Origin of the sequence: Pseudorhodoferax sp. Leaf267, from assembly GCF_001422405.1 — a bacterium.
Taxonomy (GTDB): domain Bacteria; phylum Pseudomonadota; class Gammaproteobacteria; order Burkholderiales; family Burkholderiaceae_C; genus Pseudorhodoferax.
Window position 1 is genome coordinate 790,482 of record NZ_LMMV01000012.1, and the last position, 111,939, is coordinate 902,420.

100 protein-coding genes, 3 tRNA genes, 3 pseudogenes and 1 riboswitch (2 of these 107 running past the window's edge) are annotated in these 111,939 nt (G+C 70.2%); of the genes and pseudogenes, 65 read left to right on the top strand and 41 right to left on the bottom strand.

The window, feature by feature from the left end:
• The 8 genes from ASF43_RS15540 to nudB all read right to left on the bottom strand — a co-directional run.
• Positions 1-870 carry the 5' portion of a CHASE3 domain-containing protein gene (locus tag ASF43_RS15540; protein WP_056182746.1) on the bottom strand. It extends 468 nt beyond the left edge of the window, so the window shows 870 of its 1,338 coding nt (coding positions 1-870); its start codon is at positions 868-870; the stop codon falls past the left edge of the window.
• Between the two features lie 56 nt (positions 871-926).
• On the bottom strand, positions 927-1,304 hold the full coding sequence (locus ASF43_RS15545) for a response regulator (protein ID WP_056182750.1): 378 nt from the start codon (positions 1,302-1,304) through the stop codon (positions 927-929).
• Between the two features lie 227 nt (positions 1,305-1,531).
• Positions 1,532-1,954 (bottom strand): BLUF domain-containing protein, encoded by a 423-nt coding sequence (locus ASF43_RS15550; protein ID WP_056182758.1) that lies wholly within the window; start codon positions 1,952-1,954, stop codon positions 1,532-1,534.
• Between the two features lies 1 nt (position 1,955).
• Positions 1,956-2,684, bottom strand: a complete 729-nt coding sequence (gene folE, locus ASF43_RS15555; RefSeq protein ID WP_056183465.1) for a GTP cyclohydrolase I — start codon at positions 2,682-2,684, stop codon at positions 1,956-1,958.
• A 15-nt stretch (positions 2,685-2,699) separates the two neighbouring features.
• Positions 2,700-4,439, bottom strand: a complete 1,740-nt coding sequence (locus ASF43_RS15560) for an ATP-dependent DNA ligase (protein ID WP_056182760.1) — start codon at positions 4,437-4,439, stop codon at positions 2,700-2,702.
• Complete coding sequence (locus tag ASF43_RS15565; RefSeq protein WP_056182763.1) at positions 4,436-5,470, bottom strand: ligase-associated DNA damage response exonuclease; 1,035 nt, start codon at positions 5,468-5,470, stop codon at positions 4,436-4,438. Before ASF43_RS15565 ends, ASF43_RS15560 begins: the two co-directional genes overlap by 4 nt.
• A gap of 2 nt (positions 5,471-5,472) precedes the next feature.
• The gene (gene clsB, locus ASF43_RS15570) at positions 5,473-6,687 is read right to left on the bottom strand and encodes a cardiolipin synthase ClsB (RefSeq protein ID WP_056182766.1); all 1,215 of its coding nucleotides are present in this window, start codon (positions 6,685-6,687) and stop codon (positions 5,473-5,475) included.
• A complete protein-coding gene (nudB, locus tag ASF43_RS15575) occupies positions 6,687-7,154 on the bottom strand; it encodes a dihydroneopterin triphosphate diphosphatase (protein WP_056182769.1) in 468 nt (155 codons plus the stop codon). The genes clsB and nudB overlap by 1 nt, the downstream gene beginning before the upstream one ends.
• A gap of 165 nt (positions 7,155-7,319) precedes the next feature.
• On the opposite strand from nudB, the gene ASF43_RS15580 reads away from it, so the two are divergent.
• Positions 7,320-8,297, top strand: a complete 978-nt coding sequence (locus ASF43_RS15580) for a GMP reductase (RefSeq protein WP_056182772.1) — start codon at positions 7,320-7,322, stop codon at positions 8,295-8,297.
• A 3-nt stretch (positions 8,298-8,300) separates the two neighbouring features.
• Here ASF43_RS15580 and ASF43_RS15585 read toward each other — a convergent pair whose 3' ends face one another.
• The gene (locus ASF43_RS15585) at positions 8,301-9,218 is read right to left on the bottom strand and encodes a PfkB family carbohydrate kinase (RefSeq protein WP_056182773.1); all 918 of its coding nucleotides are present in this window, start codon (positions 9,216-9,218) and stop codon (positions 8,301-8,303) included.
• Between the two features lie 199 nt (positions 9,219-9,417).
• Here ASF43_RS15585 and ASF43_RS15590 point away from each other — a divergent pair.
• Positions 9,418-9,493 (top strand) — tRNA-Lys (locus ASF43_RS15590).
• Positions 9,494-9,848: 355 nt separating this feature from the next.
• On the opposite strand, the gene ASF43_RS15595 is transcribed toward ASF43_RS15590, so the two are convergent.
• A complete protein-coding gene (locus tag ASF43_RS15595; RefSeq protein WP_162241813.1) occupies positions 9,849-10,787 on the bottom strand; it encodes a LysR family transcriptional regulator in 939 nt (312 codons plus the stop codon).
• A 165-nt stretch (positions 10,788-10,952) separates the two neighbouring features.
• On the opposite strand from ASF43_RS15595, the gene ASF43_RS15600 reads away from it, so the two are divergent.
• The 8 genes and pseudogenes from ASF43_RS15600 to ASF43_RS32295 all read left to right on the top strand — a co-directional run.
• Positions 10,953-12,152, top strand: coding sequence for an alpha/beta hydrolase (locus ASF43_RS15600; protein WP_156373329.1), 1,200 nt, complete (start codon positions 10,953-10,955; stop codon positions 12,150-12,152).
• A 94-nt stretch (positions 12,153-12,246) separates the two neighbouring features.
• A complete protein-coding gene (locus ASF43_RS15605; RefSeq protein WP_056182782.1) occupies positions 12,247-12,831 on the top strand; it encodes an O-methyltransferase in 585 nt (194 codons plus the stop codon).
• Positions 12,832-12,878: 47 nt separating this feature from the next.
• Positions 12,879-13,745: an NmrA family NAD(P)-binding protein gene (locus ASF43_RS15610; RefSeq protein ID WP_056182785.1), complete on the top strand. Its 867-nt coding sequence runs from the start codon at positions 12,879-12,881 to the stop codon at positions 13,743-13,745.
• A gap of 82 nt (positions 13,746-13,827) precedes the next feature.
• A complete protein-coding gene (locus tag ASF43_RS15615) occupies positions 13,828-14,139 on the top strand; it encodes a hypothetical protein (protein ID WP_056182788.1) in 312 nt (103 codons plus the stop codon).
• Between the two features lie 116 nt (positions 14,140-14,255).
• Positions 14,256-14,540 (top strand): type II toxin-antitoxin system HigB family toxin, encoded by a 285-nt coding sequence (locus ASF43_RS15620; protein WP_056182791.1) that lies wholly within the window; start codon positions 14,256-14,258, stop codon positions 14,538-14,540.
• Positions 14,541-14,569: 29 nt separating this feature from the next.
• Positions 14,570-15,811 carry a transcriptional regulator gene (locus ASF43_RS15625; protein ID WP_056183468.1) on the top strand — a complete coding sequence of 414 codons (1,242 nt, stop codon included), beginning with the start codon at positions 14,570-14,572 and terminating at the stop codon, positions 15,809-15,811.
• Between the two features lie 172 nt (positions 15,812-15,983).
• Positions 15,984-16,106, top strand: a complete 123-nt coding sequence (locus ASF43_RS32045; RefSeq protein ID WP_255358119.1) for a hypothetical protein — start codon at positions 15,984-15,986, stop codon at positions 16,104-16,106.
• Positions 16,107-16,459: 353 nt separating this feature from the next.
• Positions 16,460-17,044: pseudogene (locus tag ASF43_RS32295) on the top strand (type I restriction-modification system subunit M N-terminal domain-containing protein); the annotation flags it as partial.
• 51 nt (positions 17,045-17,095) lie between these two features.
• Here ASF43_RS32295 and puhE read toward each other — a convergent pair.
• The 12 genes from puhE to bchF form a co-directional block, all read right to left on the bottom strand.
• Positions 17,096-17,866 (bottom strand): putative photosynthetic complex assembly protein PuhE, encoded by a 771-nt coding sequence (gene puhE / locus ASF43_RS15635; protein WP_056182797.1) that lies wholly within the window; start codon positions 17,864-17,866, stop codon positions 17,096-17,098.
• A gap of 7 nt (positions 17,867-17,873) precedes the next feature.
• Positions 17,874-18,944, bottom strand: coding sequence for a magnesium-protoporphyrin IX monomethyl ester (oxidative) cyclase (acsF, locus tag ASF43_RS15640; RefSeq protein WP_056182800.1), 1,071 nt, complete (start codon positions 18,942-18,944; stop codon positions 17,874-17,876).
• Positions 18,945-18,960: 16 nt separating this feature from the next.
• Entirely contained in the window at positions 18,961-19,386 is a 426-nt protein-coding gene (puhC, locus tag ASF43_RS15645; RefSeq protein ID WP_056182803.1) for a photosynthetic complex assembly protein PuhC, read from the bottom strand.
• A gap of 24 nt (positions 19,387-19,410) precedes the next feature.
• Positions 19,411-20,136 (bottom strand): photosynthetic complex putative assembly protein PuhB, encoded by a 726-nt coding sequence (gene puhB / locus ASF43_RS15650; protein ID WP_082497879.1) that lies wholly within the window; start codon positions 20,134-20,136, stop codon positions 19,411-19,413.
• On the bottom strand, positions 20,133-20,906 hold the full coding sequence (puhA, locus tag ASF43_RS15655) for a photosynthetic reaction center subunit H (protein WP_056182805.1): 774 nt from the start codon (positions 20,904-20,906) through the stop codon (positions 20,133-20,135). The genes puhB and puhA overlap by 4 nt, the downstream gene beginning before the upstream one ends.
• Positions 20,907-20,917: 11 nt before the next feature.
• Entirely contained in the window at positions 20,918-22,375 is a 1,458-nt protein-coding gene (locus ASF43_RS15660; RefSeq protein ID WP_056182808.1) for a BCD family MFS transporter, read from the bottom strand.
• A 408-nt stretch (positions 22,376-22,783) separates the two neighbouring features.
• Positions 22,784-23,497: a magnesium protoporphyrin IX methyltransferase gene (gene bchM, locus ASF43_RS15665; RefSeq protein WP_056183469.1), complete on the bottom strand. Its 714-nt coding sequence runs from the start codon at positions 23,495-23,497 to the stop codon at positions 22,784-22,786.
• Positions 23,498-23,499: 2 nt separating this feature from the next.
• On the bottom strand, positions 23,500-24,408 hold the full coding sequence (bchL, locus tag ASF43_RS15670) for a ferredoxin:protochlorophyllide reductase (ATP-dependent) iron-sulfur ATP-binding protein (protein ID WP_056182812.1): 909 nt from the start codon (positions 24,406-24,408) through the stop codon (positions 23,500-23,502).
• A complete protein-coding gene (locus ASF43_RS15675) occupies positions 24,405-28,190 on the bottom strand; it encodes a magnesium chelatase subunit H (protein ID WP_200932541.1) in 3,786 nt (1,261 codons plus the stop codon). Before ASF43_RS15675 ends, bchL begins: the two co-directional genes overlap by 4 nt.
• 37 nt (positions 28,191-28,227) lie before the next feature.
• On the bottom strand, positions 28,228-29,868 hold the full coding sequence (gene bchB / locus ASF43_RS15680; protein ID WP_056182820.1) for a ferredoxin:protochlorophyllide reductase (ATP-dependent) subunit B: 1,641 nt from the start codon (positions 29,866-29,868) through the stop codon (positions 28,228-28,230).
• A 9-nt stretch (positions 29,869-29,877) separates the two neighbouring features.
• Entirely contained in the window at positions 29,878-31,158 is a 1,281-nt protein-coding gene (locus ASF43_RS15685) for a ferredoxin:protochlorophyllide reductase (ATP-dependent) subunit N (RefSeq protein ID WP_056182823.1), read from the bottom strand.
• Positions 31,155-31,670, bottom strand: a complete 516-nt coding sequence (gene bchF / locus ASF43_RS15690; RefSeq protein WP_056182825.1) for a 2-vinyl bacteriochlorophyllide hydratase — start codon at positions 31,668-31,670, stop codon at positions 31,155-31,157. Before bchF ends, ASF43_RS15685 begins: the two co-directional genes overlap by 4 nt.
• A gap of 326 nt (positions 31,671-31,996) precedes the next feature.
• On the opposite strand from bchF, the gene ASF43_RS15695 reads away from it, so the two are divergent.
• From ASF43_RS15695 to ASF43_RS31250, 13 genes are all read left to right on the top strand, one after another.
• Complete coding sequence (locus ASF43_RS15695; RefSeq protein WP_156373330.1) at positions 31,997-32,923, top strand: B12-binding domain-containing protein; 927 nt, start codon at positions 31,997-31,999, stop codon at positions 32,921-32,923.
• Between the two features lie 87 nt (positions 32,924-33,010).
• Positions 33,011-34,438 (top strand): transcriptional regulator PpsR, encoded by a 1,428-nt coding sequence (ppsR, locus tag ASF43_RS15700; protein WP_082497880.1) that lies wholly within the window; start codon positions 33,011-33,013, stop codon positions 34,436-34,438.
• A 72-nt stretch (positions 34,439-34,510) separates the two neighbouring features.
• Positions 34,511-35,386, top strand: coding sequence for a chlorophyll synthase ChlG (chlG, locus tag ASF43_RS15705; protein ID WP_056182833.1), 876 nt, complete (start codon positions 34,511-34,513; stop codon positions 35,384-35,386).
• Positions 35,387-36,730 (top strand): BCD family MFS transporter, encoded by a 1,344-nt coding sequence (locus ASF43_RS15710; protein WP_082497881.1) that lies wholly within the window; start codon positions 35,387-35,389, stop codon positions 36,728-36,730. It abuts the gene before it with no gap.
• Positions 36,727-37,914 (top strand): geranylgeranyl diphosphate reductase, encoded by a 1,188-nt coding sequence (locus tag ASF43_RS15715; protein WP_056182836.1) that lies wholly within the window; start codon positions 36,727-36,729, stop codon positions 37,912-37,914. Before ASF43_RS15710 ends, ASF43_RS15715 begins: the two co-directional genes overlap by 4 nt.
• Positions 37,911-38,390 (top strand): TspO/MBR family protein, encoded by a 480-nt coding sequence (locus ASF43_RS15720; protein WP_056182838.1) that lies wholly within the window; start codon positions 37,911-37,913, stop codon positions 38,388-38,390. Before ASF43_RS15715 ends, ASF43_RS15720 begins: the two co-directional genes overlap by 4 nt.
• A 1-nt stretch (position 38,391) precedes the next feature.
• Positions 38,392-38,676, top strand: a complete 285-nt coding sequence (locus tag ASF43_RS15725) for a hypothetical protein (RefSeq protein WP_056182843.1) — start codon at positions 38,392-38,394, stop codon at positions 38,674-38,676.
• A complete protein-coding gene (locus ASF43_RS15730; RefSeq protein WP_056182846.1) occupies positions 38,673-38,978 on the top strand; it encodes a high-potential iron-sulfur protein in 306 nt (101 codons plus the stop codon). The genes ASF43_RS15725 and ASF43_RS15730 overlap by 4 nt, the downstream gene beginning before the upstream one ends.
• 71 nt (positions 38,979-39,049) lie before the next feature.
• Positions 39,050-40,354, top strand: a complete 1,305-nt coding sequence (locus tag ASF43_RS15735) for a DUF3422 family protein (protein ID WP_056182849.1) — start codon at positions 39,050-39,052, stop codon at positions 40,352-40,354.
• The gene (gene bchI, locus ASF43_RS15740; protein ID WP_056182854.1) at positions 40,354-41,352 is read left to right on the top strand and encodes a magnesium chelatase ATPase subunit I; all 999 of its coding nucleotides are present in this window, start codon (positions 40,354-40,356) and stop codon (positions 41,350-41,352) included. The genes ASF43_RS15735 and bchI overlap by 1 nt, the downstream gene beginning before the upstream one ends.
• A gap of 2 nt (positions 41,353-41,354) precedes the next feature.
• A complete protein-coding gene (locus ASF43_RS15745) occupies positions 41,355-43,112 on the top strand; it encodes a magnesium chelatase subunit D (protein ID WP_056182855.1) in 1,758 nt (585 codons plus the stop codon).
• A 192-nt stretch (positions 43,113-43,304) separates the two neighbouring features.
• Entirely contained in the window at positions 43,305-45,449 is a 2,145-nt protein-coding gene (locus tag ASF43_RS31245) for a hypothetical protein (protein ID WP_162241814.1), read from the top strand.
• Positions 45,446-48,760 carry a CHAT domain-containing protein gene (locus ASF43_RS31250; RefSeq protein ID WP_056182861.1) on the top strand — a complete coding sequence of 1,105 codons (3,315 nt, stop codon included), beginning with the start codon at positions 45,446-45,448 and terminating at the stop codon, positions 48,758-48,760. The genes ASF43_RS31245 and ASF43_RS31250 overlap by 4 nt, the downstream gene beginning before the upstream one ends.
• 174 nt (positions 48,761-48,934) lie before the next feature.
• On the opposite strand, the gene ASF43_RS15760 is transcribed toward ASF43_RS31250, so the two are convergent.
• Positions 48,935-49,135, bottom strand: coding sequence for a hypothetical protein (locus tag ASF43_RS15760; protein ID WP_056182863.1), 201 nt, complete (start codon positions 49,133-49,135; stop codon positions 48,935-48,937).
• The gene (locus ASF43_RS15765) at positions 49,132-50,292 is read right to left on the bottom strand and encodes a pyridoxal phosphate-dependent aminotransferase (RefSeq protein ID WP_056182867.1); all 1,161 of its coding nucleotides are present in this window, start codon (positions 50,290-50,292) and stop codon (positions 49,132-49,134) included. The genes ASF43_RS15760 and ASF43_RS15765 overlap by 4 nt, the downstream gene beginning before the upstream one ends.
• A 459-nt stretch (positions 50,293-50,751) precedes the next feature.
• Here ASF43_RS15765 and ASF43_RS15770 point away from each other — a divergent pair, with 459 nt between their 5' ends.
• The 7 genes from ASF43_RS15770 (at position 50,752) to ASF43_RS15800 (ending at position 61,779) form a co-directional block, all read left to right on the top strand.
• Positions 50,752-51,564: an alpha/beta fold hydrolase gene (locus ASF43_RS15770; protein ID WP_156373331.1), complete on the top strand. Its 813-nt coding sequence runs from the start codon at positions 50,752-50,754 to the stop codon at positions 51,562-51,564.
• Positions 51,545-53,440: a PAS domain-containing hybrid sensor histidine kinase/response regulator gene (locus tag ASF43_RS15775; RefSeq protein WP_056182872.1), complete on the top strand. Its 1,896-nt coding sequence runs from the start codon at positions 51,545-51,547 to the stop codon at positions 53,438-53,440. Before ASF43_RS15770 ends, ASF43_RS15775 begins: the two co-directional genes overlap by 20 nt.
• A 650-nt stretch (positions 53,441-54,090) precedes the next feature.
• On the top strand, positions 54,091-55,560 hold the full coding sequence (locus tag ASF43_RS15780) for a PLP-dependent aminotransferase family protein (RefSeq protein ID WP_056182875.1): 1,470 nt from the start codon (positions 54,091-54,093) through the stop codon (positions 55,558-55,560).
• Between the two features lie 63 nt (positions 55,561-55,623).
• Entirely contained in the window at positions 55,624-58,524 is a 2,901-nt protein-coding gene (locus ASF43_RS15785; RefSeq protein ID WP_082497883.1) for an EAL domain-containing protein, read from the top strand.
• Positions 58,521-59,585, top strand: a complete 1,065-nt coding sequence (locus tag ASF43_RS15790) for an HDOD domain-containing protein (RefSeq protein WP_056182879.1) — start codon at positions 58,521-58,523, stop codon at positions 59,583-59,585. The genes ASF43_RS15785 and ASF43_RS15790 overlap by 4 nt, the downstream gene beginning before the upstream one ends.
• A 5-nt stretch (positions 59,586-59,590) precedes the next feature.
• Positions 59,591-60,487: an ATP-binding protein gene (locus ASF43_RS15795; protein WP_156373332.1), complete on the top strand. Its 897-nt coding sequence runs from the start codon at positions 59,591-59,593 to the stop codon at positions 60,485-60,487.
• Positions 60,484-61,779, top strand: a complete 1,296-nt coding sequence (locus tag ASF43_RS15800; RefSeq protein WP_056182882.1) for an HD domain-containing phosphohydrolase — start codon at positions 60,484-60,486, stop codon at positions 61,777-61,779. Before ASF43_RS15795 ends, ASF43_RS15800 begins: the two co-directional genes overlap by 4 nt.
• A 256-nt stretch (positions 61,780-62,035) precedes the next feature.
• Here the strand turns inward: ASF43_RS15800 and bchO are convergent, their stop codons facing one another.
• Positions 62,036-62,899, bottom strand: coding sequence for an alpha/beta fold hydrolase BchO (gene bchO / locus ASF43_RS15805; protein ID WP_056182885.1), 864 nt, complete (start codon positions 62,897-62,899; stop codon positions 62,036-62,038).
• Between the two features lie 45 nt (positions 62,900-62,944).
• On the opposite strand from bchO, the gene ASF43_RS15810 reads away from it, so the two are divergent.
• From ASF43_RS15810 to ASF43_RS15825, 5 genes are read left to right on the top strand one after another with little or no spacing between them, the layout of a single operon-like run.
• Positions 62,945-64,513, top strand: a complete 1,569-nt coding sequence (locus ASF43_RS15810; RefSeq protein ID WP_082497884.1) for a phytoene desaturase — start codon at positions 62,945-62,947, stop codon at positions 64,511-64,513.
• On the top strand, positions 64,485-65,561 hold the full coding sequence (locus ASF43_RS15815; protein ID WP_056182887.1) for a phytoene/squalene synthase family protein: 1,077 nt from the start codon (positions 64,485-64,487) through the stop codon (positions 65,559-65,561). The genes ASF43_RS15810 and ASF43_RS15815 overlap by 29 nt, the downstream gene beginning before the upstream one ends.
• Positions 65,558-66,859 carry a glutamyl-tRNA reductase gene (gene hemA / locus ASF43_RS15820; RefSeq protein WP_056182890.1) on the top strand — a complete coding sequence of 434 codons (1,302 nt, stop codon included), beginning with the start codon at positions 65,558-65,560 and terminating at the stop codon, positions 66,857-66,859. Before ASF43_RS15815 ends, hemA begins: the two co-directional genes overlap by 4 nt.
• Before the next feature lie 7 nt (positions 66,860-66,866).
• Entirely contained in the window at positions 66,867-66,995 is a 129-nt protein-coding gene (locus ASF43_RS32050) for a hypothetical protein (protein ID WP_255358120.1), read from the top strand.
• Complete coding sequence (locus tag ASF43_RS15825; RefSeq protein WP_200932532.1) at positions 66,992-67,978, top strand: NAD(P)H-binding protein; 987 nt, start codon at positions 66,992-66,994, stop codon at positions 67,976-67,978. Before ASF43_RS32050 ends, ASF43_RS15825 begins: the two co-directional genes overlap by 4 nt.
• Before the next feature lie 7 nt (positions 67,979-67,985).
• On the opposite strand, the gene ASF43_RS15830 is transcribed toward ASF43_RS15825, so the two are convergent.
• Positions 67,986-68,855 carry a carotenoid 1,2-hydratase gene (locus ASF43_RS15830; RefSeq protein ID WP_156373333.1) on the bottom strand — a complete coding sequence of 290 codons (870 nt, stop codon included), beginning with the start codon at positions 68,853-68,855 and terminating at the stop codon, positions 67,986-67,988.
• 32 nt (positions 68,856-68,887) lie between these two features.
• Positions 68,888-70,510, bottom strand: coding sequence for a 1-hydroxycarotenoid 3,4-desaturase CrtD (gene crtD / locus ASF43_RS15835; RefSeq protein ID WP_235578256.1), 1,623 nt, complete (start codon positions 70,508-70,510; stop codon positions 68,888-68,890).
• Positions 70,511-70,636: 126 nt separating this feature from the next.
• On the opposite strand from crtD, the gene ASF43_RS15840 reads away from it, so the two are divergent.
• The 13 genes from ASF43_RS15840 to ASF43_RS31755 all read left to right on the top strand — a co-directional run bounded on the left by ASF43_RS15840 (position 70,637) and on the right by ASF43_RS31755 (position 81,797).
• Entirely contained in the window at positions 70,637-71,527 is an 891-nt protein-coding gene (locus ASF43_RS15840; RefSeq protein ID WP_056182896.1) for a polyprenyl synthetase family protein, read from the top strand.
• The gene (locus ASF43_RS15845) at positions 71,524-72,711 is read left to right on the top strand and encodes a methyltransferase (protein WP_056182901.1); all 1,188 of its coding nucleotides are present in this window, start codon (positions 71,524-71,526) and stop codon (positions 72,709-72,711) included. Before ASF43_RS15840 ends, ASF43_RS15845 begins: the two co-directional genes overlap by 4 nt.
• A 74-nt stretch (positions 72,712-72,785) precedes the next feature.
• Positions 72,786-73,739 (top strand): chlorophyll synthesis pathway protein BchC, encoded by a 954-nt coding sequence (gene bchC, locus ASF43_RS15850; protein ID WP_056182904.1) that lies wholly within the window; start codon positions 72,786-72,788, stop codon positions 73,737-73,739.
• Positions 73,736-74,752, top strand: coding sequence for a chlorophyllide a reductase iron protein subunit X (locus ASF43_RS15855; RefSeq protein ID WP_056182907.1), 1,017 nt, complete (start codon positions 73,736-73,738; stop codon positions 74,750-74,752). Before bchC ends, ASF43_RS15855 begins: the two co-directional genes overlap by 4 nt.
• Positions 74,753-74,755: 3 nt before the next feature.
• The gene (bchY, locus tag ASF43_RS15860; RefSeq protein WP_056182908.1) at positions 74,756-76,246 is read left to right on the top strand and encodes a chlorophyllide a reductase subunit Y; all 1,491 of its coding nucleotides are present in this window, start codon (positions 74,756-74,758) and stop codon (positions 76,244-76,246) included.
• Positions 76,243-77,727, top strand: coding sequence for a chlorophyllide a reductase subunit Z (gene bchZ / locus ASF43_RS15865; protein WP_056182912.1), 1,485 nt, complete (start codon positions 76,243-76,245; stop codon positions 77,725-77,727). The genes bchY and bchZ overlap by 4 nt, the downstream gene beginning before the upstream one ends.
• 120 nt (positions 77,728-77,847) lie before the next feature.
• Positions 77,848-78,000: a light-harvesting antenna LH1, beta subunit gene (gene pufB, locus ASF43_RS15870; RefSeq protein ID WP_056182914.1), complete on the top strand. Its 153-nt coding sequence runs from the start codon at positions 77,848-77,850 to the stop codon at positions 77,998-78,000.
• Positions 78,001-78,032: 32 nt separating this feature from the next.
• The gene (locus ASF43_RS15875) at positions 78,033-78,254 is read left to right on the top strand and encodes a hypothetical protein (RefSeq protein WP_056182917.1); all 222 of its coding nucleotides are present in this window, start codon (positions 78,033-78,035) and stop codon (positions 78,252-78,254) included.
• Positions 78,255-78,265: 11 nt separating this feature from the next.
• Complete coding sequence (pufA, locus tag ASF43_RS15880) at positions 78,266-78,469, top strand: light-harvesting antenna LH1, alpha subunit (protein ID WP_056182920.1); 204 nt, start codon at positions 78,266-78,268, stop codon at positions 78,467-78,469.
• 108 nt (positions 78,470-78,577) lie between these two features.
• Complete coding sequence (pufL, locus tag ASF43_RS15885) at positions 78,578-79,402, top strand: photosynthetic reaction center subunit L (RefSeq protein WP_056182922.1); 825 nt, start codon at positions 78,578-78,580, stop codon at positions 79,400-79,402.
• Between the two features lie 18 nt (positions 79,403-79,420).
• Positions 79,421-80,392, top strand: coding sequence for a photosynthetic reaction center subunit M (gene pufM, locus ASF43_RS15890; RefSeq protein WP_056182925.1), 972 nt, complete (start codon positions 79,421-79,423; stop codon positions 80,390-80,392).
• A complete protein-coding gene (gene pufC / locus ASF43_RS15895) occupies positions 80,389-81,495 on the top strand; it encodes a photosynthetic reaction center cytochrome PufC (RefSeq protein ID WP_082497885.1) in 1,107 nt (368 codons plus the stop codon). The genes pufM and pufC overlap by 4 nt, the downstream gene beginning before the upstream one ends.
• An 83-nt stretch (positions 81,496-81,578) precedes the next feature.
• Positions 81,579-81,797, top strand: a complete 219-nt coding sequence (locus tag ASF43_RS31755; RefSeq protein WP_056182928.1) for a hypothetical protein — start codon at positions 81,579-81,581, stop codon at positions 81,795-81,797.
• Positions 81,798-81,877: 80 nt separating this feature from the next.
• On the opposite strand, the pseudogene ASF43_RS31760 reads toward ASF43_RS31755, so the two are convergent.
• Positions 81,878-82,279: pseudogene (locus ASF43_RS31760) on the bottom strand (LysR substrate-binding domain-containing protein); the annotation flags it as partial.
• Positions 82,225-83,178: a LysR substrate-binding domain-containing protein gene (locus ASF43_RS15905; protein WP_056182931.1), complete on the bottom strand. Its 954-nt coding sequence runs from the start codon at positions 83,176-83,178 to the stop codon at positions 82,225-82,227. The gene ASF43_RS15905 and the pseudogene ASF43_RS31760, both read right to left, overlap by 55 nt.
• 176 nt (positions 83,179-83,354) lie before the next feature.
• Here ASF43_RS15905 and ASF43_RS31765 point away from each other — a divergent pair.
• The 5 genes and pseudogenes from ASF43_RS31765 to ASF43_RS15930 all read left to right on the top strand — a co-directional run.
• Positions 83,355-83,741: pseudogene (locus tag ASF43_RS31765) on the top strand (acyl-CoA dehydrogenase); the annotation flags it as partial.
• A gap of 23 nt (positions 83,742-83,764) precedes the next feature.
• Positions 83,765-84,925, top strand: coding sequence for an acyl-CoA dehydrogenase family protein (locus ASF43_RS15915; RefSeq protein ID WP_056183475.1), 1,161 nt, complete (start codon positions 83,765-83,767; stop codon positions 84,923-84,925).
• Between the two features lie 10 nt (positions 84,926-84,935).
• Positions 84,936-86,129, top strand: coding sequence for a CaiB/BaiF CoA-transferase family protein (locus ASF43_RS15920; RefSeq protein WP_056182937.1), 1,194 nt, complete (start codon positions 84,936-84,938; stop codon positions 86,127-86,129).
• A 48-nt stretch (positions 86,130-86,177) separates the two neighbouring features.
• Complete coding sequence (locus tag ASF43_RS15925) at positions 86,178-86,831, top strand: alpha/beta hydrolase (RefSeq protein ID WP_056182941.1); 654 nt, start codon at positions 86,178-86,180, stop codon at positions 86,829-86,831.
• A gap of 2 nt (positions 86,832-86,833) precedes the next feature.
• Positions 86,834-87,682, top strand: a complete 849-nt coding sequence (locus ASF43_RS15930) for a CoA ester lyase (protein ID WP_235578257.1) — start codon at positions 86,834-86,836, stop codon at positions 87,680-87,682.
• 14 nt (positions 87,683-87,696) lie between these two features.
• Here ASF43_RS15930 and ASF43_RS15935 read toward each other — a convergent pair whose 3' ends face one another.
• Positions 87,697-88,629 (bottom strand): LysR family transcriptional regulator, encoded by a 933-nt coding sequence (locus tag ASF43_RS15935; protein ID WP_056182947.1) that lies wholly within the window; start codon positions 88,627-88,629, stop codon positions 87,697-87,699.
• A 123-nt stretch (positions 88,630-88,752) separates the two neighbouring features.
• Here ASF43_RS15935 and ASF43_RS15940 point away from each other — a divergent pair, with 123 nt between their 5' ends.
• The 3 genes from ASF43_RS15940 to ASF43_RS15950 are packed head-to-tail and all read left to right on the top strand — an operon-like array spanning position 88,753 to position 91,898.
• On the top strand, positions 88,753-89,691 hold the full coding sequence (locus ASF43_RS15940) for a hydroxymethylglutaryl-CoA lyase (RefSeq protein ID WP_056182950.1): 939 nt from the start codon (positions 88,753-88,755) through the stop codon (positions 89,689-89,691).
• 21 nt (positions 89,692-89,712) lie between these two features.
• Positions 89,713-90,870 (top strand): CaiB/BaiF CoA-transferase family protein, encoded by a 1,158-nt coding sequence (locus ASF43_RS15945; RefSeq protein ID WP_056182951.1) that lies wholly within the window; start codon positions 89,713-89,715, stop codon positions 90,868-90,870.
• A gap of 35 nt (positions 90,871-90,905) precedes the next feature.
• Positions 90,906-91,898, top strand: coding sequence for a tripartite tricarboxylate transporter substrate binding protein (locus tag ASF43_RS15950; RefSeq protein WP_056183477.1), 993 nt, complete (start codon positions 90,906-90,908; stop codon positions 91,896-91,898).
• Here ASF43_RS15950 and ASF43_RS15955 read toward each other — a convergent pair.
• From ASF43_RS15955 to ASF43_RS15970, 4 genes are read right to left on the bottom strand one after another with little or no spacing between them, the layout of a single operon-like run.
• Positions 91,890-93,257 carry a class II 3-deoxy-7-phosphoheptulonate synthase gene (locus tag ASF43_RS15955; protein WP_056182954.1) on the bottom strand — a complete coding sequence of 456 codons (1,368 nt, stop codon included), beginning with the start codon at positions 93,255-93,257 and terminating at the stop codon, positions 91,890-91,892. The two genes, ASF43_RS15950 and ASF43_RS15955, sit on opposite strands and share 9 nt — an antisense overlap.
• A 36-nt stretch (positions 93,258-93,293) precedes the next feature.
• Positions 93,294-93,968 (bottom strand): PQQ-binding-like beta-propeller repeat protein, encoded by a 675-nt coding sequence (locus ASF43_RS15960; RefSeq protein ID WP_056182958.1) that lies wholly within the window; start codon positions 93,966-93,968, stop codon positions 93,294-93,296.
• Positions 93,969-94,014: 46 nt separating this feature from the next.
• Positions 94,015-95,235, bottom strand: a complete 1,221-nt coding sequence (locus tag ASF43_RS15965) for a hypothetical protein (protein ID WP_056182962.1) — start codon at positions 95,233-95,235, stop codon at positions 94,015-94,017.
• 28 nt (positions 95,236-95,263) lie between these two features.
• Positions 95,264-95,935 (bottom strand): glutathione S-transferase family protein, encoded by a 672-nt coding sequence (locus ASF43_RS15970; protein ID WP_056182965.1) that lies wholly within the window; start codon positions 95,933-95,935, stop codon positions 95,264-95,266.
• A 225-nt stretch (positions 95,936-96,160) separates the two neighbouring features.
• On the opposite strand from ASF43_RS15970, the gene phhA reads away from it, so the two are divergent.
• From phhA to ASF43_RS15990, 4 genes are all read left to right on the top strand, one after another.
• Positions 96,161-97,063, top strand: coding sequence for a phenylalanine 4-monooxygenase (phhA, locus tag ASF43_RS15975; RefSeq protein ID WP_056182968.1), 903 nt, complete (start codon positions 96,161-96,163; stop codon positions 97,061-97,063).
• 98 nt (positions 97,064-97,161) lie between these two features.
• Positions 97,162-97,235: transfer RNA gene (locus tag ASF43_RS15980), tRNA-Cys, on the top strand.
• Positions 97,236-97,305: 70 nt separating this feature from the next.
• Positions 97,306-97,398 (top strand) — tRNA-Leu (locus ASF43_RS15985).
• A gap of 94 nt (positions 97,399-97,492) precedes the next feature.
• Complete coding sequence (locus ASF43_RS15990; protein WP_056182970.1) at positions 97,493-98,122, top strand: DUF6806 family protein; 630 nt, start codon at positions 97,493-97,495, stop codon at positions 98,120-98,122.
• A 3-nt stretch (positions 98,123-98,125) separates the two neighbouring features.
• Here ASF43_RS15990 and ASF43_RS15995 read toward each other — a convergent pair whose 3' ends face one another.
• The 4 genes from ASF43_RS15995 to ASF43_RS16010 all read right to left on the bottom strand — a co-directional run bounded on the left by ASF43_RS15995 (position 98,126) and on the right by ASF43_RS16010 (position 102,412).
• The gene (locus tag ASF43_RS15995; RefSeq protein ID WP_235578258.1) at positions 98,126-99,022 is read right to left on the bottom strand and encodes a DMT family transporter; all 897 of its coding nucleotides are present in this window, start codon (positions 99,020-99,022) and stop codon (positions 98,126-98,128) included.
• Positions 99,019-99,942, bottom strand: a complete 924-nt coding sequence (locus ASF43_RS16000; RefSeq protein ID WP_056183480.1) for an SDR family NAD(P)-dependent oxidoreductase — start codon at positions 99,940-99,942, stop codon at positions 99,019-99,021. The genes ASF43_RS15995 and ASF43_RS16000 overlap by 4 nt, the downstream gene beginning before the upstream one ends.
• A gap of 16 nt (positions 99,943-99,958) precedes the next feature.
• Entirely contained in the window at positions 99,959-100,777 is an 819-nt protein-coding gene (gene murI / locus ASF43_RS16005) for a glutamate racemase (RefSeq protein ID WP_056182972.1), read from the bottom strand.
• Between the two features lie 81 nt (positions 100,778-100,858).
• Positions 100,859-102,412: a fumarate hydratase gene (locus ASF43_RS16010; protein ID WP_056182975.1), complete on the bottom strand. Its 1,554-nt coding sequence runs from the start codon at positions 102,410-102,412 to the stop codon at positions 100,859-100,861.
• Between the two features lie 120 nt (positions 102,413-102,532).
• Between ASF43_RS16010 and fumC the strand changes: the two genes are divergently transcribed.
• Positions 102,533-103,918: a class II fumarate hydratase gene (gene fumC / locus ASF43_RS16015; RefSeq protein WP_056182978.1), complete on the top strand. Its 1,386-nt coding sequence runs from the start codon at positions 102,533-102,535 to the stop codon at positions 103,916-103,918.
• Between the two features lie 120 nt (positions 103,919-104,038).
• On the opposite strand, the gene ASF43_RS16020 is transcribed toward fumC, so the two are convergent.
• The 3 genes from ASF43_RS16020 to ASF43_RS16030 all read right to left on the bottom strand — a co-directional run bounded on the left by ASF43_RS16020 (position 104,039) and on the right by ASF43_RS16030 (position 107,701).
• On the bottom strand, positions 104,039-104,500 hold the full coding sequence (locus ASF43_RS16020) for a MarR family winged helix-turn-helix transcriptional regulator (RefSeq protein ID WP_056182980.1): 462 nt from the start codon (positions 104,498-104,500) through the stop codon (positions 104,039-104,041).
• A 42-nt stretch (positions 104,501-104,542) separates the two neighbouring features.
• Entirely contained in the window at positions 104,543-106,204 is a 1,662-nt protein-coding gene (locus ASF43_RS16025) for a tannase/feruloyl esterase family alpha/beta hydrolase (RefSeq protein ID WP_056182985.1), read from the bottom strand.
• Between the two features lie 225 nt (positions 106,205-106,429).
• The gene (locus ASF43_RS16030; RefSeq protein WP_056182988.1) at positions 106,430-107,701 is read right to left on the bottom strand and encodes a D-amino acid dehydrogenase; all 1,272 of its coding nucleotides are present in this window, start codon (positions 107,699-107,701) and stop codon (positions 106,430-106,432) included.
• A gap of 162 nt (positions 107,702-107,863) precedes the next feature.
• A riboswitch (glycine riboswitch) is annotated at positions 107,864-107,964 on the bottom strand.
• A 179-nt stretch (positions 107,965-108,143) separates the two neighbouring features.
• On the opposite strand from ASF43_RS16030, the gene ASF43_RS16035 reads away from it, so the two are divergent.
• The 4 genes from ASF43_RS16035 to ASF43_RS31255 all read left to right on the top strand — a co-directional run.
• On the top strand, positions 108,144-108,806 hold the full coding sequence (locus ASF43_RS16035; protein WP_056182991.1) for a hypothetical protein: 663 nt from the start codon (positions 108,144-108,146) through the stop codon (positions 108,804-108,806).
• Positions 108,807-108,954: 148 nt separating this feature from the next.
• A complete protein-coding gene (locus tag ASF43_RS16040) occupies positions 108,955-110,616 on the top strand; it encodes a DUF4331 domain-containing protein (RefSeq protein WP_369803274.1) in 1,662 nt (553 codons plus the stop codon).
• A 19-nt stretch (positions 110,617-110,635) separates the two neighbouring features.
• Positions 110,636-110,908 carry a hypothetical protein gene (locus tag ASF43_RS16045; protein ID WP_056182996.1) on the top strand — a complete coding sequence of 91 codons (273 nt, stop codon included), beginning with the start codon at positions 110,636-110,638 and terminating at the stop codon, positions 110,906-110,908.
• A gap of 65 nt (positions 110,909-110,973) precedes the next feature.
• Positions 110,974-111,939, top strand: partial view of a hypothetical protein gene (locus ASF43_RS31255; protein WP_162241815.1) — the 5' portion only. 159 nt of this gene lie beyond the right edge of the window; the window shows 966 of its 1,125 coding nt (coding positions 1-966); it begins with the start codon at positions 110,974-110,976; the stop codon falls past the right edge of the window.

Here is a 111,939-nt window from a genome sequence, read left to right on the forward strand (position 1 = left end):
CAGTGTGTCGGTCAGGTGCTGGATGCGTTGCTGCGCATCGGGTGCGTCTGCGCCCAGGCGCGACTTCAGACGCGCTACGTCGAGTTTGGCGGCCGTCAGCAGCGCGCCCAGCTCGTCGTGCAGCTCGCGGGCCAGATGGCCGCGCTCCTGCTCGCGCACCTGTTGCAAGTGCGTGGCCAGTTCAGCCAGGCTCGCGGTGCGTTCCTTGACCTGGCGACCGAGCAGGTCGCGCTCACGTTGCAGGTCTTCCTGCACACGCTGGTCCACCACCTGCAGCGCGGTGGTCTGGCGCAAATACATATAGAAGGCCAGCAGGCCCACGAGCGCGACGATGGCGATGCCGATGCGCGAGAGCACCAATGCGCGCGTGATCTGCGCCTCACCCGCAGCCTGGCGCTGGACGGTGGTCTCCAACAGCAGTTGGGACTGCACGCGGATCGCCTCCATGTGCTCCTTACCGACGTCGGTGGTCAGCACGAATTTCCACGCGTCTTCGTTGCCCTGCTTGCGCAGGCGCACGCTCACGTCCATCTCGGCCAGCTTGCGCTGCACATTGCGCGACAGCTCGGCGAAGACCTTCAGTTCCTCGGGCTGCGTGAGGTAGAGCGTGCGCAGCAGGTCCAGGTTCTGATTGATGACGGCGGTGGCGTTCTGGTAGGGCTCCAGGTAGCTGACCTCGCCGGTCAGCAGGTAGCCACGCTGGCCGGTCTCCGCGTCGAGCATGTGCTGGAGCAGGCGGTTGACGGCGCCGCGGGTCTCCTGCACCTGGGCCATGCTGTTCAGCGCGGCGACCGAGCGGTTGTAGCCCGTCTCGTTGATCGCGATCAGGATGCTCGCTGCCAACAAGGCCAGCGGCAGGCTGATCGCCATCTTGGGGATCGACCACCAGCGGGGACGTGCGAGACGCGGCACGCGAAAAGCGGTGTTCAGCTGTTGGACGCGTGTTCGACGCAGAAGTCGATCAGGGCATCGATTTCATTGGACTTGTCGAATACCGCGTCTACGCCGAGTTGCGCGCAGCGTTTGCGAATGTCAGGCGTTGCGTAGTTGCTGAGGACAACGACCTTCTGGCGCGGTGCGCGGCTCTTGCAGGCATGCAGGATGCCCAGGCCACTGCCTTGCTTGAGGAACAGATCGATGATGGCCAGATCCCAGTGTTCGGCGTTTTCGGTCAACCACACCTTGCCCTCGTTCTCCGTCTCGGCACTGCCGACCGGGTCGATGCTTGCCAATTCCTCAAGCGTCGCAATGAGGTTCTCGCGAATGGTGGGGTTGTCTTCGACGATGTAGGTTCTCAGCGCCACAGCATTTCATTTTCTGGCATACGCCGCCGGGAGCTTGGCGCGGACTTGCGCCGGGCCGTTGACTCTCGGAAGACCGTCAAGAACTATAAGCATTTCCCTCGGGCGATTGTGCCAGCGGGGTAGGTTCGTCAACGTAGGAGTACGCCTACATCCATAGCTGGGTGTTGCATACAACGACCTTGCAGCGTGTGAAGTGCAAGCCTTGGCAACCACGCAGGCCTGCTGCCTCAGACCCGGCCGATGATCGATGCCGTGGCCATCAGTTCCTCCAGCAACGCCATCGATACCTGACCCGACACCGCATAGGGGTCGAGCTCGGCCTTCTCGGAGTACTTCAGCAAGATGGAGTGGTTGAGCTTGTTCAGGTTGACCTGCCCCATGGTCCAGCCGCCGAAGCGGCGCTCGCTGATCTCCTCGAAATGCAGCAAGGCGACGTCCTTGTGGCGCGGGTCCTTCTGGATGTGGCCGAACAGGTCGCTCACCGCCATGCGCCCTCCCTCGATGGCCTGCAGAAAGATGCCGCCGCCATAACAAAGAATGCCGGTGATGCCACAGCCCGGGTTGTGGCCGCGGGCCTGCGTGAGGATGTTCTCGATGGCGCCCGTGCCGGTGTCGACGGCACGGCTGGCGTAGAGCAGGCGAACGAGCATGTCAGTTCTTTCGAGGGATCAGGGACAGGAATTCGCGCCGCAGGTTCGGGTCCTTCAGGAACACGCCGCGCATGACCGAGTTGATCATCTTGCTGTCCATGTCCTTCACGCCGCGCCAGGCCATGCAGTAGTGGCTGGCCTCCATCACGATGGCCAAACCGTCGGGCTGGGTCTTGTCCATGATGAGGTCGGCCAGTTGCACCACGGCCTCCTCCTGGATCTGCGGGCGGCCCATGATCCACTCGGCCAGCCGCGCGTACTTGGACAGGCCGATCACGTTGGTGTGCTCGTTGGGCATCACGCCGATCCAGACCTTGCCGATCACCGGGCAGAAGTGGTGCGAGCAGGCGCTGCGCACCGTGATCGGCCCCACGATCATGAGCTCGTTCAGGTGCTCGGCGTTGGGAAACTCGGTGATGCTGGGCGGCTTCACATAGCGGCCGCGGAACACCTCGTTGACATACATCTTGGCCACGCGGCGCGCGGTGTTGTCGGTGTTGTGGTCGCGCTCGGTGTCAATGACCATGCTGGAGAGCACGCCCTCCATCTTCTGCGTGACCTCGTCCAGCAGCTTCTCGAGTTCGCCGGGTTCGATGAACTCGGCGATGTTGTCGTTGGCGTTGAAGCGCTTGCGGGCCGCGACCAGACGCTCGCGGATCTTCACGGAGACCGGCGTGCCTTCGTCATCGGCCTGAGTGGTGGACAGCGCTGCTGCGCCAGGGGGGTGCATGAGCATCGCGGCATATTAACCGAGGCCCTGCGGCGTGACGGCGGCCAAGGCCAGCAGGCCTTCGAGGTCCTGCATGGTGCCGGCCTCGTGCAGCGGCTTGTCGCCCCTGATGCGCAGCATGCGCGGGAAGCGCACGGCGATGCCGCTCTTGTGGCGCGGGCTTCGGTTGATGCCCTCGAAGCCCAGCTCGAACACCAGCGAGGGCTTGACGCTGCGCACCGGGCCGAATTTCTCCAGCGTGGTCCTGCGGATGATGGCGTCGACGCGGCGGAACTCCTCGTCCGTGAGGCCGGAGTAAGCCTTGGCGAAGGCCACCAGCTGCAGCGCGCCGGGCTGCGCTGGCTGCTTGCGTGCGATCGCGTCGAGCACCGCCTGGGCCTCGGCCGCATCGGCCGGCGTGCGGTTCCAGACGGCGAAGGTGTAGTCGGTGTAGACCGAGGCGCGGCGGCCATGGCCGGCCTGGGCGTAGATCAGCACGGCGTCCACCGTCATCGGGTCGATCTTCCACTTCCACCACAGGCCGTCCTGCTTGGTGCGGCCGGTGCCGTAGGCGGCGTCGCGGCGCTTGAGCATCAGGCCTTCGACACTGCGCACGCGCGACTCGGCACGCAGCGCGGCCAGGCCTTGCCAGTCGTCGGCCACGACAAGGGGCGACAGGCGCAGCGCGGCGTGCGCGGCGACCACGGGCTCCAGCCGCGCGCGGCGCTCGGCCTGCGGCAAGGCGCGCAGGTCCTGGCCCGCGAACTCCAGCAGGTCGTAGGCCGCGAATACCACCGGCGCATCGGCGAGCACCTTGCGCGTGATGTTCTTGCGGCCGATGCGCTGCTGCAGCAACGCGAAGGGCGCGGGCTGCGGAGCGCCCTCCAGCCAGACCAGGATCTCGCCGTCCAGCACCGTGCCGTCGGGCAGGGCGGCCGCGGCGGCCACGATCTCGGGAAAGCGGTCGGTGACCAGCTCCTCGCCACGCGACCACACCCAGACCTGGGCCGCGCGCTTGACGATCTGGCCGCGGATGCCGTCGTACTTCCATTCCACCTGCCAGCCGGTGGGCGGCCCCAGGCGCTCGTCGAACTGCGCGAGCGGCGCGTCGAGCTGATGCGCGAGGAAGAAGGGGTAGGGCTGGCCGGGGTCGGCCGCCGCGTCGGGCTGGCTGTCGTCCGTCTGCTGCGTCAAGGCCAGGTAGCGCGTGACGCTGGGCATGGTCTTCGCGTCGGTGTAGCCCATCATGCGCTGCGCCACGCGCTTGGCGTCCACGCCGGCATGGGCGGCCAGCGCACGCTGCACCAGCAGCTTGCTGACGCCCACGCGAAAGCCGCCACCCACCAGCTTGGTCAGCAGGAAGCGGCCCTGCGGGTCCAGCTCGTTCCAGTAGCCGCGCACGCGCTGGGCCACCTCGGGCTCGGGCAGGCCGCGCAGCGGCAGCAGGCGCTGCTCGATCCAGAAGGCCAGGCCCAGGTCGCTGGCGCTGCCGGGCTCGGGGAGCGGCAGCACGTAGGCAATGGTTTCGGCCAAGTCGCCAGCGGCGTGGTAGCACTCGTCGAACAGCCAGTCGGCGATGCCGGCCATCTCACAGGCCAGCGCGCGCAGCGTGGATGTGCGCACCACCTGGCGTGGCTTGCCGCCGGCCAGGAAGTACACCGCCCAGGCCGCGTCTTCAGCCGGCGCGCTGTCGAAGTAACGCTGCAGCGCCTGCACCTTGGCCGTGGTCGAGGTGGTGCTGTCCAGCTCGGTGAACAGCCGCGCGAACGGCTTCATGCGGGCGCGGCCTCGGCCGGGGTCTCGGCGTCCAGTGCGTCGTCGCCGTACTCGGTGTGGAAAGCCTCGGCGGCCAGCCCCTGCTCCGTGAGATGCCGCACCATGACCGGGATGCTGCCGTGCGTGACGATCACGCGCTGCGCGCCGGTGGCGCCAATGGCGCGCATCAGACCGGGCCAGTCCGCATGGTCGCTGAGCACGAAGCCGCGGTCGTAGCCGCCGCGCCGGCGCGTGCCGCGCAGCTGCATCCAGCCGCTGGCAAACGCCGTGCTGGTGTCGGCACCGAAACGCCGTGCCCAGATGCCGGCGGCAGCGGCAGGCGGGCACAGCACCAGTGCCCGCTTGAAAACGCTGCGGTCCGCCACGTCGGTGGCCAGCAGGGTGGGCGGCAGGTTGACGCCGGCCGCGCGGTAGGCCTCGTTCAAAGGCTGCACCGCGCCGTGCACGACGATGGGGCCGATGGCCGCGTCCACGCCCGACAGGATGCGCTGCGCCTTGCCAAAGCTGTAGCAGCACAGCAGGCTCGGCCGCCCGGCTTCGGCATTGGCCGACCACCAGGCGTCGATGCCGGCAAAGATTTCGGCATCCTCGCGCCAGCGGTACAGCGGCAGGCCGAAGGTCGACTCGGTGATGAACACGTCGCAGCGCTGCGGCTCGAAGGGCGCGCAGGTCGCATCCGGCGCTACCTTGTAGTCGCCGCTGGCCACCCAGACCTGGCCGCCATGCGACAGTCGCACCTGGGCCGAGCCCAGCACATGGCCGGCCGGGTGCAGCGAGATCTCCACGCCCTGGTGCGTGATGCGCTCCCCGTAAGCCAGGGTCTGCAATTCGATCTCGCCCAGGCGCTGGCGCAGCACGCCTTCACCGGGCGCGGCCGCCAGGTAGTGGCTGTGGCCCATGCGTGCGTGGTCGGCGTGCGCGTGCGTGATCACGGCACGCGCCACGGGGCGCCAGGGGTCGATGTAGAAGTCGCCGGGCGGGCAGTACAGGCCCTCGGCGCGCTGCACGATGAGGTCGTTGTCGCGGGCCATCGTCAGTAGCGGTTGCCCGTGACAAACAGGCCCAGGCGCATGACGGCCATGGCCAGCCGTTCCTTGCAGCGCTGCAGCAGCGGGCGCTCGTCGTAGCGGGCCATCTCCATGCGCTGGCCGCCGTCGCGCATCGCCAGGTCCAGGCGCTGCGCCAACTGCTGCGCGAAGGGGGCGTCTTCGATGACGACATTGGCCTCGCGTGCCAGCAGCAGGCTCAGAGGGTCGAGGTTGGAGGAGCCCACCGTGGCCCAGTGTCCGTCGACCACAGCCACCTTGGCGTGCAGGAAGCTGGGCGCGTATTCGTGGATCTCCACGCCCGCGTCCAGCAGCATGCCGTAGACCGGGCGCGAAGCGTGGTACTGCAAGAAGTACTCGTAGCGGCCCTGCAGCAGCAGCCGCACGCGCACGCCACGCCGGGCGGCTTGCACCAGGGCGTTGCGCAATTTGCGGCCGGGGATGAAGTAGGCGTTGGCGATCACGATTTCGTGCCGCGCCGCGCCGATGGCCTTGAGGTAGGCCTGCTCGATGCGCTTGCGGTGACGCAGGTTGTCGCGCAGCAGCAGTGTGGCGCGCGTCAGCGGCGGGCGCGAAGCGTTGTGGGTGCCGGTCGCAGCCTGTCCTTCGGCATCATCGATCAGGTCGCGCATGGCGCTCGGCAGGTCATGCCTGCGCAGGTCGTGCACGGCCTGCAGGCGGCGCCACAGCTGGCCCACGGTGCGGTGGGCGTCGGCCACGAGCGGGCCGGTCACGCGCACGGCGAAATCAAGCCGCGGGGCTTGCAGCGCGCCCCAGCTCGGGTCGTGGTAGTCGTCCAGCACGTTGATGCCACCGCAGAACGCCGTGTGCCCGTCGACCACACAGAGCTTGCGGTGCAAACGGCGCCAGCGCGTGGGCAGCAGCAGCACCAGCGCGTTGACGGGAGAGTAGATGCGCCACGTCACGCCAGCCTCGGCGAAGCGCTTCGCCCACGACGGCGGAGCGCGGCCGGTGCCCAGGCCGTCGACAGCCACGCAGGTGCGCACGCCGCGCTCGGCCGCACGGACCAGCGCCTCGGCCACCGCGGTGCTGCTGCCGGTGAAGTCGAAGATGTACGTCTCGAAGTGGATCTCGCGCCGCGCAGCGTCCATGGCCGCGATCAGCGCGGGGAAGAACGCGTGCGAGCCTTCCAGCAGTTCGATGCGGTGGCCGCCCTGCAGCCTCGCCGTGGCGTGCGCCATCAACGCTCCAGGAAGCGCGGCAGCATCAAGATGGCCTCGGCGTTCGAGGGCGAGAAGCAGGCATCTGCCGCCGCGCGCCAAGGCAGCCACTGAAAGGCCGTGTGCTCGCGGGGACTCAGCTGAACGGGAGTGCCGGCGGGCACCGTGAGGCCGAACACGTGCTCGGTGTTGTGCAGCACGCCGGGGCCGTAGCGGTGCTGCCACTGCGGGTAGATCTCGTAGACGTTCTGCAGCTGCCAGTCGACCAGCTGCGCGGCCAGCGGCGAGCCGGGGCCGCAGGCGATGCCGGTCTCTTCGAGCACCTCGCGCGCGGCCGTGGTGCGCAAGTCTTCTTCGAGCGTGTCTTTACTGCCGGTGACCGACTGCCAATGGGCATCGCCGTCCACGCGCCGGATCAACAGCACATCGCGTGCCGCCGTGTGGATCACCACCAGCACCGATTGCGGAATCTTGTAGGGCCTGGCCATTGCGGCGGGATTCTAGGGCGCGGGGTATGGGCTTCATCGGCTCGCTAGAATCAATCACCGGGCCCAAGCAATTGAAGCCCGGTTTTTTGTGGCCCGCACGGGGCCACGGCCGGGGTCATTCCAAGCGCTCAATCGTTGTTCAACCATTGATGAAAGCTGGATGCCATGGAAATCTTCGACTACGACAATGTCCTGCTGCTGCCGCGCAAGTGCCGCGTGGAAAGCCGCTCCGAATGCGACGCCAGCGTGACGCTGGGCGGCCGCAGCTTCCGCATCCCGGTGGTGCCCGCCAACATGAAGACCGTGGTCGACGAGGCCACCTGTTTGTGGATGGCGCAGCACGGCTACTTCTACGTGATGCACCGCTTCGACCTGGACAACGTGGCCTTCGTGCGCCGCATGCGCGAGCACAACGTCTTCGCCTCAATCTCGCTGGGCGTGAAGCAGCCGGACTACGACACCGTGGACCAGCTGGCCAAGCTGGGGCTCGTGCCCGAGTACATCACCATCGACATCGCCCATGGCCATGCCGACAGCGTGAAGAACATGATCGCCTACCTCAAGGACAAGCTGCCTGCGTCCTTCGTGATCGCGGGCAACGTGGGCACGCCCGAAGCCATCATCGACCTGGAGAACTGGGGCGCGGACGCGACCAAGGTCGGCATCGGGCCGGGCAAGGTCTGCATCACCAAGCTCAAGACCGGGTTCGGCACAGGCGGCTGGCAGCTGTCGGCGCTCAAGTGGTGTGCGCGTGTGGCCACCAAGCCCATCATTGCCGACGGCGGCATCCGCGACCATGGCGACATCGCCAAGAGCATCCGCTTCGGCGCGTCCATGGTCATGATCGGTTCGCTGTTCGCGGGCCATGAAGAGTCGCCCGGGCAGACTGTCGAGGTCGACGGCAAGCTGTTCAAGGAGTACTACGGTTCCGCCAGCGACTTCAACAAGGGCGAGTACCGCCACGTCGAGGGCAAGCGCATCCTGGAGCCGATCAAGGGCAAGCTGGCCGACACGCTCATCGAAATGGAGCAGGACGTGCAGAGCTCTATCAGCTACGCCGGTGGCAAGAAGCTGATGGACATCCGCAAGGTGAACTACGTGATCCTGGGCGGCGACAACGCAGGCGAACACCTGCTGATGTAGCCCTCAATGGGGCTGGGCTGCGAGGAAGCGTTCGACCTGCGCGCAGTCCGGGCCCTCGGCCACGCCGCCGGCACGCTGGCACTTGAGTGCCGCGGCGGCGCTGGCAAAACGCATGGCCTGCTCGTCGGGCATTGCGCGCACCAGCGCCATGGCCAGCGCGGCGTGGAACACGTCGCCGGCACCGTTGGTGTCCACGGCGCGTACGGCGAAAGCGGGCATGCTGCGCACGGGCCCGCCCGGGCGCTGCCAGCGTACGCCATGGGCGCCGAGCGTGACGGCGGCCAGATGGGCGCCGGCCTGCAGTGCCTCGCCCAGGCCATCGGCCACGGTGCCATGGCCGGCGAACGACGCCAGCCCCGATTCGGAGAACACCGCCCAGTCGGCCAGTGCGGCCAGCGCCCGCAGGTCCTGCTGCGGCGAGAGGTCGCCATCGAGCAGAGACGGCACGCCGGCCGCACGTGCCCAGCGCAAGGCCGCCTGCGCACCCGGCATCCAGCGCGGATCGGCCATCAGCACCTGGCAACCGTGCAGCACCGCGACGTCCAGCGCCGCAGCGCGTTGCAGCGCGTCGCCGCGGTGGTTGTAGATCTGGCGCTCGCCGTGCGCGTCGATGATGACGGCCGACACCGACGAAGCCGCGCCCACCACGCGTTGCAGCTGCTCGCAGTTCACGCCACCGGCTTGCAGCCGCTGCACCAGGAAATCGCCGGCATCGTCATCGCCCACGGCGCCATGCATGCGCACCGCCGCGCCCAGCCGGGCTGCCGCGATCGAGGCATTCGCGGCCATGCCGCCCGAGATGGCGCGGTAGGCGCGTGCCGGTGTCTTCGTGGGTAGGGCGGGGAATGCCTCGATCGAAAAGCAGTGATCCAGCGCGGCATGGCCGACCGTGCAGATGCGCCATTGGGTGGGCTCGCCCATGTGTTCTTTCCTCCCGGCCAGTTTCCTTTGTCGCTTGCTCGGCTGGCCGCGGCGCCATCTTAGGGGGCAATTTGTGCGCTGCATTTGCAGTAGCTGTAAAAAATGGGTTATAGTCGCGGGCTTCCGAGCACTGAACAGCGCCACAAGCGCTGTAGAAGCAAAGAATACAAACAAGAAGAACAACAGGCAAAGTGAATTGGGGCTCTTAGCTCAGTTGGTAGAGCAGCGGACTCTTAATCCGTAGGTCGAGTGTTCGAGTCACTCAGGGCCCACCAAAACAGAACGAAGCACCTGGCGAGAAGTCGCCAGGTGCTTTTTTCTTGTGGGCGCCCGTCCCGACTGCGATGCCACCAATGCGGTCCGCGAACGGTGACAACCGTCGCGCCAAGCATTGCGCGTTGCGGCCTCGCGCGCCACGCCGCGTCCGCGAGCGCAAGCCCCACCTTCAGCGTTTGCGCTTGGCAGCGGCAGCACCATGCTTGCTGCCATCGGCACGCCCTACCAGCACCTCGGCCGGCCTGGGCCGCGTGTGGTGGCTCATGACGTCATGGCGCACACGGCTAGCGGCAAGCAGGGCACGGCGTACGCGCCAGCCTGTCGCTGGGTTCCAGCGATGTCGTCGACACACTCTCACGCCAGGGCCTGCGCCAGCATCCCCCGCAGCCATCCACCGGCGGCGTCGCGGTGGCTGCGGTCGTGCCAGATGAGCCGGTAGTCGAAGGCCAACTCGGGCACGGCCACGGGCCGCACCACCAGGGCCGGATCCGCCGCCCAGCTGCGCACCATGCGCTGCGGCCACAGCGCCAGCAAGCCGGCCTGCGCGATGGCCTGCGCGCCAAAGCTGAAGTAGGGCAGTTCCAGCCGCATGCGGGGCCCCGGCAAGCCCACGCGCTGGTAGGGGTCGTCGGTGGCATGGCCGTTGCCTTGCGGGTGGCGCACCGCCACGTGGGCATGGGCGCGAGCCAGGCGCAGTCCGTCCAGGTCCACCGGCCCGGGCGGCAGCCGCGCCCAGACCGCATGCTGCGCCGGCCCCAGGAGCGCGTAGTGCTCGCGGAACAGGGTGCGGAAGTGGAAGGCGCCGGGCAGCGCATCGTCGGCAAAGAGGGCCACATCCAGCGCACCGTGCTCCAGCTGCCGCAAGGTGTTGGAGGACCAGGGGTCCACGCTCAGGCCGATGTGCGGCGCCTCGTGGGCCAGCAGCGACAGGCAGCGCTCGGCCAGGACCGACACGCCGTAGTCCGTGCTCGCTAGGCGGAACACGCGGGTGCTGTGCGCCGGCACGAAGGGGCTGGGCAGCAGGGCCTCGTGCAGGGCGGCCAGGGCGCGGTCCAGGGGGTCGTGCAGCGCCTGGGCGCGCGGCGTGAGCACGAAGCCGGCACGGGTGCGGACCAGCAGCGCGTCGCCCAGGATCTTGCGCAGCCGCGCCATCGTGCGCGAGGCCGCCGGCTGGCTCAACCCGGCCGCCGCACCGGCCTGCGTGATGCTGGCGGAGCGAAGCAGGGCCAGCAGGAAGCGCAGCTGGCGCAGGTCCAAGGCCGCCAGAACGGCGGCGGCATCTGTGGGTGTCATGGGGGCGTCGGGTGCCGGGGCGCGGATGTCGACCCGCGAGCATGCACCAAACCCGGCCGGTGCGGCAGCATCCACCTGGCGCATGTCCGGCATGACCGGCGCGGCCTTGTGCCGGGCGTGGCGCAGCGCAGAAGATCGCCGGCCTCACCCCATCGGACCCACCCCATGCCTCGACCCCCATCACCGACCACCCCGCGCCAGCGCCCGCCGCGCCGGCCTGCATTGCGCACGCTGAGGCCGCTCGCTGCCCTGTGCGCCGCCCTGCTGTGCAGCGGCGCCGGCACGGCCAGTGCCGCCACCCCCACCCCCACCGGCACCAGCACCGCACCCGCTGCGGCCACGGTGCCGGCCGTACCCGCCCACCTGGGCGCGGGCCCGTCCAGCGGCTTTCGCACCCAGGCCTGGGACGCCGCCCAGCGCATCGATGCCGGCGCCTACCTGGTCGAGCGCGTGCGCTTCGTGGTGCAGGGCAGCGAGGTCGTAGGCAACCTGTTCCTGCCCCGGCGGCCTGCGCAGCCGGCAGCGCGCGCGGCGGCCGTGGTCGTCATCGGGCCGGTGGCCTACGTGAAGGAGCAGGCCCCGATGCAGTACGCCAGCCGCCTGGCGCAGCAGGGCCTGGTGGCCCTGGTGTTCGACCCGCGCCACCACGGCGAGTCGCAGGGCGAGCCGCGGCGCCACGAAAGCGGCCCCGCCAAGGTGGCCGATCTGCGGGCGGCGGCAGCCTACCTCGCGCAGCGGCCCGAGGTGGATGCCGCGCGCATCCATGCGCTGGGCGTGTGCCAGGGCGTGAACTGGGCCGCCGACGCCACGCAGCAGGAGCCCTTGCTGCAATCGGTCGCGCTGGTGGCCGGTCACTACCTCACGCCGCAAACCGCTGCGCTGTACCTGGGCAGCCCCGAGGCGGTGCGCGCCCGCATCGCGCGCGCCCACGATGCGCGCCTGGCCTTCGAGCGCGAGGGGCGCACGGACTACATCCCCATCGTCAGCCTGAGCGACGCCAACGCGCTGCTGACGGCGCGGCCCATCCACGACTTCTACTACCGGTGGGCCGACCGGGGCCCCTTCGCCGGCCACACCGGCCTGTGGGAAAACCGCATCACGCAGATGAGCGAAGCGGGCATCTGGGGCCACGACATCGCACCCTCCTTGCGCGCCCTGCGCAAGCCGGTCCTGATGCTGCACAGCGACCGCGCCGCCAGCGGGCCCGAGATCCCGCGCCGGCTGTTCGAGCAGATCGGCAGCGAACGCAAGGCCCAGGTCTGGCTGCCCGAGCGCAACCAGATCCAGTTCTACCAGGACCCGACCACGCTGGACGCGGTGGTGGCGCACCTGGCACCGTTCTTCGCCGACGGCACGGCCCGGTGACGCCCGCGGAACACCGCCTGCCGATGCCCCGGGCGCCGGCCGCCGCATCCGCCCGCCCCCAGGCCTGGTGCGACGGCCGCCCCGTCGCTGCGCCATGACCCTGCCGTCGCACACCCGAGCGCCCCTGCCCCTGGACCCGGACCCCCATGCCGATCTGCGGGAGGCCACCCGCCGCCACCGACAAGCCCACGGCTGCGGTGCCTACACATTCGAAGACGGCGCGGGCCTGCTGCGCTGCGTGCAGGGCCTGCAGCCCCGGCGCATCCTGGAGCTGGGCTGCGCGCTGGGCTACACCGCCTGCACGCTGGCCACGGCGGCGCCCCAGGCGCAGGTGGTGACGGTCGATGGCGACGACGCGCATGTGCGCCTGGCGCGCGAGGCCATCGCCCGGCGTGGCCTGGATGCACGGGTGCAGGTGCGGCACGCGCGCTTCGACGCCGTGCTGCGCGAGCAGCCCCCCGCATCCTTCGATCTGGTGTTCTTCGACGGCTTTGCGCCCGACGCCGCCCTCCTGCAGGACATCGCGCGGGTGCTGGCGCCCCGGGGCCACCTGGTCTGTTCCAACACGCAGCTGGCGGACGATCCGCGGGCGCTGCGCGCGGCGCAGGCCCTGCACTTCGCGGAACTGCGCGACCTGGCCCTGGAAGGCGGACGCACCCGCGTGCTGCGGCTGCGCTGACCACTTTCCTTCTTCGACCTGCTTCGTCCATCACCCGGGAGTCATCCATGTACGCCATCACCGGCGCCTTCGGCCAGACCGGCCAAGCCCTGTGCCACACCCTGCTGGCCCAGGGCCACCCCGTGCGCATGCTCGTGCGCCGCGACGACGGTGAGGCCTCGGCCTGGCGGGCCCGCGGGGCCGAGGTCCGCGTGGCCGATCTGCTGGACACGTCCGCGCTGGCCCGCGCCTTCGAGGGCGCCCAGGCGGCCTACCTGATGAACCCGCCGGCCTACTTCGCGGACGACCTCTACGCCCAGGCCCGGGCCGTGCACACCAGCCTGGTCGCCGCCGCCGCCATGGCGCGCGTGCCGCATGTGGTGGGCCTGTCCTCCATCGGCGCCCAGCACGCGCGCGGGACGGGCAACATCCTCACCACCCACGACCTGGAACAACGGCTCGCGGCGTACCCCGGGCGCGTCACGCTGCTGCGTGCGGCCAACTTCATGGAGAACTGGGCCTGGTCCTTCGACAGCGTCCGGCAGCGCGGCGTGCTGCCCTCCATGTTCCGGCCATTGGAGCGGGCTGTGCCCATGGTCAGCGCCCAGGACGTCGGGGCCACCGCCGCCGCACTGCTGCAAGCGCCAGGCACGGTGCAGCGGCACATCGTCGAACTGTGGGGCGAAGACAGTTCGCCCCACGACGCCGCGCGCGTGCTGAGTGCCCTGCACGGCCGCCCGGTGCAGGCCGTGCAGGCCGACCCGGCCGAGTGGGCGGCGGCGATGCGCGGCCAGGGCTTTCCGGCCGCCACCGTCACCGCGTTCGTGAAACTGTTCGAAGGATTCAACACCGGGCACACGCGCTTCGAAGGGACGCACGAGACGCGCCGGGGGACCACGACGCTGCAGCAGGCCTTGGCCGCCGTCTGGGCCTGAGGTCCGCTGGCAGACCCGGCTCGGCGCGCGTCCCGCGCACCAGCACGCCGAACGGGCCGATGGAGACCGTGCCCTCGCCCCAATGCAGCGCATCGCTGTCCTGCAGGTCGCGGCGGAACTGGCCCACGTAGCGCGCGGACTGCGCGACGGCCTGCACGTCGGCGGTCAAGGGCGCAGCCGGCGCGGTGAGGATGGGCAGCAGTTGCACGCCGAGGCCGAAGCCGATGGCGCTGACGAGGGCGTGGGATGCGATGAGCAGCAACAGCTTTTCATGGAAGCGGTCTCCGGTGCGGCTGCAGCGTGCCCTGTGGGTGTGTGGCCGTGCGGGCGATTGCGCGGCGGCGGTGCGGGGTGCGGCCGCGGCGCGATCAGCAGTCAGCCCCTGTCGGCGTGAAGCAGCCTGGGGCAGCGGCAGCCCTGAAGCACTATTCCCGCGATTGATGGTCATTGACAGTATCTCGATTGGGAAAGTATCATCTTCCTCTACTGCAGGAAACAGTCGCTCCTCCCATGCAACTACTCGGCCTACTGAAGCTGGACGACTTCAAGCGCAGACATGCTGATGCACGGGGGCCGCTCGATGCTTGGCGTTCTGAGGCAGAGCGTGCGCGGTGGGCAGGCCCGCAAGACATCAAGCTCAGGTATCCCAGCGCCAGCTTTCTGGCAGACAACAAGGTCATCTTCAACATCAAGGGCAACAACTACCGGCTGGTCATCAAGGCCAAGTACCAAAACGGCTTGATCCTGATCGAGTGGGTTGGCACGCATGCCGAGTACGACAAACAAAAGTTCTAGATCAGGCGCGGAACATGAAAGGAATGGAGATGAAGCAACAGGTGAAAGTGATCAAGACGCAGCGTGACTACGATGCGGCGATCGTTCGTCTGTCGGCTTTGATGGACGATGACGTGGCGCCCGGCTCCGGCAAGGAAGCCGAACTGGAATTGCTGGCGCTGGTCATCGAGTCCTACGAGCGCAGCAAGGTCGAGCCCGTGGTGCTCGATCCGATCGAAGCCATCCTGTTTCGCATGGATCAGCTCGGGCTCAAGAAGGTCGACCTGGTGCCTTACATGGGCTCGTTGCCCAAGGTGTCCGAGGTGCTGGCGCGCAAACGCCCGCTCAACCTGGCAATGATCCGCAAACTGCACCAGGGCCTGGGCATCGCGGCTGACGTGCTGCTGGCGCAAACCGATGATGCGATCGATCTGGACGAAGCACTCCCCTACGACACGGCCAAGTTCCCGCTCAAGGAGATGTGCGCGCGCGGGTACTTCGAAGGCTTCCACGGCACCTTCCGTGAAGCCAAGGACAAGGCGGAAGAATTGATCCGCAGGTTCATGCGCGGCTTCGACCTGCAGCCGATCCACCAGGCGCGGCTGCGTGCCCCGATGCACCAGAGCGGCAGTCGCCTGATGGACGAGTACGCCTTGTTGACCTGGCATGTGGCGGTGCTGAAGAAGGCGCGTCAACGCAAACTCAAGTCCGCCTACGTGAAGGGCAGCCTGACCGAGGAACGCCTGCGCGAACTGGCTCGCCTGTCGCGTTTCGAGCAAGGGCCGCGGCTGGCGCAGGAGTTTCTGGCCGACATGGGCATTGCCCTCGTCTTCGAAGATCACTTCAGCAAAACCTACCTCGACGGTGCCGCCATGTTCGATGGCGATCTTCCCGTGGTGGCGCTGACCCTGCGGCACGACCGGCTCGACAACTTCTGGTTCGCATTGCTGCACGAACTGGTGCACGTCCAGAGACACCTGGGCCCGGATCGTTGGTTCATCGCCGACAACCTCGAAGACAAGGTCCATCAACAGAGCGCTGAGGAACGTGAAGCAGACGAAGGCGCGCGGGACATCTTGATCCCGCAGGCCGAATGGCTTGCCTCAGGGTTGACCGTAGAGCCGACGATGGAGACCGCGATGGCCTTGGCGGACAAGTTGCGCATTCACCCCACCATCGTGGCGGGGCGCGTTCGCTTTGAAGCAAGCAACTGGCGGCTGCTCAGCAGCATCAAGGCGGACGTGCGCCCACTGTTCGGCGATCAACTGCGGGAGCTTGCTCAACCAGCTTGATCAACAAAGAAAAAGCCCTTGAGTGTTAGCGCACTCAAGGGCCTTGGTGAGGTGAAAAGGGGTCTACCAAACCACCCAGGCAAATCACGTCTTAGCGAAGACGGCGGATCCTACCAGTTCGCAGTGCACGGGCCAGAGTGAAAACCCCTCAACGCTTCTACGAGGAGTTGGCATGGCCTACACCCGCTGGAAGAACGTTTTTGTGCGGGCTTACGTCCGCTTCCGGTACGGACGCCGGGAGCACGTTTGTCAGCACTGGCGTTCGCACCCCGGTCAGATGGAACTGTTCACCTGACCTGCCCCAAGCAGGCGCCCTGCGTCATGCAGGATGCCTGCTTCTCCGTCGCACTCGAAACTGAAAGGTATCCGTCATGGCAAGTAAGAAGCCCACCAACGAGCAGACCTCCGCTCGCGTTGCTTCAACGGCATCGAAGCTGTTGAGCAATCCCAAGACCCCGGCTGCGGTGAAATCTGTCGCGGCCTCGGCGCTGACTCAGCGGCCCAGCGCCAAGCCCAAGGGCCGTTGATTTCAACGCAACCCTGTTGATCCTGAGCCCGCGTGAAGCGGGCTCTCTGCATGTGCAAAGACCGCGCCTTCGCGCCAACGGCGCGGCCACCGGCGACACCAGAACACCGTAAAACAAGAAAATGGACCAATCGCAACTCAAGTGGATCGCCGACTTCATCTGGAACATCGCCGATGACCGGCTGCGCGACGTCTATGTGCGCGGCAAATACCGCGACGTGATCCTGCCCTTCATCGTGCTGCGGCGTCTGGATGCGTTGCTCGAGACGACCAAGCAGGCCGTGCTCGCAATGAAGAAGCAGCTGGATGCCGCTCAGGTCGCCAACCAGGATGGCGCGCTGCGCGGCGCCGCTGGGCAAGCGTTCTACAACACCGCCGCCAGCACGCTGACCGACCTGCAGTCCATCAGCAGTGGCCAGCGCCTGCGTGACAGCTTCATCGCCTTCCTGGATGGCTTCTCGCCGAACGTGCAGGAGATTCTGACCAAGTTCAAGTTCCGCGACCAGATCCAGACGCTGGTCGAGGCCGACATCCTGGGCCACCTGATCAGCGACTTCCTGAAGCCCGACGTCAACCTCTCACCCAAGCCTGTACTGGACGAGGACGGCCGCGTGCGTCTGCCCGCACTGGACAACCACGGCATGGGCACGGTGTTCGAGGAGCTGATCCGCCGCTTCAACGAAGAGAACAACGAAGAGGCCGGCGACACTCGTTGCCATGCCGTGATCGACCGCCACCAGTCTGGATCCGTCCCCACCTCACACTTCGCGCTGCACCCGCGACCGCATCCCCCACGCCCACAGCTTCTCGCTCGGCAGCGGCAGCACCATGAACCAGTGCTCCAGCACCGCCAGGCTCAGCAGCGTGGCGACCAGGCAGGCGCCCGTGGCCCCGAATGCCGTGGCGACGGGATGCACCGCCGCCTGCCACACCGCGCCTGCGGCCAGCGTGCCGGCGATCACCGAACTGGCGAACAGCGCGTTGCTGGGCCGCTGGCGGAAGTAGCTGTGCATGTAGCGCAGGTGCTCGGGCAGGAACTGCTCGTTGAGGTTGCGCACGCCCAAAAACACGTTGAGCTTGGCCGACAGGCGCATGACCCACAGCGCGAGGAAGGTCCACAGCGCGACCTGGTTGGGCTGGCCCCAGGTCAGCCACAGGATCGCCGCGCCGAGTGCCAGCAGCGCCAGTTCGTGCCACAAGATGGCCATGATGGCATGGCCCACGCGGCGCCAGCCGGCCGAGCCCGATGGGCAGGGGCTGCGGCGCGGGCCGGTCACGTAGCCGAGCAGGAAGCCCAGTTCCTGCCAGCCCCAGACGGCGATGGTGGCGGTGAAGGCCAGGTAGGCGCCGCTCACGCGCGTGTCGCCCGCCGTCACCGCCACGCCGCACAGGGCCACGCCCAGCAGCACGGTGGCTGCGCCCATCAGCGCACCGTGCCAGCGGCGCGGCAGGCCGTTCAGGTACAGGATCACGCCCGTGCTCGCCCACCAGACCACGAGGGTGTAGAGCAGCGGGGCGAGCAGCCGCACGGCGTGTCTACCAGCTCGGCGCCACGCGCATGTCGGCCGGCAGTGCGTGCTGCTTCACGGGGCGCAGGTACAGCCGCACGAAGCTGCTGGCCGCACCCAGCGCGGCCCAGCCCTGCTGCAGCTTGCCGACCACGCCGCCGCGCGCCTTGGCCGCGTCGATGCGGCGCGACCAGTGCAGCAGCCGCTCCAGCCCCGCGCGGAAGGCCGGGTGATCGGTGTCCAGGCTGATCGGGAACACTTGGCGGCTGATCTCGGTCGTGATGTCGAAGACCTTGTAGTCGTAGGTGGTCGGGTCCATGCCCAGCGCCTCGGCCAGCCAGGGGCGGGTGTGGTCGCGCACGTACATGGTGGCGTACACGGCCAGCAGGAAGAAGCGCACCCACAGCAGGTTGGCGCCCTGCAGCAGGTGGGGTTGCGCACGCATCAGCAGCGCGAAGGATTCGCCGTGGCGAAACTCGTCGTTGCACCAGCGTTCGAACCAGCGAAAGATCGGGTGGAAGCGGTGCTCGGGGTGCCGCTCCAGCTGGCGAAAGATGGTGATGTAGCGCGCGTAGCCGATCTTCTCGCTGAGGTAGGTGGCGTAGAAGATGTACTTCGGGCGGAAGAAGGTGTAGGCCTTGGTGCGCTTCAAGTTCACCAGGTCCACGCCCAGGCCGAAGTCCTTGAGCGACTGGTTCAGGAAGTTGGCATGCCGCGATTCGTCGCGCGTCATGTAGCGCATCAGCTGCTTGATGTCGGGGTTGTCGACATGCTTGGCGATCTCGGCGTACAGCACGCAGCCGCTGTACTCGCTGGTCAGCGAGCTGACCAGGAACTCCTGGAAGTCGCGGCGCAGTTGGGGCGACCACTTCGCCGACGCGGCCGTCACCTCGGCCGCGAATGCTGCGTCGCGCTGGAAGTGGTCGTGGTTGTTGTCGCCTTCGTACTCGGCCATCATGGTGTCCCATTCGGCGCGCACCGGCCCCACGTCCAGCCGGTTCATGGCGGCGTAGTCGGTGGTGTAGAAGCGCGGCGTGAGCACCGTCTCCTGCTTGGCCAGGCGGGCGGCGTCGTCGGGGGTGTGCAGTTCGGCTTGCATGGGGGCTCCCTGGGGTCTACAGCAGACGCGCGAACACGGCGGCGTTCACCGGTCCGAAGGATTCGAGGTCGATGCGGCGCTGGGTGGCCGGGTCGATCAGCGTGAGGCGGCCGTCGGCGCGCGCGATCAGTTCGAACGGCATCGCCGGGCCGATGCCCTGGCGCTTGCGCTCGCGCACCAGGCCGCGCATGGTGCTGCGGATGAAGCCGCCGGTGCCGGCCTCCACCGTGTCCAGCACCTGGCCGCTGCGGTCGTCGATGACGCGCAGGCTGCCGTCCTCGCCGTCGGCAAAGCGCAGCGCGCGTTGCGCGACCGGGGCGGCGTCGGCCTGCTGGCGGATGTCGAGGCCGGTCAGCCGCACGGCCGCCGTGGCGGCCAGCGCGCACAGCACCAGCACGACCATCGCGAGCAGCGGCAGGGGGGCCAGGCGTTGGGTGGTCATGGTGGTGGTCTTTCGGTTCAGGTGTCAGGCGTGCGCGTGCAGGCCGCGCGTGGGCTGGGGCGACACCGTGGGCGCGGCGGCGGGCAGCTCGCGCACCGGGCGCTGCGGCAAGGGCTGTGCGGCTTCTTCTGCGGGCAGTGCGGCCTGGGCGTGGGCCACGCGCAGGGCCTGGGCCAGTTGGGCCGCCACGGCGGCGGCCTGCGCGGCGGGCAGGGCGCGCAGCAGGGGCTGCGGCTGGCGCAGGTGCCAGGGGCGCGCATGCGGCCACAGGTGCGGGTAGGCGATGCGGTCGTCGCCGGCCAGGGCCAGCGCGATGTCTCCACTGCCCTTGCGCTGGCTGGCCGCGGCGATGCGCTTGAGCGGCAGGTTGAAGGTGATGGACAGCACCACGCCGATGCGCATGACCACGCGCTGACTGGTCAGCGTGTAGACGCTGGTGCGCGCGATCAGCCAGGCCATGCCGGCGATCAGGCCCAGGCCCAGCGTGATGGGCGCCAGCATGCCCAGGCAGCCCCACAGCGCCGCGCCCAGGCCCGCGCCGTCGTACAGGTCGCTGGCCAGCCGCCAGGCCAGCAGCAGCGCGAAGTACAGCGCCACCTTGCGGATGTGCAGGGCCTGCACCGCGATCAGCTTCGCATCGGGGCTGCCCTGCCACAGCAGCGTCTCGCCGGGCGGCAGCGCCTCGGGCAGGCCGTGCGTGGCCTCGAACTCGTGCTCGTGCGCGGGCTCGAGGATGTTGACGGCTTTCACAGCAGCGGCTCCTGCCGCGCGGCCGTGGCGTACAGCGTGCCGGCGCCGTAGTAGGCCATGATCTTTTCTTCCTCCAGCATGGTCACCTGCTCGGCCTGCTTGGTGCCCGGCACGTCGGCGAAGTGCTGGCCCAGGATGGAGCGCACCAGCACGCGGCGCGCCTGCACGCGCGCGAAGTTGATCGGCAGCAGCACGCGGCGGCCGCCCGCGGCCTGCACCTCGACATAGCGGAACAGCATCTCGGCACGGTCCACCCACAGGTCGACCACGGTGCCGCCCTCGACCATGTCGGCGCCGTAGACCGGCAGGCCGCGCGGGTCCACGTCTTCGCGCGCCACGCCGAAGCCGGCACCAGCCGCACGCAGCGGCACGATGCGGGCGTCGCCCTCGACCGTGCGGTCCGGCCGGTCGGCACGGTCGGCCCAGGCACCGGGGCCCACGCCGGCCAGCAGCGGGTTGCCTGAACCCAACGAGGAAGGCTCCAGCGGCAGGCCGCGGTACACGCCCTCGTGCAGCGGCGGCTGGTTGTCGCGCCGCGCATGGTTCGGCGCCTGCACCGTGCTGCCATCGGCCATGCGGTAGGTCTTGGGCTCGGGCACCGCGGGGAAGCCCTGGTGCGTGATGCGGCCCGAGCGGTCGGACTCCAGCGGGTAGCCCTCGCGCTTGTTCTCGCGGTGGAGGTAATAGATCAGGCCCGCGAAGAACACCCAGAAGGCGTAGAGCACGAGTTGGGCGACGTCGATGTAGCCCGTGATGGCACCGGTTTGCATGTGAAGCTCCTTCAGCCAGGGAATTCCGCCAGGCCGAAGCGCCGGGCAGGGGGGGAGGGGTCGGTGCGCGCCGCGCGGCGGCTGCGCACCAGGGGGCCGATGGCGACCAGCGCGGCGAACAGCAGCGCGATCTCCAGGTGGTAGACGGTGCTGTAGGGCACCGAGACATCCGTCATCGCCGGCCCCAGCAGCCCGTGGGCGCTGAGCCAGCCGAACAGGTCGCGCAGCAGGCCGCCGGCCGCCGTGGCCAGGCCCGCGCAACCGGCCTGCACAGACCCCCACGCGCCGAGCGCCAGCCCGGCATGGCCATCGACCTTCAGGCCCATGGCGACGATCAGCATGCACACGGCGAACAGCCCGCCGCCCAGGCCGATGCCGAACGATCCGATGCGAAACAGCAGGGCCGACTGCAGCGGCGCGGCGAACACCACGGCGGCAAAAGCGAAGATGCCGACCAGCGCGCCGAGCGCCGCCAGGCGGTACGGGTCGGCCCCGCGCTGCAGCTTGCGCGCCGCGAAGGCGAAGGCCAGCAACGAGCCCAGCGCCAGCCCGGCCGTCAGCAGGCTGGTGGCCGCCACCGACAGGCCCAGCACGGTGGCGCCGTAAGGCTCCAGCACCACGTCCTGCATCGCGAAGCCGGCCGTGCCCAGGCCCAGCGCCACCAGAAAGCGTTTGGCCTGCGGCTGCGCCACGAAGCGCCCCCAGGCGCTGCGGAACGGCGGCTCGGCCGGCTCGGCGCGGCGGTTGGGGCTGCGCGCCTCCTGCTTCCACAGCGCGATGCCGTTCAGCACCACGGTGAGGATGGCCGCGCCCTGCACCACGCCGACCAGCCGCGTGGGCGTGAACTCCATCAGCACCAGGCTGAAGAGCACGCTGCCCACCAGCATGCCGGCCAGCAGCATCACGTACATCAGCGCCACCACGCGCGGGCGCTTCTCGGGCGGAGACAAATCGGTGGCCAGCGCCAGCCCGGCCGTCTGCGTGGTCTGCATGCCCAGGCCGACCAGCAGGAAGCCGAAGGCCGCCGCCGCCTCAGGGATGGCTGGGATGACGATCGCCGCCTGGCCGACGACACCGCTGGGGGCCATCAGCAGCAGCGCGAACGGCAGGATGCACAGGCCGCCGAACTGCAGCAGCGTGCCGAACCACAGGTAGGGCACGCGCCGCCAGCCCAGGGCCGAGCGGTGCGTGTCGGAGCGGTACCCCACGAACGCGCGCAGCGGCGCCACCAGCATCGGCAGCGCCACCATCAGCGCCACCAGCCCGGCCGCCATGCCCATCTCCACGATCATCACGCGGTTCAGCGTGCCCACCAGCAAGGCCGCGGCCATGCCCACCGAGACCTGGAACAGCGCCAGGCGCAGCAGGCGGGCGAGCGGCAGGTCGGTGCTGGCCGCGTCGGCGAAGGGCAGCAGCTGCGGGGATATGCGGGTCCACAGCTTGAGGATGCGGGCGGGGGCGATGTTCATGGGCGTTGTCCCTCGTGGGAGAGAAGGCAGCGCACTGTGCGGGTGGGCGCGCGGGCCGAGGCCACCGGGTAGCCCCTTCCGCGAATGTCCCCCGCCAGGGCCGCAGGCGGCCCAGGCTCCTCCTTTATTTCGCTGCAGGGACCACCCGATGCCCTCGACCCTGGACACGTCGCGTTGTGCCAGCCGATCCAGCACGGCGCTGACAGACCACGACGATGGTGTGCTCCACGCAGCGAAATAAAGGAGGAGGCTTGGCCCGCCTTGACGGCCCCAGGCCGGCAAGGCGGGCCAAGCCGGGGGACATTCGCTTCGTTCCGGACACCGTCGGCGTGGTCCGCCCACCGCGCGTGAACAAGCCGCGATGAATCACCGCACATCGTTCCTTGGAAGCGACGGCGCAAAGACATCTCAACGTGCTCCGCGCACCATCTCGCAAGCCTGCGAGGTGTAGAAGCCACTGGCGATGCGCTCGGTGCGCGCCTGTTGCCAGCCAGGAACATTGCGCGACAGGCGCGTGCGCAACCCGTCGACCCCGACCGGCACGATGGCCGGCGCGCGGTCGCCACGCGGGAACAGCTTGCCCACGTTGTGCATGACCGTGAGCAGCGGCGTGCGCGGTGCCACGGTAAACACGATGCTGTTGCGCACACGACCCGACCAGCCTTGCAGCAGCGCAGCCGCGTCGTCGGGCTGGTAGTGGATCAGCGAGTCCATCGCCACCACGTGGTCGAAGTCGCCATCGTCCGGCGCGCGCATGTCGCCGCTGCGCCAGGTGATGTGCTCGCGCAGCAGCGCTGCATCGGCCTCGGCATCGCAGCGCTCGCGGCCCAGTTGCACCAGCGTGGCCGAGAGGTCGATGGCCAGCACCTGCGCGCCGCGCCGTGCGGCTTCGACAGCCAGCGCGCCCGTGCCGCAGCCGGCGTCGAGCAGGCGCAGGCCCGTCATGTCGGTGGGCAACCACGACAGCAAGGTCGAACGCATGCGATCCCGCCCTGCACGCACCGTGGCGCGGATGCCGCTGACCGGTGCGTTGGACGTGAGCCGCGCCCAGGTGGCGGCGGCCGTGCGGTCGAAGTAGGTTTCGATCTCGCCGCGGCGCTGGACGTATTGGTTGGTCGTCATGGTCAATCGAATCCGAGCAGGTCGAACAGGTCGCGGTCCTTGAGCGGAATGGCCTCCAGCGGCTCACCGCCCAGGTACAGCGCGGCGGCCAGGCGCATGTACTCGGCCTGCACCTTCTCCAGCTCGGGGCTGGCTTCCATCTCGAACAGCGTGCTCTTCTTCAGGCGGCTGCGGCGGATCACGTCCAGGTCGGGGAAGTGCGCGGCCAGCTTGAGGCCGGCGCGGGTGTTGTACTTGTCGATCTGGTCGGTGGCCGCGCTGCGGTTGGCGATCACGCCGCCCAGGCGCACCTTGTAGTTCTTGGCCTTGGCACCGATGGCCTGCACGATGCGGTTCATCGCGAAGATGGAATCGAAGTCGTTGGCCGTGACGATCAGCGCGCGGTCGGCGTGCTGCAGCGGCGCGGCGAAACCGCCGCACACCACATCGCCCAGCACGTCGAAGATCACCACGTCGGTGTCTTCCAGCAGGTGGTGTTCCTTGAGCAGCTTGACCGTCTGGCCGACCACGTAGCCGCCGCAGCCGGTGCCGGCCGGCGGGCCGCCGGCCTCCACGCACTGCACGCCGTTGTAGCCCTCGAACATGAAGTCCTCGGGCCGCAACTCTTCGGCGTGGAAGTCCACCGTCTCCAGCACGTCGATGACGGTCGGCAGCATCTTCTTGGTCAGCGTGAAGGTGCTGTCGTGCTTGGGGTCGCAGCCGATCTGCAGCACGCGCTTGCCCAGGCGCGAGAACGCGGCCGAGAGGTTGGACGAGGTGGTGCTCTTGCCGATGCCGCCCTTGCCGTAGATCGCGAACACCTTGGCGGTGCCGATGCTCACGTTCGGGTCCAGCTGCACCTGCAGGCTGCCCTCGCCATCGAGCCTTCGCTTGCTGATGGTGCGGATCGGAAATTCTTCGACTGCGTTCATGCCGCTGCCCTTTCGACGAAGACACCTTCGAGGCGGTCTTCGAGTTCATCGCCGGCCTGGCGCAGGGCTTCGAGCGTGTCGGCGTCCGGTTGCCAGTATTGCCTGTCGCAGGCCTCCAGCAAACGGTTCGCCAGCCGCGCCGAGGCGGTTGGATTGAGTCGGGCCAGGCGTTCGCGCATGGCCGCATCGAGCACAAAGGTTTCACTCAGGCGCTGGTAGACCCAGGGCTGCACCTGGCCCGTGGTGGCGGACCAGCCCAGCGTGTTGGTCAGGTGCACCTCGATCTGGCGCACGCCTTCGTAGCCGTGTTCCAGCATGCCTTCGTACCACTTGGGGTTGAGCATGCGGGTGTGCGTCTCCAGCGAGACCTGTTCGGACAGGGTGCGCACCACGCCGGCATCGCCCACCGTCTGGTCGCCGATGTAGACGGGCAGCAGCGGCGCGGCCTGGCCGTCGGGGGCGCGCTGCGCGCGCTGCACCGCGCGGCTGATGCCGCCCAGCGTGTCGAAGTAGGTGTCCACCGTGGTCACGCCCAGCTCCACCGAATCGAGGTTCTGGTAGGCCAGTTCCACGTTCTTCAGCACGCTGGCCAGCAGCGCGGCCTTCTGCACCGGGCGGCCGCTGCGGCCGTAGGCGAAGCCCTTGCGGCGGGTGTAGGTCTCGGCCAGTTCGTCTTCTTCCTGCCAGGCGCCGTTGTCGATCAGGCTGCCGACGTTGGCACCGTAGGCGCCCTCGGCGTTGCCGAACACGCGCAGGGCGGCTGTCTCCAGGTCGCAGCCCTGTTCGCGCTGGTAGGCCAGGGCGTGCTTGCGCACGAAGTTCAGGTGCTCGGGTTCGTCGGCCGACGCGGCGAGGAAGGCGGCCTCGGCCAGCAGCTTGATCTGCGCCGGCAGCAGGTCGCGGAAGATGCCCGAGAGCGTGACCATCACGTCGACGCGGGGGCGGCCGAGTTGGTCGAGTGGCACCAGCTCGGCGCCGGCCAGGCGGCCGTAGCTGTCGAAGCGTGGCGTGGCGCCGATCAGGGCCAGCGCCTGGCCGATGGGGGCGCCTTCGCTCTTCAGGTTGTCCGTGCCCCACAGCACCAGCGCGATGGATTCGGGGAAGCCGTGGCCGTCCTGCGCGTGCCGCTCCAGCAGGCGCGTGGCCTGGCGGGCGCCGTCCTGCACCGCGAAGCGGCTGGGGATGCGCGTGGGGTCGAAGCCGTGCAGGTTGCGGCCGGTGGGCAGGATGTCGGGGTTGCGCAGCAGGTCGCCGCCCGGGGCCGGGCGAAGGTAGCCGCCGTCGAGCGCGTGGACCACGGCAGCGAGCTCACTGTCGGTGGCCAGCAGGCGGGATGTGTTCGCCAGCGACTCCATGTGCAAGCGGCGTTCGGCGTCGGCGCTGCGGCCTTCTTCGAGCAGCAGCTCGGTGGCGCTGGCGCCGGCGACCAGGCGCTCGATCTGGGCCTGGCTGGGGGCCTGGCCGGTGGGGAAGCTCGCCTCCGCGCAGGCCAGCAGCATGCCCACGCGGTCGGCGGGCTTGGGCACCTCGCCCAGCACATGCAGGCCGTGCGGGATCAGCGTGTGCTCCAGCTCCTGCAGCGCGTCGGCCAGTTGCATCACGGCGGCGTCGGCCGATGCATCCCAGGCCGCACCGCCGGCCGGCAGCAGGTTCATGGCCTGGCCTTGCGACTGCAGCAGCGGCGCCAGCGCGGCGCGCTCGGCATCTGCCTGCGGTGCCAGCGTGCGCCAGTGCAGCAGGCTGGCCTTCAGGTCGACCAGGCCCTGGTACAGCCCGGCCTGCGCCACGGGGGGCGTGAGGTAGCTGATCAGCGTGGCGGCGCTGCGGCGCTTGGCCAGCATGCCTTCGGACGGGTTGTTGGCCGCGTAGATGTAGAGGTTGGGCAGGTCGCCGATCAGGCGGTCGGGCCAGCAGTCGCCCGACAGGCCGGCCTGCTTGCCGGGCATGAACTCCAGCGCGCCATGCGTGCCGAAATGCAGCACGGCGTGGGCGCCGAAGTCCTCGCGCATCCAGCGGTAGAAGGCCGAGAAGGCATGCGTAGGCGCAAAGCCGCGCTCGAACAGCAGCCGCATCGGGTCGCCCTCGTGGCCGAAGGCGGGCTGGATGCCGACGAAGACGTTGCCGAAGCGCTCGCCCAGCACCTGGATCTGCTGGCCATCGCTCTGCTGGCGGCCGGGCGCCGGGCCCCAGGTGCGCTCGATCTCGGCCAGCCAGCGCTCTCGGCGCACATGCTCGTTGGCCGGGATGCGCGCGTGCACATTGGCCAGCGCGCCGTGGCGTGCGGCGTTGCCGACCAGCAGGCGTTCGCGCAGCGCGTCCACGCTCGCCGGCAGTTCCACCGTGTAGCCGGCGCGCTGCAGTGCGGCCAGCGTGTTGTAGAGCGAGGCGAACACGGCCAGGTGGGCGGCCGTGCCGGTGTTGCCGGCGTTGGGCGGGAAGTTGAACAGCACGGCGGCGATGCGGCGGCCGGCGCGCTCGCTGCGCTTCAAGCCCACCAGCCGTGCCACGCGCGCGGCCAGCATCTCGGCACGGTCGGGGCAGGTGTGCATGTCGTTGTGGCCTTCGCTCTTGGCGAAGGTGCAGTGCCGGCTGCAGCCGGTGCAGGCGGTGCCGGCGGCGTCGCTGCGGCCGCCGTAGACCATGGGGCCGGTCGAGCCATCCAGCTCGGGGATGGCGACCATCATGGTGGACTCCAGCGGCAGCAGGCCGCGCTCGGAGCCGCCCCAGGCCTCCAGCGTCTGGAATTCCACCGGCATCACCGAGAGGTAGGGCACGTCGAGCTGGGCCAGCAGCGTCTCGGCGGCCTTGGCGTCGTTGTAGGCGGGGCCGCCGACGAGCGAGAAGCCGGTCAGCGAGACCAGCGCATCGATGGTGGGGCGGCCGTCCTGGATGAAGAACTTCTCCACCGCCGGCCGTGCGTCCAGCCCGGCGGCGAAGGCCGGCAGCACCTGCAGGCCCTTGGCCTCCAGCGCGGTGATCACGCCGTCGTAGTGGGCGGTGTTGCCCGCCAGCAGGTAGGAGCGCAGCATCAGCAGGCCCACCGTGCCGCCGGGCTTCGTGCCGGCCAGTGCGAGGGGGCGCGGCAGATCGCGTGCGTGTTCGCTGATGCGCTGGGCCATGCGCGGGTGGTAGACGCCCAGCTCCGGGTATTCGGTGGGCTCGGCGGGCTTGGTGTGGCCACGCAGCGTGGCGCGCGGGCCGCTCGCGTAGCGGTCCACGAGCATGTGGACCAGCGCGGCGATGTTCTCCTGCGAGCCGGCCAGCCAGTACTGCAGCACCAGGAAATAGATGCGCACGTCCTGCGCGGTGCCGGGGATGAAGCGCAGGATCTTGGGCAGGCGGCGCAGCATCTTCATCTGCTGCGCGCCGGCGCTGGCCTTGACCTTGTCGTCGCCGCTGGTAGCCGACTTGCCGCGCAGGCGCTTGAGCAGCGCCATGGGGCCGCTGACCTTGCCGTCCATGGCGAACTTGCCCATGCGCGTGAGCTTCATGACCTCGCCGGCCGACATGGCGCAGACCATCGCGTCGCAGGCATCGCGGCGCGCGCGCAGCGCCTCGATGACGGGCAGGAAGTGGTCTTCCATGAACAGCATGGTGACCAGGATGATGTCGCCGCGGCCGATGTCGGCGATGCAGTGGCGCAGGGCCTCTTCGTCGGTGGCCCAGTCGGCCGCCGCGTGGACCGAGAGACTGACGCCCGGCAGCGAGCGGGCCAGCACGCCGTGCGCGCGTTCGGCGGCGCTGCGCAGGTGGCTGTCCATGGTGATCAGCACGACGCGCATCGGCACGTCGGGCGGTGCGCGACCCGCAGCCCGTGTCTCAACGACTGAAATGGGCTTTGGCATCGTAGAGGGTCTCGATGGTGATGGTGGCGACGCCCTGGTCCAGGGCGAAGCGCTCGGTGTTGCGCCGGGCCTTGCCGCGCACGAAGAAGGGGATCTTGCCCAGCTCGCGCTCGGCATCGGGCGCCCAGCGGGCGACCACGATGGGGGCGACGCCGGGGGCGGGCATGGCGGGCGCGGCCGGTGCTTCGGCGGCGACGGCCGTTGCCGTGGCGGTGAGGGGCGCGGGTGCTTCGACGGGTGCCGGGGCCGGTTCCGGGATCACAGCGGCGGGCGTGGGGTTGTTGCGCGGCAGGTGCGAGGGGGCGGCGTCCTCGTGGAACTCGAAGTCGCCCTTGAACATGTGCAGCAGGTGCTCTTCCAGCCCCATCATCAGCGGCTGCACCCAGGTGTCGAACAGCACGTTGGCGCCTTCGAAGCCCATCTGCGGCGCGTAGCGGGCCGGGAAGTCCTGCACGTGCACGGGCGCGGAGATGACGGCGCAGGGCAGGCCCAGGCGCTTGGCGATGTGGCGCTCCATCTGCGTGCCCAGCACCAGCTCGGGCGCGGCGGCGGTGATGGCGGCCTCGACCTCCAGGTAGTCGTCGCAGATCAGCGGTTCCACGCCGTACCCGTTGGCGGCCTCGCGGATGTCGCGGGCGAACTCGCGGCCGTAGGTGCCCAGGCCCACGATCTGGAAGCCCAGCTCCTGGCTGGCGAAGCGCGCGGCGGCGATGGCGTGCGTGGCGTCGCCGAACACGAACACGCGCTTGCCGGTGAGGTAGTTGGCATCGACCGAGGCCGAGTACCAGGGGCTGTGCGAAGCGCTGGCGTCCACGCGGGCCAGCGCCTCTTGGGGGGCGATGCCGGCCAGGCCCGCGACTTCGGCGATGAAGGCGCGCGTGGCCTGCACGCCGATGGGCACGGTGCGCGTGTGCGGCTGGCCCAGCGTGCGCTGCAGCCACGCGCAGGCGCTGTGGCCGGTCTCGGGGTAGAGCAGCACGTTGAAGTCGGCCTGGCCCAGGCGGGTCAGGTCGTGGGGGCTCGCGCCCAGCGGGGCGACCACGTTGACCTCGACGCCGATCTGCGCCAGCAGGCCGCGGATTTCCTTCAGGTCGTCGCGGTGGCGAAAGCCCAGGGCCGTGGGGCCGAGGATGTTGCAGCTGGGGGCGGCGCCTTCGACGCGTTCCACACGCGTCGTGGGCACCAGGTTGCGCACGAGTTGGTAGAAGGTCTCGGCCGCGCCCCAGTTCTCCTTCTTCTGGTAGGAGGGCAGCTCCAGCGCCACCACGGGGATCGGCAGCGCCAGCGCGTGGGCCAGGCCACCGGGGTCGTCCTGGATCAGCTCGGCAGTGCAGGAGGCGCCCACCAGCATGGCCTGGGGCTGGAAGCGCTCGTAGGCGTTGCGCACGGCGTCCTTGAAGAGCTGCGCTGTGTCGCTGCCCAGGTCGCGCGCCTGGAAGCTGGTGTAGGTGACGGGCGGGCGCGTGTTCTTGCGCTCGATCATCGTGAACAGCAGGTCGGCGTAGGTGTCGCCCTGCGGCGAGTGCAGCACGTAGTGCAGATCGCGCATGCCCGTGGCCACGCGCATGGCGCCTACGTGCGGGGGGCCTTCGTAGGTCCAGAGCGTGAGTTGCATGGTCGTGCCCTAGGCCGCGAGCAGTTGGCGGCGGTGCAGCGGGCGGCTGAACAGGCCCGCCAGGTCGGCCGCCTGCTCGAAGCCCTGGATCGGGCTGAACACCAGCTCGATGGACCACTTGGTGGTGTAGCCCTCGGCCTCCAACGGGTTGGCCAGGCCCAGGCCGCAGACCACGAGGTCGGGATTGGCGGCGCGGCAGCGGTCGAGCTGGCGGTCCACGTCCTGGCCTTCGCTCAGCACGGTGCCTGCCGGCAGCCAGGCCAGTTCGGCGGCCAGGTGCTGGCGGTGCAGGTAGGGGGTGCCGACTTCGGTGAGCTGCATGCCCATCTCGCGCGCCAGGAAGCGGGCCAGCGGCAGTTCGAGCTGCGAATCGGGGAAGAAGAAGATGCGCTTGCCGGCGAGCTGGCGGCGGTGCACGGCCAGGGCGGCTTCGGCGCGTGCGCGGGCCGGGGCCATGGCCTGCAGGGCGATGTCCTGCGGCACGCCCATCGCGTCGGCCGCTGCCAGCAGCCAGGCCGCGCTGCCTTCCACGCCGAGCGGGAAGGGCGCGGCCACGCGCTGCGCGCCGCGGGCCTCCAGCAGCCGCGCGGTCTCGGCCAGGAAGGGCTGGGCCAGCAGCATGCGGGTCTGCGGGCCCACGGCCGGCATGCTGCCTGCGCGGCGGGCCGGCAGGAAGTCCACGCGCGTGATGCCCATGCCGGCGAGCAGGCGGCGGAACTGGTCTTCGACCACATCGGCCAGCGCGCCGACGATGAGCAGCGACGGCTGGTCGTCCTGGGCGGGCGCCAGTTGCGGCACCAGTGCCGCCAGGCAGGCATCCTCGCCCTGCGTGAAGGTGGTCTCGATGCCGCTGCCCGAATAGTTCAGCACCTTCACGGCGCCGTGCTGCTGCGACAGGCGCTGCGCGGCGCGCGACAGGTCGAGCTTGATGACTTCGGACGGGCAGGAGCCGACCAGGAACAGCAGCTTGATGTCGGGCCGGCGCTGCAGCAGGCGCGAGACCACCTTGTCCAGCTCCTCGTTCGCATCGGCGAGACCCGCCAGGTCGCGCTCGTCGATGATGGCGGTGGCAAAGCGCGGTTCGGCGAAGATCATCACGCCCGCGGCCGACTGCACCAGGTGCGCACAGGTGCGCGAGCCGACCACGAGGAAGAACGCGTCCTGGATCTTGCGGTGCAGCCAGATGATGCCGGTGAGGCCGCAGAACACTTCGCGCTGGCCGCGCTCGCGCAGGATCTCGGTGTCGGTGCAGCCCGTGTCGGCGTGGATCGGGATGACGGCAGCGTTCATGCAGCCGCCCCCGCAGCCATGTCCAGCCGCGCCGCGCGCAGTTTCAGCAGGAACTGGGTCGCGTTGATCGCATAGGCCGCGTACGCCGCCAGTGCCAGCACCATCTGCTGCGCGGCCGTGCCCCAGCCGTTCCACCAAGCCAGCAGGTAGGCCGTGTGCAGCGCCAGCACCAGCATGCTGAACACGTCCTCCCAGTAGAAGGCCGGCGCGAACAGCCAGCGGTCGAACACCACCTTCTCCCAGATGCAGCCGGTGACCATGATCAGGTAGAGCAGGGCCGTCTTGGCCAGCACGCTCCAGGCGGCGATCTGCTCGCCCTGGCCGGTTGCCAGAAAGCGCAGCACCAGCACCACGCTCACCAGGAACACCAGGAACTGCACGGGGGCCAGCAAGCCCTGTACCAACGTCCAGCGCGTGGCGTCGCGGCGTGCGCGTTGGGCGGGTGTGTAGAGCGGCGCGTGGCCTCTCGCAGGACTCAATGGCGCGTCGGACAACGAGGCAGTGCGGGGCATGGGCCAAATCTAGGCCCGCAGCCTCGAAGTGTCAACATAAATTGACGTTAAGAGAAATAGACACTTCCTAAGGGTTTGCCCGCGTAGGGCTAAATGGCGCTTGACTAGCCCTAATCATTCGAAGGATATTGCTGCCCGGGCGACCTAAACCGCAGGATCGGCCGGCACCCAAGCTCCCGTTGTCAACCGAGGTTGACGTTGCGAGAGTTGTTCGAAGTCTGATTGGCAGTGGCACTGTCCTGTGTAACGAACACCGGGCGCCGGTTCTGAGAGAACGAGGGCGCATCCTGTCAGTGCTGCTGTGAGTCCACCCGAGGAGACACGCGGTGGGTGCAACGAATCCTGATCGGTCCGAGGGTCGCAGCGCAGCGTCGCGGGGTTTCATCCGCAACGACGCTGTGCCAGATTCCCATCAACCTGTTGGCGCTCGGCGTGAGCGCGCAGGCCCCCAGTTGGTGTCCGACAACTCCGGGCACGCGCAACAGCTGTCACGGATCGTCGAGCTGGAGATCATTCCGCGGCTGCTGCTGATGCATTCGCACGCGGCTGCCACGTCGCGGCGCAGCGGGGTGAAGATCACGTCGGACCATGTGTCGACATTGGCGGAACTGGCGGTCGACGAAGACCCGGCGAGCGTGCCGCGTTTCGTGCAGGCCTTGACCCAGGCCGGCGCCACGCCGAACCAGGTGTTGCTGGAGTTGCTGGCTCCCTGTGCCGCCCTGATGGGCAGCTGGTGGTGCAACGACGTGTTCGATTTCGCCGACGTGACGATTGGCATCTGCCGGCTGCAGCAGGCCCTGCACGAGCATGTGTACCTGGCGCGCCCACCGCTGCGCGGCGGCGCCTCGCGCATCCTGGTGGCCGCTCCGCCCGAGTCGCAGCACACCTTCGGCGCTGCGATCGCGGCCGAGTGCTTCGCGCACGCGGGTTGGGATGCGCAGTACGCCGCAGGCATGAGCTGGGAAGCACTGGGCGAGATGCTGCGAGGCGAGCCCTACGACGTGATGGCCATTTCTCTGACATGCGATGCCCAGGTGGCAAGTGTCAATTCTGTTATCGTCAAATTGCGTCAACTTTCCTGCAACCCTGCAATGGGCATCCTGGTCGGCGGTCCGCTGGCACTCTCCTCGGACGATCTGCATCTTCGATGCGGCGCCGATGGCATGGTGCTGAGCATCGGCGCGGCGGTCGAATGGGCCCAGCGCTGGGTGACCGACCTCGGCCAGGGCAGCGATGCGGCGGGCACCGGCTGAGCTGGCGTTCTTTTCTAATCTGTGCAACAAGCGCGCCGCTGTTGTTCCTAACACCGAAAACGTTTGATGCACAACTGGAGTCTCGACATGGCGACCCGTCCCGCTTCGCAGGCGCTCCTCCTGACGGATGCGGATGCCGGAATGATGACGGCGGTGGTATCTGCGGCCGCGGACATCGCTTTGGTCATCGATTCGCAGGGCGTGATCCGGGAGGTGTCGCTGGGCGAAGAGGCCGTGCAGGACCTGGCCGAAACGCACCTGTGGGTCGGCCGGCGCTGGTCCGACACGGTGACCGTGGAAAGCCGGCCCAAGGTGCTGGCCTTGATTGCCGGCACGCAGGGCGAGGACACCGAATTCGCAGGCCCCGGCGTCACGCGGCAGGTGAACCATCCCATCGGCGGCGGCCTGGACCTGCCGGTCGCCTACCGTGTCGTGCCGCTGCGCAGCGGCGGGCGCATCCTGGCGCTGGGGCGCAACCTGCGCACGTTGGCCGTCGTGCAGCAGCGCCTGGTCGATGCGCAGCAATCGATGGAGCGCGACTACATCCGGCTGCGCCATGCCGAGGCGCGCTACCGGCTGCTCTTCGAGGCGGTGGAAGAGGCCCTGGTGGTGGTCGATGCGGCGACCTTGAACGTGGTGGAGCACAACGCGGCCGCAGCGCGCATGGTCGGCGACACGGCCCGGCGCATGGTGTCGCGGCCAGCCCCTGATCTGTTCGAGCTCGAATCGCAGCCCGTGGTGCAGGCGCTGTTCTCGCAGACCCGCAATGCGGGCCGCGGCGAGGCGCATGGCCTGCGGCTGGCTGGCGGTGCCGAGGTGCGCCTCGTGGGCTCGCTGTTCAAGCAGGACGGTGTCACGCTGCTGCTGCTGCGCTTGGTGCCGGCCAACGCCGTGCAGGCGCGCGGCCAGGGCGGGCCATCGCTGCTCGACGTGGTCAATGCCATGCCGGACGCGTTCGTGCTGTCGGACATGCTCGGCCGCGTGCTGAGCGCCAACCAGGCCTTCGTCGACATGCTCCAGCTGCCCGCCGGCGAACCGGTGATCGGCCAGATGCTGGACCGCTGGCTGGGCCGCTCCACGGTGGACCTGAACGTGCTGATCGGCAACCTGCGTCAGCACGGCGTGCTGCGCCTGTTCCCGACCACGCTGCGCGCTGGCGACGGGCAGACCACGGCGGTGGAGATATCGGCCGTCGCGGTGGTCGATGGCCCGCAGCCCTGCCTGGGCTTCACGATCCGCGACGTCACCCGGCGCTTGCCCGCCGAAGGCCGCAGCCAGCGGCTCATGCCGCGCTCCACCGAGCAGTTGACCGGCCTGGTCGGCCGGCTCCCGCTGCGCGACATCGTGGGCGAAACCACGGACCTGATCGAGCGCCTGTGCATCGAGGCGGCGCTCGAACTCACGCGCGACAACCGGGCGTCGGCCGCCGAGATGCTGGGCCTCTCGCGCCAGAGCCTGTACGTCAAGCTGCGCCGCTTCGGCATCCACGACCCGGCGGGCGGCGCTGCCGAGTGAGGCGTCCCGGTCGCAGCGCGACTGGGTGTAAATATTAGTTGACATTGATAGGTGTCAGTCCAGAATTGGCTGATGGCCTTGCCCCGCGCTTCCGCTGTCGCCGAGCTGCTCAAACCCATCACCTGGTTTCCGCCGATGTGGGCCTTCGGTTGCGGTGTGGTGGCATCGGGGATGCCGACCGAGGGGCGCTGGACGCTGATCGTCGCTGGCGTGTTGCTGGCCGGGCCCTTCGTGTGTGCCAGCAGCCAGGCCGTCAACGACTGGTTCGACCGGCATGTCGACGCCATCAACGAGCCGCAGCGGCCCATTCCCTCAGGCCGCCTGCCGGGCCGCTGGGGCCTGTACATCGCCATCATCTGGACGCTGTTGTCGCTGCTGCTGGGCAGCTTGCTCGGGCCCGTGGCCTTGCTGGCGGCCGGCGTCGGCCTGTTGCTCGCCTGGGCCTACAGCGCACCGCCGCTGCGGCTCAAGCGCAATGGCTGGTGGGGCAACAGCGCCTGCGCGCTGTGCTACGAGGGGCTGGCCTGGATCACCGGCGCGGCGGTGATGGCGGCCGGCGCGCTGCCCGATGGCCGCTCGCTGGGGCTGGCGCTGCTCTACAGCCTGGGCGCGCACGGGATCATGACGCTGAACGACTTCAAGTCCATCGAGGGCGACCGGCAGATGGGCATCGCCTCGTTGCCGGTGCAGCTCGGCGTGCAGGGCGCCGCCCGCGCGGCCTGCCTGGCGATGGCGTTGCCGCAGCTGGTGGTGGTGGGGCTGCTCTGGCACTGGGACGCCCCGGCGCACGCAGCCGGCGTGGCGGGACTGCTGGCCGTACAGCTGCTGCTGATGCGCCGCTTCCTGGCCGCGCCATTGCAGCGCGCCACCTGGTACAGCGCGCTGGGCATCAATTTCTTCGTCATCGGCATGCTGGTCAGCGCGTTCGCGCTGCGGGCGGGAGGCTGAATGCAGCCGGCCGCCTTCGGTTGGAGCGCCATCGTGCGCCTGGGCCTGGTCCAGATGGCCATGGGCGCCATCGTCGTGCTGACCACCTCCACGCTGAACCGCGTGATGGTGGTGGAGCTGGCCCTGCCCGCACTGCTGCCGGGGGTGCTGCTGGCGCTGCACTATGTGGTGCAGGTCAGCCGCCCGCGCATGGGGCATGGATCGGACCGCACGCGGCGCCGCACGCCGTGGATCCTGGGCGGCATGGTGCTGCTGGCGATCGGAGGTTTCGCCGCGGCGCTGGCCACGGCCTGGATGGCCACGGCCCGCGCGCCCGGCATGGTGCTGGCCGCCGCGGCGTTCGTGCTGATCGGCCTGGGTGTCGCGGCGGCCGGCACGTCGCTGCTGGCCTTGCTGGCCAGCCGCGTGCCGCCGCAGCGCCGCGCCGGCGCGGCCACGACGGTGTGGACCATGATGATTGCCGGCTTTGCGGTCACGGCCGGCACGGCCGGCGCCTTTCTCGACCCCTACACCCCGCAACGCCTCGTGGTGGTGGCCGGCGTGTTGGCGCTGCTGGCGCTGGCCCTGACGGTGGCCGCCCTGTGGCGCCTGGAGGGGCCTGCCGTGGCCGCCAACGCCGCCGCGCCAGCGGCCGAAGGCGGATTCCGCCTGGCCCTGCGCGAGGTCTGGCGCGAGGCGGACGCGCGGCGCTTCACCATCTTCGTGTTCGTGGCGATGCTGGCCTTCAGCGCGCAGGACCTGATCCTCGAGCCCTTCGCCGGCGCGGTGTTCGGCTATTCGCCAGGCGCCTCGACGCAGCTGGCGGCCGTGCAACACGGCGGCACGCTGCTGGGCATGGTGTTGGCGGCAGTGGCCGGCCGGCGCGGCTTCGGCTCTTTGCGTGCCTGGGTGTTGGGCGGGTGCGTTGCGTCGGCGCTGGCGTTGCTGGGCCTGGCCGCCGCCGGCCTGGCAGGTGCCGGCTGGCCGCTCAAGGCCAATGTCTTGCTGCTGGGCGCGGCGACCGGCGCGTTCTCGATCGCGGCCATCGGCTCGATGATGCGCCTGGCCGGGCAGGGCAGGGCCGGCACCGAGGGCCTGCGCATGGGCCTGTGGGGTGCGTCGCAGGCACTGGCGTTTGCGCTCGGCGGCCTGGTCGGCACCGGCGCCAGCGACCTGGCCAGGGTGCTGCTGGCCGATGTCGGCCATGCCTACGCCACCGTGTTCGCCCTGGAGGCCCTGCTGTTCCTTGCCGCGGCGCAGCTGGCAGCGGGTGTGGAGCCGCGCGCGCGCGCTGCGGCCGCAGCGGTCGACGGGATCGGCCTGCGTGGCCTGGTGCGGCCTGCCGCTGGAAGGGTTTTGCCATGAATGACATCCGGGATTGCGATGTGGTGGTCGTCGGCGGCGGCCCGGCCGGCGCCACGGCGGCCGACGATCTGGCGCGCGCCGGCCACCGCGTGGTGCTCCTGGACCGCGCCGGCCGCATCAAGCCCTGCGGTGGCGCGATCCCGCCGCGGTTGATGGCGGATTTCGCGATCCCGCAGTCGCTGCTGGTGGCCCGCGCCGATGCGGCGCGCATGGTCTCGCCGCGTGCGCAGAAGGTCGACATTCCCATCGAAGGCGGCTGCGTCGGCATGGTGGACCGCGAGCACTTCGACACATGGCTGCGCCAGCGGGCGGTGATGCACGGTGCACAGCTGGTGCAAGGCCGCTTCGAGAGCATCGAGCGCGATGGCGACGGCTGCGCGGTCGTGCTCTACCGCGATGCCGCCGGTGCAGCGCAGCGCCTGCGCGCGCGTGCCGTGGTGGGCGCCGATGGCGCGCGCTCGCGCGTGGCGCAGCAGGCCGTGCGCGGCGCGGACCAGGGCCGCTGCGTGTTCGCGTACCACGAGATCGTGGCCACGCCCGACGCCGCGCCGCCGGACTTCCAGCCCAGGCGCTGCGAGGTGCACTACAACGGCGCGCTGTCGCCCGACTTCTACGGCTGGGTGTTCCCGCACGGCGCCACCATCAGCATCGGCACCGGCAGCGCCGACAAGGGTTTCTCGCTGCGCCACGGCGTGCAGCAGCTGCGCGAGCAGGTGGGCCTGCAGCACGCGCGCACCATCCGCCGCGAGGGCGCGCCCATCCCCATGAAGCCGCTGCCGCGCTGGGACAACGGACGCGACGTGGTGCTGGCCGGCGATGCCGCGGGCGTCGTGGCACCCGCCTCGGGCGAGGGCATCTACTACGCCATGGTCGGCGGCCGGCTGGCCGCCCAGGCCTGCGCCGAAATGCTGCGCACCGGCCAGGCCAGCGCGCTGGCCCAGGCACGCAAGCGCTTCATGCGCGAGCACGGCCGCGTGTTCTGGGTGCTCGGCATGATGCAGCGCTTCTGGTATGTCAGCGACAAGCGGCGCGAGCGCTTCGTCAGCATCTGCCGCGACCGCGATGTGCAGCAGCTGACCTTCGACGCCTACATGCACAAGCGCCTGGTGCGCGCGCGGCCGATGGCGCATGTGCGCATCTTCTTCAAGGACCTGGCGCACCTGCTGGGGCTGGTTCGTGCATGAGGGGTGTCGCCGGCCGCAAGCGCGTGATCGCCTGGGCGGCGGGCGGGGCGATCGCAACCGCTGTGCTGGGCGGGCTGGCCACCGACTTGTCGCCCTGGTATTACGCATTGCGCCAGCCGCCGTGGAAGCCGCCGGACTGGCTGTTCGGCCCCGCCTGGACGGTCATCTTCACGCTGACCGCAGCGGCCGCCGTGCTCGCCTGGGAAGCCTGCCCGGCCGGGCCATCGCGGCGCCGTCTGCTGGCGGCGTTCGCGCTGAACGCGCTGCTCAACATCGCCTGGAGCTGGCTGTTCTTCACGCTGCGCCGGCCCGACTGGGCGCGCATCGAGGTGGTGCTGCTTGTGGCATCGGTGGCCTTGCTGATCGTGCTGGCCGGGCGCCTGCGCCCCCTGGCTGGCTGGCTGCTGCTGCCCTACCTGCTGTGGACGGGGTTCGCCGGCTGGCTCAACCACGCCGTGGTGCAGCTCAATGCCTGAAATGAACCTGACGTTGCTGGTCGATCTGGTGCTGGCCGTCGGCATGCTGGAATTGGTCGTTCTGCTGGCGCTGCGACGGCCCGCGCTGGTGTTCACGCTGCTGGCTGGCCTGGCGCTGATGCTGGCGCTTCGTCTGACAGTGGGTGGCAGCGCGCCGCCCTATATTGCCTTGGCGCTGTCGGCGAGCGGGCTGTTGCATGTGCTCGATCTGCGGCGCCGCTGGTCGTCCGGGATCGGAGGGCGAGCGTTGATGTCACTGTCCCCTCCCCACGAAAGAAAACCATGAATAACCGTCGTCAACTCATCCGCATCGTGCCGCTGGCCGGTGCCGCCATGCTTCTGTCGCGCACCGCCTGGTCACAGGCGATGGTGGACGAGAAGGATCCCCAGGCCGCCGCCTTGGGCTATGTCTCGGACGCCGCCAAGGTGGACAAGGCCAAGTACAAGAACTTCGTTGCCGGCAGCCACTGCGGCAATTGCGCGTTGTTCCAGGGCAAGCCGGACGGCGCCAGCGGACCTTGCCCGCTGTTCCCCGGCAAGCAGGTCGCCACCAAGGGCTGGTGCAGCGCCTACGCCAAGAAGGCCTGAGCCGGCCTCACGATGCGCCTCGCACGGCCGCCTGACCAGGCCCGCTCCACCATCGGAGGCGAGGGCATCCCATGAGCCTTGCGCGGCTGCTGCCGCCCGACCTGGCCGAGCGCGCAGCGCTGGCGGCGGAGGTGCATGCACGCCCCTCGGAGCCGCTGACGGCACCGGCGCGTGCCAGCCATGTGGCGGTGCTTGTCGACCCCGACGAGCGCGCGCAGGAACTGGCACACCTGCGCAAGCTGTGCCGCCACTACCAGATCGCGCAACCGGCCGAGGGCGACCAGCAATGGAGCGGCACCCTGGGCCATCTGCGCCTGACATGGGAGCGGCACGGCGAGTTCTCCGCATACACCCTTTTGGCGGCGGGCCGCAGCACGCCGCCTTTTGTGCAGACGGCGGTGGCCCTGCTGCCCGAAGGCTGGCTGGCCGGCGTGCCCGGCTTCACCGTGCAGGCCTGCCACGCCGAGATCCTGCACGCCGACGAAGAATTCGACCTGCCCGCGCTGCAGCAGGCTGCCTTCGCCGGCAACGCCGTGATCGGCTCGGCGCTCGGTGATGGCGTGGCGCTGGCCTGCTCCGACTTTCGCCTGCATGCCGACGGGTTCGGCCGTTTCCTTCTGGCCGACCGCGGCATGGACCCGCTGCTGGCCGGGCGCATGCTGCAGCGGCTGTTCGAAATCGAGAGCTACCGCATGATGGCCTTGCTGGCCTTTCCGGTGGCACGCCGGCTGGCGCCGCGCATCCAGGCGATCGAGAAGTCGCTGGCCGGCCTGACCGACGACATCGCCCGCTCGGGCGACGACAGCCGCAGCGACGAGGCCCTGCTGCAGCCGCTCACGCGGCTGGCCGCGGAGGTCGAGAGCGGCTTGTCGGCCAGCCAGTTCCGCTTCGGCGCCTGCCGCGCCTACGCGGAGCTGGTGCGCACACGCATCGACGAGCTGCGCGAGCAGCGCCTGGCCGGCCTGCAGACCATCGGCGAGTTCATGGCCAGGCGCTTCACGCCTGCCGTGGCGACGGCCGCCACCGTGTCCCAGCGCCTGCATGACCTGTCCGAGCGGGTGTCGCAGGCCAGCCATCTGCTGAGCACGCGCGTGGACATCGCCCGCGAGCAGCAGAACCATGCCCTGCTGGCCAGCATGGACCGCCGCGCCCGGCAGCAACTGCGGCTGCAGCAGACGGTCGAGGGCCTGTCGGTCGCCGCCATCGTCTACTACCTGGCCGGCGTCGTCGGCTACATGCTCAAGGGCGGCGAGGCGCTGGGCCTGCCGTTCAATACCCCGTTGATCGTGGGCGCCAGCGTGCCCATGCTTGCACTGTTGGCCATGCTGGCCGTGCGGCGTGCACGCCGGCATGCGCACGAGCCTGGATCCGACTGATGCCGCTTCCGTTCCCCTTTTCCGCCATCGTCGGCCAGGACGAGATGAAGCTCGCGGTGCTGGTCGCGGCGGTCGAGCCGGCCATCGGCGGCGTGCTGGTGCTGGGCGACCGCGGCACCGGCAAGAGCACGGCCGTGCGTGCGCTGGCGGCCCTGCTGCCGCCGATGCGTGCGGTCGAAGGCTGCCCCTACCACTGCGACCCGGCGCAGCGCTGCGGCCACTGCGCGCCGGGCGCCAGGGCGGTGCAGCTGCCGGTGCCGGTGGTCGACCTGCCGCTGGGCGCCAGCGAAGACCGCATCGTCGGCGCGCTGGACCTGGAGCGCGCCCTGTCCAGCGGCCAGAAGGTGTTCGAGCCCGGCCTGCTGGCGCGTGCGCACCGCGGCTTCCTGTACATCGACGAGGTCAACCTGCTGGAGGATCACCTGGTCGACCTGCTGATCGACGTGGCCGCTTCGGGCGAGAACGTGGTCGAACGCGAAGGCCTGTCGGTGCGGCACCCGGCGCGCTTCGTGCTGATCGGCAGCGGCAACCCCGAGGAAGGCGAGCTGCGCCCGCAGCTGCTGGACCGCTTCGGCCTGTCGGTCGAGGTGCGCACGCCCACCGACCTGGCGCAGCGCGTGGAGGTGGTCAAGCGCCGTGACGCCTACGAGCGCGACCCCGAGGCCTTGCACGCGCAGTGGGCCAAGGCCGATGCCAAGGTGCGCAAGCAGATCACCCGCGCACGCGAGCGGCTGCCGCATGTGGTGGTGGACGATGCCATGCTGCTGCGCTGCGCCGCGCTGTGCCAGCACCTGGGCAGCGACGGGCTGCGTGGTGAGCTGACGATGATGCGCGCGGCCCGCGCGATGGCCGCATTGCACGGCGACGATGGGGTGCAACTGTCCCACCTGCGCGAGGTCGCCGCGCCCGCGCTGCGCCACCGCCTGCGCCGCAATCCGCTGGATGACACCGGCTCGGCCGAGCGCATCGCGCGCGCCGTGGCCGAACTGTGGGGCTGACCATGTCGGCCGGTGCCTGGGCCGCCCGCCTGCTGGCGCTGGACCCGGCCGGCCTGGGCGGCATCGTGCTGCGCGGTGGCCCCGGCCCGGCGCGCGATGCGCTGGTCGCCCAGTGGCAATCCCTGCTCGCCCCGGGCACGCCGTGGCGGCGCTGCCCGCTGCAGATCGACGATGCGCGGCTGCTCGGCGGGCTGGACCTGGGGCTTAGCGTGGCCGCCGGGCGCCCAGTGGCGCAGGCCGGCCTGCTGGCCGAGGCGCAGAGCGGCGTGCTGGTGCTGCCCATGGCCGAGCGCGCGCCTACGGCGCTGGCCGGCCGGCTGGCGCAGGCGCTGGACGGCGGCGGCTTTGCCGTGCTGGCGCTGGACGAAGGCGCGACGCCGGACGAGCGCGTGGCCACCTGCCTGGGCGAACGCCTCGCGCTGGTGGTCGATCCTGCCCTGGCCGCCGCCGATTGGCCGGCGCCGCCACCCGCCGCCCGGCTCGACGAGGCGCGCCGCCAACTGCGCGTGCTGCCCTTCGACGCCGAGGGCGTGGAGGCGCTGTGCGCCTGCGCGCAGGCGCTGGGCATCGTGGGCCTGCGGGCGCCGTGGCAGGCCTGGCGCGCGGCCTGCGCGGTGGCGGCCTGGCGTGGCCATGACGCCGTCATGCAGGAGGACGCCGAACTGGCCGCACGGCTGGTGTTGGCGCCGCGTGCGCGTGCGTTGCCGCCAACGGCGCAGCAGGCCGATGCAGAGCCGCCCGCGGCCGAAGCACCACCGGCCGATGCGGCACCCCCGCCCGACGGCGCCGATGCGAGCGCCACGCCGCCGCCCGACATTTCGCCATTACCCAGCGCCGATCCACCGCCACCGCCGCCCGCCGAGAGCGAACAGCCGCTGGCCGACCGCCTGGTCGCCGCGGCCCAGGCCGCGATGCCGGCGGACCTGCTGGCGCTGCTGGCCGCCGGCCTGGCGCCCCCGCGCGGCAGCGCGGCCGGCCGCCAGGGCGCGGCCACGCGCAGCGCCAGCAGCGGCCGGCCGCTGCCGCCGCGCCGCGGGGCACCACGTGGCGCGCAGCGGCTGGACCTGCTGGCCACGCTGCGCGCGGCCCTGCCCTGGCAAACCCTGCGCCGCCAGGAACGCGCGCGGCTGGCGCTGCCGCCGCCGCAGGCCCGCTGGCTGATCCGCCGCGACGATTTCCACTGCCGCCGCCACCGCCGCCCGGCCGAGACCACCACCGTCTTCGTCGTCGACGCCTCCGGCTCGCAGGCGCTGCACCGCCTGGCCGAGGCCAAGGGCGCGGTCGAGCTGCTGCTGGCCGACTGCTACGTGCGCCGCGACCGCGTGGCGCTGATCGCGTTCCGCGGCACGGCGGCCGAGCTGCTCCTGCCGCCCACGCGTTCGCTGGTGCGTGCCAAGCGCGCGCTGACCGAGCTGCCCGGCGGCGGCGGCACGCCGCTGGCCGCCGGCATCGAGGCCGGCTGGCAACTGGCGGTGGGCCTGCAGGCGCGCGAGGGTGCGCGCGCGCAGCTGGTGTTCCTGACCGATGGCCGCGCCAACATCGACCGGCAAGGCCAGGGCGGCCGGCCGGGCGCCATGGCGGATGCGCAAGCGATGGCGCGGCGGCTGGCCGCTGCCGGCATCGCCAGCCTGCTGATCGACACCTCGGTGCGCCCGCAGCCCGAATCGGCCGCACTGGCGCGGTTGATGGGCGCGCGCTACCTGGCGCTGCCGCAGGGCCGCGCCGAGGTGCTGCACCGGGCGGTCAGTGCGGCGTTGTGAGTGGCACCCCGGGCGCTACGCGCACGCGCGCGGGTCGGCGTCGAGGGTCGCCCTACGTCCTGGGATGCTTCAAGCTGCATACCCATCGTCAACGTTGAGGAAAGCCCGTGGGCGCGCCCGCCCACGCCGCGTCGTTCGCGGAGTACGCTGCGACCCATAGCCGTTGGGGGACGGTGCCGGCAGGAGGATTCCATGCGATGGTTCAAAGGACTGGTCGGCGCACTCGCCGCGTGCTGTGTCTCCATGGCCTGGGCTGCCGACTGCCCCAGCGATACCACCAAGACCAACACGCTGGCACTGACGCGGGCGGACGGCCCGGCGGACGCGGAGATCGCCGTCGACCGGCCGCGCCTCGACACCGCCTGGGTGCTGCGCAACTGCTCCAGCACGGCGGTGGTGGTCACGCTGCCCAAGGTGACGTTGCACGGCCCGAGCGGCGCCATGCACGATCTGGAGTGGTGGCACCCCGACCTGGTGCTGGTGCCCGAGCGCGACCCAGGTCTGCGGCTGCCCGCGCGCGATGCACGCCTGCTGCTGTTGCGCAGCGCCAAGGATGCAGGCTTGTACCCCGGCCTGCACACGGCCGCCATCCGCGCCGAGTCCGATCAGGACGGCTGGGCGCCCTTGCTCGCCACGTTCCGCGTGAAGTACGCCGTGGCCAAACCACCCGAGGCGATCGCAAGTGCGCCGGTCACCTCACACTACGCGAACCTGTTCCATCGGCCGAAGTCCATCGAGTACCGCATTCCCGTTCGGGGCAGCGCAGCGGCGGGTGCCGCGCCTGTGCTGAGCGCCGAATCGTTGACCCGCAAGACGGGCGACGACGCCAAGTGGGTCGAAGCCCTTGCCGCCCCGGAGCCCACCGCCAGTGCGGTTGTGGTCCGCAATGGCACAGGCGTCTACGCCCTGCGTTTCGACAACGTGCAAAGCCCGGGCCGCTACGACGCCCAACTGAGGCTGCATCAGCCCGGCTATGCCGACACCACCGCGCCGCTGACCTTCTACGTGAGGGACCAGCCCGGCGTGGCCTTTCTGTTCATCCTGCTGGGCGTGGTGGCTTCCTACCTCATGAGCCTGTACGGCGTGGTCTGGCGACCGCGCCTGCTGGCACAAGTGCGCCTCGGCACGATCTTCGACCACCTGGGCGCAGCCGAAGCCGCAGCGCGGGGCGATGCCGACGCCACGGCGCTGGTGCACCGCGTGCTGGAGGGTTTCAAGACGGCGGTGAAAGACACGCAGCCGCGCCGCACGCCGCTCGACGATGCCACGGTCCAGTTGTACGCCGACATCGCGCGGGCGCTGCCCTCCTGGTCCGCGACCATCGCGCGTTTGAAGGCCCTGCGTCCGGAGTCGGTGGGGCAGGAGATGCTGAGCTTGTTGAGCGACCACGCGCAGGCGCTGGTGGCCACGCCGCTGGACCCGGTAAAGGTGAAGGCCGCCCTCGACGCCCTGGCCGACATGCCCCGCACCGCAGCCGCCAAGGCCGCCGCCGCACTGGATGGCGCGATCAAGACCTTTGCGAACGTCTTGAGTTCGGCGGCCAGCCAGGACGCCGGCTTCGCGACGGCGCACGGGCACATCATTCGCGCGCAGGAGCTGTCGGCCACGGGCCGCGTTCAAGAGGCGCTGGGGGCCTACGACGCGGCGGTACAGGCGTATGTCGATCACTACGCGCAGCGGCTCGCGGTGCGTGCCGACCTTGCGCGGAAAGAGCCGGGCGTTGTCGAGACCGACTGGCACGTGATCTGCGAGGACACACAGCAGGCGCTGAAAGCGGTGGCTGCGGCCCGCAGCGGCGAGGCAAAGCTGCGCGGCCTCCAGCAAGCCGCGCGCGTCTTCCTGCTCGCCTGCGCCGATTCGTTGCGCCGCTATGCGGCTGCGGAGCACCCGGACAAGCTGGATGCCGTGAACGCGCGGCTGGCCGATCTGAAGACGGCGCTGGACGGCGGGGATGTCGCCACGGCCTTCGCGCAGTTCGAGGCCGTCGCCGACGCGCTCGGGCAACAACGCGCCGGTCAGGGCATGGGCGCAGCAGGCGGCCCGGGCGCTGCTGCGCCGGCCTTCGATGCCGTGCAGGTGTTCGCGCTGCCCACGACATGGGAAGCCGTGTCGGCCGTCGGCGCGGTCGCCAGTACCGAGGCGACGTTGCACACCACCGACCGGCTGCTCAGCCTGCTGGTGCTGGTGGTGGCCAGCATGGCCGGCCTGGGAGTGGTGTGGGCCAAAGACCCCGCCTGGGGCGGCTGGAGCGCCTACCTCGGCGCGTTCCTGTTCGGGCTGGCGGCGGACCAGTTCACCAAGTCCGGCGTGGCCGCGCTGCGCGCGCTCAAGCCATGAACCGCTACCAGCGCCGCGACATCCGGCTCGACATCGTGGCGCGTGCGTCCGAAGCGCTGCTGCGCCGCACCGATGGCGACGGCACCGTCGTCGAGGCAATGCTGCCGCGCGCTGCGCTGGACAGTGCGGCAGCCGGCGATGCCGACGCGTTGCGCGACGCGCTTGCGCCATTCGCGGCACAGCAGGCGCGGCCCGTGCCGACTCTGGCCGACCTGCACGGTTCGTTCACGCTGGACCGCGTGACGCTGGCGCTTGGCGAAGCCTCCTGGTCGGCGATCAACTGGGAAGGCTTGATCAACCACCACGCCACGTTCGTGCGGGTCACGGATGTGCTGGCCCGCGTGGCTCGCCTGCCACTGACCTTTCCGCTGCGCCTGCTGGAAAGCGGCGGCACGCCCGTGGTCGCTGCGGCGTTGCACGACACCTTTCTCTACAGCGATCGTTCGCAGGCGCTGGTGGATGCCGCCGTCGCCCCGGCGGCGCTGGAGGGCTATCCGCACGCGCAGCGCTGGCCGACCGTCGATGTGCTGCACCTGCGCTCGGCGGCCCTGGTGCTGCGCCCGGACGGCCGGCCCGCCCCCTGGCTCGCGCCCTTCGTCGAGCGCTACCAGACCCGCCTGCTGGTCATCGAGTGCGAGAGCGCTGCCGCACCCGCGGCACGGCGGCTGGCGCAGGCGCTGGTCGAGCGGGCAGGGCCCGCCGTCTGGCTGATGCCGGCGACGGATGATCCGCAGGTGTGGGCGTGGTTCTACGCCCACCTGTCGCATGATCGACCGCTGGATTGGTCGCACGCCCATCTGGCCGTGTACCACCTGCCGTGCGGCGCGCTGTTCGTGGGCGGCGGGCGCGAGGAGCTGCTGCGCTATTCCACGCTCGCCGAGGCGCTGCGCAGCCCGGCTGCCAATGCGGTCGAGCTGGCACCCGACTGGCGCGGCGACGCGCCCCCCGAGCCTGTCGCGTCGCCGCGGCTGACGGACACCGTGCGGCGCGCGGCTGCCAGGGCCGTCGCATCGTCCGCCCAGCGCAACGGCATTTCGGTCGTGACGGGGCAACTCGATCTGGGTGTCCAGGATGATGCAAGGCTCGTACGTTTCGGGGCCAGCGTGGCCGCCCGCCTCGTCGAGCGCGGCATCCACGCGCCGGCAGTGGATGCCGCCATCGCGCGCCTGCGGCACACGCAGCCCAGCATCGACGCGCTGGCCAGTGCCGCATCGGAAGGCGCCGTGCTGCTGTCGTCGCTGCGTGGCTCGCCGGCCGCTGCCGCAGTGGTCACCACCGCCCTGGACGACATCGGGGCGCTGACCGACCTGCGCTACGAGAACCACGAGTCCGAGGGCATGCTGCCGCTGGCGAGCAAGCTGGCGGTGGCGCGCAAGCTGGCGCAGCGCTTGGGCGGCCTGCGGCCCGTACCCAGCGGTGCAGCGCGCCACGTCAACATCGGCTTCTTCGCCCCCGACGGCGACACCGGCCTGCGACGCCTGTCGCCGGACGCAGCGCTGGACGCGCGCGCGCTGGTGCACCTGGGCGTGCAGATCGGCCCGCTCGACGAACTGGTCGTCTCGCTGGGCAGCTCCGCGCTATTAGAGGAGATCGACCGCTCGCGCGCTGCGCTGGCACTCGAGGTGGGCGTGTCCGGGTTGGAATTCGAAGTGATCGGCAACCCGGTGCAGGCCTTGCTGCTCGAGCCCGGCCTGGCGAGCGACCTGCTGGCCTTCGCCGTCCGGCCGGCGGCCACGACCACCGTGCCCGGCGTCGCGCGGCTGCGGGTGTCGCTGTTCCGCAGCAACCATGTGGTGCAGTCGTTCCTGGTCGCGGCCCGCCTGAGCGGCGCCGACGCAGCGCATGCCGCACTGGCATCGGCTCTGGCAGTCGACGTCTCGGAGATCGACCAGCTGGCCGCCAGCCGGGGCGCGCTGGGCCATGTGCAGCGGCTGGAGTTCAGCATGGCCACGGCGGCCGATGCCGAGCGGCTGCCGCCGCGCGGCCTAACGCTGCTGGCCAACGACAGCGGTGGCGAGAAAGTTGTCACGCTCAAGTCCAACGACCTCTTCGTGGTCGCGCGCAGCCGTCTGTTCGAGCCGCACATCGTCGCCCTGCGTGCCGCGCTGAACGACATGACGAGCGATGCGGCGGGCTTTTATCCCTACCAGCGCGGGGCTGTCGAGAACCAGGGGGACCCGGGCCGACTGGTCCAAAGGCTGTGGCGCCTGGCCAGGGCCGGCTGGGCGCTGTGTTCGGTGCTGCTGCACGGCGAAGACGAACGCGAGGCTGTGCGTGCGCTGATGCTGCGCGACGGGGGCCTGCAGGCGGCGCACATGCTGGCCAGCGATGTCATTCCCTGGTCGCTGGTCTATGACCGGCCGGTGCGCTCGGAAGCAGCCATACCCGCGGGCGAAGCCGACACGCCGGCGTTGTGCCCGGCGGGCATGCCCGCCGCCGACGAAGGGCCGGGCGCCGCCGACTGCGGACACCGCGAAGCCTGTCTGCTGCACGCGCAACAGCAGCAGCTGCGCCGTGAAAAAGGCCTGGAGCCGCACGCGGCCGACATGGTGCTGTGCCCGCTGCGCTTCTGGGGCTACCGTGTGCCGATCGAGGTGCCGGCGCACCAGGTCCATGGCGTTGCCGGACGCGATCCGCCACCGCTGCAAACCACGATCACGGCCGGCTCGCCGCTGCGCTTCGGCGCGGTCTTCAATCCGAACCTGCGCCAGGCCGAGGACCACCACAGGCAGATCGCGGAAGACCTGGGCGCGCTGGCCAAGCGCAAAGCCGAGCTCGTCGGGCCCGGCCTGCGGGTCACGCAGCGCGAGGACGCGCTGGCGTTGCTGCGCCAGACGGACCTCGACCTCGTGTACCTGTACTGCCATGGGCTCAAGTCGGTGACGGGCGGCGGGCGCACCGCGGGGCCGGGGCTCGATTTCGGACTTGCGCACGACGCCACCCGACCGCGGATCGACGACTTGATCGCGGCGGCCGACCTGTACGGTCCCCAGTGGCAGCACGCGCCGCTGGTGTTCATGAACGGCTGCCACACCGCCGCATTCAACGACTACGCGCCGTCCGAACTGGTGCTGGCGTTCGTTCGTGAGCGCCGTGCCGCTGCCGTGGTCGGCACCGAGGTCACGACGGTGGAAGTGCTGGCGCGTGAGTTTGCGCGCCGGTTCTTCGCGGCGTTCATTGATCGCGGCACCACGGCAGGCCAGGCGCTGCTGGCAGCGCGGCGCGAACTGCTGGCCAAGAACAACCCGCTGGGCCTGATCTACACGCTCTATGGGTCGTCGAACCTGGTGTTGGAAAGTGGCCGGGCCTGAGTGACAGAACAACGTGACGGACCGGCGACGCGCGGCGCCTCTACGAGCGCCAGATGCCCCTTCCCGCCAGCAAGCTGGACCCCGCCCCTGGCAGCCCAGGAGGGGCTGGGCAGACGCCGGTCTCCCTCGGATTGGTAAGTCGGCTGCCTTGCCGACCCATGCGGCACCAGCCTGTCAGCGCGTTGCCGCCGCTTCGGCCTGGCGGCGCAGCCAGTGCATCCACGCGACCAGGGCCAGCAGCCCGATGCTGCAGGTGCCCGGCACCGGGTCGCGCGCGCCCACGGCCAGGAAGGTCGGGCCGTGCCAGTGCCGGGCGTACCAGTCCCGTGCGCGGCACGACGCCTCGGAGCCCGTGTCAGCGCCGAGCCGCCTCAACGCGCCGCGCGCGCGCTGGCCATGGCCTGCCCCAAGGCCTGCAGGGCCGGCTCCAGTTCCGTGATCGGCAGGTAGCCGAAGCCCAGGCGGAAGGTGCGCAGGTCTTCGCCGAACCAGCGTCCGTCGGCCAGTTGCAGCTGGCGCTGGGGCAGCAGCGCCCAGAACCTGGCAACGGCCGCGTCGTCGAAGACCTCGGGCCGCAGGCGCATGCAGCACAGGGCGCCGGCATCCGGTGCCACCCAGTCCAGCGTGTCGCGGTGGGCCTGCTGCCAATGCCGCACCAGGGCCAGCGCCGCCGTCAACAGCTGGCGGCGCGGCTGCAGCACCTGGTCGCTCTGGCGCAGCAGTGCGGCCGCCAGGGCTTCATCGAGCGTCGATCCCGAGATGACCAGGTTCATCTTGGCGATGGTGAGCCGGGCCTTGAGTGCCGCGTCGTGCACCGTCAGCCAGCCGCAGCGCAGCCCCGGTGCGCCGTGGGCCTTGGAGACGGACGAGCCGGTCAGCACCCGCGGGTCCAGCGCCGCCGCGCTCGGAATGGCGGGCGTGTCGCCATAGGTGGCCTCGCGGTAGGTCTCGTCGACGAACAGCAGCGCCTGCGGCGCGCGGTCTGCCATGTGCCGCAGGATCTGCTGCAGCACCGGCACCGGGGTCTGCACGCCATTGGGGTTCTGCGGGCTGGCGATGCACACGAGCCGGGTGCGTTCGCTCAGCGCGGCGGCGATGCACTCGGCGTCGGCGCGGTAGCCGTCGGCAAAGGCCAGCCGCACCTCCACGATGCTGGCGCCGCATCCCACCATCACATCGCGACTGGGCGGGAAGCAGGGCGTGACCAGCACAACCTCGTCGCCGGGCCGGCACACCTCCAGCGCCAGCAGCGCCAGGCCCAGCGCGGTGCCCGTGGTGGTCAGCACGCAATCGGCCGCCACGCCGCTGCGTTCGCCCACGGCCTCGCGCAGGCTGGCGAGCCCCTCGGAACTGCTGTAGCCCAGGCGCAGGGTGCGCATCTGGTCCAGCCCCGCGATGTCCAGCAGTTCGCCGAGAGTCAGATCCTTGGCGGTGCTTTCAGCGAGGTTGAAGCGGCGGTTGATGTCGAGCAGGGAAACGATGTCGTTCCGGGGGAACCGTCCCGTCCAGGGGGGTGCGATGTCGGGTGTCAAGGGATGCTCCGTAAGGGTGGTGCGGCCGCGCGCGCCATCGGGCCACGATCGGGCCGCGCGCGGCGATTGTGCAGGGTGGATGCAGGCCCGGCGCCAGCGAAGCGCCATGGCGGGAGGGCGGTGTCGCGCAGGGCCGTCGGCGCGGCGCCGTGGCGCGCGCCGACAGCGCGCGTGCGGCCTCGGTCAGCACCGGCGTGATGGCGGCCCAGCCCACGGCCCGCATCGCCAGCGCCAGCACGACGGTCGCGGACTGACCGACGTGCACCGCATGTCGGCCGCAAGGCATCCGCCTGAACGTTCGCGCGGGTCGACGGCGGGCACGGTCCAACCTTGATCTGGCGCAAGCTTGTCGCGCCTGCGGGCCCGACCTGCGTCCGCAGGGCAGACCTGCCACCTAGAATCCCTGACCGCGCTGCAGGTGCGCGGCATGCCCCTCATCCAGAACGGCACCACATGCTCATGCAACCTCGTGCCCGCGACCGCCACAGCGTCGAGACCGCCGGGGCTGGCCCCACGACCATCGTGTTCTCTCATGGGTTCGGCTGCGACCGGACGATCTGGCGCTTCGTGGCACCGGCCTTCGAGGAAACCCACCAGACCCTGGTGTACGACCACGCCGGCAGCGGGGGCGCCGTGCAGGCCTGGGATCCACAGCGCCATGCTTCGCTCGAAGGCTACGCGCAGGATCTGCTGGACATCCTCGAAGAGGAGGGCCTGCAGAACGTGGTGGGCGTGGGCCACTCCGTCGGCGGCATCATCATGATGCTGGCGGCCATCGCCCAGCCGCAGCGCTTCTCCCGGCTGTTCTTCATCTGCCCGTCGCCGCGCTTCCTGAACGACCCGCCGCACTACAAGGGCGGCTTCGAGCGCGCCGACATCGACGGGCTGTTCCAGTTGATGGAGTCCAACCATTACGGCTGGGCCCAGTTCCTGGCCCCCCTGGCGATGGGCGACGCCAATCCCGTGGCGCTGACGCGCGAGTTCGAGGGCGCGCTGCGGGCGCTGGAGCCGCGCATTGCGCAGGCGTTCGCGCGCCTGGTCTTCCTGGTGGATGTGCGCGACCGCCTGCACGAGCTGGCGCGGCCCTCCGTGATCGTCCAATGCCTGGACGACAGCATCGCGCCCGTGGAGGTGGGCCGCTGGATGCACGGCCACCTGGCGAACAGCGCGCTGGTGGAACTGGATGCGTCCGGCCATTGCCCGCACGTGAGCCACCCGCAGGAGATCATCGCCATCCTTCGCGCCCGACTCGATGGACCCGGCACCGCCTGACTTCGATGCGCTGCCGATCGGTGTCCTCAGTGTGGACCTGGGCGGGCGGGTGCTGGCCGCCAACGCCTGCCTCGCGGGTTGGCTGGGGCAGCCGGCCGCGGCGCTGGCCGGCCTGCACGTGGACCAGCTGCTCACGCACGGCGGGCGCGTGCTGTACCACACCTACCTGCTGACCACGCTGCGGATGCGTGGTCAGGTCCAGGAACTGACGCTGGCGCTGGACGCGCGCGACGGCCCCATCCATGTGCTGACCTGCGCCAGCCTGCGCAGCGAGGGCGGGACCTCGGTGGTGCAGCTCGCCTTCTCGCCCATGCGCGAACGCCTGCGCGTGGAGGCGGAACTGCAACGCGTGCAGCGCGCCGCCGACGCCGCGCCGGCGCTGCTCTTCGCGTACGAACGCGACCGCAGCGGTGCCGGCCGCTTCACCTATGCGAGCGCCGGACTGCGGACGCTCTATGGCCTGGCGCCCGGCAGCGTGTGCGATGCGGACCGTGCCGTCTGGGAGCAGGTGCATCCCGACGACCGTGCAGGCCTGCTGGCGGCGCGCGATGCCGCGCAGGCGGCAGGGCGGCTGTGGGAGTTCCGGTACCGGGCACGCAGGGATCTGGCGCAGCCATGGTCGTGGCACGCCCTGCGCGCCACATCCGGGGGCAGCCTGGACGGCTGCACCGTCTGGCATGGCACCGTGTCCGACGTCACGCGCGACCTCGCACTGCAGGAAGCCGCCCTCGAGCGCGACGTGGCCGCCCAGGCCAGCAAGGCCAAGAGCGAGTTCCTGGCGCGGATGAGCCACGAGCTGCGCACACCACTCAACGGGATCATCGGCTTCTCTCGCCTGCTGGCCGCCGACACCCAGCGGCCCCTGGACGTAGAGCAGTCGCGCCGCGTGCAACTCATCGAGAGCTCTGGCCACCTGCTGCTGTCCCTGATCGACGAAGTGCTGGACATTGCCCGCATCGAAGCCGGGCGGCTCCAGCTGCACCTGGGGCCGGTGCCCCTGGCGCCCCTGTTGCAACGCGCCGTTGCCGCGCTGGAGCCCACGATGCTTGCGCACGGCGTGACGGCCACCGTGGATTGCCCGCCCGACTTCGCGGTGCACGCGGACGGCAGCCGGCTCGAGCAGGTGCTGTCCAACCTGCTGTCCAACGCGGTGAAGTACAACAGGCCGGGGGGGCGCATCACGGTGTCGGCCGTGGCGAGCGAAGCCGACCGCGTCGCCATCGCGGTGCAGGACACCGGCCATGGCCTCACCGAAGACCAGCTCCGGCAGATGTTCCAGCCGTTCAACCGGCTCGGTGCGGAGAAGACGCGGACCGAGGGCGTGGGCCTGGGGCTGGTCATCACGCGCAGCCTGGTGGAAGCCATGCAGGGGAGCGTGGGCGTGCAGAGCGTCGCGGGCGCGGGCACCACCTTCACCGTGGTCCTGCCGCGTGCCCAGGCGGCGCTGCCCGCCAGCACCGTCGCATGTGCCGAGGCGAACGATGCCGCGGCACAAGGCGCGCCCAGGCGGGTGCTGTGCGCGGAGGACAACCCCGTCAACGCCACCTTGATGCAGGCCGTGCTGGAAGTGCTGCCCGGGGTCGAGGTGTACATCGGCGCCACCGGGGAAGACACCTTGCGCGATGCCGCCCTGCACCCGCCGCACCTGCTGCTGCTGGACGTGCAACTGCCGGACATGGACGGCTACGAACTGCTGCGGCGCCTGCGCGCGCTGCCGGGGCTGGCGCAGACGCCGGCGGTCGTCGTCTCGGCCGATGCCATGCCCGAGGACCTGGCCCGTGCGAAGGCGCACGGATGCGTGGCGTACTGGACCAAGCCGATCAGCGTGGAGCGGGTCCGCGCCGAGGTGCGGCGCATGCTGGCGGGCGGAGGCTAGCAGGGCGGGCTTAGGCTCCCGGCGCCCCGGCGGCAACTCTTCCACTAACCCGCCTCTTCGTGCGCCAAATGCCCCAGGCCCGGCAGCGGCCGGAGCCGCGCCTGCTGCGTCACGTGCTCCGCTTGCCGCGGGTCCATCGTGCTGTCCGCGCGGCGGGCCGCTGGCAGCGCGCGTGCCGCCGGTCAGCACCGGGCCATGACGGCCCGGCCCACGGCCAGCGCCGCCAACGACAGCGGTCGGCTTGGCAGTGCGCCGGCTCACAATGCCAGCGCGCCGGCATACGACGGCGGCCCCTGTACGCCCCTCCATGCCGCGGACAGCAGCAGCGGGGCGGCGGTCCGTAGGGTGGTGGCTTGTTCAGGCTGTTGAGCGGCTGAAGTCGGCCAGGAGCGGTCTTTGGCCACCGGCCGGTTCCGGGCAATCCAACTCTGCACGACAGCAGGACTTGTGCGGCGGTGTTCTGCAATTACGCAAGATGCTGCCGCCGGCCCTGGCGACAGGATCGTCACAGTTCGAAGTGGAGTGCTTCGCGCGACGTGGGCGCAGGTCGCTCCTAGGGATACAACAGTCCACTACGTAAGCCGCAAAGCTCCTAAGATGCAGGGTCACCCTACTCAGCCAGCAGTTGACCGAGGCGCGGTGCCCACACCATGCGCCATCGCCCAACCGCCCCTCCCACGAGGTTCGAACTTCTGGCTCGGGACATCGAGCAGCAAATCGCCGGCGGCGTGCTGCGTCCCGGGGACCGCCTGCCGTCCGTGCGCCAGACCTGTTCCAGCAGGGGCTTGAGCCCCAGCACCGTCTTCCAGGCCTACCACCTGCTCGAATCGCGCGGCCTGGTGCGTGCGGTCCCACGGTCGGGCTACTTCGTCGCAGCGCGTGCCAGCGGCGCGTTGCTGCCGGAACCGCAGACGTTGCAGCCGCAGTCCGGATCGCAGCCCATCGAGATCAACGACCTGATCCACGCGTGCCTCGGAACCGCGCGCACGCGCACGATCGTGCCTTTCGGTTCCGCGTTCCTGAGCCCGGCCCTGTTCCCTCTGGACCGGTTGCGCCGCGCGCTGATCTCCAGCATGCGGCGGCTCGACCCCTGGCGCATGGCCGAAGACCTGCCGCCGGGCAACCTGACGCTCAAGCGCGAGATCGCCAAGCGCTACCTGCGCCACGGCTTCGCCGTGGCCACCAATGAGATCGTGCTCACCCACGGCGCCATGGAAGCGCTGAACCTGTGCGTCAACGCGGTGACGCGGCCGGGCGATGCGGTGGTGGTCGAGTCCCCCACCTTCTACGTGGCATTGCAGGCGCTGCAGCGGCTGGGACTGCGCGCTATCGAAGTGCCCACCCATGTGCGCGAGGGCATCGATCTCGGCCGCCTCGCGCAGGTCTTGGAACTGCACCGCCCCAAGGTCTGCTGGCTCATGACGAGCTTTCAGAATCCGCTCGGCAGCCTGATGCCCGAGGCCAAGAAGCGCGATCTTGTCGCGCTGCTGGCCCGGCACGATGTGCCGTTGATCGAGGACGACGTCTACGCGGAGCTTTACGAAGGGAAGGTGGCGCCGCTGCCGGCCAAGGCGTTCGACCGCGCCGGCCTGGTGCTGCACTGCTCGTCATTCTCCAAGTGCCTGGCGCCGGGCTACCGTGTCGGCTGGGCCGCACCCGGCCGGTTCACGCACGAGGTCGAACGGCTGAAGCTGACGACGAGCCTGTCGGGCTCGATCCCGGTGCAGGCGGCCATCGCGGCGTACCTGCAGGAAGGTGGCTACGACCGCCACCTGCGCAGCCTGCGCCAGTCGCTGCAGGCGCAGCGCGACAGCCTGTTCGATGCCGTGACCCGCAATTTCCCGGACGGGACGCGGGCCGTGCGGCCGGCCGGCGGTTATTTCGTGTGGGTCGAGTTGCCGACTGGCGTCGATGCGATGGCCTTGCACCGGTCTGCGCTGGCTCAGCACATCAGCCTGGCCCCGGGGCCGATGTTCTCGGCGCGCGCGGAGTTCCAGCACCACATCCGGCTGACCTGCGGCCAACCCTGGACCGAAGCGCTTGAGCGCGCCATGCGCACGCTGGCGCGGCTGGTCGATGACGCGCCGCGCGACGCGGCTGCGTTGCGCCAATCGATCTGATACGGTCGGCCAGGGCCGCAACTGCGCACACTGCCGGCGCACTTCGACGCTCAGACTGAGCGCATGTCCAAAACTCCAACCGCACTCACGCTGGTGGCGGCCAGCGGTGTGCCTCCTGTTCCGGAACTTGCGTTGCACGAGGTACTGGACCGTCTGGGGCCCTCGGTCTTCGCGGGCCTGCTGGATGCCGACGGCACGCTGCGCTATGCCAACCAGGCCGCGCTGTGCGCCATCGACATCACGCCGGACCAAGTCCTCGGCCAACGCTTCGACGCCACGCCGTGGTGGCAGGCCTGCGACCTGTCGCGGCACCGGCTGCAGCAGGCGCTGGTCGCCGCAGCGCGCGGCGAGGCCTCGCGCTTCGACGTGCGCATCACCACCGTGGGCGGCAATACGCTGGCCATGGACTTCTCACTGCTGCCGCTGTTCGGGCCCGACGGGCGGGTGATCTGGCTCATTCCGTCTGCACGCGACGTGAGCGAGCGGGACCAGGCACAGCGCCAGCTGCAGCTCACCCGCCATGCCGTCGAACAGTCGAACGACGCGCTGTTCCAGGTGGGGCCGGACGGTGCCTTCCGCGATGCCAATGCGGCGTCCTGCCGATTGCTGGGCCTGACGCGCGAGCAGGTGCTGCGCATGCGCGTGCCCGACATCGACACCCAGGTCGACGACAGCCAGTGGCCATTGCGCTGGCGCGAGATGTGCGACCGCGGCTCGCTGCGCTTCGAGACCAATGTGCGCCACCGCGACGGCCACGAGATCCCGGTCGATGTGTCCGTGAGCCAGGTGACCAGTGGTGAAGAGACCTTCGCCCATGTCTGCATCGACGACCTGCGCGAGCGCCGCGCGGCCGAACGCCGCATCCAGCAACTGCTGCAGTTCGACGAACTCACAGGCCTGCCCAACCGCCAGCGGCTGCTGGAGAGCCTGGATGCGATGCTGCTGGCCAGCGACCAGACCGCGGTGCTGGTGCTGGAGCTTGACCGCTTCAAACGCGTCAACGACGGCCTGGGCATGCACATCGGCGACGCAGTGCTGCTCGAAGCGGCGCAGCGCCTCGTGGTGGCCGTGCGAGGCGTCGACCTGGTGGCGCGCCGCAGCGGCGACGAGTTCGTCATCGTCGTGCCCGGCCCCACGGCGGTGCCCGTCGCGCTGGCGCAGACGCTGCTCGATGCCATCGCCAGGCCGATGGTGATCGAGGGCCACGAGATCTACATGACCTGCAGCGTTGGCATCGCGATGGCGCCTGCGGACAGCGACCGCGCCGACACCTTGCTGCGCCGTGCCAACGCCGCCCTGCACCAGGCCAAGTTGCACGGCCGCAACCAGATCGCCGTCTACGCCGCCGCGCCGCACGACGACGACCCGGCACGCATGGCGCTGGAGACGGCGCTGCGCCAGGCGTTGCGCAACGAGCGCCTCGAACTGCATTACCAGCCGCAGGTCGACCTGGTGCATGGCCGCATCGTCGGGGTCGAGGCCTTGCTGCGTTGGGACCACCCCACGCTGGGCCGCGTCGCGCCCGACCGCTTCATCCCGATCGCCGAGGAGACCGGCCTGATCGTCGCCATCGGCGACTGGGTGCTGCGCCACGCCATCGAGCAGGCCGCGGCCTGGCAGCGCGCCGGGCTGCCGCCCCTGCGCACGGCGGTCAACCTGTCGGCGCGCCAGTTGTTGCAGCCGGACCTGGCACGGCGCATCGAAGGCCTGCTGGCCGCCACCGGTCTGGACCCGCGCCTGTTCGGGGTCGAGGTCACCGAGAGCATGCTGATCGGCAACTTCGAGCAGGCGGTGCAGCACCTGCAGGCGCTGCGTGCCATGGGCGTGGAAGTCTCGCTCGATGACTTCGGCACCGGCTACTCCAGCCTGAGCTACCTGCGCAGGCTGCCGGTGGACGTGGTCAAGATCGACCGTTCGCTGGTGCCCGACGTCACAGCGCCCGCGCAGGCCGTCTCGATCACGCGCGCCATCATCACGATGGCGCACCAGCTGCAGATGAAGGTGCTCGCCGAAGGCGTCGAGAGCGAAGGCCAGGCGGCGCTGCTGGCAGCCAACCAGTGCGACCAGATGCAGGGCTACTGGTTCAGCGCCGCCATGCCGGCAGCGGCGATCGAGGCGATGCTGCGCGATGGCCGGCAGATCGATCCGGTGCTGCTGGACCGGCGCGCGCGGCAACCCACCCTGCTGCTGGTGGACGACGAGGAGAACATCGTGGCCGCGTTGCGCCGGCTGCTGCGCGCCGAAGGCTGGCTGGTGCTGGGCGCCACCAGTGCAGAGCAGGCGCTGCAGCTGATGGCGCGCCACGAGGTCGACGTGATCCTGTCCGATCAGCGCATGCCCGGCATGACCGGCGTCGAGTTGCTGCGCCGGGCCCGGGTACTGTGTCCGGACACGGTCCGCCTGGTGCTGTCCGGCTACACCGAGCTGCAGGCGATCACCGAGGCGATCAACGAGGGCGCGATCTACAAGTTCCTTGCCAAGCCCTGGGACGACGCGCAGTTGCGCAGCCACCTGCGCGACGCCTTCGCGTTGAAGGAGATGGCCGACAGCAACCGCCGGCTCGACCTGGAGGTGCAGCACGCCAACCGCGAACTGGCCGAGCTGAACCGGCGGCTGCAGGCGCTGCTGCAAGCGCAGCGCGCACAGAACCAGCGCGAGGTCGATAGCCGCGAGGCCACGCAGGAGCTGCTGGACGCCCTGCCGGTGCCTGTGTTCGGCGTCGACGACGAAGGCCTGCTGGTGTTCGTGAATGCGCCGGCGCGAACGCTGTGCGACGCGGATGGCGATGTGCTGGGCAGGCCTGCGAGCGGGGAGCTGTCCGACGCCATGCGGCGCGCGCTGGAGGGCGGGTCGGTGAAGCTGACCCTGGCGGGGCGCCGCTTCCGGGCGCTGTGCCGGCCGTTGAGCGGCAACGCGCGCGGCTGCCTGCTGGTGCTGCTGCCGCAAGCCGGAGTGCGTGCATGACCGCGCCCACCACCGACGCCACGACCGTCACGCCGCCCGCGCCGCTGGCGCGCCTGTTTCGCCACAGCCTGCGCGAAGGCCGGGTCCATCCGCTGTTGCATGCCTTGCAGGGCCGCCGCCGAGAGCCACCGCAAGGTGCCGGGGAGGGCGCTGCGCCGGGCCGCCCCCAGCCAGCGCGCACCGCAGGCACAACTGAACGGACCCGGGTGAGCACGGTCCTTCGCCCGCTCGACCGCGACGACCTGCTCGCCGCCTTGCGCGGCCTGCCGCCGCTGCCGTCGGTGGTGCTCGACCTGATCGCGTCGCTCGGCCAGGAGGAACTCGGCGCTGCACAGTACGCGGCCAAGATCTCGCGCGACCAGGCGCTGGTCGCCAAGACCTTGCGGCTGGCCAACTCGTCGTTCTACGGGCGCGGCAGGCAGGTGGGCTCCGTTGCCGAGGCCATCACCGTGCTCGGCCTGCGCACGGTGCGCGCGGTCGTCACGGCCGCGGGACTGGCCGGCAGCTTCAGCCGCCATCCCGAGTTCGACCACGATGCCTTCTGGCGCCACTCGTTCGGCAGCGCCCTGTGCGCGCAGGCGCTGGCCGACGCATTGGGGCGCGACGACGGCGACCTGGCGTTCACGGTCGGGCTGCTGCACGACATCGGCAGGCTGGCCCTGGCCAGCCTGTTCGCGCCGGCCTACGCCGAGGTCGACCGGTGGCGGCGCGACCAGGATGGCCTTGGCAGCGATGCCGAGCGCGCCGTGCTCGGCATTGACCACGCCGAGGTCGGCGGCCTGATCGCGCAGCAATGGAACTTCGCGCCGGCCATCGTCGATGCCATCCGGCAGCACCATGCACCGGCACCCATGCCCGCCCAGGTCACGCTGGCCGGCATCGCCCATGTGGCCGATGCGATCGCCCACGCCCTGGGCATGGCCGGCGACGCCGACGAGGCGGTGCCGATGCTGGCGCTGCCGGTCTGGGCCGCGTGCCGGCTCGACGAGGCGGCCTGCCTGCAACTGTTCACGCGCACCGAGGCGCAATTCGAAGCCGTTTGCGAAGCACTGCAGAACTGAACACCATGTCCGAATCCGAACTCATCACATTGCAGCGCGCCAACCAGTCGCTGCGCGCCTTGAACGAGAGCCTGCGCAACGCCCAGGCCCAGCTGCTGCAGTCCGAACGCCTGGCCTCGATCGGCCAGCTGGCCGCTGGCGTGGCGCACGAGATCAACAACCCGATCGGCTACGTGTTCTCCAACTTCGGCACGCTGGAAGGCTACCTCGCGCGCTTGGTGGAGATGCTGGAGGCCTACGAGCAGGCGGAGCCCGCGCTGGCCGGCAGCGACATCGCCGTCCGGCTCGCGGCCCTGCGCGGGCGTGTCGAACTCGACTACCTGAAGCAGGACATCCCGCTGCTGATGGCCGAGTCGAAGGAGGGCCTGTCGCGGGTGCGCAAGATCGTCCAAGATCTCAAAGACTTCTCGCGGGTCGACACCCAGCAGGAGTGGGTCTGGGCCTCGCTGCACCAGGGCATCGACTCGACCCTGAACATCGTCGCCAACGAGATCAAGTACCGGGCCGACGTGCGCCGCGAGTACGGCGACCTGCCCGACATCGAATGCCTGCCGTCCGAGCTCAACCAGGTGTTCATGAACCTGCTCGTCAACGCCGCCCATGCGATCGGCCCGGAGCGCGGGCTCATCGTCGTTCGCAGCGGCGACGCCGGCAGCGAGGTCTGGGTCGAGGTGGAAGACAACGGCAGCGGCATCGCGCCGGAACAACTGGCGCGCATCTTCGATCCCTTCTTCACGACCAAGCCGGTCGGCCGTGGCACGGGCCTGGGCCTGTCGCTGGCGTACGGCATCGTGCACAAGCACCATGGACGCATCGACGTGCGCAGCGAGCCGGGCCGCGGCTCGTGCTTTCGCGTCACGCTGCCGGTGCGGCGCGCGGGCGCAGAAGGTGCCGCGCCATGACGACGGCCGCCCCGGCCTGGACGCTGCTCGCCGTCGACGACGAGCCCAACATCCTGGCGGCGCTGCGGCGGGTGTTCCGCACCACGGGCTGGCGCATCCTGACGGCCGGCAACGCCGAAGCGGCACTGGCGCTGCTTGCCGCGGAACCCGTGAATGCCGTGCTGTCGGACATGCGCATGCCGGGCATGGACGGCGCGCGGCTGCTCGAACAGGTCAGCCTGCGCTGGCCGCGCACCGCGCGGCTGCTGCTGACGGGCCAGGCCGACCTGGCGTCGACGATCACCGCGATCAACCACGGCCGCCTGCACCGCTACATCGCCAAGCCCTGGAACGACGACGAACTGGTACTGACCCTGCGGCAGGTCGCCGAGCGGCAACAGCTCGAAGCCGACAAGGAGGCGCTGGAGCGGCTGACGCAACAACAGAACGACGCGCTGAAGGCGCTGAACGCGGGGCTGGAGGCCCGCGTCGCCCTGCGCACCGAGGAACTGGCTGCCGCCAATGGCAGGCTCAAGCGCAACTACCTGACCTCGATCAAAGCCTTCACCGCGCTGATCGAACTGCGCGGCAAGGCCCAGGTCGGGCACGCGCGCCAGGTGGCCAGCCTCGCGCAGCGCATCGCGCAGGCGATGGCGGTGGATGCTGAGGTGGCGCGCAATCTCCCGATCGCCGCATTGCTGCATGACATCGGCCACATCGGGCTCAGCGATGCGGTTCTGGCGCGACCGGTGGGCCGGCTCGGTCCGCAGGACCTGCAACGCTACCAGCTGCACCCGGTGCTCGGCGAGCAGGCCCTGCTGGCCAGCGACGACATGCAGGGCGTGGCACCGCTGATCCGCGCCCACCATGAACGCTGGGATGGCAAAGGTTTCCCCGATGGCCTGCGCGGCGCGGCAATCCCGCTCGGTGCGCGCATCCTCGCGGTGGCCGACGCCTTCGAGGACCTGCGCGGCGGGCGCATGGACGGCCGCGCCCTGGACGCCACCGAGGCCTGCCACGCGGTGCTGGCCGGTCGTGGCAGCCAGTTCGATCCGGCGGTGGTCGACGCCTTCGTCGGCCTGTTCGCGGCCGGGCCTGACGAGCCAGCCTCGCCCACGATGCGGCTGCCCACCGCCGACCTGCGGGCCGGTCACGTCCTGGCGCAGGATTTCGTGTCGCCCGAGGGCGTACTGCTGCTGTCGGCCGGCCATTCGCTAACCGACGAGCTGATCGGCCGCATCGATGCCTTCGCGCGCAGGCACGGCCTGCCGCTGACCTTTGCGGTGCAGTCGCCAAGGGAGGCAGCCCAGTAGGCATGGACGTGGCCGGGTGGACGCGGAAGCGCACGGATTTGTGCCTGAGCCTGATCTGGCCAGCGAAACACGTCGAACGCGCTGCCGCTCAGAGGGTGGAAGTCGATGGTCCCGGAACTTGGGGTTGTGTCCGTCGGCTCTCTGGCAGATTAGTAGTCGCGGTGAGGGACGTCTCAGGGCGCAAAGCAGTCATCCCGCCATGCAGGAAAGCACCCCCCTCCCCGCCAGCATCTCAGCGACGACGCCTCTACCCCTCCTACCCCCCACCCCCCAGCAACTCCCCCACCACCCCCGGCGCCTCCTCGTGCGCCAGGTGCCCCAGCCCCGGCAGTAACCGGAACCGCGCCCCCGGCAGCTGCCGCGCCACGCGCTCCGATTGCCGCGGGTTCACCGTGCTGTCCGCGCTGCCAGCCGCCAGCAGCAGCGCCACCGGCGCCTGCGCGATGCGCCGGCGCAGTGCGGGCACCAGAGGCCCCACGTCCCAGTGCGCCATCATGCGCAGCGCCCCGGACACATGCGCGGGCTGGCGCAGCAGCGCTCGGTAGTGGGCCACGGCGGGTGCGTCCAGCCGCGAGCCGGTGGAATCGACCAGGTGCTGCACCGCGCGCGGGCGTGACGCGGCCCGCGCCGCCAGCCAGGGCAGCAGCGGCAGCGCCGCCATGGCGCGCGCCAGCGGCGGAAACACGGCGCCGGCCAGGCCGGGCAGCGGCTTCAGCGCGCCGTTGAGCGACAGCAGCGTGCGCGCCTGCGGCAGCGCACCGTCCAGCCACAGCTGCAGCATCAGCGCGGCACCGGCCGAGTGGCCGGCCACGGCGACCGGCGCGGCGTCCAGCGCGCGCAGCAGGGCCGCCAGCGCCTGCGCCATGCGCGGCAGGCTGGCGGCGCCGTCGGCGAATCCGCTGCTGCCGCCATGGCCCGGCAGATCGGGCGCGAGCATCCTGTAGCGGCCGGCCAGCAGCGGCGCGCAGCCGTCCCACGAGCGGCTGGACGAACCGGTGCCGTGCAGCAACAGCAGCAGCGGCCGGTCGGGCGCCTCCGTCGCGGGGGAGCGACGCACGTGCCAGCGCAGCCCGCCCGCGGTCGGTCGGGCTTCTTCCAGCGGGGCAGGGTCCAGGAGCATGCAGCCCTATTGTCAACTAAACCTGACACTACTACTATCCATAGCATGTTGACACAAGCGCGTCCCCGCGACGCCCGTCCCCATGCGGTGGTCATCGGCAGCGGCTTCGGTGGCCTGGCTGCGGCCGTGCGCCTGGGGGCCCGCGGCTACCGCGTGACGGTGCTGGAACGGCTGGACGCCCCGGGCGGCCGTGCTTATGTCTACCGGCAGGACGGCTTCACCTTCGACGCCGGCCCCACCGTCATCACGGCGCCCTTCCTGTTCGAGGAGCTGTGGGCCCTGTGCGGCAAGCGCCTGGCCGACGATGTGGACCTGCGCCCGGTCAGCCCTTTCTACCGCGTGCGCTTCGACGACGGTACGGTGTTCGACTACAGCGGCGATGCCGAGGCCATGCGTGCCGAGGTGGCGCGCATCGCGCCCGACGACGTGGCCGGCTACGAGCGCTTCCTCGCAGCCAGCAAGGCGATCTACGCGGTGGGCTTCGAGCAGCTGGGCGACCAGCCCTTCGACCGCTTCGCCGACATGGCCGCCGCGCTGCCGCAGCTGCTCAAGCTGCAGGGCTACCGCACGGTGCACGGCCTGGCCTGCCAGCATGTGAAGCACGAGAAGCTGCGCGTGCTGCTGACCTTCCAGTCGCTGCTGGTGGGCGGCAACCCGTTCCAGACGACATCGGTCTACTGCCTGATCGCGCACCTGGAGCGGCGCTTCGGGGTGCACTTCGCCATGGGCGGCACGGGCCGGCTGGTGCGGGGCCTGGTCGGGCTGATCGAGGGGCAGGGCAACCGCGTGCTGTGCAATGCCACGGTCGAGGAGATCCTGTCCGAAGACGGCGCCGCCACCGGCGTGCGGCTGGCGGGCGGCGAGCGCATCGACGCGGCCGTGGTCGTCTCCAACGCCGACGCCGCCTGGACCTACGGCAAGCTGCTGCCCAGTGTGGCCCGCAAGCGCTGGACCGACCGCAAGCTGCGCCGTGCGCGCTATTCGATGAGCCTGTTCGTCTGGTACTTCGGCACGCGCCGCCAGTACCCCGACGTGGCCCACCACAGCATCGTGCTGGGCCCGCGCTACAAGGGCCTGCTGGACGACATCTTCGTGCGCCAGCACCTGGCCGAGGACTTCAGCCTGTACCTGCACCGGCCCACCGCCACCGACACCAGCCTGGCCCCGCCCGGCTGCGACGCCTTCTATGTGCTGGCCCCGGTGCCGCACCTGGACAGCGGCGTGGACTGGCGCCAGCGCGCCGAGCCCTACCGCCAGGCCATCGCGGCGCGCCTGTCGGCCACCGTGCTGCCGGGGCTTGAGGGCCAGATCGTCAGCTCGCACATGCTCACGCCGCAGGACTTCCAGGACCGGCTGCTGTCGGTGAAGGGCGCGGCGTTTTCGTTCGAGCCGCTGCTGCAGCAGAGCGCCTGGTTCCGCCCGCACAACCGCAGCGAAGAGTTGCGCGGCCTGTACCTGGTCGGCGCCGGCACCCACCCCGGCGCGGGCCTGCCGGGCGTGCTGACCTCCGCCAAGGTGCTGGACCGCGTGGTGCCGCACGGCCGCACCCTGCGCGGCCCGCGCGCCACCCCACAGGAGATGCCGCATGTCGGTCGCGCCCACCGCCCGGCTTGAGCCGCATCTGGCGCGCCACTGGGCCGCCGATGTCGCCGCCTGCCGTGCCAGCCTGCAGCACAACAGCAAGACCTTCCATGCCGCATCGCTGCTGCTGCCGCGGCGCGTGCGCGAGCCGGCCACCGTGCTCTATGGCTTTTGCCGCCTGGCCGACGACGCGGTGGACGAGCAGGGCGGTCGGCTGGACGCCATCGCCCGGCTGCGCGAACGGCTGGATCGCGTCTACGCCGGCCAGCCGCTCACCGTGCCCAGCGACCGCGCGCTGGCCGCCGTGGTGGCCGCCTACGCCGTGCCGCGTGCGCTGCCCGACTTCCTGATCGAAGGCCTGGCCTGGGATGTGGAAGGCCGCACGTACGACACGCTGGCGCAACTGCAGGACTACGCTGCGCGCGTGGCCGGTGCCGTGGGCGCCATGATGAGTCTGCTGATGGAGACCCGCAGCCCCGACGCGCTGGCCCGCGCCTGCGACCTGGGTGTGGCGATGCAGCTGTCCAACATCGCGCGCGACGTCGGCGAGGACGCGCGCAACGGCCGGCTCTACCTGCCGCGCGACTGGCTGCGCGAGGCCGGGGTCGATCCTGCGGCATGGCTGGGCAACCCGCTGCCCGATGCGCGCATCGACGCCGTGGTCCTGCGCCTGCTGGCCGAGGCCGATCGCCTGTATGCGCGTGCCAGCGCCGGCGTGGGCAGCCTGCCGCTGGACTGCCGGCCCGGCATCAACGCGGCGCGCCTGCTGTACGCCGGCATCGGCCACGAGGTCCGGCGCGCCGGTGGTGACGGCGTGCGCCGCCGCGCCCGCGTGCCCGGCTGGCGCAAGACCATGCTGCTGGCGCGCGCGGCCGTCGGCCTGCGGCCCTCGCAGGCTGCGCTGGGCGCGCCGGCCTTGCCGTCCAACCAGCCCCTGCTCGACGCCGTGGCCGCAGTGCCGCCGGTCGGCCGCCAGGGCGCGGCCGAGTTCGTCGTCGACCTGTTCACGCGGCTGGCGCGCGATGAGCGCCAGCCCCATCGCCCGGCCGCGCCGGTGCTGTTGCGAGGAGATCCAGGATGAGCCTCATGGCCCTCGGTCTGAACCATGCCAGCGCGCCGCTGGACCTGCGTGGCCGCTTCGCCTTCCCGGTCGAGCGCCTGGCGCCCAGCCTGCAGGCCCTGCGCGGCCACCTGGCCGCCGTGCAGTCGCCGGCCAGCGGGCTGACCATCCTGTCGACCTGCAACCGCACCGAGCTCTACCTGGGCCTGGCGCCCGAGGCGCAGCCCTCGCCCGAGCTGCTGCAGCCGGTCATCCACTGGCTGGCCGACCAGGGCGGCACCAGCCCGCAGGCGCTGACCGAGCACAGCTACCTGCTGCAGGGCGAGGCGGTCGCGCGGCATGCGTTCCGTGTCGCGTCCGGGCTGGACTCGATGGTGCTGGGCGAGCCGCAGATCCTCGGCCAGCTCAAGACCGCGGTGCGCGAGGCCGACGACGTGGGCGTGCTCGGGCCGACGCTGCAGCAGCTGTTCCAGCGCAGCTTTTCGGTGGCCAAGGCGGTGCGCACCGGCACCGAGATCGGCGCCCACGCGGTCAGCATGGCGGCGGCTGCGCTGCGGATCGCGCAGCAACTCTTCGGCGATCTGTCGGAGCGCCGCGTGCTGTTCGTCGGCGCGGGCGAGATGATCGAGCTGGTCGCCACGCATTTCGCGGCGCGTTCGCCACGCCAGATGGCGGTGGCCAACCGCAGCGCCGAACGCGGTGAGGGCCTGGCCAGCCGGCTCGGCGCGCAGGTGCTGCCGCTGCTGGGGCTGGACCAGCGGCTGGGCGAATTCGACATCGTCATCAGCTGCACCGCCAGCAGCCTGCCGCTGATCGGCCTGGGCGCCGTGCAGCGCGCGCTGGCGGCCCGCAAGCGCGAGCCCATGCTGATGATCGACCTGGCCGTGCCGCGCGACATCGAGGCCGACGTGGGCAAGCTCGAAGACGTGTTTCTCTACACCGTGGACGATCTGGCCAAACGGGTGCAGCAGGGCGGCGAGCGCCGCCAGGCCGCGGTGCAGCAGGCCGAGGCCCTGGTCGATGCCGGCGTGAACCGTTTCAGCCAGTGGCTCGAGCAGCGCTGCAGCGTGCCGCTGATCATGGAGCTGCGCCAGCGCAGCGACCACTTGCGCCAGCTGGAGCTGGACCGTGCGCGCCGCGCCCTCGCGCGTGGCGAGGGCGTCGACCAGGTGCTCGAACAACTGGCTGGCAGCCTCAGTGCCAAGCTGCTGCACCGCACCCTTGCCGGCCTGCACGCCAGCCGCGGCGCCGAGCACAACGACTGGGCGGCGGCCGCTCGCCGCTGCTTCCTGCACGAAGGCTCGGACGTGCGGCACTGAAGACGCCATGCACGAGCGCCTCGGCCTGATCGAGATGCTGCTGTTCTTCGGCCTGGTGTTCGGCTGGGCGTTCTGGCAGTGGTGGGGTTGGCGCAAGTGGAAAAAGCGCCAGCAGCAGGAGGAGCCGCCGCAGTGACCGACACGACCTGCAGGCGCGTGCTGTTGCTCGGCGCCACCGGCAGCATCGGCCGCGCGACCGCCGCGGCCCTGCGCGCACGCGGCCACGCCTTGGTGTGTGTGCTGCGACCGCGCGCCGACCCGCATGACCTGGCGCGCACGCTGCCCGGCGCCACGCTGCGCTGGGGCGACGTGGCCGACGCCGGCTGGCTGGCGCAGCACGTGTTCGCGCCGGGTGAGCGCTTCGATGCGGTCATCTCGTGCATGGCCTCGCGCAGCGGTGTGCCGGCCGACGCCTGGGCCGTCGACCACCGCGCGCACCGCCAGGTGCTGCAGGCCGCGCAGCGCGCCGGCGTGCCGCAGTTCGTGCTGCTGTCGGCCATCTGCGTGCAAAAGCCGCGGCTCGCGTTCCAGCAGGCCAAGCTGGCCTTCGAGCAGGCGCTGACGGCCTCGGGCCTGCGCTACAGCATCGTGCGGCCCACGGCCTTCTTCAAGTCGCTGTCGGGCCAGGTCGAGCGCGTGCGGCGCGGCCAACCTTATCTGGTGTTCGGCGACGGCCGGCTCACCGCCTGCAAGCCGATCAGCGACGCCGACCTGGCCGACTACCTGGTCGGCTGCCTGCACGATGCGTCGCGCTGGAACCGCGTGCTGCCGATCGGCGGCCCCGGCGCAGCCATCACGCCGCGCGAGCAGGGCGAGGCGCTGTTCGCGCTGCTGGGCCGCCCGCCGCGCTTTCGCAGCCTGCCGCTGGGCATGATGGACGGCATCGTCGGCGGCCTGTCCATGGCCGCCCGGCTGTGGCCGAAGCTGGCGGCCAAGGCCGAGCTGGCGCGCATCGGCCGCTACTACGCGTGCGAGTCGATGCTGGTGTGGGACGCGCAAGGCGCGCGCTACGACGCCGACGCTACGCCCTCGACCGGGCGCGACACGCTGCAGGCGCACTACGCAGCGCTCGTGCGCGGTGAGCGCGTGCACGAGCGCGGCGCGCACGCGGTGTTCTGAGCGCGCTTCAGCTGCTGTGCCGCGGCATCCTGAACGGCAGCATCGCCTGCACCAGCGGCCGGTCGAAGCGCACCAAGTCCAGGCTTTCATGCATCCAGGGCGCACCGCCGTCTGCATCGGCCAGCAGGCTGCGGCAGTAGAACGGGCCGGACTCCAGCGTGGCGGCCACGGTGGGCGCGGCGGCGGGCAGGGCGCGGGTCTGACGGCCCACGCCCCAGGCGCTGGCGGGCAGGGCGCAGGCCGGCGGCGCGTCGCGCACGGCGATGGCGCCGTCGGCCGCGATCTGCAGGTCCAGCGCCTGCGCCGCGCCGGCACGCGGCTCGCAGGCATAGAGCACGCGGCAACCGTCGGCCTGCCGCTGGCGCGACCAATGCCAGCGCGCGAAGTCGCGCGCCAACGGGCGCCGGCCCCAGTTGCAGTCCAGGTAGGCCTCGCCCTGCCAGCGCGCGGCCGGCGCGTCCAGTGCCACGTCGATGCGCGCCACGGGGCTGATCGGCTGCCAGTGGTGCAGCGCGCCGCGGTCGAGTGCGAACCGCCGGCCCGGGCGGGTCTGCAACTGCACGGCCAGGCTGCCGCGCACGCGTTGCGGCCAGGGCGCGGCCCATTCGTCCAGGTCGATACGCAGCCGGTCGGCGCCTTCCCACTGCAGGCGGCTCGGGCCGATGGCCAGGCTCTGCCGGTCGCGGTGCAGGTCGCGGTGGCCGCGCTCTGTCATGGTCCACCACTTGGCGTAACGGGCGCTGCCCGGCGCGCGGCGGTAGAGCGAGACGTTGACCGCCACATGCTCTTCGGCCAGCGCCTGTTCGTCGCCCCAGCGGCGGCGCTGCCAGGCGTAGTAGGGCGAGAACACGCTGCCGATGAAGGCGATGAGCGTCAAGGCCCAGGCGCTGCCGTCGGCCTGCGGATCACTCAGCGCGTCGAGGTACCACCAGGCATAGCCACCGGGTGCAACCGGAAGGTCGAAGCCAGGTCCTCCTGCATCAGCCGCGCTGCCAGCTGGCCCGACAGCGAGGCCATCGGCACCCCCGGCCCGGGATGGGCGCTCCCACCGGCCAGGTACAGGCCCGGCACCGCGCTGCGCTGCACCGGCCGCTGGAAGCTCGCCTGCCAGCCGTGGCTCGCCTGGCCGTACAGCGCGCCGGCCGAGCCCGGATACGCCTGCGCGAACTGCGCCGGTGTCGTGCGCTGCGCCGGCCAGGGGCCAGGGCGCAGCACCAGGCCCATGCGGGCCAGCTGCTGGTGGGTCTGCTGTTCGCATCGTTGCAACTCCTCTGGCGTGGGCGGTCGGGTGGAATCGTGCGCGGGCGCGTTGACGAGCAGCATCAGCCGCTCGGGGCCGGCCGGGGCGTCTGCGTGCAAGGCGGCGGGGCGGTCCTGCGCGCACAGGTAGACGGTGGGCGAGGGCGGCAGGCGTCCCCGTGCCAGCGCGTCGAACTCCTTGCGGTAGCCGTCCTGCGCCGGGTCGCAGAAGAACACGTTGTGGTGCGACAGCGCGAAGCCTTCGGGTGTGTCCACCTGGTGCCAGGTCAGCGCCGACAGCGAGCGCTGGGCCGGCGTCAGGGGCCGAGCGCCCAGGGCGCGCTGCAACGCTTTGCCCAGCAGGCCCTGGGCCAGCGCGTCCGCATCGCCGTTGAACAGCACGGCGTCGCCCTCCAAAGCCTCGCCGCTGGCCAGCAGCACGCCGCTGGCGCGCCCGCGCGTGAGGCAGATCTCGCGCACGGCCGCCCCATAGCGCAGCGTGGCGCCCTGGGCCTGGGCCGCGCCGGCCAACGCCTGGGCCACGGTGTGCATGCCGCCCTCCACATGCCAGACCGCCTGGCGTTCCACATGGGCCACCAGCATCAGCGTGGCCGGCGCCAGGAAGGGCGACGAGCCGCAGTAGGTGGCGTAGCGGCCGAACAGCTGGCGCAGGCGCGGGTCGTGGAAGTGCCGGCCCAGCGCCTGCCACAGGCTTTGGAAGGGCTGGATGTTGGACAGCCCGCGCACACCCGGCATGCCCTGGCGCAGCACGCGCGCCATGAGGCTCAGCGGGTTGTCCGGCCGCGCCGCGGTGATGAAGGACGACTCCAGCGTCTCGTACACAGCTTGCGCGTGCTGGCAGAAGCCGCGGTAGCGCTGCGCCTCGGCCGGGCTGCTGAAGGCGGCGATGGCGTCCACGCTGGCCTGCAGGTCGGCCAGCAGGTCCAGCCGGTCGGCGGCCTCGGGCCCCCAGGCGTGGCGCGCCAGCACGGCGCAGGGCGTGAGCTGCACCTGCCCGGCCAGCGACAGGCCGAGCGCGTCGAACAGCTGGTCGAACACCCAGCGCATGGTCAGCACCGTGGGCCCGGCGTCCAGCCGGTGCGGGCCGACCTGGCGCGTGCAGGCCTTGCCGCCGGGGCCTTGCGCCTGTTCCAGCACGTGCACGTCCAGCCCCGCGTGGGCCAGCAGCGCCGCCGCACTGAGCCCACCCACACCGGCGCCGACCACCAGCACGCGCGGCGTGCGGTGCACGCTGGGCGAGGGGGCGTTCGGGCGGATAGGCATTGACTGCATGCGTTGATGTGTCTAGTCTACGTGACACTTGCAAATGTATTGCACGTTTGACTGCTGGTGCGCTAGAGGCGTCAATGCTTCTCCCCGGTCACAAGCCCTTGTCCACATCGGAACCAAAGGACCGCCATGCCCCCATCCGACCGCATCGAACGCGCCCTGCGCGCCAGCCTGGACCGCTGCCTGGCACCGGGCCACCCGCCGCGGCTGGCGGCGGCCATGCAGCACGCGGTGTTCCCCGGTGGCGCGCGGGTTCGCCCCAAGCTGGTGCTGGCCGTGGCCTACGCGTGTGGCGACGACGATCCGGCCCTGGCCGACGCCGCTGCGGCCGCGGTCGAACTGCTGCATTGCGCCTCGCTCGTGCACGACGACCTGCCGTGCTTCGACAACGCCGCCACGCGCCGCGGCCTGCCCTCGGTGCACGGGGCCTTTGGCGAGCGGCTGGCGGTGCTGGCCGGCGATGCGCTGATCGTGCTGGCCTTCGAGTGCCTGGGCAGCGCGGCCGGCGGGCACCTGCAGCGCCTGCCCGGCGTGCTCAGCACCGTCTGCCAGGGCGTGGGCATGCCGCACGGCATCAGCGCCGGCCAGAGCTGGGAGTGCGAGCCCCAGGTGGTGTTGAGCGACTACCAGCAGGCCAAGACCGGCGCCTTGTTCGCGGCCGCCACCATGGCCGGCGCGCAGGCGGCCGGCGCCGACCCGGCTCCCTGGCGCAGGCTGGGCCAGACACTCGGGCAGGCCTACCAGGTGGCCGACGACATCCGTGACGTGCTGTGCGATGCACAGGCCCTGGGCAAGCCGGTGGGCCAGGACCTGCTGCTGGACCGCCCCAGCGTCGCGCGGGCGCTGGGCCTGGAGGGCGCGCTCGCCGAGTTCGACCGGCTGGTCGCCGCCACGCAGGCCTGTGTGCCGGACTGTCCCGGCGCCAAGGCGTTTCGCAGCCTGATCGCGCTGGAGGCCGAGCGGCTGCTGCCCGTCGGCCTGTTCGGTGCGCGCAGCGGGCCGGCCAGGGTCGTCGCATGACCCCGGAGGGCCTGGCCGTGCATGCGCCCCTGCACTGGAGCGATGCATGGCTGGCCTGGCGCGACCGGCTGCTGGCCAGCCCGCGCTTTCGGCGCTGGGCCGAGGGCTTTGCGCCCGCACGCTGGATCGCGCGGCGGCGGGCCGGCCAACTCTTCGACCTGCTGGCCGGCTTCGTCTACAGCCAGGTGCTGCTGGCCTGCGTGCGGCTGGGCCTGTTCGAGCGGCTGGCGCGCGACGGCCCGCAGAGCCTGGCGGCGCTGGCCGCCGTGCTGCCGCTGCCCGAGCCGGCGCTGGACCGGCTGCTGCAGGCCGCCTGCGCGCTGCGCCTGCTGGAGCGCCGGCGGCATGCCCGCTACGGCCTGGGCCCGCTGGGCGCGCCCCTGGTCGGCAATGCCGGCCTGGCCGCCATGGTGGAGCACCACGAGGCGCTCTACCGAGACCTGGTCGATCCGCTGGCGCTGTTGCGCGCAGCGCCAGGGCAGGGCGCCGGTGGCGCGCTGTCGGACTTCTGGCCCTATGCCCGCGCGGCCGATCCGGCCCGGCTTGATGCCGCGCAGGTGGCGCCCTATTCGCAACTGATGGCCAGCTCGGTGCCCTGGGTGGCCGAGCAGCTGCTGCAGGCCTACCCGGTGCACCGGCACCGGCGGCTGCTGGACGTGGGCGGCGGCGAGGGCGCATTGGCGGCCTGCCTGGCGCATGCCGTGCCCCGGCTGCAGGTGCAGGTGTTCGACCTGCCTGAAGTGGCGCGGCGCGCCGAAGCCCGCTTCGCGCGCGAAGGCCTGGCCGACCGTTGCAGCGCCACAGGCGGCGACTTCCTGCGCGGGGAACTGCCGCGCGGCTTCGATGCGATCAGCCTGGTGCGCGTGCTGCACGACCACGACGACGCGGCCGTGCTGCGCCTGCTGGGTGCCGTTCACGCCGCATTGCCGCCCGGCGGCCGCGTGCTGGTCGCCGAGCCGCTGGCCGACGCACCGGGCGCACCCGCCATAGGCGCTGCCTATTTCGGGGTGTACCTGTGGGCCATGGGCAGCGGTCGGGCACGCACGGTCGCGCAGCTGCGCGACCTGCTGCAGCGCAGCGGCTTCGTGGACGTGCAGGCCCGCCCCACGGCCATGCCGCTGCACAGCGGTCTGCTGGTCGCCACGGCCGATGGTCTCGCGAAATCGAGTGTAAATCTTAGTTGACATTATTCTGTGTCTTCATAAGATGACTCCATGAACACCGCTTGCTGCTTTCTCCACATCCAAGGAGCTCACACATGAACACCCAGGCCGTCGTGCTGGAGGCCCCCGAGCAGCTTCGCTTGCGGCCCCTGCACCTGCCGGCCTTGCAAGGTGACGATGTGGTGGTCGAAGTGGAATGGAGCGGTATCAGCACCGGCACGGAGCGCCTGCTCTGGACCGGCCAGATGCCGATGTTCCCGGGCATGGGTTACCCGCTGGTGCCCGGCTACGAGGCCGTGGGCCGTGTGCTGGAAGTCGGCCGCGAAGGCAGCCGCCGCGTCGGCCAGCGCGTCTTCGTGCCGGGCGCGCGCTGCTACGGCGATGTGCGCGGCCTGTTCGGTGCGTCGGCCTCGCGTCTGGTGGTGCCCGGCGCCAAGGCCATTCCGGTGGCCGAGCGGCTGGGTGCGCAAGCCGTGCTGCTGGCGCTGGCCGCCACCGCCTACCACGCCGTCGCCGATGGTGGCCGCTGCGATCCGCACACACCGCCCGACCTGATCGTGGGCCACGGCGTGCTGGGCCGCCTGCTCGCGCAGCTGAACGTGGCGGCCGGCTACACCAACTTCTGCGTCTGGGAAACCAACGCGCAGCGCGCCCAGGGCGCTTTGGGCTACGAAGTCGTGCACCCCGAGGCCGACACGCGCCGCGACTACCGCGCCATCTACGACGTGAGCGGCGACGCCGGCCTGCTGGACACGCTGATCGGCCGCCTGGCGCCCGGTGGCGAGGTGGTGCTGGCCGGCTTTTATGCCAAGCCGCTGAGTTTGAACTTCGCACCCGCCTTCATGCGCGAGGCCCGCATCCGCGTGGCCGCCGAATGGAAGCCGGCCGACCTGGCCGCCGTGAACATGCTGCTGGACGAAGGCCGCCTGTCGCTGGACGGCCTGATCACCCACACCGAACCGGCTGCATTGGCGAGCGAGGCGTACGGCCAGGCGTTCGGCGATGCGAGCTGCCTGAAGATGGTCCTGGACTGGAGAGCCCACCAATGAACGCCACTCTGCCTGCCGAGGCGACGGTTCGCTTCCAGTCCCGCACGGACATCCTGCGCGCCGAGGCCGCCATCGAGCCCGATGCGCCGGCCACCAGCCCGGCCGCCAAGACCACGCAGATCATCGCGATCTACGGCAAGGGCGGCATCGGCAAGAGCTTCACGCTGGCCAACCTCAGCTACATGATGGCGCAGCAGGGCAAGAAGGTGCTGCTGATCGGCTGCGACCCCAAGAGCGACACCACCAGCCTGCTGTTCGGCGGCAAGGCCTGCCCGACCATCATCGAGACCAGCAGCAAGAAGAAGCTGGCCGGCGAGGCGGTCGCCATCGGCGACGTGTGCTTCAAGCGCGACGGCGTGTACGCCATGGAACTCGGCGGCCCCGAGGTCGGCCGCGGCTGCGGTGGGCGCGGCATCATCCACGGCTTCGAGACGCTGGAGAAGCTGGGCTTCCACGACTGGGGCTTCGACTTCGTGCTGCTCGACTTCCTGGGCGACGTGGTCTGCGGCGGCTTCGGCCTGCCGATTGCGCGCGACATGTGCCAGAAGGTCATCGTCGTGGCCAGCAACGACCTGCAGTCGCTTTATGTGGCCAACAACGTGTGCAGCGCGGTGGAGTATTTCCGCAAGCTGGGCGGCAACGTGGGCGTGGCCGGCATGGTCATCAACCGCGACGACGGCACGGGCGAGGCCAAGCAGTTCGCAGGCGCCGCAGGCATTCCGGTGCTGGCCACCATCCCGGCCAACGAAGACATCCGCCGCAAGAGCGCCAGCTACGAAATCATCGGCCGGCCCGGCACGCAGTGGGCGCCGCTGTTCGAGGAACTGGCCATCAACGTGGCCGAGGCGCCCCCGGTGCGCCCGAAGCCGCAGACGCAGGACCAGTTGCTCGGCCTGTTCAGCGCCGAGGTGACGGGCCGCGATTTCAAGATGGAGCCGGCCACGCTGTTCGACATGGTGGGCAAGACCGAACTGGTCAAGCCCACGCTCGAAGTCGTCTACGACGCGGCATAACCCATGTCCAACTGCCACGCATCCCCCGAGCAGGCCCAGGCCCTGGCCGCCGCCATGCCGGAGGCGACGCAGAAGACCCTGGCGACCTACGCGGCCGACTACCCCAAGGGCCCGCACGACCAGCCGCAGAGCATGTGCCCGGCCTTCGGCGCGCTGCGTGTGGGGCTGCGCATGAAGCGCACGGCCACGATCCTCAGCGGCTCGGCCTGCTGCGTGTACGGCCTGACGTTCACCTCGCACTTCTACGGTGCGCGGCGCAGCGTGGGGTACGTGCCCTTCAACAGCGAATCGCTGGTGACGGGCAAGCTGTTCGAGGACATCCGCGAGGCCGTGCACGCGCAGGCCGACCCCGAGAAGCTCGACGCGCTGGTCGTCATCAACCTCTGTGTGCCATCGGCCAGTGGCGTGCCGCTGCAACTGCTGCCCAAGGCCATCAACGGCGTGCGCATCATCGGTGTGGACGTGCCGGGCTTCGGTGTGCCGACCCACGCGGAAGCCAAGGACGTGCTGGCCGGCGCGATGCTGAAGTACGCCCGCGCCGAGGCCGAGACCGGCCCCGTGTCCGCCCCGCGCGGCTGGCGCGAGCAGGGCCTGGACAGCGCCCGCACCGTGAGCCTGCTGGGCGAGTTGTTCCCGGCCGATCCGATGGTGATCGGCATGCTGCTGGCGCCGCTGGGCCTGAAGGTCGGCCCCACGGTGCCCACGCGGGAATGGCGCGAGCTGTATGCGGCGCTGGACTGCACGGTGGCCGCTGCCATCCATCCCTTCTACACGGCCAGCGTGCGCGAGCTGCAGGCCGCCGGCCGTCCCGTCGTGGGCTCGGCGCCGGTCGGTGCCGAAGGCACGGCCGCCTGGTTGCGTGCGGTCGGTGAAGCGGCCGAAGTGCCCACGGTGCAGGTCGAGGCCGCGATTGCCGGCATCGGGCCCGCCATCCGCGGTGCGCTGTCCCAGTCGCCCATACACGCCAAGGTCACGGTCAGCGGCTACGAAGGCTCCGAACTGCTGGTCGCCCGTTTGCTGATCGAAAGCGGTGCCACCGTGCCCTACGTGGGCACCGCCTGCCCGCGCACACCCTGGTCCGAACCCGATCGCCTGTGGCTGGAAGCACGCGGCGTCGAGATCCAGTACCGCGCCTCGCTGGAGCAGGACCTGGCCGCCGTCGAGCGCCACCGCCCGAACCTGGCCATCGGCACCACGCCGCTGGTGCAGGCCTGCAAGGAACGCGCGATCCCCGCGCTGTACTTCACGAACCTGATCTCGGCCCGCCCGCTGATGGGCCCGGCCGGTGCCGGCTCGCTGGCGCAGGTCATCAACGGCGCGATCGCCAACCAGGTGCGGTTCGACACCATGCGCGAATTCTTCGGCCAGACCGGCCAAGGCGACCGCGCCGGCATCTGGAATGAGGTGCCCATCCTGCGCCCCGAGTTCCGCGCCGAGACCAAGCGCCAGGTCATCAAGATCATGAAGCGGCGCAAGGCGGAGGAAATGGTGTGAGCTTCGTCCTCGACCACGACCGTGCCGGCGGCTACTGGGGCGCCGTGTATGTGTTCACCGCCATCAAGGGTCTGCAGGTCATCATCGACGGCCCCGTGGGCTGCGAGAACCTGCCGGTGACCAGCGTGCTGCACTACACCGACGCACTGCCGCCGCACGAGCTGCCCATCGTGGTCACCGGCCTCGCCGAAGAACAACTGGGCCGCGAAGGCACCGAAGGCGCCATGAAGCGCGCCCACGCGGTGCTGGACCCCGACCTGCCGTCCGTGGTCGTGACCGGCTCGATCGCCGAGATGATCGGCGGCGGCGTGACGCCCGAGGGCACGACGATCGCGCGCTTCCTGCCGCGCACCATCGACGAAGACCAGTGGCAGTGCGCCAACCGCGCCATCTACTGGTTGTGGACCGAGCACGGCCCGCGCAAGGTGCCGGCGCGCAAGCCCTTCGATCAGCGCCCCGCCGGCGAGAAGCCGCGCGTGAACCTGATTGGCCCGAGCTACGGGGTGTTCAACAGCGCCAGCGACGTGCACGAGATCCGCCGCCTGGTCGAAGGCATCGGCGCCGAGATCAACATGGTGTTCCCGCTGGGCAGCCACCTGGCCGACGTGGCCAACCTGGCAGATGCCGACGTGAACATCTGCCTGTACCGCGAGTTCGGCCGCATGCTGTGCGAGGCGCTGGAGCGCCCCTACCTGCAGGCGCCCATCGGCCTGCACAGCACCACGGCCTTCCTGCGCGAGCTGGGCCGGCTGCTGCACCTGGACCCCGAGCCCTTCATCGAACGCGAGAAGCACACCACCATCAAGCCGATCTGGGACCTGTGGCGCTCGGTCACGCAGGACTTCTTCGCCACCGCCTCCTTCGGCATCGTGGCCAGCGAGACCTACAGCCGCGGCGTGCGCCACTTCCTCGAAGACGAGCTGGGCCTGCCCTGCCAGTTCGCCGTGGCGCGCAAGCCCGGCGAGAAGACCGACAACGCCGCCGTGCGCGCACTCATCAAGAGCAAGGCGCCGCTCGTGATGTTCGGCAGCGTCAACGAGCGCATGTACCTGGCTGAGGCCGCGTCGCAAGGGCCCATGCGGCCCAGCTTCATCGCCGCGAGTTTTCCCGGCGCCATCATCCGGCGCGCCACGGGCACGCCCTTCATGGGCTACGCGGGCGCCACCTGGCTGGTGCAGGAGGTGTGCAACGCGCTCTTCGATGCGCTGTTCCACATCCTGCCGCTGGCCACCGACATGGACCGTGTCGACCCGACGCCGGCCCGGGCGCTGCCCGAGCTCGTCTGGACGGTCGAGGCGCGCGAGCTGCTCGACGAGTTGCTGGAGGCCCAGCCCGTGCTGGTGCGCATCTCGGCCGCCAAGCGGCTGCGCGACCAGGCCGAGGCGCGCGCCCGCGAGGCGGGCAGTGCAGCGGTCCATCCCGAACACCTGGAAGGGCAGGCACGACAGATCGTGACCGCCGCGCTCGGAGCACTCGCATGACCCGCGCAGTGTGTGCCCCAAGCCCCCTGATAACGCCTGCAGGCTTGCCGCCTGGGTGTTCCTTGCCGCGCGGGGGCTGCGCGGTGCTGGCCGAGAGGCCGAAGTTGAGGAGTGATCCAAATGGTGCCTGAAGACAGGAGAGGCTCGTTATCCGGGCTGACCGAAGGAGAGGCCAGGGAGTTCCACGGCATCTTCATGGGCAGTTTCATGGGGTTCACGGCGATCGCCGTGGTGGCCCATGTGCTCGTGTGGATGTGGCGGCCCTGGCTCTGAGCTGAAGTAACCAACGCGCCAGGAGGCATGCCATGAATGACAACGCATCCGTTTCGACGGCAGCTTATCTACTGCAGAACAAGGGCTACGGGGTCCTGTTCCTGTTCAGCATCGTGTTCCTGCTGGTGGTGGCGCTCGTCAGCCAGGCCTTGTTCCTGAACTGGCGCGAATGGTTCCCCGGCGCAGAGAGCGAGACCTCGTTGTTCAAGAGTGTGCGGGCAGGGGTCTATACCTTCATGTCGCACCTCAATTAGGAGAAACAAGCATGTGGAAAATCTGGTTGTTGTTCGATCCACGGCGCGCGCTGGTGGCCCTTGCGGCCTTCCTGTTCGTGCTGGCGCTGATCATCCATTTCATCTTGCTGAGCACCAACAAGTTCAACTGGCTCGACGGTCCCCGCACCGCCGTGGTCAGCCAGAACTCGTCGATGCCGGCCGCCGTGCCGGCAACGGCGGCGCCAACGAAGTAGCGCAGGCGGAGACGGGCCGGCGTTGCCGGCGCGTCTCCCCCGCGCATCCCCATCCGGGCCCCACGTCAAGCGGGCGCCCTTCATCTTCTGGTCCCGGAGGTGGCTGCCATGGCCATGTTGAACTTCGAGCGCAAGTACCGTGTCCGCGGCGGTACGCTGCTGGGAGGCGATCTGTTCGACTTCTGGGTCGGGCCGTTCTATGTCGGCTTCTTCGGTGTCACCACCGCGTTCTTCTCGCTGGTGGGCACCCTGCTCATCGTGTGGGGTGCCTCGCAGGGACCGACCTGGAACCTGTGGCAGATCAACATCGCGCCGCCCGACCTCAGCTACGGCCTGAGCCTGGCGCCGCTGATGCAGGGCGGGCTCTGGCAGATCGTCACCTTCTGCGCCACCGGTGCCTTCATCAGCTGGGCACTGCGCGAGGTCGAGATCTGCCGAAAACTCGGCATCGGCTACCACATCCCGGTGGCCTTCGGCTTCGCCATCCTGGCCTACGTCACGCTGGTGATCGTGCGCCCGCTGCTGATGGGCGCCTGGGGGCATGGCTTCCCGTACGGGATCATGAGCCACCTGGACTGGGTGTCCAACACCGGCTACCAGTACCTGCATTTCCACTACAACCCGGCGCACATGCTGGCGGTGAGCTTCTTCTTCGCCACCACGTTCGCGCTGTCGCTGCACGGGGCCCTGGTGCTGTCGGCCACCAACCCGGGCAAGGGCGAAGTGGTGAAGACGGCCGAGCATGAGAACACCTTCTTCCGCGATGCCATCGGCTACTCCATCGGCACGCTGGGCATCCACCGCCTGGGCCTGTTCCTGGCGCTGTCGGCCTCCTTCTGGAGCGCCATCTGCATCGTCATCAGCGGACCGTTCTGGACCAAGGGTTGGCCCGAGTGGTGGGGCTGGTGGCTGCGGCTTCCGGTCTGGAACTGAGGCGTAGAGGAGAACAACATGGCCGAATACCAGAACCTCTTCACCAGCGTGCAGGTCCACGCGCCCTCGTACCCGGGCATCTCGCTCGGCCGCAAGGACAGCGAGCGGGTCGGCACGCCGACCCACGTGCACCTGTTCGGGCGGCTCGGCGATGCGCAGATCGGGCCGATCTACCTGGGCTACCTGGGCCTGCTGTCGCTGCTGTGCGGCTTCATCGCGATCGAGATCATCGGGCTGAACATGCTGGCCTCGGTGAACTGGGACCCGATCCAGTTCGTGCGCCAGCTGCCCTGGCTGGCGCTGGAGCCGCCGCCCCCGGGCTATGGGCTGCACCTGCCGCCGCTCAACGAAGGCGGCTGGTGGCTGATGGCGGGCCTGTTCCTCACCACCTCGATCCTGCTGTGGTGGGTGCGCATGTACCGCCGCGCGCGCAAGCTGGGCATGGGCACGCACGTGGCCTGGGCCTTCGCCGCGGCGATCTGGCTGTACCTGGTGCTGGGCTTCATCCGCCCGCTGCTGATGGGCAGCTTCGGCGAAGCGGTGCCCTTCGGCATCTTTCCGCACCTGGACTGGACGGCCGCGTTCTCGCTGCGCTACGGCAACCTGTTCTACAACCCGTTCCACATGCTCAGCATCGCGTTCCTGTACGGCAGCACGCTGCTGTTCGCGATGCACGGCGCGACCATCCTGGCGGTGAGCCGCTTCGGCGGCGAGCGCGAGATCGAGCAGATCACCGACCGCGGCACGGCCAGCGAGCGTGCCGCCCTGTTCTGGCGCTGGACCATGGGCTTCAACGCCACGATGGAGTCCATCCACCGCTGGGCCTGGTGGTTCGCGGTGCTGTGCCCGCTGACCGGCGGCATCGGCATCCTGCTCACCGGCACCGTGGTGGACAACTGGTTCCTGTGGGCCGTCAAGCACGGCGTGGCGCCCAGCTATGTGCCGGTGTTCCCGCCGGTGGTCGACCCGCTGATCGGAGGTGTGCGATGAACCGCCGGCTGCCCACTGGGCGCATTGCCGCCATGCTCGCCGCAGCCCTGGTGCTGGTGGCCTGCGAGAAACCGCCGCCCGAGAGCGTGCAGCGTGGCCCCCGCGGCACGGGCATGGTGCAGGTCTACAACCCGGCCACGCTGGCGGCGCAGGCCCCGAAGAACGTGGCGCCCGAGCCGCTGCCGGCGGCTTCGCCGGAGGGCCCCAAGGCCGGGCAGGTCTACCAGAACGTGAAGGTGCTGGGGCACCTGAGCGTGGCCGAGTTCGCCCGCACCATGACGGCCATGACCAACTGGGTCACGCCCGGGCAGGGCTGCGTGGCCTGCCACAACCCGGCCAACTTTGCCGACGACTCGCTCTACACCAAGGTCGTGTCGCGCCGCATGCTGCTGATGACGCAGAAGATCAACGAGCAGTGGAAGCCGCACGTGGGCAATACGGGCGTGACCTGCTTCACCTGCCACCGCGGGCAGCAGGTGCCGGCCGAAGTCTGGTTCCAGCCATTGCAGGAGCCACGCGCCAACACGTTCGCCGGCAACAGGGCCGGGCAGAACAAGCCGGTCGAGACGGTGGGGCTGAGCTCGCTGCCGTTCGACCCGCTGACGCCGTTCCTGCTGGAGGACCACAACATCCGTGTGGCTGCGACCACCGCACTGCCTGCGGGCAACAAGCAGTCGATCAAGCAGACGGAGTGGACTTACGGGCTCATGATGCACATGAGCAAGTCGCTCGGGGTGAACTGCACCCAGTGCCACAACACGCGCAGCTTCTCCAGCTGGGACGGCGAGGCCTCGCCGCCGCGGCTGGCCGCGTACCACGGCATCCGCATGACGCGCGCACTGAACCTGGAGTTCCTGGTGCCGCTGACCAAGGACTTCCCGGTCAACCGGCTGGGGCCTGGCGGCGATGTCGCCAAGGTCAACTGCGCCACCTGCCACCAGGGCGCGCACAAGCCGCTGTACGGCGCGCAGATGGCCAAGTACCACCCCGAGCTGCTGACCACCACCGCCAGCACGCCACTGGCGACCCCGATCACGGCCGATCAGTTGCAGCTGATCGCGCCGATGGGGCAGGCAGGTGCGGCGCCCGCTGTGGCCAAGTGAGGGGCATGCGGTGCGGTGTCTGCCGACGTGCGCAAGCGCCGCACGCCGACGTCGCGGGCAAGCGCAGGTGGCAGCATGGCCGCATGCTCCAGCACGACTTGCAACACGCGCAAACCCGCCCGACGACCGCACCCAAATCGGATGCTGCCAAACGCTTCGCCGCGGGTCTGCACATGGACCTGGACGTGGCGCCGAACGGCAAGGCCGTGCGCCACGATCGTTTCTTCGACCAGGTCTGCGAGCGCGGCGCGCTGATGGCAGCGCGCCCTGACGGCTGGAGCCGGATGGGGCATCGGGCCTGAGGCAGGTGCTGGCGCCTTTGCAGGCCGTTCGGGCGGTTCTCGGGCGTGGTCAGCACGATGCTGCGCACCAGGGGCGGGTCCAACTGCGCGCGGATGCCGTGCGGCGCACTCGGCAGCGGCGTGGTCTGGATCTCTGCCGAGCGCTCGCTGCCGTACAGCAGTGCGGCGTCGACTTCGCCCGATGCCAGCCAGCGCCGCAGCGTGCATGTGTAGCCCATGGTCACACGCATGCGCACGGTCGGGTACTGCTGCGCCACGGTGGCAACCAACGCGCTGGTCAGCAGACCGATGGTGCTGGGCAGCAGCCCCAGCGTGACCACACCGCTGACCACGCACGAAGCAGCCCCGGCGTGCATGGTCCAGAGCGCCAGCGAGATGCTGCCGCAGGTGGCAGGCCCCGCGTGCGCGGCATCGACGCGGGCGCATGTCATCCGGCAGACGAAGACGCAGGAGCATGCGCACCCAGCCAGCGTGCTGGCCATGCGCCACAGGCCGTCATCTCTTGCAGCACGCGCACGATCAATTCGTTGACGGCCGCGGTCGCCACCGTCTGCGGCCGCGTGAGGCTGGTGGCCCGCACCAGGCGGCGCGTCATGCCGGGGCTGTCGATGACGGCGGTGCGCAGGCGCTGCGCCGTCACTTCCTCGGCGACAGCGCCGGCCGGCAGGATGGTGCTGCCGATGCCGTCCTCCGTCGCGCGCTTCACACTGCCCAGCGATTCGATTTCGGCCACCACGTCCAGTGCGACGCCCAGCGGTGCGCAGGCCTCGTCGATGATCTTGCGCAGCCCGTGTTCGCGGCCCGGCAGCACCAGCGGCCATTTGGCCAGCGCCTGCAGCGTGAGCTTTTTGGGCATACGCGTGTTGCCGGCATGGGTGATGAGCACCAGCCGGTCGTCCAGCAGCGGCAGCTTGGCCAGGCCAGGCTCCGGCGCCTCGCCGTACAGCAGGGCCACGTCCAGCCGGCCGGACTGCAACCACTCGCGCAGGAAGCCGCTGTAGGCCTCCACCAGCTTCAGGCGCACGCGCGGCAGCCGCTCGCGGCAGGCGCGCAGGATGGGCAGCGTGGCCACCAGCGCCACGGTGGTCGGCAGGCCGATCGCCACCTCGCCGTGCGGTTCGGAGATCGCTTCCTGCACGGCCGCGCGGGCGCGCTCGGCATCGGCCAGCACGACGCGGGCATGCTCCAGGAACACGCTGCCCACCGCCGTCAGCGCCATGCCGCGGCTGGAGCGCTCGAACAATTGCGCGCCCAGCTCGTGCTCGAGCGCGGCGATCTGCTGGCCCAGTGCGGGCTGGGCCACATGCAGGCGTGTGGATGCCTTGAGCAGGCTGCCGGCCTCGCTGATGCCGACGAAATTGCGCAGTTGCTTCAGTTCCATGGTGCCCCCGGGGGCTAGTTGAAATGCATCTAGCGACTAGCTGGAATCAGTATTTCACAAATAGCGCGCCGCCCCGCAGAATCCAGCCGGCCTGCAGCGCATGCCCGCCTGCACCCCACACACACGAGGAGACGTGCCCGATGGGCCTGGACATCGACCACCTGCGCAGCTGGATCGGCCGCACCGGGGCGCTGGTCTTCGTCAAGGTGAACCACGAAATCCGCGGCGATGGCGAGCTGGCGATCCTGCAAGAGCACGACATCGTCTACCGCGACATGCACGCCCCTCGCGAGGCCGCGCCCGCGCCGACGCCGGCCCCCGTCGACGCCCCTTGGGTGCGCCGCATCGTTCCCGACGACGTGCTGCTGTTCCGCTATTCCGCGCTGACCTTCAACGGCCACCGCATCCACGACGACCGCAAGGATGTGACCGAGGTCGAGGGCTACCCCGGCCTGATCGTGCACGGCTTCGTCGTCTGCGGCCGCCAGGAAGACGCCGGGCCCGTGAAGCTCTGGGCCCGCACCGAAGACGCCCACCTGGCGATGGACGCCACTGCAACGCTGTGCCGAACCATCCGGAGACCAAGATGCTCAACGAAACCGACGCCTACCAGGAAATCCGCGACGCCGTGCGCCAGCTGTGCAAGCAGTTCCCCGACGAATACCACCGCAAGATCGACGAGGCGCGCGGCTACCCCGAGGAGTTCGTGCAGGCGCTCACCCAGGCCGGCTGGATGGCCGCGCTGATCCCCCAGGAGTACGGCGGCTCGGGCCTGTCCATGGCCGAGGCCTCGGTCATCATGGAAGAGATCAACCGCTCGGGCGGCAACTCGGGCGCCTGCCATGGGCAGATGTACGTGATGAACGCCATCGTGCGCAGCGGCACCGACGCGCAGCGGCAGCAGTACCTTCCCAGGATCGCCAGCGGTGAACTGCGCATCCAGTCCATGGCCGTGACCGAGCCCACGACCGGCAGCGACACCACCCGGCTCAAGACCATGGCCGTGAAGAAGGACGGCCGCTGGGTCGTCAACGGCCAGAAGGTCTGGATCTCGCGTATCCAGCACAGCGACATGATGATCCTGCTGGCGCGCACCACGCCGCTGGAGCAGGTGCAAAAGCGCTCCGAGGGCCTGAGCTGCTTCCTGGTCGACCTGAAGCAGGCCACCGGCAACGGCCTCACGGTGCGGCCCATCCTGAACATGGTCAACCACGAGACCAACGAGCTGTTCTTCGACCACCTGGAACTGCCCGAGGATGCGCTGCTCGGCCCCGAAGGCAAGGGCTTCAAGACCTTGCTGGACGGCCTGAACGCCGAGCGCACGCTGATTGCGGCCGAGTGCATCGGCGACGGCTACTGGTTCATCGACCGCGCCACCAAGTACGCCAACGAGCGTGTGGTCTTCGGCCGCCCGATCGGCAAGAACCAGGGCGTGCAGTTCCCGATCGCCGAGTCGCTGATCGAGCTGGAAGCCGCCAACCTCATGCGCTGGGAAGCCTGCAGGAAGATCGACGCACACCAGAACGCCGGCGCCGCCGCCAACATGGCCAAGCATCTGGCGGCCAAGGCCAGCTGGGAGGCGGCCAACGTCTGCCTGCAGACGCACGGCGGCTTCGGCTTCGCCTGCGAATACGACGTGGAGCGCAAGTTCCGCGAGACGCGGCTCTACCAGGTGGCGCCGATCTCCACCAACATGGTCTTCAGCTACGTGGCCGAGCACATCCTCGGCCTGCCGAAGTCGTATTGAGGAGCACGCGATGACCCGCCCCCTGGACGGCATCACCGTCGTCACCCTGGAGCACGCCATCGCCGCGCCGTTCTGCACCCGCCAGCTCGCCGACCTGGGCGCGCGCGTGATCAAGGTCGAGCGCCCCGGCGTGGGCGACTTCGCGCGGGCGTATGACGAACGCGTGCAAGGCATGGCCTCGCATTTCGTCTGGACGAATCGCTCCAAGGAAAGCCAGACGCTGGACGTCAAGCATGCCGACGCGCAGAAGGTGCTGGCCCAGTTGCTGGAGCGGGCCGACGTGCTGGTGCAGAACCTCGCGCCGGGCGCGGCCGCGCGGCTGGGCCTGTCGTTCGAGGCGCTGCACGAGAAGCATCCGAAGCTCATCGTCTGCGACATCTCGGGCTACGGCGACGACCCGGCCCAGCCCGGCCCCTACCGCGACAAGAAGGCCTATGACCTGCTGATCCAGGCCGAGTCGGGCTTCCTCTCGGTCACCGGTTCGGCCGACGCGCCGGCCAAGGCCGGCTGCTCCATCGCCGACATCGCGGCCGGCATGTATGCGTACACGGGCATCCTGTCGGCGCTGCTGCAGCGGGGCAAGACCGGCAAGGGCAGCCGCATCGACGTGTCCATGCTGGAGAGCATGGCCGAGTGGATGAGCTTTCCCATGTACTACGCGTTCGACGGCGCGCAGCCGCCACCGCGCGCTGGGGCCGCGCACGCCACCATTTACCCCTACGGCCCATTCCCGGCGGGCGATGGCGGCACCGTGATGCTGGGCCTGCAGAACGAGCGCGAGTGGGCGGCTTTCTGCAAGCTGGTGCTGCGCCAGCCCGAGCTGGCGACCGACGAGCGCTTCAATGCGAATTCCAAGCGCGTGGCCCGCCGCGATGCGCTGCGCGCGCTGATCGTCGAGAGCTTCCAGCCTCTGAGCAGTGCCCAGGTGGTCGAGCGGCTGGAAGAGGCGCAGATCGCCAACGCCCGCGTCAACGAGATGCACGACCTGTGGTCCCACGCCCAGCTCAAGGCGCGCGAGCGCTGGACCGAGGTCGCCACGCCCAACGGCCCCATCCCTGCCATGCTGCCGCCGGGCGCCAACGCGGCCTTCACGCCGCGCATGGATGCGGTGCCTGGCCTGGGCCAGCACACCGACGCCATCCTGCGCGAGCTGGGCTGGTCGCCTGGCGCCATCGAGAAGCTGCGTGCCGAGCAGGCGGTTTGAAGGAACACGCTTGAGAATGCGCGGCAAGAAATGACTTCCGTGACTGCCATGCACATTGACCCAGCCCTCGCCAGTGGCGCGCACTTGCTGGACGGCCCGGCCGGGCCGCTGGAAGTGCTGTTCGACCGGCCCGATGCCGAGCCCGCCGGCATCGCCGTCGTCACGCACCCGCAGCCGTTGATGGGCGGCCATGCGCAGCACAAGATCCCGCAGCTGCTGGCGCGCGCGCTGCGCGACGCGGGCTGGCTGGTCGCGCGGCCCAACTTCCGCGGCGTGGGCCGCAGCGCCGGCACGCACGACGAAGGGCAGGGCGAGAGCGAGGACATGCTGGCCCTGTGCGCAGCCTTGCGTGCGGCCCACCCTGGCCAGCGCCTCGCGCTGCTGGGCTTCTCGTTCGGCGCCTACGTGCAGGCGCGCGTGGCCCATGCCCTGGCCGCGCGTGGCGCGCCGGCCTGGCGCGTGGGGCTGGCCGGCATGCCCTTCGGCACCGTGCAGAGCGGCCGCCATTTCGACACGCCGCAGGCCATCGACGATGCGCTGGTCGTGCATGGCGAGCGCGACGAGGTCGTGCCCCTCGCCCACGTGCTGGACTGGGCGCGAGCGCAAGTGCAACCTGTGGTCGTGCTGCCCGGTGCCGACCATTTCTTCACCGGCAAGCTGCACGTGCTGCGTCAGCTGATGCTGCAACACCTGGCCCCATGACCATGACCACTCCCCACGCGCTGGCCGACGCCCGCAGTTTCCTCTTCGTGCCCGGCAACCGGCCCGAGCGTTTCGAGAAGGCCGCGGCCAGCGGCGCCGATGTCATCGTGCTCGACCTGGAGGACGCCGTGCCGGCCGCCGACAAGGCTGGCGCGCGCGCGGCCATCGCCCAGGCCTGGCCGGCACTGCAGGCGCTGGGCGTGCCGCTGGTCGTGCGCGTCAACAGCCTGGACCAGCCGCTCGGCCAGGACGACCTGCAGTGGTTCACGCAGCTGCAGGCGCCGGCCGGCGTCATGGTGCCCAAGGCCGAATCTGCCGAGGCGCTGCGGGCCGTACAGGAACGGCTGCCCGCCGTGCCTGTGCTGCCGTTGATCGAGAGCGCCGCCGGCTGGAGCGCCGTGCCCGCCATCGCGGCCGTGCCCGGCGTGCTGCGTCTCGTGGTGGGCCACATCGACTTCATGGCCGACACCGGCATCGTGTGCGCCGACGACGAGGCCGAGCTGTTGCCGCTGCGCTTTGCCGTGGCCATGGCCACGCGGCTGAACCGGCTGGCCGCCGCCGTCGACGGCGTGACCGTGGCCATCCAGGACGACGCGCGCCTGCGCGAGGACACGCGCCGCGCGCTGCGCCTGGGCTTCGGCGCCAAGCTGTGCATCCACCCGCGCCAGGTGGCCGTGGTGCACGAGACCCTGGCCCCCACACCGCAGCAGGCCGACTGGGCCGCGCGCGTGGTGGCAGCCGATGCCGCAGCGGGCGGGGCGGCCGTGCAGATCGACGGGCGCATGGTGGATCTGCCCGTGGTGCTGCAGGCGCGGCGCGTGCTGGCGCGGGTGCGAACGCCGGCCGCTTGACGCGCAGCGCCCGGTCAGCCAGGGCCTGGTTCGGCTGCTTCTGAAGCCGACCGCCCCGTCCGCTCCAGGTGCTCCAGCAGCATGCGGGCCGCGGGCGACAGGGTGGCTTCGTCCTTGTAGCAGATGATGAAGCGTCGCCTCGCCCAGGCGTCGGTCAGCGGGATCACCCGGAACGCATCGTGGCGCATGGCGGGCTCGACGACTTCACGCGGCACGACGGCGATGCCCAGCCCGGCGCGCACGCACCGGAGACTGGCATCGAAGGTGGAAACCACGGCCCTGTAGTTCAGCGGCATGCCGAGGATGGCCGCTGCACGGGCCAGCATGGTGTGCACGGCGGTCGGCGCGGGCAGGCCCACGTGTTCGTACTGCAAGGTCTCGACGAACGCGCACTGGCGCAACTTGGCGATCGGATGCGCGGGATGCGCCACGATGGCGAGATGGTCGCTGCGGTACGGGCGTGACTGCAGTTCGCCCAGGTCGACGGCATCCCAGCCCACACCCAGCGGGGCCAGGCCCTCGCGCACGGTCTGCGCCATCTTCGAGCTCAGCCCCTCGGCGATGTCGACCCGGATGGCGGCGTTCTCGGGCGCGCTCATGAAGGAGGCGATGTCGTCGGGCAGGAACTCGGCGATGGAGGAAACGGTTGCGAACACGCGCACCTGCCCTTTGATGCCACGCCCGAACGCGGCCATGTCGCGCGCGAGGCGGTCCGACCCGGCGAGCAGCGCACGCGCATGTTCGAGCAGCAACTCGCCCGCCGGCGTGGGGATGACGCCGCGGCGGTGCCGTTGCAGCACGGGCGTGTTCAACGCGGACTCGAGCTGGGCCAGTCGCTTGCTGATGGCCGACGAGCCGATGTTTTCCTGCTCTCCCGCGCGCGCCAGGTTGCGGTGATCGCAGGCGGCCACGAAGAGCCGCAGGCTGACGAGGTCCAGATCCCGCATTTTTTGAGTTTCCGTTTTGGAATTGTCAGGCGGAAATCTTATCGCTTCTCCCATCGATTGGGAAACTCTATAGTGGCGCCTGTGCCTTGCGCAGACCGGCGCCGGGGCCCCACGGAGACACCCATGACAGCTTTACCACCCCACGTGGTCGTGCGCGAAGTCGGCCTGCGCGATGGCCTGCAAAGCATCCAGCAGGTCCTGCCCACGGCGCGCAAGATCGAATGGATCCAGGACGCCCATGCCGCAGGGCAACGCGAGATCGAGGTGGGCTCGTTCGTCCCCGCCAGGCTGTTGCCGCAACTGGCCGACACGGCCGAACTGGTGGCATTCGCCAGAACGCTGCCCGGCCTGCAGGTGTCCGTGCTCGTGCCCAACCTGCAGGGCGCCGAGAGGGCCATCGCGTGCGGTGCGCACCTGATGCTGATCCCGCTGTCGGCCAGCCACGCGCACAGCCTGGCCAACCTGCGCAAGACCCCCGACGACGTGGTGGCCGAGGTGGCCAGGATGCGCGCGGCGCGCGACGCATCGGGCGCGAAGATCCTGATCGAGGGCGGCATCGGCACGGCGTTCGGCTGCACGATCCAGGGCAGGGTCGAGCCTTCCGAGGTGCTGCGCTGCATGCAGGCCCTGCTGGACGCCGGCGCCGACCGCGTGAGCATTGCCGACACCGTGGGCTATGCCAACCCGGCGGCCGTGCAGGAGCTGTTCGGCAAGGCCCGCATGCTGGCGGGCGACAGGTTCTGGTGCGGGCATTTCCACGACACGCGGGGCCAGGCGCTGGCCAACGTCTACGCCGCGCTGCAGACCGGGGTGCCGCGGTACGACGCGACGCTGGCAGGCATCGGCGGCTGCCCCCATGCGCCTGGCGCGAGCGGCAACGCTTCGAGCGAAGACCTGGCCTACATGCTGGCCGACATGGGCATCTCCACCGGCATCGACATCGAGGCACTGCTGGCTTTGCGCCAGAAGGTGGCGGGCTGGCTGCAAGGCGAAAGCCTGCACGGCGCGCTCTGGCAGGCCGGCGTCTCCAAGACCTTTGCCAGCACCACCGTCCCCGCCTGAACCCACCTGGACCGCACCGTCATGACGAATCCCACCACGCCCCTGCCTCTGGCCGGCATCCGCGTCCTCGAGTTCACCCACATGGTCATGGGCCCCACCTGCGGCATGATCCTGGCTGACCTGGGCGCCGAGGTCATCAAGGTCGAGCCACCCGGTGGCGACAAGACGCGCAAGCTGCCTGGCCTGGGCATCGGCTTCTTTCGCAGCTTCAACCGCAACAAGAAGAGCATCGTGCTCGACATCACGACCGAGGAGGGCTGCGCCACGGCCACCGAACTTGTGGGCGCCTGCGACGTGGTGCTGGAGAACTTCCGCCCCGGCCTCATGGAGAAACTGGGGCTGGACTACGCCACGTTGTCCAGGCTGTACCCGAAGCTCATCTACGTCACGCACAAGGGCTTCCTGCCCGGCCCCTACGAGAACCGGCTGGCGCTGGACGAGGTGGTGCAGATGATGGGCGGCCTGTCGTACATGACCGGCCCGGTCGGCCGGCCGCTGCGCGCAGGCACATCGGTCAACGACATCATGGGCGGCATGTTCGGCGCCATCGGCGTGCTGGCCGCGCTGCGCGAGCGCGACGCCACGGGCCGCGGCCAGGAGGTGCAGAGTGCGCTGTTCGAGAACTGCGTGTTTCTGTCGAGCCAGCACATGCAGCAGTACCTGATGACCGGCGAGCCGCCGCCGCCCATGCCCTCGCGCGTGTCGGCCTGGAGCGTGTACGACGTGTTCACGCTGGCCGAGGGCGAGCAGCTCTTCATCGGCGCCGTGAGCGACAAGCAGTTCGCCACGCTGTGCAAGGTGCTGGCGCGTGAGGACCTGTTGCAGATGCCCGGCTTCGGCGACAACGCCTCGCGCGTGGCCGTGCGGCCGCACCTGCTGGCCGTACTGGGCGAGATCCTGGTCAACCACAAGGTCGAGGAACTGGCCCCCAGGCTGGAGGCCGCCGGCATCCCCTACGCGCCCATCATGCGGCCCGAGCAGCTCTGCGACGACCCGCACCTCAAGCAGAGCGGCGGCCTGGTGCCCATGACCACCGACGAGGGCGGCGTGACCGAAGCCGTGCTGCTGCCGCTGACCATGGGCGGGCGCCGCCCCGGCGTGCGCATGCCGCTGCCCAAGGTGGGCGAGCACACCGAGGAAGTGCTCGGTGCCTTGCGCAGGCCGGCCGTGGCGACCTGAGCGCGTGTAACGTGATCGAACCTGAGGAGACCAACATGCACATCCCCCCCACCACCGCCCACATCACCCGCCGCACCGTGCTGGCCAGCGTTGGCGCCGCGTTGGCCGCCACTGCGTGGCCTGCCCTGGCACAGACGAGCGACAAGCCCGTGCGCATCGTGCTGCCCATCAGCGCGGGCTCGGGCGTGGACAACATCGCACGCGCCTCGTCGGTGGCCATCGGCAAGGCCCTGGGCCACCCGGTGGTGATCGAGAACCTGCCCGGCGCAGGGGGCGTGACGGGGGCCTCGGCCGTGGCCAAGGCCGCGCCGGACGGCTTCACGCTGGGCATGGTGTCCAACAACCACGTGATCAACCCCGCCGTCTACAAGAAGCTGCCCTACGACACCTTGAGCGACTTCACACCCATCAGCGTGATCGGCGCCACGCCGCTGGTGCTGGTGGCGGCCAAGTCGGTGCCGGCCGGCAACGTGAAGGAGCTCATCGCGCTCATCAAGGCCAGGCCCGACGACTTCAACTACGCATCGTCCGGCAACGGCACCATCATCCACCTGGCCGGCGAGATGTTCGTCGAGCAGGCTGGGCTCAAGGTGCGCCACATCCCGTACAAGGGCACGGGGCCCATGGTCAACGACCTGCTGGGCGGCCAGGTGCAGTTCGGCGTGGTCGCGCTGCCGGCGATCCAGGCGCACATCAAGAGCGGCTCGGTCAAGGCCATCGGCCTGTGTGGTGCGCAGCGCTCCGCGGCCGCGCCCGACATCCCCACCATCGCCGAGCAGGGCCTGCCCGACTACGCCGTTGAAGGCTGGTTCGCCGTGATCGGCCCAGCCAGGCTGCCGGCCGCCGATGTGCAGCGCGTGCACGAAGCACTCGTCAAGGCCTACGCCAGCCCCGAGGTGATGGACGCCATGACCAGGCAGGGCAACACCATCCGGCCCACGTCGCCGGATGAGGCGGCGAAGTTCTTCCGCAGCGAGGCCGCGCGTTATGCGGCGCTCGTCAAGAAGGCGAACGTCACCTTAGATTGAGCCCGCTCGCGCCGCCTTCAGCACATCGGCGATCTGGAACGCCAGCTCCAGGCTCTGCGAGCCGTTCAGGCGCGGGTCGCAGGCGCTGCGGTAGCGGCTGCTGAGGCCTTCGTCCGTCAGCGCCTGCGCGCCGCCGCGGCATTCGGTCACGTCCTGGCCGGTCATCTCGAAATGCAGGCCGCCCGCGTACGTGCCCTCCTGCGCGTGCGCGGCGAAGTAGCCGCGCATCTCGGCCAGGATGCGCTCGAAGTCGCGCGTCTTGTAGCCGTTGGACGCGGTCACCGTGTTGCCGTGCATGGGGTCGCAGCACCACACGGGCTTGCGGCCACTGCGGCGCACGGCGCGCAGCAGTGGCGGCAGTGCCTCGAGCACCTTGGCACTGCCCATGCGGCTGATCAGCACGGTGCGGCCGGGCTCGCCATTCGGGTCGAGCCGGTCCAGCAGGCGCATCACGTCGTCGGCGCTGGCGGTGGGGCCGAGCTTCACGCCCACGGGGTTGGCCAGGCCGCGCAGGTACTCCACGTGCGCGGCGTCCAGGCTGCGCGTGCGCTCGCCCAGCCACAGCATGTGGGCCGATCCGCCATACCACTGGCCGGTGCGCGCGTCGTAACGCGTGAGCGCCTGCTCGTAATGCAGGTGCAGCGCCTCGTGCGAGGTGTAGAACTCCACCGCATGCAGCTGCGGCGTGCGCGCGGCATCGAAGCCGCAGGCTTCCATGAAGGCCAGCGACTCGGTGATGCGGTTGGCCAGTTCCGCGAAGCGCTCCCCCTGCGGGCTGGTGCGCACGAAGTCGGCCGTCCAGCGGTGCACCTCGTGCAGGTCGGCAAAGCCGCCCTGGGCCAGTGCGCGCAGCTGGTTCAGCGTGGTCGTGGAATGGGCATAGGCCGTCAGCAGCCGCGCCGGGTCGGGCTGGCGCGCCTGGGCGTCGAAGGCGTTGCCGTTGATGATGTCGCCCCGGTAGGACGGCAGCGTGACGCCGTCCACCGTCTCCATGTCCGAGGAACGCGGCTTGGCGAACTGGCCTGCGATGCGGCCGAGCTTGACCACCGGGCAGGCGGCTGCGTAGGTGAGCACCACGGCCATCTGCAGGATCACGCGGAAGGTCGATTCCACGGCGTCCTGCCCGAAGGCGTCGAAGCTCTCGGCACAGTCGCCGCCCTGCAGCAAAAAGGCCTCGCCGCGCGCCACGGCGGCCAGCCGCGTGCGCCGCTGTGCGATCTCGCCGGGGAAGATCAGCGCAGGCAGCGTGGACAGGCGCTGCTCTGTGTCGCGCAGCGCGGTGGCGTCGGCGTAGCTGGGCAGCTGCAGGGCAGGGCGCTCGCGCCAGGAGGCCGGGGTCCAGTTGTGTTCGGTGTGCATGGGCGGAGCTTATGCCGTTTGCGGCCACCCGCTGCATCAGGATGCCGCGCGCCCGGGCCGGCGCACGGCGCGCAGCTTGCCGCTGGCGCCACCACCGCAATAGAACAGGCCGGCGCCGTCGGACTCCAGCCCGCTCACATGGGTGCCGTCCGGCATCTGCAGGCGCTCGCGCACGGCGCCGGTCTGCGGGTCGATGTGGCGCAGCTCGCTCTCGTCGCCGTCCCAGGTGCCGTGCCACAGCTCGCCGTCGTCCCAGGTCACGCCGGTCACGAAGCGGTCGGACGCGATGGTGCGCAGGATGGCGCCCGTGGCGGGGTCGATCTGGTGGATCTTGCGCTCGCGGTACTGGCCGACCCACAGGCTGCCTTCGGCCCAGGCCATGCCCGAGTCGCCACCGTGGCCGGGCGCGGGGATGGAGGCCAGTACCTGGCCCGTGGCCGGGTCGATCTTGTCGATGCGCGACTGCGCGATCTGGTAGAGGTGCTTGCCGTCGAAGGCGGTGCCGGCATCGCAGGCGCGCGCCAGCACACGCGTGGCCGCGCCGCTGGCAGGGTCGATGGCGAGCAGACGCTCGCCGGTGGCGGCCCAGACCTGGTGGCCGTCGTGCGTGACGCCGTGGATGGTGCTGGCGCCGGGAAAGGGGCCGTATTCGCGCACGATCTCGGCGCTCTGGCGCGAGGTGGCAGGTGGGGCGGTGGTGGCCTGGTCCATGGTGATCTCCTGGTGGTGCGCCGGGGATCGGCGCCGTGGGTTCACTCTAGCCAGACGGCAGCGCGGCGGGGAGTAACAAGATCGTCGTGAATCCCGCCAGGGGCGGCGCCAGCCAGCGGCGTGCACGCGCCCGGCCGATGGCGCGCACGCGACCGGCAGACTCCAGTTCTCCGAGCGCGCGCTGCACGGTGCGCTGGCTGTCGCCCAGCGCGAGCGCCAGCGCCGAGGTCGACCACGCGGCGCCATCGGCCAGAAGCGCGAGCAACGAGGCCTGCTGGCCCGCGATGGGCGGCGCCAGCACGACGACGCGGTCCGCAGCATGGGGGCGCAGCGCGAAGCCGCGCGGCGTGGCCTCGATGTGCGCCAAGCCCGCGACGAGCGTGCGCAAGCGGCCCAGCTCGACGCGCAGCCGCGCGCGGTGCGTGTCGTCGCCATCGCGCGTGCGAAAGGCCTTGGCGATCAGCGCGTGGCGCTCCGCATCGAGGGGCCAGGCTTCGGCGAGCGTGCAGGCCAGCGCGAACAGCACGGGCCGGCGCGCCAGCGGCAGCCAGGCATCGCCCACGCGCAGACCGTGGCGACAGCCATCCAGGACCAGCGCGCCCGAGGCCATGACCGCCGCCACCTCCGCCAGCCGCAGCGGCTGCGCGCCGCCGGCGCCGATGCAAAGCGCAGCAGGGCAGTCCAGCGCAGCACGTGCCAGCGCGGCCTCGGCCTGCAGGGCAGGCACCTGGGCGCGCGCGGCTGCGTTCTGTGCACGATCGAGCGCGGCCAGGGCGGTGTCGATGCGCAGGGACCGCAGCGCCAGCTCGGCCTGCGCCAGCGCGGCCACGGCGGCGAGGACGGGGGGCAATCCGCGCGCGTCGAGCACGGCCAGGGCGGCAGCGGCCTGGTCGAGCCGGCCCAGCAGCAGCAGCCGGCGCGCTGCGATCAGGCGCGCCTGGAGCGCGTTGGCGGGATCGCCACGCGATTGCAGGGTGGTGGCCGCGGCCGCCAGCGGGCGCGGCGAGCCGCCCAGGTCGCGCAGCGCCAGCGCCACCTCGGCCTCAGCCACGACGCAGCGGGCGCGGGCCACGACTTCGTGCGTGCCGAAGCCGCGCGCCGCGCGGCGCAGCAACTCGCGCGCACGCGGCAATTCGCCGAGCTGGGCCATGGCAATGCCGCGCAGCGCCAGCGCGGGCGCGTCGTCGCGCAAGGCCACACGCTGCAGGGCTGCCAACGGGTCGCCCGCGGCCAGGGCGCGGGCGGCGGCGTTGATCAGCGAGTCCATGACGGCATGCGCCCACCCGCGCGGCCCGTCAGGCGTCCGTGGCCGAGCTAGCCGCCACGCCCTGCGCGACGGCCGCGGCCTGTTGCGCCGCCAGGGCGCGCACGAAGCCGTCGCGCTGCTGCAGCCGCGCCCAGTAGGCCTGCACGGCTGGCGGGAAGCGCTCCACCAGTCCCAGGAAGCCGCCCAGCATCAGCGCATAGCCGACCGATACATCGGCCCCGGTGAAGCGGCCGGCGCACAGGTGGTCATCGTGCGTCAGCAAGGCGTCGATGGCGCGCAGGCGTGCCAGGAACCACTTGGTGTAATCCTCGGCCGCCTGCGGGATCTGCCGCTCGGGCGGCTCGAAGCGGCCGTAGCGCAGCGCGATGGTCTGCGGGAAGGTGAGCGTGGCCTCGCCGTGGTGCAGCCAGTTGAGGTAGGCCGCGTAGCCGGGCTCGCCGGGCTTCACGTGCAGACCGCGTGCGTTGCCCGGGTCCAGCGTCTCGGCAAGGTACTGGCACATGGCGGCGGACTCGGTCATGGCCACGCCGTCGCCCTCGAGAAAGGGCACGGTGCCCAGCACGTTGATCGCAAGGTAGCTGCGTTCGCGCGCGCGCGGGGGGAAGGGCAGCATCCTGAGCACGTAGGGCGCCTGCAGCTCCTCCAGCATCCACAGCGGCCGGAACGATCGTGCATTCACGCAGTGGTACAGGGTCAGCATGGCGGGTCTCCGTCGGTGTTCGGGCAAGGCGTGGGCGCGCGCCGTGCAGGATTCCTGCGCACCCGGCGGCCGGGGCGCGCAATGCACAGGATGCCTGCGCGCAGATTCGGGTCCACTGCAGGCACCGGGCGGCGCCAGGCAATGTAGCCCAGGCCCGCGCGCCCGCCGGTCGCGCAGGTGGCATCATGGCCGGGGCGCGCACCGTGCAATCTTCTGGAGGACGACATGCTGCGACAACTGAACGAACACGCCGACGCGCCCACCCGGCATGGGCTGGCGGCCGGCGCCGCCGCCGCGCCGCAGCGGCCCGACTGGACCATCGACCAGGGCTGGGACCGCTACACGGCCGAGGAGCATGCGGTCTGGAAGACGCTGTTCGAGCGCCAGAGCAAGCTGCTGCCGGGCCGGGCCTGCGATGCCTTCGTGGCCGGCATGCGCGACCTGCCGATCGGCCCGGAGCAGATCCCCGACTTCCGTGCGCTGAGCGAGGTCCTGATGCAGCGCAACGGCTGGCAGGTCGTGGCCGTGCCGGGCCTGGTGCCGGACGACGTGTTCTTCGAGCACCTGGCGAACCGGCGATTCCCTGCCGGGCACTTCATCCGCAAGCCGCACGAGCTGGACTACCTGGAAGAGCCCGACGTGTTCCACGACGTGTTCGGCCATGTGCCCATGCTCATGAACCCGGCGATCGCCGACTACATCCAGGCCTACGGCGAAGGCGGCTTGCGCGCGCAAAAGCTGGGCGTGCTGGACAAGCTCGCCCGCGTGTACTGGTACACGGTGGAGTTCGGCCTGGTGCAGCAGGCCGACGGCCTGCGCATCTACGGCGCCGGCATCGCGTCCAGCTACACCGAGACCGTGTTTGCGCTGGACGACGCCTCGCCCAACCGCATCGCCTTCGACCTGGAGCGCGTGATGCGTACGCACTACCGCATCGACGATTTCCAGGAGAGCTACTTCGTGATCGATGACCTGGATCAGCTGCTCGAGTTGGCGCGCATCGACTTCGGCCCGCTGTACCAGCGCATCGAGGGCCAGCCCGAGTACCAGCCCGGGACCTTGCTGCCCGGCGATCGCGTGCGCACGCGCGGCACCGGCCGCTACCACGCGGCCAAACGCGCGGCGTGAGCCGCGGCCAGGCGCTTGTGCGCTGGTATAGAATCGCAGGCTCGACGGTTGGCTGCCAACCCTCGCAAAAAGTGCGTACCAGCGCATTTTTGATGCTCGGCGCGATAGGAAAGCGGTTATCCACCGGATTGCAAATCCGTCTAGCCCGGTTCGACTCCGGGTCGCGCCTCCAAGATCGACAAGCCCCTGCAGCCATTGGCCGCAGGGGCTTTTTGTTGCCGCACGCGCGCCTGCGCTGCGTCGCCTCGATGGTGAAATTGGTAGACACAGCGGACTTAAAATCCGCCGCTTTCCCGTGAGGGGGCGTACCGGTTCGACCCCGGTTCGAGGCACCACCGATCTGCACGGCATGCGCCGCCCGTCCATCCCGTCAGGGGCCCGAATGGCCGCGCGTTGGCACATCCCTCACACCCGATTACCATCGTCTCCATGTCACGTTACAACGCCCCCTTCGAGATCCATGTGCACGGCCAGGTGCAATTGCGCGCGGACGTGAGCTACGAGCAGATCCAGGAGGCGCTCAAGCCTTTGTGGAAATACGCCGGCGCGCGTTCGCTGGCGGCCGCGGCCGCCAGCGCCTACGAGGAAGAACCCGGAATCCGCTTCGAGCCCGCCGACCGCATGCTGGACATGTGCTGGACGGTGCCCGGCGACGACGACTTCAAGCAGGCCCTGGACGAGATGTGCATGAGCCTGAACGAGCTGGCCGAGCAGGGCGCGGCCATCGAGGTCACCTTCTACGATGCCGACTTCGACGAGGACGAGGAAGGCCCGGAGGACGAGGAGTCGCGCGACGACTTCCTGATGCTGTTCGTCGGCCCCAACCCCGCCGCCATCATGCAGGTGCAGCGCGACCTGCTGGTGCAGGACGTGATCCACACCATGGAGCGCCACTTCGACGCGAGCGAACTGGCCGGCGTGGTCGAGCAGATCGACAAGCTGTTCAACCAGCGCTTCGACGCGCTGACCAACTCGCTGGATCTGGGCAAGCCGTCGCGCGGCCCGGGCTCCGGTGGCCACGGCGGTGGCGGTGGCCGCCGGCCGCGCCACCTGCACTGAGCACTAACCCGGCGACGCCGGCGCCGGCACGCGCCGCAGGTTCATCAGGTTGCCGACCAGGATCAGCGCCGTGCCCAGCACCATGGGCCAGCTGAACGCCTCGGCATAGACCAGCCAGCCGGCCAGCGCCGACAGGGGCACGCGCAGGAAGTCCATGGGCACCACGACCGTGGCATCGGCAAGCGCCATGGCGCGCGCGATGCAGTAGTGCGAGAAGGTGCCGCAGAACGCGATCAGCACCACCCAGGCCCAGCCCGCGGGCGACGGCCAGCGCCACACGGCCAGCGCCGGCAGCAGCCCCAGCACCGATTGCACGACCAGCATCCAGAACATGATGGTCACGGCCTGGTCCCAGCGCGTGAGCGACTTCACGAGGATCACCGACACCGCGAAGCCCAGCGCCGCCGCCAGCGCGATGGCCTGTCCCGCGCCCAGCGCCTGCCCGCCCCCGGGGCGCGCGATCATGGCCACACCCACGGCGCCCAGCACGACGGCGGCCACCTTCCAGCGGTGCAGCCGCTCGCCCAGGAACAGCGCGGCGAGCAGCACCGTCCAGATCGGCATCGTGAACTCGATGGCCACCACCTGGCCTAGCGGGATCATGGTGAGCGCGACGAACCAGCCGTACTGCGCGACGTAGTGCACGGCATTGCGCAGCACGTGGCGCGGCAGGTGGCGGCTGCGCATTGCGCGCAGGCCGCCTGCGGCGTGCACCAGCGGGTAGAGCATCAGCATGCCCATCAGCGAGCGCATCTCCATGATCTGGAACACGGCCAGCTCGCGCGCCGCCTGCCGGCCGGCCACCGCGATCACGACCATCAGCAACAGCCAGCCTGCGACCCAGGGCGCCGCGCGGCGTGCCTGCTGCGCAGCGCTGGTCGGGATCGCCGCGGACGTCAATGCGCGCCCGGCGCGTCCAGCGCGAAAGCCGGTGGCTGGCGGCCGTCGACATCGGTGAAGCCGTAGCGCTGCGCCAGCTCGGCCACCAGGTGCACGCCGCCGCTGAGGTCCATGACCTGCGGATCGGCGGCCAGTGCGGCGACGGCGCTGCCCAGGTAATGCGGCGACTCGGTGCGGGCCAGGGCAGGGCGCTCGTGCCAGTGATCCTCGTCGGTCTGGTGGCCGGCCAGCACGAACTCGGTGCGCATCCAGCCGGGCGAGACGGCCAGCGAGGCCACGCCGTGCGGCCGCAGGTCCTGCGCCATGCCGAAGGCCAGCCGCGTCATCGCGGCCTTGGCCAGGTCGTAGAACAGGTTGCCGCGCAGGTACTCGCCGCGGTCGTGAAAAGTGGTGGTGACGATCAGGCCCTGCTGGCGCGCGACCATCAGAGGCGCCGCGTGGCGGCTGGCGACCACGTGGTTGCGCACGCCGTGCTCGAACATGCTCTGCCAGTGCGCCAGCGGCTGCTGCCAGAACGGCGCATCGAACACGCCGTCGAAGCTCTCGTGGCCGCCCCAGGCGTTGTTGACCAGCAGGTCGACGCGGCCCTGCTCGCGCTGCACCTGCTCGAACAGCGCACGGACCTGGTCGTCGTCCGCATGGTCGCAGCGCACGGCGATGCCTTTGCCGCCGGCCTTGTCGACGGCGTCGGCCGTGCTGTCGATGTCGCCGGGCAGCTTGTCGAGGCTGGAGAGCGCAAGGATCTGGTCGTAGCCGGGGGCGGGCTGCCCGCGTGTGCTGCGCCCGGTCACGTAGACCGTGGCGCCTGCGGCGCCGAGTGCGATCGCGATGGCGCGGCCAGCGCCGCGGCTGGCGCCGGTCACCACGGCGATGCAGTCCTTCAAGGGATGGGGGTCCGGTTCGTCGGGTTGCACGGGCAGCCTTTCGTGAGGGAGATCAGGCGATCGTGCCACGGGCCGGCAGGGCCTGTAGGTGCGGCAGCCAATGCCGCACGGCGGCGTCCAGTCTTTGCGGCTCGCCGCTGGTCAACAGGCCCAGACGGCCGGGGCCGGTCCTTCGGGCCAGGCCATCGGGCCCCAGGCGCCGCACGGTCTGCCGCGCGACCGCCTCGCCGGTCGCCACCAGCTGCACGGCCGGGCCGACCAGGGCCTGGATCACGGGCTGCACCAGCACGTAATGCGTGCAGCCCAGCACCAACGTGTCGATCTCGCCCGGCTCGCTGCCGAAGGCGCCCATCTTCGCCACGTAGCGCGCGCACAGCGCCTGCACGGGCGCATCGCCGCCACCCTGCGCCGACGCGTCGATGGCCGCGGCCAGGCCGTCGCAGGGCTGCAGCACGATCTGCGCATTGCCGCCCACGGCCGCCTGCAAAGCCTTGAAGCGCGCACTGGCCAGTGTTCCGCGGGTGGCGATCACGCCGATGCGGCCGGTGCGGCTGCTGGCGGCTGCGGGTTTGAGCGCGGGCTCCACGCCCACCACGGGCAGGTCCGCATGCAGCGCGCGCACGGCCTCGACGGCGGCCGCCGTCGCGGTGTTGCAGGCGATCACCAGGGCCTTGATGCCGTGCCCGCGCAGCACTTGCGTGATGGCCCGCGTACGCTGCACGACGAAGGCCTCGTCGCGCTCGCCATAAGGGCCGAAGCCACTGTCGTCGAAGTACAGGAAGTCCTCGGATGGCAAGGCATCGCGCAGCGCGCGCAGCACCGACAGGCCGCCGGTGCCGCTGTCGAACACGCCGATCGGCTGCGCGCTCACGGCTGTACCTTTTGGCCTGCGGCCTGTCCCGCCAGGCGGGCGCGAGCTTGCTTGGGGCAGCGCGGCGCAGCGCTCATCCGTTCAGGCGGGTGTCAGCGCGATGTTCTTGAATTCGCCGGTCGCGATGCGCTTTTGCCACTCGGCCGGGCCGGTGATGTGGGCGCTGGTGCCGCCGGCGTCCACGGCCACGGTGACCGGCATGTCGACCACGTCGAACTCGTAGATCGCCTCCATGCCCAGGTCGGCGAAGCCCACGACCTTGGCGGTCTTGATGGCCTTGCTGACCAGGTAGGCGGCACCGCCCACGGCCATTAGGTAGGCGCTCTTGTGCTTCTTGATCGCCTCGATGGCGACCGGGCCGCGCTCGGACTTGCCGATCATGGAGATCAGGCCCGTTTCGGCCAGCATCATCTCGGTGAAGCCGTCCATGCGCGTGGCCGTCGTCGGGCCGGCAGGGCCCACGGCCTCGTCGCGCACCGGGTCCACGGGGCCCACGTAGTAGATGACGCGGTTGGTGAAGTCCACGGGCAGCTTCTCACCCTTGGCCAGCATGTCCTTGATGCGCTTGTGCGCGGCGTCGCGGCCGGTCAGCATCTTGCCGTTCAAGAGCAACGTGTCGCCCGGCTTCCAGCTCGCGACTTCTTCCTTGGTCAAGGTGTTGAGGTCGACTCGTCTGCTCTTGTTGTAGTCGGGCGCCCAGTTCACCTGGGGCCACAGGTCCAGCGACGGCGGGTCCAGGTAGACCGGGCCTGAACCATCGAGCACGAAGTGCGCGTGGCGCGTGGCCGCGCAGTTGGGGATCATGGCCACTGGCTTGCTGGCCGCGTGCGTGGGGTACATCTTGATCTTGACGTCGAGCACGGTGGTGAGGCCACCCAGGCCCTGCGCGCCGATGCCCAGTGCGTTGACCTTCTCGTACAGCTCGATGCGCAGAGCCTCGACCTTGCTGAGATCCGCGCCGCTGGCCTTCTTGGCCTGCAGCTCGTACATGTCCAGGTCGTCCATCAGCGACTCCTTGGCCATCAACACCGACTTCTCGGCCGTGCCGCCGATGCCGATGCCCAGCATGCCGGGCGGGCACCAGCCGGCGCCCATGGTCGGCACGGTCTTGAGCACCCAGTCGACGATGCTGTCGCCGGGGTTGAGCATGGCCATCTTGCTCTTGTTCTCGCTGCCGCCGCCCTTGGCCGCCACGGTCACGTCGATGGTGTTGCCCGGCACGATCTCGGTGAACACCACGGCCGGCGTGTTGTCCTTGGTGTTCTTGCGGTCGAAGTGCGGGTCGGCGACGACCGAGGCGCGCAGCGTGTTGTCGGGGTGGTTGTAGCCGCGGCGCACGCCTTCGTTGATCGCGTCGTCCAGGCTGCCCGTGAAGCCCTCCCAGCGCACGTCCATGCCCACCTTGAGAAACACGTTGACGATGCCGGTGTCCTGGCAGATTGGGCGCTGGCCGGTCGCGCTCATCTTGCTGTTGGTGAGGATCTGCGCGATGGCGTCCTTGGCGGCCGGGCTCTGCTCGCGGGCGTAGGCGCGGGCCAGGTGGGCGATGTAGTCCGTGGGGTGGTAGTAGGAGATGTATTGCAGCGCTGCAGCGATCGATTCGATCAAGTCGGCCTGCTTGATGGTCGTGGTCATGGCGTGGGGGAATCGTTGTTGGAATGCGGCTGCAATTATCGTTGGCCTCCATCCGTGCGCATGTCGAGCGGATGGTGTCCGTTAAGATGAGAAACGTTCTTGTTTGAAAGCCTTCATACCATGTCCACCCGTTCCGAACGCGATACCTTTGGCCCGATCGACGTGCCCGCCGACAGGCTGTGGGGCGCGCAGACGCAGCGCTCGCTGCAGAACTTCGACATCTCCGGCGAGCGCCAGCCCAAGGAGATCATCCGCGCGCTGGCACAGGTCAAGCGCGCCTCGGCCACCGTGAACCACGCCCTGGGCCTGCTGGACGCGAAGAAGAAGGACGGCATCGTCGCCGCCGCGCAGGAGGTCATCGACGGCAGGCATCCGGACGAGTTCCCGCTCGTGGTCTGGCAGACCGGCTCGGGCACGCAGACCAACATGAACCTCAACGAGGTGATCGCCAACCGCGCCAGCGAGCTGCTGGGCGGCGAGCGAGGCGAGGGCCGGCTCGTGCACCCCAACGACGACGTGAACAAGAGCCAGTCGTCCAACGACGTGTTCCCCACGGCCTCGCACGTGGCCGCCGTGGACGCGCTGACGAACAAGCTGCTGCCCGCGATCGACAAGCTCACCGCCACGCTGGCGCAAAAGGCCAAGGACTTCGACGGCATCGTGAAGATCGGCCGCACCCATCTGCAGGACGCCACGCCGCTCACGCTGGGCCAGGAAATCTCGGGTTGGGTCGCGCAACTGGAGCATGGCAAGAAGCACGTGCAGGCCGCGCTGCCGCACCTCTATGAACTCGCGCTCGGCGGCACCGCCGTGGGAACCGGCCTCAACGCGCCCAAGGGCTATGCCGAAGGCGTGGCCGAGGAGATCGCCACCATCACCGGCCTGCCGTTCGTCACCGCGCCCAACAAGTTCGAAGCCCTGGCCTCGCAGGACGGCCTGGTGCACGCCCACGGCGCGCTGAAGACCCTGGCCGCCAGCCTCACCAAGATCGCCAACGACGTGCGCTGGCTGGCCAGCGGCCCGCGCAGCGGCATCGGCGAACTGAGCATCCCCGAGAACGAGCCCGGCTCGTCCATCATGCCGGGCAAGGTCAACCCCACGCAGAGTGAGGCCGTGACCATGCTCGCGGCCCAGGTGTTCGGCAACGACGTGGCCATCAACATCGGCGGTGCGTCCGGCAACTTCGAGCTGAACGTGTTCCGCCCGCTCGTGGCGCACAACTTCCTGCAGAGCGTGCGGCTTCTGGCCGACGGCATGGTGAGCTTCAACGACAACTGCGCGGTCGGCATCGAGCCGAATCGCGAGCGCATCGCCCACCTGGTCGAGCAGTCGCTGATGCTGGTCACCGCGCTGAACCCGCACATCGGCTACGACAAGGCCGCCTTCATCGCCAAGAAGGGCCACAAGGAAGGCCTGAGCCTGCGCGACGCGGCCATCGCCTCGGGCCATGTGACGGGCGAGCAGTTCGACCAGTGGGTGATCGCCGACAACATGGTGGGCCGCTGATGCGTCGATGACGCGACGAAGTCCGCCCCACCCACCGCGGCGTGGACCGCAAGCAGCCCAGAGGCTCGGGCGCGGATCGGTCTGCGCTGAGGGTTGCGAGGGCTAGGCGACCCGGCTGCCTCAAGGCATCTCGGCCATGCGCCGCAACAGGTAGACGAGGGCCAGGCGTTCGGCCGGATTGAAGTCGCCGAAGGTGCGATCGGTCACCTGCTGCGCGAATGGCACGGTGGCGGCCACCAGTTGCCGGCCCGCGTCCGTCAGCGCCAGCTCGCGCTTGCGGCCGTCGCGCTGGTGGGCCGATACGGTGAGCAGGCCGCGGGCGACCAGCCGCTCCACCACGCCGCGCACCGTGGCCTGGTCGATGGCCGTGCGCTTGACCACGTCGTTGAGCGAGCAGCCTCCCATGTCGCGCACGGCACACAGCGTCACGAACTGTGCCGCGGTCAGTTGCGAGTCTGGAATCGCAGACTGGAACAGCGCCACGTGCCGCTGGTAGGCGCGCCGCAGCAGATGGCCCACCTGGTCGGTGACCGCGTAGTCGGCGCTGCTGTCGGGCAGTAGGTCAGGGGGTGTGCGTCGCATGCGTGGGACGCGCGGCGCAACACGGGCGCCGCACGTAGCCGGTTACTGGCAACTGAAGTTGGCGGCGTCTTCGATGCTGCCCGAGCCCTTGTAGACAGCCTCCTGCGGGTAGGCACACAGCGGGCGTGTGCGGCCGGGCCACGCCACTCCCGCCGCGGCGCGCGCGGTGGAAACCATCACATCGGGCGCCGCGCCCTTCTCGACCCAGTCCACCAATGCGCCGACCGCGTTGAACTGGTCGGTGCCGTAGCTGCCGCCCGAGCAATGGCCCATGCCTGGCACGAAGAAGGCACGCGTGAAGGCTGCGGTCTGATCGTCGCCATAGCGCGCCTGCACCTTGCGGTAGTAGGCCTGCACGTCGTGGATGGAGAAGGCCAGGTCGGCCGCGCCGTTGAAGATGATGAGCTTGCCGCCGCGGGCCCGGAAGCGGTCCATGTTGGGCGACTCGGCGTTGGTGAAGTCGTTGCCCGAGCGCGTGAACGTGGCGGTGGTCGCGGTGAGCTTGGCGAACTCCGCATCGATGGCCGCCGTCAGGCCGTAGCCCAGCAGGTCGGCCGTGATGGTCGGCGGCGTGGTGTAGATGTGCGAGGCCTCGCCCGCGAAGATGGTGTAGAACGGATTGGCCGTCTGCGCGGCCATGCCAGGGTCGAAGGGCCAGGGCGCGTAGACCTGCTCACCGGCGGAGGTGCGGGCCCCGTCGAACAGTTTCTTCACGTAGCTGGCCTTCTCGGGCGACAGGCAATTGCTGCTCGCGCCGCCTTCGCAGGCCCAGGTGAGCGGGTCGGGCTTGCAGGCGCTCATGCGGCTGACCATGCCATCGTTGGCGCCGTCCAGCGCGTCGCAGGCGTCCAGGATGCGTTGGCGCACCACGGCCTGGTCGTCGGCGGTCAGCGTCCGGGTGATATCGGGCCGGCCATCGGCACCGGCGGGGGCGATGGCCGCCGCGATCTGGGCCTGGTAGACCGAGCCCTGGATGGACGCCTGCGTGAGCCGAAAGCCAGGCGCGGCAGCGACGATGCCGTCGAACAGGTCCGGGTACCGCTGGGCGGCGACCATGGCCTGGCGGCCTCCGTTGGAGCAACCGACGAAGTACGACCGCACGGGCTGGATGCCGTAGAACCTGCGGATCAGCGACTTGGCTGCAGCCGTGACCTGCGGCAGCTGCTGGTCGCCGTATTCGTAGCGGGCCTGCGGGTCAGCGCCGAAAAGGAAGCTGCCGTTGGCCACGCCTGTCTCGGCGCGGTGGCCCGAATCGGTGGTGACCACCGCGTAGCCGTCGAGCAACGCGTTGCGGGTGTTGCCGCCGCCGGTGTAGGCACCGAGCGCGCGGAACAAGGTGCCATCCACGCCCGAGCCACCTTGGTAGTAGAAGCGGCTGTTCCACTGGTACGGCAGGCTGAGCTCGAAGCCCAGGGCATAGGGCTTGCCATCGATCCCGGTGCGCTGGTTCATGGCGCCGCGCAGCAGGCAGTGCTGCGGCACCGACGTCGCCGTCACCGCGCCGGTGGACGCCTCGGTGTAGGTCGATTCGCTGACGGCGCCGCCCGTCACGGCTGTGCCGTTGAGCGCGGCGCAGGCGGACTGGAACTGCTCCAGCGTCATGCTGATCGGCGTGGCATCGTCGTCGCTGCCTCCGCAGCCTGACAGGGCAAGGGCGAACAGGACGGCGCTGGCAGATATCGTGGTTTGACGCAGGCTTTTCATCGCTGACTCCAGAGTGAAGGGGCAGGGTGGCGCAGCATCGGACCGCTGGAACCTAACGCAATTCGAGCGCATACGCTTCAATCCCCCAAGCAAGCCGTGCGCCAGCCTCCTGGCTGCATTTGCCGGCGCCAAGCCGTGTGTTCGTGCAATTGAAGTGCATGCGCTCTGTCGAAGCTGGTGCGCCATGCCATCGCGCCGCACCGGCTTGGCGCATGCCGCCGCTTGTCAGGCCGGTGCCAATGGCGTCTGCGGCAGGCCGCGCGGGCTGCGGGCATACGCACCGGCCACCGTCCCCGCCACCATGTCCGCCGTCACGGCCGACAGCGTCCACCCCAGGTGCCCGTGCCCGGTGTTGTAGAAGACGTTCGCCGCGCTCCCGCGCCCCACGCGCGGCAGCATGTTCGGCATCATGGGCCGCAGGCCGGCCCAGGGCGTCACGCGGCGCGTGTCCACGCCGGGGAAGCACTCGCGTACCCAATCCACCAGCGGGCGGATGCGGTCGGCACGGATGTCGCGGTTCTCGCCGTTGAACTCGGCCGTGCCGGCCACGCGGAAACGGTCCGGCCCCAGGCGGCTGGTGACCAGCTTGGTCGCGTCGTCGAGCAGGCTCACATTCGGCGCGGCGGCGCGGCTGGCTGCGTCGTCCAGGTGCACGGTGATGGAGTAGCCCTTGACCGGGTAGATGTTCACGCGGTCGCCCAGCGCGGCGGCGAAGCGGCGGCTGGCCACGCCGGCGCAGACCACCACACCGTCGTGCGGGCGCGTGCGCCGCAGGCCATCGGGGCCGACCGAGACGATCCGCACGCAGTCGGCGTCGCTCTGCACCGATTCGACCTGCTGCTCGTACAGGCACTGCACGCCGCGCCGTGCGGCAGCCTGCGCCAGGCCGACCGTGAAGCGGTGGATGTCGCCCGTGCTGTCGCTCTCGGTGTACCAGCCACCGAAGTAGTCGCCGGCCAGCGTGGGCTCGATGGCCTTCATCTCGCTGGGTGTCACGGCGCGACGCTGCAGACCGCCCTTGGCCAGCAGCTCCGACACGCGGCCCGCGTGGTCGAAGCCCGCCTTGTCGCGGTAGATGTGCAAGATGCCTTCGCGCTTGTGGTCGAAGGCGATGCCTTCGTCCGCGGCCCAGCCGAGCAGGTGCTCGCGCGCGGCGATCGCCAGCCTGGTCGTCTCGACGGTGTTGCGCTCGTAGTGCGGCATCGCGGCGATGAACTCGGCGAACCACGACAGCTTGTGCCAGCTGGGCTTGGGCGAGACCAGAAGCGGTGCGTCCGCGCGCAGCATCCACTTCAAGCCCTTGAGCATGGTGGCGGGCAGGTTCCACACCTCGGCGTTCGAGGCCGACAGCTGGCCGCCGTTGGCGAACGAGGTTTCCATCGCGGCGTAGCGGTGGCGTTCGTACAGGGTGACGTCGAAACCGCGGCGCGCGAGGGCATAGGCGGTGGTGACACCGGTGATGCCGCCGCCGACGACGGCGATATGGGATGGCTGCATGCAAGGCTCCAGAACACGCCAGGGGGTTGGGACCACCGCACGACCGTGCGGCAGACACCCCCTCTGTGCTGGACCTGAGAGATTCACGCGCGGCCGGGGCTGCACGCTTGCTCCTTCGGTGCACCCGGTTGGCGCAGCCGCCGGGCGCTCTTCAGAGTCTGGTTCGTGGGGCCGGTCCTGGTGCCTGAGAGATTCCGGGGCGGTTGCTCCTTCGGCGCCGACCGCAGCAGCTGCTGCGGTGCGGACTCTCCCGATCCCACGCCGGCCCGCATCTGGGATGCCGGCCGGGTGTGGCGCACCTTGCGGTGGCGCCGAGGCCGCGATTGTGGCGTGGCGCGCTGAGCTTGCCAAGGGTTTTCCCGAGCCGTTCATCGCGACCGAGGCCGCGGGCCACAGTCTGGCGTCGGCGCTGTGCCCGCGCCATGTTCGGGACAATGCCGCGATGAGTGCTGCCGACTTCCTTCTGTCTCCTGCCGTCCAGGCCATCTTGAAACTCGCGTTCTCCGAGCCGGCCCGCGCGTTCGCCGCCGACGACTTCGCCCGCCAGGCCAAGCTGGCCCTGCCCGAGGTCGAGGCCACGTTGGCGCACCTGGCCAGCAGCGGCGTGCTCGTGCAGGCCGACACCGCCGACGATCAACCGCCCGCCTGGTGCGCCAACACCGCTTTCGTCTTCTACGCTGAGCTGCGGCGCATCGCCCTGAAATCCTTCGCCGCCGCCGAGCCCCTGCGCGCCATGCTGCGCAGCAAGTTCAAAGGCCAGGTGGAGCGCGCGTTCCTGCTGGGAGAAGACCCTGCAACGCAGATGCTGAGTCTGCTCATCGTGCATGGCGAAGATGCACCGGACAAAGCCGTGCTGGACCAGGCGCTCAAGAAGCTCATCAAGTCCCGCGCCATCCACCAGCATGTGCATGCGCTCGTGATGCCGGCCACACGGTTCGATGCCTTGAAGGCAGGCGATAACTTGCTGGCCCAGCTGGCAGTCGATACCTGCATCGACATTTCTCCGTCGCCCCAGCGCAAGCCGGCCACCAAGGCTGCGGCCACCCAGCCCGTGGGCCTGCTGGAGAAGGCCCGCAGGCGGCTGGCGGGCCTCACGCGGGCTTGAAGCCGCTGCGCGCGCGTGGCGATGGAGCAGCTTGCTTGTAGGCGCATGCCGCGTGTTGTCGATCGACGACGAATTCGGTGATCCACGGCACCGCCCTCTTCGTAACATGGCCGGAGTGGGTCGCTTTCGGGCGAGAACCCACTCCTAAATGCAAGTACTTAACGCAGAGGAGCAAGTCATGGTCGTCAAGTTCAAGACGTTGGCGCAGGGTTGTTCCCTGCTGCTGCTGGCCGGGGCCGCGCTGGCGTCCAGCCACCGCGAGGCGCCGTTCATCACCACCAGCCCCAAGGTGGATGGCACGGACTTCTACATGTTCCGCAGCTACGAGGGCATCGCCGCGAACGGCACTGGTGGCCGCTCTGACTACGTCACGCTGATCGCCAACTACCAGCCGCTGCAGGCCCCGTACGGCGGCCCCAACTACTTCCAGCTGGACCCGAACGCGCTGTACGAGATCCACATCGACAACAACGGCGACGCCAAGGAAGACCTCACCTTCCAGTTCCGCTTCACCAACAAGCTCAATGGCGTGGCCCTGCCCATCGGCAGCGCCTCCACCCCGATCCCGCTGATCCAGGCTGGCGTCGTCAGCGCTGTCAACGATCCCAACCTGAACCTCAACGAGACCTACACGGTCAACGTCGTGCGTGGCGACCGGCGCCGGGGCGCGTCGCAGTCGGTCACCAAGGGCGACGGCAACAAGGTCTTCGAAAAGCCCGTGGACTACATCGGCGGCAAGACGCTGGGCGAGCCAGCCGCTTACGAGGCTTACGCGCAAAAGCACATCCACAGCATCAGGATCCCGGGTTGCCCGGCCGGCAAGGACGTGGGCAATGTGTTCGTCGGCCAGCGCCAGGAAGGCTTCGCCGTCAACCTGGGCACGGTGTTCGACCTGGTCAATGCACCCGCGTCGTTCCTGCTGGACCCAGCCAACAAGGACGCCGCCGGCATGGGCGGCAAGCACGTGATCCAGAAGGCCAACGTGACCTCGATCGCGATCGAAGTGCACAAGGACTGCCTGGTCGCCGGCACCGACCCCGTCATCGGCGGCTGGTCCACCGCCAGCATGCGCCAGGCCAGGCTTCTGAACGGCAAGCCGCCGTCGGGCCACCAGGCCAGCGAGAAGGCGGGCGGCGCCTGGGTGCAGGTTTCGCGCCTGGGCAACCCGCTGGTCAATGAGCTCGTGATCGGCTTGCCGGACAAGGACAAGTTCAACGCCTCCAGGCCGCAGGATGACACGCAGTTCCTGAACTACGTCACCAATCCCAGCCTGCCGGCCCTGCTCGGCATCGCGCTGGCGGGCAACCCGGCTGCCGTGGCGCCGACCAATCTGCCGCGTACCGATCTGGCCACGGTGTTCCTCACCGGCATCACCGGCGTGAACAAGCCCGCGACCGCGACGCCGTCGGAGGTTCTTCGCTTGAACACTGCGGTTGCGCCCGTGGTGTTCGCGATGCAGAACCGCTTGGGTGTGGCCGGTGAAGTGCTGCGCATCGGTGGCCCGGCCAACCTGTCGCAGGCAGTGGACCTGGCCGGCTTCCCGAACGGCCGCCGCCCCAAGGACGACGTGGTCGACATCGCGCTGGTCGCGGTGCTGGGCGGGCTGTGCGTGATCAATGGCGACGGCAACGCGCTGGGTTTGAACAGCGTGCCCGGCGTGCCCAGCCTGACGTCCGCCTGCAAGCCGTCCAGCGTGCCGCTGGGTGCCGGCTCGGCCAGTATCCACGACGGCGTGGACCAGGCCACGGTGCCGTTCCTGGCCCGCTTTCCTTACCTGAACACGCCGAACTCCGGTTCGGCTGCTTACTGAGCACAAGGAGCGCCAGGCCATGCACGACATTTCCAGAAAGACGGCTGCCGCGTTGGCAGCCAGCACGCTGCTGGCGCTTGGCGCCTGCGGTGGGGGCGGTGGTGACGACAACGGCGGCTCGTCCGGCTTCGTGGAAGGCACTGACGTGCCGGTCGGTGTCGAACAGCGCATCACCGACGTGATCGCGTTCGCCCGCCAGCTCATCGCTGGCACGAGCGAGACGACCGAGCCGGCCGTGCTGGGCAACGCCAAGCTGGCAACGGACGACACGGCAGACCCCGTCGACCTTTGAGCGCGCCGCCTCCGCGGCAGCGCCGCCCGGCGAAGCCAGCACTGGTCGCGCTCGGCATCTGCAGCATGTGCTGGGCGCTGGCATGCAGCGCCGTGCCGTTGCTGCCGGAGCCGCAGCGCGACGATGCCGTGGTGGAAGTGCTGCCCGGCATCACGCGCAACCGTCCTGCGCAAGGCCAGGCTGCGGCACCGGCCGATGCAGCGCAGGCTGCGCGCGCTGCCATCGAGGTGGCGCGCCAGACCGGTGACGCGCGCTACTGGGGCCGCGCCCAGGCCGCGCTCGCGCCCTGGTGGGACAGGGCCGATGCGCCGGTGGATCTGGCCGTCCTGCAGTCCACCGTGCAGCAGGGCCGCCATGCCTTCGGCCCTGCGCGCGCCGTGCTCCAGGGGGCTCTGGCGCGCACGCCGGACCACGCACAGGGCTGGCTCAACCTGGCTGCGCTGGAGCGCGTCGAAGGCAACTACGCGCAGGCCCTGCAGGCTTGCGAAGCCGTGGGCCGTGCAGGGCAGGCGTTTTATGCACAGGCCTGCCGGCTGGAAACCGTGTCGATGCAGGGGCAGCACGTCGAGGCCCGCACCGGCTTGCAGGCATTGCTGGCGACGCTTTCCAGCCGTGCAGCCGCGGGCCAGCGCAGCTGGATCGCATCACTGCTGGCTGAAGCCGAGGAGCGGGCAGGGCGCAACGGCGATGCCCGCGCTGCCTACACGTTGAGCCTGGCGGCCGAGCCCGACCTGTACACGGCCATCGCCTTCAGCGACCTGCTGCTGCGCACTGGCGATGCTGCTGGTGCGCGCCGGCTGCTGGCTCCTCTGCCGCGCACCGATGCCGTGGTGCTGCGCGAGGCGCTGGCGCTGCGCCGGCTTGGCGATGTGCAATGGCAGGCGCTGCGCGACGACCTGCACGCGCGCGAGGCAGCGCTCGAGCGCCGCGGCGACGACCTCGACTTGCACGACCGCGAACGCGCACTGCTGGCGCTGTGGCTGGACGACACACCCGCCAAGGCGCTGACGCTGGCGCAGCGCAACCTCGAC

What these genes read in the sequence shown, in the direction of transcription:
- ASF43_RS15925 (WP_056182941.1), top strand. Translation starts at nt 86,178, where the DNA reads ATGCACATTGACCCAGCCCTCGCCAGTGGCGCGCACTTGCTGGACGGC.
- bchB (WP_056182820.1), bottom strand. Translation starts at nt 29,868, where the DNA reads ATGCAACTCACGCTCTGGACCTACGAAGGCCCCCCGCACGTAGGCGCC.
- ASF43_RS15615 (WP_056182788.1), top strand. Translation starts at nt 13,828, where the DNA reads ATGCAGCGCATCGCTGTCCTGCAGGTCGCGGCGGAACTGGCCCACGTA.
- bchM (WP_056183469.1), bottom strand. Translation starts at nt 23,497, where the DNA reads ATGACGACCAACCAATACGTCCAGCGCCGCGGCGAGATCGAAACCTAC.
- ASF43_RS15625 (WP_056183468.1), top strand. Translation starts at nt 14,570, where the DNA reads ATGAAGCAACAGGTGAAAGTGATCAAGACGCAGCGTGACTACGATGCG.
- ASF43_RS15550 (WP_056182758.1), bottom strand. Translation starts at nt 1,954, where the DNA reads ATGCTCGTTCGCCTGCTCTACGCCAGCCGTGCCGTCGACACCGGCACG.
- ASF43_RS15915 (WP_056183475.1), top strand. Translation starts at nt 83,765, where the DNA reads ATGCTCAACGAAACCGACGCCTACCAGGAAATCCGCGACGCCGTGCGC.
- ASF43_RS15730 (WP_056182846.1), top strand. Translation starts at nt 38,673, where the DNA reads ATGAATAACCGTCGTCAACTCATCCGCATCGTGCCGCTGGCCGGTGCC.
- chlG (WP_056182833.1), top strand. Translation starts at nt 34,511, where the DNA reads ATGGCCTTGCCCCGCGCTTCCGCTGTCGCCGAGCTGCTCAAACCCATC.
- ASF43_RS15950 (WP_056183477.1), top strand. Translation starts at nt 90,906, where the DNA reads ATGCACATCCCCCCCACCACCGCCCACATCACCCGCCGCACCGTGCTG.
- ASF43_RS16040 (WP_369803274.1), top strand. Translation starts at nt 108,955, where the DNA reads ATGCAAGTACTTAACGCAGAGGAGCAAGTCATGGTCGTCAAGTTCAAG.
- ASF43_RS31245 (WP_162241814.1), top strand. Translation starts at nt 43,305, where the DNA reads ATGCGATGGTTCAAAGGACTGGTCGGCGCACTCGCCGCGTGCTGTGTC.
- ASF43_RS15840 (WP_056182896.1), top strand. Translation starts at nt 70,637, where the DNA reads ATGCCCCCATCCGACCGCATCGAACGCGCCCTGCGCGCCAGCCTGGAC.
- ASF43_RS16030 (WP_056182988.1), bottom strand. Translation starts at nt 107,701, where the DNA reads ATGCAGCCATCCCATATCGCCGTCGTCGGCGGCGGCATCACCGGTGTC.
- ASF43_RS15660 (WP_056182808.1), bottom strand. Translation starts at nt 22,375, where the DNA reads ATGAACATCGCCCCCGCCCGCATCCTCAAGCTGTGGACCCGCATATCC.
- ASF43_RS15855 (WP_056182907.1), top strand. Translation starts at nt 73,736, where the DNA reads ATGAACGCCACTCTGCCTGCCGAGGCGACGGTTCGCTTCCAGTCCCGC.
- ASF43_RS15780 (WP_056182875.1), top strand. Translation starts at nt 54,091, where the DNA reads ATGCGCCATCGCCCAACCGCCCCTCCCACGAGGTTCGAACTTCTGGCT.
- ASF43_RS15905 (WP_056182931.1), bottom strand. Translation starts at nt 83,178, where the DNA reads ATGGAACTGAAGCAACTGCGCAATTTCGTCGGCATCAGCGAGGCCGGC.
- ASF43_RS15600 (WP_156373329.1), top strand. Translation starts at nt 10,953, where the DNA reads ATGCCTCGACCCCCATCACCGACCACCCCGCGCCAGCGCCCGCCGCGC.
- acsF (WP_056182800.1), bottom strand. Translation starts at nt 18,944, where the DNA reads ATGCAAGCCGAACTGCACACCCCCGACGACGCCGCCCGCCTGGCCAAG.
- puhA (WP_056182805.1), bottom strand. Translation starts at nt 20,906, where the DNA reads ATGCAAACCGGTGCCATCACGGGCTACATCGACGTCGCCCAACTCGTG.
- crtD (WP_235578256.1), bottom strand. Translation starts at nt 70,510, where the DNA reads ATGCAGTCAATGCCTATCCGCCCGAACGCCCCCTCGCCCAGCGTGCAC.
- ASF43_RS15930 (WP_235578257.1), top strand. Translation starts at nt 86,834, where the DNA reads ATGACCACTCCCCACGCGCTGGCCGACGCCCGCAGTTTCCTCTTCGTG.
- ASF43_RS15845 (WP_056182901.1), top strand. Translation starts at nt 71,524, where the DNA reads ATGACCCCGGAGGGCCTGGCCGTGCATGCGCCCCTGCACTGGAGCGAT.
- ASF43_RS31755 (WP_056182928.1), top strand. Translation starts at nt 81,579, where the DNA reads ATGCTCCAGCACGACTTGCAACACGCGCAAACCCGCCCGACGACCGCA.
- fumC (WP_056182978.1), top strand. Translation starts at nt 102,533, where the DNA reads ATGTCCACCCGTTCCGAACGCGATACCTTTGGCCCGATCGACGTGCCC.
- ASF43_RS15595 (WP_162241813.1), bottom strand. Translation starts at nt 10,787, where the DNA reads ATGACACCCACAGATGCCGCCGCCGTTCTGGCGGCCTTGGACCTGCGC.
- ASF43_RS15960 (WP_056182958.1), bottom strand. Translation starts at nt 93,968, where the DNA reads ATGGACCAGGCCACCACCGCCCCACCTGCCACCTCGCGCCAGAGCGCC.
- ppsR (WP_082497880.1), top strand. Translation starts at nt 33,011, where the DNA reads ATGGCGACCCGTCCCGCTTCGCAGGCGCTCCTCCTGACGGATGCGGAT.
- bchY (WP_056182908.1), top strand. Translation starts at nt 74,756, where the DNA reads ATGTCCAACTGCCACGCATCCCCCGAGCAGGCCCAGGCCCTGGCCGCC.
- ASF43_RS15675 (WP_200932541.1), bottom strand. Translation starts at nt 28,190, where the DNA reads ATGCGCGTCGTGCTGATCACCATGGACAGCCACCTGCGCAGCGCCGCC.
- ASF43_RS32050 (WP_255358120.1), top strand. Translation starts at nt 66,867, where the DNA reads ATGCACGAGCGCCTCGGCCTGATCGAGATGCTGCTGTTCTTCGGCCTG.
- ASF43_RS15955 (WP_056182954.1), bottom strand. Translation starts at nt 93,257, where the DNA reads ATGCACACCGAACACAACTGGACCCCGGCCTCCTGGCGCGAGCGCCCT.
- ASF43_RS16045 (WP_056182996.1), top strand. Translation starts at nt 110,636, where the DNA reads ATGCACGACATTTCCAGAAAGACGGCTGCCGCGTTGGCAGCCAGCACG.
- pufB (WP_056182914.1), top strand. Translation starts at nt 77,848, where the DNA reads ATGGTGCCTGAAGACAGGAGAGGCTCGTTATCCGGGCTGACCGAAGGA.
- hemA (WP_056182890.1), top strand. Translation starts at nt 65,558, where the DNA reads ATGAGCCTCATGGCCCTCGGTCTGAACCATGCCAGCGCGCCGCTGGAC.
- ASF43_RS15745 (WP_056182855.1), top strand. Translation starts at nt 41,355, where the DNA reads ATGTCGGCCGGTGCCTGGGCCGCCCGCCTGCTGGCGCTGGACCCGGCC.
- bchC (WP_056182904.1), top strand. Translation starts at nt 72,786, where the DNA reads ATGAACACCCAGGCCGTCGTGCTGGAGGCCCCCGAGCAGCTTCGCTTG.
- ASF43_RS16020 (WP_056182980.1), bottom strand. Translation starts at nt 104,500, where the DNA reads ATGCGACGCACACCCCCTGACCTACTGCCCGACAGCAGCGCCGACTAC.
- ASF43_RS15965 (WP_056182962.1), bottom strand. Translation starts at nt 95,235, where the DNA reads ATGGACTCGCTGATCAACGCCGCCGCCCGCGCCCTGGCCGCGGGCGAC.
- puhC (WP_056182803.1), bottom strand. Translation starts at nt 19,386, where the DNA reads ATGACCACCCAACGCCTGGCCCCCCTGCCGCTGCTCGCGATGGTCGTG.
- pufL (WP_056182922.1), top strand. Translation starts at nt 78,578, where the DNA reads ATGGCCATGTTGAACTTCGAGCGCAAGTACCGTGTCCGCGGCGGTACG.
- bchL (WP_056182812.1), bottom strand. Translation starts at nt 24,408, where the DNA reads ATGAACGCAGTCGAAGAATTTCCGATCCGCACCATCAGCAAGCGAAGG.
- ASF43_RS15970 (WP_056182965.1), bottom strand. Translation starts at nt 95,935, where the DNA reads ATGCTGACCCTGTACCACTGCGTGAATGCACGATCGTTCCGGCCGCTG.
- bchF (WP_056182825.1), bottom strand. Translation starts at nt 31,670, where the DNA reads ATGCCCCGCACTGCCTCGTTGTCCGACGCGCCATTGAGTCCTGCGAGA.
- ASF43_RS15735 (WP_056182849.1), top strand. Translation starts at nt 39,050, where the DNA reads ATGAGCCTTGCGCGGCTGCTGCCGCCCGACCTGGCCGAGCGCGCAGCG.
- ASF43_RS15795 (WP_156373332.1), top strand. Translation starts at nt 59,591, where the DNA reads ATGTCCGAATCCGAACTCATCACATTGCAGCGCGCCAACCAGTCGCTG.
- folE (WP_056183465.1), bottom strand. Translation starts at nt 2,684, where the DNA reads ATGCACCCCCCTGGCGCAGCAGCGCTGTCCACCACTCAGGCCGATGAC.
- nudB (WP_056182769.1), bottom strand. Translation starts at nt 7,154, where the DNA reads ATGGCCAGGCCCTACAAGATTCCGCAATCGGTGCTGGTGGTGATCCAC.
- ASF43_RS16010 (WP_056182975.1), bottom strand. Translation starts at nt 102,412, where the DNA reads ATGACCACGACCATCAAGCAGGCCGACTTGATCGAATCGATCGCTGCA.
- ASF43_RS15815 (WP_056182887.1), top strand. Translation starts at nt 64,485, where the DNA reads ATGTCGGTCGCGCCCACCGCCCGGCTTGAGCCGCATCTGGCGCGCCAC.
- ASF43_RS15580 (WP_056182772.1), top strand. Translation starts at nt 7,320, where the DNA reads ATGGAAATCTTCGACTACGACAATGTCCTGCTGCTGCCGCGCAAGTGC.
- ASF43_RS15565 (WP_056182763.1), bottom strand. Translation starts at nt 5,470, where the DNA reads ATGGCCCGCGACAACGACCTCATCGTGCAGCGCGCCGAGGGCCTGTAC.
- pufM (WP_056182925.1), top strand. Translation starts at nt 79,421, where the DNA reads ATGGCCGAATACCAGAACCTCTTCACCAGCGTGCAGGTCCACGCGCCC.
- ASF43_RS15945 (WP_056182951.1), top strand. Translation starts at nt 89,713, where the DNA reads ATGACGAATCCCACCACGCCCCTGCCTCTGGCCGGCATCCGCGTCCTC.
- ASF43_RS16025 (WP_056182985.1), bottom strand. Translation starts at nt 106,204, where the DNA reads ATGAAAAGCCTGCGTCAAACCACGATATCTGCCAGCGCCGTCCTGTTC.
- ASF43_RS15710 (WP_082497881.1), top strand. Translation starts at nt 35,387, where the DNA reads ATGCAGCCGGCCGCCTTCGGTTGGAGCGCCATCGTGCGCCTGGGCCTG.
- ASF43_RS15720 (WP_056182838.1), top strand. Translation starts at nt 37,911, where the DNA reads ATGAGGGGTGTCGCCGGCCGCAAGCGCGTGATCGCCTGGGCGGCGGGC.
- ASF43_RS15715 (WP_056182836.1), top strand. Translation starts at nt 36,727, where the DNA reads ATGAATGACATCCGGGATTGCGATGTGGTGGTCGTCGGCGGCGGCCCG.
- pufA (WP_056182920.1), top strand. Translation starts at nt 78,266, where the DNA reads ATGTGGAAAATCTGGTTGTTGTTCGATCCACGGCGCGCGCTGGTGGCC.
- ASF43_RS15610 (WP_056182785.1), top strand. Translation starts at nt 12,879, where the DNA reads ATGTACGCCATCACCGGCGCCTTCGGCCAGACCGGCCAAGCCCTGTGC.
- ASF43_RS15770 (WP_156373331.1), top strand. Translation starts at nt 50,752, where the DNA reads ATGCAACCTCGTGCCCGCGACCGCCACAGCGTCGAGACCGCCGGGGCT.
- ASF43_RS15725 (WP_056182843.1), top strand. Translation starts at nt 38,392, where the DNA reads ATGAACCTGACGTTGCTGGTCGATCTGGTGCTGGCCGTCGGCATGCTG.
- pufC (WP_082497885.1), top strand. Translation starts at nt 80,389, where the DNA reads ATGAACCGCCGGCTGCCCACTGGGCGCATTGCCGCCATGCTCGCCGCA.
- ASF43_RS15790 (WP_056182879.1), top strand. Translation starts at nt 58,521, where the DNA reads ATGACCGCGCCCACCACCGACGCCACGACCGTCACGCCGCCCGCGCCG.
- ASF43_RS15605 (WP_056182782.1), top strand. Translation starts at nt 12,247, where the DNA reads ATGACCCTGCCGTCGCACACCCGAGCGCCCCTGCCCCTGGACCCGGAC.
- ASF43_RS15990 (WP_056182970.1), top strand. Translation starts at nt 97,493, where the DNA reads ATGTCACGTTACAACGCCCCCTTCGAGATCCATGTGCACGGCCAGGTG.
- ASF43_RS15810 (WP_082497884.1), top strand. Translation starts at nt 62,945, where the DNA reads ATGTTGACACAAGCGCGTCCCCGCGACGCCCGTCCCCATGCGGTGGTC.
- ASF43_RS15775 (WP_056182872.1), top strand. Translation starts at nt 51,545, where the DNA reads ATGGACCCGGCACCGCCTGACTTCGATGCGCTGCCGATCGGTGTCCTC.
- ASF43_RS31250 (WP_056182861.1), top strand. Translation starts at nt 45,446, where the DNA reads ATGAACCGCTACCAGCGCCGCGACATCCGGCTCGACATCGTGGCGCGT.
- ASF43_RS15920 (WP_056182937.1), top strand. Translation starts at nt 84,936, where the DNA reads ATGACCCGCCCCCTGGACGGCATCACCGTCGTCACCCTGGAGCACGCC.
- bchO (WP_056182885.1), bottom strand. Translation starts at nt 62,899, where the DNA reads ATGCTCCTGGACCCTGCCCCGCTGGAAGAAGCCCGACCGACCGCGGGC.
- ASF43_RS15875 (WP_056182917.1), top strand. Translation starts at nt 78,033, where the DNA reads ATGAATGACAACGCATCCGTTTCGACGGCAGCTTATCTACTGCAGAAC.
- ASF43_RS15800 (WP_056182882.1), top strand. Translation starts at nt 60,484, where the DNA reads ATGACGACGGCCGCCCCGGCCTGGACGCTGCTCGCCGTCGACGACGAG.
- clsB (WP_056182766.1), bottom strand. Translation starts at nt 6,687, where the DNA reads ATGGCGCACGCCACGGCGAGGCTGCAGGGCGGCCACCGCATCGAACTG.
- ASF43_RS15935 (WP_056182947.1), bottom strand. Translation starts at nt 88,629, where the DNA reads ATGCGGGATCTGGACCTCGTCAGCCTGCGGCTCTTCGTGGCCGCCTGC.
- ASF43_RS32045 (WP_255358119.1), top strand. Translation starts at nt 15,984, where the DNA reads ATGGCCTACACCCGCTGGAAGAACGTTTTTGTGCGGGCTTACGTCCGC.
- bchI (WP_056182854.1), top strand. Translation starts at nt 40,354, where the DNA reads ATGCCGCTTCCGTTCCCCTTTTCCGCCATCGTCGGCCAGGACGAGATG.
- ASF43_RS15785 (WP_082497883.1), top strand. Translation starts at nt 55,624, where the DNA reads ATGTCCAAAACTCCAACCGCACTCACGCTGGTGGCGGCCAGCGGTGTG.
- ASF43_RS16035 (WP_056182991.1), top strand. Translation starts at nt 108,144, where the DNA reads ATGAGTGCTGCCGACTTCCTTCTGTCTCCTGCCGTCCAGGCCATCTTG.
- ASF43_RS15940 (WP_056182950.1), top strand. Translation starts at nt 88,753, where the DNA reads ATGACAGCTTTACCACCCCACGTGGTCGTGCGCGAAGTCGGCCTGCGC.
- phhA (WP_056182968.1), top strand. Translation starts at nt 96,161, where the DNA reads ATGCTGCGACAACTGAACGAACACGCCGACGCGCCCACCCGGCATGGG.
- ASF43_RS15685 (WP_056182823.1), bottom strand. Translation starts at nt 31,158, where the DNA reads ATGAACGCTGCCGTCATCCCGATCCACGCCGACACGGGCTGCACCGAC.
- ASF43_RS15560 (WP_056182760.1), bottom strand. Translation starts at nt 4,439, where the DNA reads ATGAAGCCGTTCGCGCGGCTGTTCACCGAGCTGGACAGCACCACCTCG.
- ASF43_RS15585 (WP_056182773.1), bottom strand. Translation starts at nt 9,218, where the DNA reads ATGGGCGAGCCCACCCAATGGCGCATCTGCACGGTCGGCCATGCCGCG.
- ASF43_RS15620 (WP_056182791.1), top strand. Translation starts at nt 14,256, where the DNA reads ATGCAACTACTCGGCCTACTGAAGCTGGACGACTTCAAGCGCAGACAT.